The 115343-nt window shown below is 42.7% G+C and carries 118 protein-coding genes and 1 pseudogene (1 of these 119 running past the window's edge); 85 read left to right on the top strand and 34 right to left on the bottom strand.

Annotated elements, in window-relative coordinates:
- The 13 genes from C2M33_RS10000 to C2M33_RS09940 form a co-directional block, all read left to right on the top strand.
- A protein-coding gene (locus tag C2M33_RS10000; RefSeq protein WP_063702516.1) for a hypothetical protein crosses the window boundary here: on the top strand, positions 1-567 show its 3' end. 582 nt of this gene lie to the left of the window's left edge; the window shows 567 of its 1149 coding nt (coding positions 583-1149); the start codon falls outside the window, past its left edge; its stop codon occupies positions 565-567.
- Positions 568-586: 19 nt separating this feature from the next.
- Positions 587-1243: a peptidoglycan-binding protein gene (locus C2M33_RS09995; RefSeq protein WP_063702514.1), complete on the top strand. Its 657-nt coding sequence runs from the start codon at positions 587-589 to the stop codon at positions 1241-1243.
- 3 nt (positions 1244-1246) lie between these two features.
- Entirely contained in the window at positions 1247-2959 is a 1713-nt protein-coding gene (locus C2M33_RS09990; RefSeq protein WP_105174385.1) for a T6SS phospholipase effector Tle1-like catalytic domain-containing protein, read from the top strand.
- The gene (locus C2M33_RS09985) at positions 2944-3456 is read left to right on the top strand and encodes a hypothetical protein (protein WP_063702510.1); all 513 of its coding nucleotides are present in this window, start codon (positions 2944-2946) and stop codon (positions 3454-3456) included. Before C2M33_RS09990 ends, C2M33_RS09985 begins: the two co-directional genes overlap by 16 nt.
- 9 nt (positions 3457-3465) lie before the next feature.
- Complete coding sequence (locus C2M33_RS09980) at positions 3466-3978, top strand: hypothetical protein (RefSeq protein ID WP_063702508.1); 513 nt, start codon at positions 3466-3468, stop codon at positions 3976-3978.
- A gap of 17 nt (positions 3979-3995) precedes the next feature.
- Positions 3996-4514, top strand: coding sequence for a DUF2931 family protein (locus C2M33_RS09975; RefSeq protein ID WP_063702551.1), 519 nt, complete (start codon positions 3996-3998; stop codon positions 4512-4514).
- Between the two features lie 92 nt (positions 4515-4606).
- Positions 4607-5035: a DUF2931 family protein gene (locus C2M33_RS09970; RefSeq protein WP_171038283.1), complete on the top strand. Its 429-nt coding sequence runs from the start codon at positions 4607-4609 to the stop codon at positions 5033-5035.
- Positions 5036-5052: 17 nt separating this feature from the next.
- Positions 5053-5571: a DUF2931 family protein gene (locus tag C2M33_RS09965; RefSeq protein WP_105174391.1), complete on the top strand. Its 519-nt coding sequence runs from the start codon at positions 5053-5055 to the stop codon at positions 5569-5571.
- Between the two features lie 451 nt (positions 5572-6022).
- The gene (gene leuA / locus C2M33_RS09960; RefSeq protein WP_063702502.1) at positions 6023-7570 is read left to right on the top strand and encodes a 2-isopropylmalate synthase; all 1548 of its coding nucleotides are present in this window, start codon (positions 6023-6025) and stop codon (positions 7568-7570) included.
- On the top strand, positions 7567-8643 hold the full coding sequence (leuB, locus tag C2M33_RS09955; protein ID WP_063702500.1) for a 3-isopropylmalate dehydrogenase: 1077 nt from the start codon (positions 7567-7569) through the stop codon (positions 8641-8643). The genes leuA and leuB overlap by 4 nt, the downstream gene beginning before the upstream one ends.
- Before the next feature lie 58 nt (positions 8644-8701).
- A complete protein-coding gene (leuC, locus tag C2M33_RS09950) occupies positions 8702-10102 on the top strand; it encodes a 3-isopropylmalate dehydratase large subunit (RefSeq protein ID WP_063702498.1) in 1401 nt (466 codons plus the stop codon).
- Positions 10102-10701 carry a 3-isopropylmalate dehydratase small subunit gene (leuD, locus tag C2M33_RS09945; protein ID WP_054562894.1) on the top strand — a complete coding sequence of 200 codons (600 nt, stop codon included), beginning with the start codon at positions 10102-10104 and terminating at the stop codon, positions 10699-10701. Before leuC ends, leuD begins: the two co-directional genes overlap by 1 nt.
- 124 nt (positions 10702-10825) lie before the next feature.
- Entirely contained in the window at positions 10826-11419 is a 594-nt protein-coding gene (locus tag C2M33_RS09940) for a hypothetical protein (RefSeq protein ID WP_054562892.1), read from the top strand.
- Positions 11420-11421: 2 nt separating this feature from the next.
- Here C2M33_RS09940 and C2M33_RS09935 read toward each other — a convergent pair whose 3' ends face one another.
- Positions 11422-11787, bottom strand: coding sequence for a hypothetical protein (locus C2M33_RS09935; protein WP_105174384.1), 366 nt, complete (start codon positions 11785-11787; stop codon positions 11422-11424).
- Positions 11788-11914: 127 nt separating this feature from the next.
- Here C2M33_RS09935 and C2M33_RS09930 point away from each other — a divergent pair, with 127 nt between their 5' ends.
- Positions 11915-12361 carry a tellurite resistance TerB family protein gene (locus C2M33_RS09930; protein WP_054554468.1) on the top strand — a complete coding sequence of 149 codons (447 nt, stop codon included), beginning with the start codon at positions 11915-11917 and terminating at the stop codon, positions 12359-12361.
- Between the two features lie 268 nt (positions 12362-12629).
- On the opposite strand, the gene C2M33_RS09920 is transcribed toward C2M33_RS09930, so the two are convergent.
- Positions 12630-13199, bottom strand: coding sequence for an NADPH-dependent FMN reductase (locus C2M33_RS09920; protein ID WP_105174383.1), 570 nt, complete (start codon positions 13197-13199; stop codon positions 12630-12632).
- Positions 13200-13314: 115 nt separating this feature from the next.
- Here C2M33_RS09920 and C2M33_RS09915 point away from each other — a divergent pair, with 115 nt between their 5' ends.
- A complete protein-coding gene (locus C2M33_RS09915; protein ID WP_062564776.1) occupies positions 13315-14208 on the top strand; it encodes a LysR family transcriptional regulator in 894 nt (297 codons plus the stop codon).
- Here C2M33_RS09915 and norR read toward each other — a convergent pair.
- On the bottom strand, positions 14205-15767 hold the full coding sequence (gene norR, locus C2M33_RS09910) for a nitric oxide reductase transcriptional regulator NorR (protein WP_105174382.1): 1563 nt from the start codon (positions 15765-15767) through the stop codon (positions 14205-14207). The two genes, C2M33_RS09915 and norR, sit on opposite strands and share 4 nt — an antisense overlap.
- Before the next feature lie 156 nt (positions 15768-15923).
- Between norR and C2M33_RS09905 the strand changes: the two genes are divergently transcribed.
- Both C2M33_RS09905 and hmpA read left to right on the top strand, forming a co-directional pair.
- Entirely contained in the window at positions 15924-17123 is a 1200-nt protein-coding gene (locus C2M33_RS09905; protein ID WP_233999154.1) for an NnrS family protein, read from the top strand.
- 52 nt (positions 17124-17175) lie between these two features.
- Entirely contained in the window at positions 17176-18339 is a 1164-nt protein-coding gene (gene hmpA, locus C2M33_RS09900; protein ID WP_063702482.1) for an NO-inducible flavohemoprotein, read from the top strand.
- Between the two features lie 33 nt (positions 18340-18372).
- Here hmpA and C2M33_RS09895 read toward each other — a convergent pair whose 3' ends face one another.
- The 3 genes from C2M33_RS09895 to C2M33_RS09885 all read right to left on the bottom strand — a co-directional run bounded on the left by C2M33_RS09895 (position 18373) and on the right by C2M33_RS09885 (position 21122).
- Positions 18373-18747: a hypothetical protein gene (locus C2M33_RS09895; RefSeq protein ID WP_063702480.1), complete on the bottom strand. Its 375-nt coding sequence runs from the start codon at positions 18745-18747 to the stop codon at positions 18373-18375.
- Positions 18740-20362 (bottom strand): S41 family peptidase, encoded by a 1623-nt coding sequence (locus C2M33_RS09890; RefSeq protein ID WP_105174381.1) that lies wholly within the window; start codon positions 20360-20362, stop codon positions 18740-18742. Before C2M33_RS09890 ends, C2M33_RS09895 begins: the two co-directional genes overlap by 8 nt.
- A 100-nt stretch (positions 20363-20462) precedes the next feature.
- Positions 20463-21122 carry an endonuclease gene (locus C2M33_RS09885; RefSeq protein ID WP_105174380.1) on the bottom strand — a complete coding sequence of 220 codons (660 nt, stop codon included), beginning with the start codon at positions 21120-21122 and terminating at the stop codon, positions 20463-20465.
- A 110-nt stretch (positions 21123-21232) separates the two neighbouring features.
- Between C2M33_RS09885 and C2M33_RS09880 the strand changes: the two genes are divergently transcribed.
- The gene (locus C2M33_RS09880; protein WP_063702476.1) at positions 21233-21586 is read left to right on the top strand and encodes a VOC family protein; all 354 of its coding nucleotides are present in this window, start codon (positions 21233-21235) and stop codon (positions 21584-21586) included.
- Here the strand turns inward: C2M33_RS09880 and C2M33_RS09875 are convergent.
- The gene (locus C2M33_RS09875; RefSeq protein WP_105174379.1) at positions 21561-22286 is read right to left on the bottom strand and encodes a hypothetical protein; all 726 of its coding nucleotides are present in this window, start codon (positions 22284-22286) and stop codon (positions 21561-21563) included. The two genes, C2M33_RS09880 and C2M33_RS09875, sit on opposite strands and share 26 nt — an antisense overlap.
- Positions 22287-22444: 158 nt before the next feature.
- Here C2M33_RS09875 and C2M33_RS09870 point away from each other — a divergent pair, with 158 nt between their 5' ends.
- Positions 22445-22825: a hypothetical protein gene (locus C2M33_RS09870; protein ID WP_054554459.1), complete on the top strand. Its 381-nt coding sequence runs from the start codon at positions 22445-22447 to the stop codon at positions 22823-22825.
- A 7-nt stretch (positions 22826-22832) separates the two neighbouring features.
- On the opposite strand, the gene C2M33_RS09865 is transcribed toward C2M33_RS09870, so the two are convergent.
- Entirely contained in the window at positions 22833-23270 is a 438-nt protein-coding gene (locus tag C2M33_RS09865) for a PaaI family thioesterase (protein ID WP_063702471.1), read from the bottom strand.
- A gap of 160 nt (positions 23271-23430) precedes the next feature.
- Here C2M33_RS09865 and lexA point away from each other — a divergent pair, with 160 nt between their 5' ends.
- From lexA to C2M33_RS09840, 5 genes are all read left to right on the top strand, one after another.
- Positions 23431-24048: a transcriptional repressor LexA gene (gene lexA / locus C2M33_RS09860; RefSeq protein WP_063702469.1), complete on the top strand. Its 618-nt coding sequence runs from the start codon at positions 23431-23433 to the stop codon at positions 24046-24048.
- 441 nt (positions 24049-24489) lie between these two features.
- The gene (gene coxB, locus C2M33_RS09855) at positions 24490-25632 is read left to right on the top strand and encodes a cytochrome c oxidase subunit II (protein WP_063702467.1); all 1143 of its coding nucleotides are present in this window, start codon (positions 24490-24492) and stop codon (positions 25630-25632) included.
- Positions 25632-27227, top strand: coding sequence for a cytochrome c oxidase subunit I (gene ctaD / locus C2M33_RS09850; RefSeq protein ID WP_063702465.1), 1596 nt, complete (start codon positions 25632-25634; stop codon positions 27225-27227). Before coxB ends, ctaD begins: the two co-directional genes overlap by 1 nt.
- Complete coding sequence (locus tag C2M33_RS09845; protein WP_063702462.1) at positions 27227-27757, top strand: cytochrome c oxidase assembly protein; 531 nt, start codon at positions 27227-27229, stop codon at positions 27755-27757. The genes ctaD and C2M33_RS09845 overlap by 1 nt, the downstream gene beginning before the upstream one ends.
- Positions 27758-27794: 37 nt before the next feature.
- Complete coding sequence (locus tag C2M33_RS09840) at positions 27795-28670, top strand: cytochrome c oxidase subunit 3 (protein WP_105174378.1); 876 nt, start codon at positions 27795-27797, stop codon at positions 28668-28670.
- Here C2M33_RS09840 and C2M33_RS21485 read toward each other — a convergent pair.
- Positions 28570-28881, bottom strand: coding sequence for a DUF2909 domain-containing protein (locus C2M33_RS21485; protein WP_105174377.1), 312 nt, complete (start codon positions 28879-28881; stop codon positions 28570-28572). The genes C2M33_RS09840 and C2M33_RS21485 overlap by 101 nt on opposite strands.
- A 14-nt stretch (positions 28882-28895) precedes the next feature.
- On the opposite strand from C2M33_RS21485, the gene C2M33_RS09830 reads away from it, so the two are divergent.
- From C2M33_RS09830 to C2M33_RS09770, 13 genes are all read left to right on the top strand, one after another.
- Positions 28896-29645: an SURF1 family protein gene (locus tag C2M33_RS09830; RefSeq protein WP_105174376.1), complete on the top strand. Its 750-nt coding sequence runs from the start codon at positions 28896-28898 to the stop codon at positions 29643-29645.
- Positions 29626-30120, top strand: coding sequence for a transmembrane cytochrome oxidase associated protein (locus C2M33_RS09825; protein ID WP_105174375.1), 495 nt, complete (start codon positions 29626-29628; stop codon positions 30118-30120). The genes C2M33_RS09830 and C2M33_RS09825 overlap by 20 nt, the downstream gene beginning before the upstream one ends.
- Before the next feature lie 20 nt (positions 30121-30140).
- Positions 30141-31130, top strand: a complete 990-nt coding sequence (locus C2M33_RS09820; protein ID WP_105174374.1) for a COX15/CtaA family protein — start codon at positions 30141-30143, stop codon at positions 31128-31130.
- A 9-nt stretch (positions 31131-31139) separates the two neighbouring features.
- Positions 31140-32048, top strand: coding sequence for a heme o synthase (gene cyoE, locus C2M33_RS09815; RefSeq protein WP_063702452.1), 909 nt, complete (start codon positions 31140-31142; stop codon positions 32046-32048).
- Positions 32045-32662: an SCO family protein gene (locus C2M33_RS09810; protein WP_063702450.1), complete on the top strand. Its 618-nt coding sequence runs from the start codon at positions 32045-32047 to the stop codon at positions 32660-32662. The genes cyoE and C2M33_RS09810 overlap by 4 nt, the downstream gene beginning before the upstream one ends.
- 169 nt (positions 32663-32831) lie before the next feature.
- Positions 32832-33104: an STAS domain-containing protein gene (locus C2M33_RS09805; protein ID WP_063702448.1), complete on the top strand. Its 273-nt coding sequence runs from the start codon at positions 32832-32834 to the stop codon at positions 33102-33104.
- 9 nt (positions 33105-33113) lie between these two features.
- Complete coding sequence (locus C2M33_RS09800; protein ID WP_063702446.1) at positions 33114-33476, top strand: response regulator; 363 nt, start codon at positions 33114-33116, stop codon at positions 33474-33476.
- A gap of 15 nt (positions 33477-33491) precedes the next feature.
- Positions 33492-35573: a chemotaxis protein CheA gene (locus tag C2M33_RS09795; protein ID WP_063702444.1), complete on the top strand. Its 2082-nt coding sequence runs from the start codon at positions 33492-33494 to the stop codon at positions 35571-35573.
- Positions 35570-36055 carry a chemotaxis protein CheW gene (locus C2M33_RS09790; protein ID WP_063702442.1) on the top strand — a complete coding sequence of 162 codons (486 nt, stop codon included), beginning with the start codon at positions 35570-35572 and terminating at the stop codon, positions 36053-36055. The genes C2M33_RS09795 and C2M33_RS09790 overlap by 4 nt, the downstream gene beginning before the upstream one ends.
- A 29-nt stretch (positions 36056-36084) precedes the next feature.
- Positions 36085-38412 (top strand): methyl-accepting chemotaxis protein, encoded by a 2328-nt coding sequence (locus C2M33_RS09785; RefSeq protein ID WP_063702440.1) that lies wholly within the window; start codon positions 36085-36087, stop codon positions 38410-38412.
- A 64-nt stretch (positions 38413-38476) separates the two neighbouring features.
- Positions 38477-39295 (top strand): CheR family methyltransferase, encoded by an 819-nt coding sequence (locus tag C2M33_RS09780; protein ID WP_063702438.1) that lies wholly within the window; start codon positions 38477-38479, stop codon positions 39293-39295.
- Complete coding sequence (gene cheD / locus C2M33_RS09775) at positions 39292-39909, top strand: chemoreceptor glutamine deamidase CheD (protein WP_063702436.1); 618 nt, start codon at positions 39292-39294, stop codon at positions 39907-39909. Before C2M33_RS09780 ends, cheD begins: the two co-directional genes overlap by 4 nt.
- A gap of 8 nt (positions 39910-39917) precedes the next feature.
- Positions 39918-40952 carry a protein-glutamate methylesterase/protein-glutamine glutaminase gene (locus tag C2M33_RS09770; RefSeq protein ID WP_063702434.1) on the top strand — a complete coding sequence of 345 codons (1035 nt, stop codon included), beginning with the start codon at positions 39918-39920 and terminating at the stop codon, positions 40950-40952.
- On the opposite strand, the gene C2M33_RS09765 is transcribed toward C2M33_RS09770, so the two are convergent.
- Positions 40939-41970: a polysaccharide deacetylase family protein gene (locus C2M33_RS09765; protein ID WP_063702432.1), complete on the bottom strand. Its 1032-nt coding sequence runs from the start codon at positions 41968-41970 to the stop codon at positions 40939-40941. The two genes, C2M33_RS09770 and C2M33_RS09765, sit on opposite strands and share 14 nt — an antisense overlap.
- Between C2M33_RS09765 and dinF the strand changes: the two genes are divergently transcribed.
- Positions 41947-43281, top strand: a complete 1335-nt coding sequence (gene dinF / locus C2M33_RS09760) for an MATE family efflux transporter DinF (protein WP_082874012.1) — start codon at positions 41947-41949, stop codon at positions 43279-43281. The genes C2M33_RS09765 and dinF overlap by 24 nt on opposite strands.
- A 15-nt stretch (positions 43282-43296) precedes the next feature.
- Here dinF and C2M33_RS09755 read toward each other — a convergent pair whose 3' ends face one another.
- Entirely contained in the window at positions 43297-43566 is a 270-nt protein-coding gene (locus C2M33_RS09755) for a hypothetical protein (protein ID WP_063702430.1), read from the bottom strand.
- Positions 43567-43578: 12 nt separating this feature from the next.
- A complete protein-coding gene (nfuA, locus tag C2M33_RS09750; RefSeq protein WP_063702428.1) occupies positions 43579-44154 on the bottom strand; it encodes a Fe-S biogenesis protein NfuA in 576 nt (191 codons plus the stop codon).
- Between the two features lie 144 nt (positions 44155-44298).
- On the opposite strand from nfuA, the gene C2M33_RS09745 reads away from it, so the two are divergent.
- Complete coding sequence (locus tag C2M33_RS09745; protein ID WP_063702426.1) at positions 44299-46851, top strand: M14 metallopeptidase family protein; 2553 nt, start codon at positions 44299-44301, stop codon at positions 46849-46851.
- Between the two features lie 6 nt (positions 46852-46857).
- Here the strand turns inward: C2M33_RS09745 and C2M33_RS09740 are convergent, their stop codons facing one another.
- The gene (locus tag C2M33_RS09740; RefSeq protein WP_063702424.1) at positions 46858-47574 is read right to left on the bottom strand and encodes a ComF family protein; all 717 of its coding nucleotides are present in this window, start codon (positions 47572-47574) and stop codon (positions 46858-46860) included.
- A 58-nt stretch (positions 47575-47632) separates the two neighbouring features.
- On the opposite strand from C2M33_RS09740, the gene bioH reads away from it, so the two are divergent.
- From bioH to C2M33_RS09715, 5 genes are all read left to right on the top strand, one after another.
- Positions 47633-48370: a pimeloyl-ACP methyl ester esterase BioH gene (bioH, locus tag C2M33_RS09735; RefSeq protein ID WP_105174373.1), complete on the top strand. Its 738-nt coding sequence runs from the start codon at positions 47633-47635 to the stop codon at positions 48368-48370.
- A 101-nt stretch (positions 48371-48471) separates the two neighbouring features.
- On the top strand, positions 48472-48780 hold the full coding sequence (locus C2M33_RS09730; RefSeq protein WP_054554434.1) for a hypothetical protein: 309 nt from the start codon (positions 48472-48474) through the stop codon (positions 48778-48780).
- A 5-nt stretch (positions 48781-48785) separates the two neighbouring features.
- A complete protein-coding gene (locus tag C2M33_RS09725; protein ID WP_105174372.1) occupies positions 48786-49652 on the top strand; it encodes a putative metalloprotease CJM1_0395 family protein in 867 nt (288 codons plus the stop codon).
- 216 nt (positions 49653-49868) lie between these two features.
- On the top strand, positions 49869-50600 hold the full coding sequence (locus C2M33_RS09720; RefSeq protein ID WP_063702419.1) for an outer membrane beta-barrel protein: 732 nt from the start codon (positions 49869-49871) through the stop codon (positions 50598-50600).
- A gap of 282 nt (positions 50601-50882) precedes the next feature.
- On the top strand, positions 50883-55913 hold the full coding sequence (locus tag C2M33_RS09715; protein ID WP_105174371.1) for a S8 family serine peptidase: 5031 nt from the start codon (positions 50883-50885) through the stop codon (positions 55911-55913).
- Positions 55914-56056: 143 nt separating this feature from the next.
- Here C2M33_RS09715 and C2M33_RS09710 read toward each other — a convergent pair whose 3' ends face one another.
- The 4 genes from C2M33_RS09710 to greB form a co-directional block, all read right to left on the bottom strand.
- The gene (locus tag C2M33_RS09710; protein WP_105174370.1) at positions 56057-58372 is read right to left on the bottom strand and encodes a Tex family protein; all 2316 of its coding nucleotides are present in this window, start codon (positions 58370-58372) and stop codon (positions 56057-56059) included.
- Between the two features lie 135 nt (positions 58373-58507).
- Positions 58508-59089: a CBS domain-containing protein gene (locus C2M33_RS09705; protein ID WP_063702413.1), complete on the bottom strand. Its 582-nt coding sequence runs from the start codon at positions 59087-59089 to the stop codon at positions 58508-58510.
- A 50-nt stretch (positions 59090-59139) separates the two neighbouring features.
- Positions 59140-59445 carry a hypothetical protein gene (locus tag C2M33_RS09700; protein WP_063702411.1) on the bottom strand — a complete coding sequence of 102 codons (306 nt, stop codon included), beginning with the start codon at positions 59443-59445 and terminating at the stop codon, positions 59140-59142.
- A 114-nt stretch (positions 59446-59559) separates the two neighbouring features.
- The gene (greB, locus tag C2M33_RS09695) at positions 59560-60042 is read right to left on the bottom strand and encodes a transcription elongation factor GreB (RefSeq protein WP_063702409.1); all 483 of its coding nucleotides are present in this window, start codon (positions 60040-60042) and stop codon (positions 59560-59562) included.
- A gap of 156 nt (positions 60043-60198) precedes the next feature.
- Here greB and ompR point away from each other — a divergent pair, with 156 nt between their 5' ends.
- Together ompR and envZ are read left to right on the top strand one after the other, a co-directional pair.
- Positions 60199-60918, top strand: a complete 720-nt coding sequence (gene ompR / locus C2M33_RS09690) for an osmolarity response regulator transcription factor OmpR (RefSeq protein WP_063702407.1) — start codon at positions 60199-60201, stop codon at positions 60916-60918.
- A gap of 5 nt (positions 60919-60923) precedes the next feature.
- Complete coding sequence (gene envZ / locus C2M33_RS09685) at positions 60924-62219, top strand: two-component system sensor histidine kinase EnvZ (RefSeq protein WP_063702405.1); 1296 nt, start codon at positions 60924-60926, stop codon at positions 62217-62219.
- Between the two features lie 134 nt (positions 62220-62353).
- Here envZ and C2M33_RS09680 read toward each other — a convergent pair whose 3' ends face one another.
- Positions 62354-64396, bottom strand: a complete 2043-nt coding sequence (locus C2M33_RS09680; protein WP_063702403.1) for a glycoside hydrolase family 97 protein — start codon at positions 64394-64396, stop codon at positions 62354-62356.
- Positions 64397-64556: 160 nt separating this feature from the next.
- On the opposite strand from C2M33_RS09680, the gene C2M33_RS09675 reads away from it, so the two are divergent.
- The 3 genes from C2M33_RS09675 to C2M33_RS09665 all read left to right on the top strand — a co-directional run bounded on the left by C2M33_RS09675 (position 64557) and on the right by C2M33_RS09665 (position 68066).
- Positions 64557-65174, top strand: a complete 618-nt coding sequence (locus C2M33_RS09675; protein WP_063702401.1) for a methylamine utilization protein — start codon at positions 64557-64559, stop codon at positions 65172-65174.
- Positions 65161-66390 carry a hypothetical protein gene (locus tag C2M33_RS09670; protein ID WP_063702400.1) on the top strand — a complete coding sequence of 410 codons (1230 nt, stop codon included), beginning with the start codon at positions 65161-65163 and terminating at the stop codon, positions 66388-66390. The genes C2M33_RS09675 and C2M33_RS09670 overlap by 14 nt, the downstream gene beginning before the upstream one ends.
- A 74-nt stretch (positions 66391-66464) precedes the next feature.
- Positions 66465-68066 carry a methyl-accepting chemotaxis protein gene (locus C2M33_RS09665; RefSeq protein WP_105174369.1) on the top strand — a complete coding sequence of 534 codons (1602 nt, stop codon included), beginning with the start codon at positions 66465-66467 and terminating at the stop codon, positions 68064-68066.
- Positions 68067-68121: 55 nt separating this feature from the next.
- On the opposite strand, the gene speE is transcribed toward C2M33_RS09665, so the two are convergent.
- Entirely contained in the window at positions 68122-68985 is an 864-nt protein-coding gene (gene speE, locus C2M33_RS09660) for a polyamine aminopropyltransferase (protein ID WP_105174368.1), read from the bottom strand.
- 198 nt (positions 68986-69183) lie between these two features.
- On the opposite strand from speE, the gene speA reads away from it, so the two are divergent.
- Genes speA through C2M33_RS09640 form a run of 4 tightly spaced genes read left to right on the top strand, consistent with a single transcriptional unit; the run spans position 69184 to position 74163 of the window.
- The gene (gene speA, locus C2M33_RS09655; protein ID WP_105174367.1) at positions 69184-71064 is read left to right on the top strand and encodes a biosynthetic arginine decarboxylase; all 1881 of its coding nucleotides are present in this window, start codon (positions 69184-69186) and stop codon (positions 71062-71064) included.
- Between the two features lie 21 nt (positions 71065-71085).
- The gene (locus tag C2M33_RS09650) at positions 71086-71964 is read left to right on the top strand and encodes an acyltransferase (RefSeq protein ID WP_105174366.1); all 879 of its coding nucleotides are present in this window, start codon (positions 71086-71088) and stop codon (positions 71962-71964) included.
- Positions 71965-71992: 28 nt separating this feature from the next.
- Entirely contained in the window at positions 71993-72916 is a 924-nt protein-coding gene (locus C2M33_RS09645) for an acetyltransferase (protein ID WP_063702393.1), read from the top strand.
- Positions 72913-74163: a mechanosensitive ion channel family protein gene (locus C2M33_RS09640; protein WP_063702391.1), complete on the top strand. Its 1251-nt coding sequence runs from the start codon at positions 72913-72915 to the stop codon at positions 74161-74163. The genes C2M33_RS09645 and C2M33_RS09640 overlap by 4 nt, the downstream gene beginning before the upstream one ends.
- Here C2M33_RS09640 and chrA read toward each other — a convergent pair.
- Positions 74160-75296, bottom strand: a complete 1137-nt coding sequence (chrA, locus tag C2M33_RS09635; RefSeq protein ID WP_105174365.1) for a chromate efflux transporter — start codon at positions 75294-75296, stop codon at positions 74160-74162. The genes C2M33_RS09640 and chrA overlap by 4 nt on opposite strands.
- Positions 75297-75328: 32 nt before the next feature.
- On the opposite strand from chrA, the gene C2M33_RS09630 reads away from it, so the two are divergent.
- Both C2M33_RS09630 and C2M33_RS09625 read left to right on the top strand, forming a co-directional pair.
- The gene (locus C2M33_RS09630; protein ID WP_233999152.1) at positions 75329-76198 is read left to right on the top strand and encodes a substrate-binding periplasmic protein; all 870 of its coding nucleotides are present in this window, start codon (positions 75329-75331) and stop codon (positions 76196-76198) included.
- Positions 76199-76278: 80 nt separating this feature from the next.
- Positions 76279-76911, top strand: coding sequence for an OmpA family protein (locus C2M33_RS09625; RefSeq protein ID WP_054562840.1), 633 nt, complete (start codon positions 76279-76281; stop codon positions 76909-76911).
- 61 nt (positions 76912-76972) lie between these two features.
- Here the strand turns inward: C2M33_RS09625 and C2M33_RS09620 are convergent, their stop codons facing one another.
- Entirely contained in the window at positions 76973-78745 is a 1773-nt protein-coding gene (locus C2M33_RS09620; RefSeq protein WP_063702382.1) for an ABC transporter transmembrane domain-containing protein, read from the bottom strand.
- 77 nt (positions 78746-78822) lie between these two features.
- Between C2M33_RS09620 and C2M33_RS09615 the strand changes: the two genes are divergently transcribed.
- The 6 genes and pseudogenes from C2M33_RS09615 (at position 78823) to C2M33_RS09590 (ending at position 88087) form a co-directional block, all read left to right on the top strand.
- Entirely contained in the window at positions 78823-79227 is a 405-nt protein-coding gene (locus C2M33_RS09615) for a DUF3224 domain-containing protein (protein ID WP_063702379.1), read from the top strand.
- A 1-nt stretch (position 79228) separates the two neighbouring features.
- Entirely contained in the window at positions 79229-79408 is a 180-nt protein-coding gene (locus C2M33_RS09610; protein WP_054554414.1) for a DUF4177 domain-containing protein, read from the top strand.
- Positions 79408-80025 carry a LysE family translocator gene (locus C2M33_RS09605; RefSeq protein WP_063702377.1) on the top strand — a complete coding sequence of 206 codons (618 nt, stop codon included), beginning with the start codon at positions 79408-79410 and terminating at the stop codon, positions 80023-80025. The genes C2M33_RS09610 and C2M33_RS09605 overlap by 1 nt, the downstream gene beginning before the upstream one ends.
- A gap of 187 nt (positions 80026-80212) precedes the next feature.
- Positions 80213-83106, top strand: a pseudogene (locus C2M33_RS09600) (TonB-dependent receptor).
- A gap of 22 nt (positions 83107-83128) precedes the next feature.
- Entirely contained in the window at positions 83129-87445 is a 4317-nt protein-coding gene (pulA, locus tag C2M33_RS09595; protein WP_105174364.1) for a pullulanase-type alpha-1,6-glucosidase, read from the top strand.
- A gap of 99 nt (positions 87446-87544) precedes the next feature.
- The gene (locus tag C2M33_RS09590) at positions 87545-88087 is read left to right on the top strand and encodes a PH domain-containing protein (protein WP_105174363.1); all 543 of its coding nucleotides are present in this window, start codon (positions 87545-87547) and stop codon (positions 88085-88087) included.
- Here the strand turns inward: C2M33_RS09590 and C2M33_RS09585 are convergent.
- Entirely contained in the window at positions 88084-88428 is a 345-nt protein-coding gene (locus C2M33_RS09585; RefSeq protein WP_063702368.1) for a rhodanese-like domain-containing protein, read from the bottom strand. The two genes, C2M33_RS09590 and C2M33_RS09585, sit on opposite strands and share 4 nt — an antisense overlap.
- A 1-nt stretch (position 88429) precedes the next feature.
- Entirely contained in the window at positions 88430-88618 is a 189-nt protein-coding gene (locus C2M33_RS09580; protein WP_054562832.1) for a YgaP family membrane protein, read from the bottom strand.
- Positions 88619-88751: 133 nt separating this feature from the next.
- Between C2M33_RS09580 and C2M33_RS09575 the strand changes: the two genes are divergently transcribed.
- From C2M33_RS09575 to C2M33_RS09565, 3 genes are read left to right on the top strand one after another with little or no spacing between them, the layout of a single operon-like run.
- A complete protein-coding gene (locus C2M33_RS09575) occupies positions 88752-89054 on the top strand; it encodes an ArsR/SmtB family transcription factor (RefSeq protein ID WP_063702365.1) in 303 nt (100 codons plus the stop codon).
- Positions 89055-89061: 7 nt separating this feature from the next.
- A complete protein-coding gene (locus C2M33_RS09570; protein ID WP_105174362.1) occupies positions 89062-92349 on the top strand; it encodes an efflux RND transporter permease subunit in 3288 nt (1095 codons plus the stop codon).
- The gene (locus C2M33_RS09565; RefSeq protein WP_063702361.1) at positions 92339-93400 is read left to right on the top strand and encodes an efflux RND transporter periplasmic adaptor subunit; all 1062 of its coding nucleotides are present in this window, start codon (positions 92339-92341) and stop codon (positions 93398-93400) included. Before C2M33_RS09570 ends, C2M33_RS09565 begins: the two co-directional genes overlap by 11 nt.
- On the opposite strand, the gene C2M33_RS09560 is transcribed toward C2M33_RS09565, so the two are convergent.
- Genes C2M33_RS09560 through C2M33_RS09550 form a run of 3 tightly spaced genes read right to left on the bottom strand, consistent with a single transcriptional unit; the run spans position 93393 to position 95325 of the window.
- A complete protein-coding gene (locus tag C2M33_RS09560) occupies positions 93393-94070 on the bottom strand; it encodes a nitroreductase family protein (RefSeq protein WP_054554404.1) in 678 nt (225 codons plus the stop codon). The two genes, C2M33_RS09565 and C2M33_RS09560, sit on opposite strands and share 8 nt — an antisense overlap.
- Positions 94071-94099: 29 nt before the next feature.
- Positions 94100-94462 carry a DUF5329 domain-containing protein gene (locus tag C2M33_RS09555; protein ID WP_063702541.1) on the bottom strand — a complete coding sequence of 121 codons (363 nt, stop codon included), beginning with the start codon at positions 94460-94462 and terminating at the stop codon, positions 94100-94102.
- 8 nt (positions 94463-94470) lie between these two features.
- Positions 94471-95325, bottom strand: a complete 855-nt coding sequence (locus C2M33_RS09550; RefSeq protein ID WP_105174361.1) for an endonuclease/exonuclease/phosphatase family protein — start codon at positions 95323-95325, stop codon at positions 94471-94473.
- A 175-nt stretch (positions 95326-95500) separates the two neighbouring features.
- Here C2M33_RS09550 and C2M33_RS09545 point away from each other — a divergent pair, with 175 nt between their 5' ends.
- Both C2M33_RS09545 and C2M33_RS09540 read left to right on the top strand, forming a co-directional pair.
- Entirely contained in the window at positions 95501-95815 is a 315-nt protein-coding gene (locus C2M33_RS09545) for a Bor family protein (protein WP_054554401.1), read from the top strand.
- The gene (locus C2M33_RS09540; RefSeq protein ID WP_105174360.1) at positions 95812-96135 is read left to right on the top strand and encodes a Bor/Iss family lipoprotein; all 324 of its coding nucleotides are present in this window, start codon (positions 95812-95814) and stop codon (positions 96133-96135) included. Before C2M33_RS09545 ends, C2M33_RS09540 begins: the two co-directional genes overlap by 4 nt.
- Here the strand turns inward: C2M33_RS09540 and C2M33_RS09535 are convergent, their stop codons facing one another.
- From C2M33_RS09535 to C2M33_RS09520, 4 genes are read right to left on the bottom strand one after another with little or no spacing between them, the layout of a single operon-like run.
- Entirely contained in the window at positions 96136-97374 is a 1239-nt protein-coding gene (locus tag C2M33_RS09535; RefSeq protein WP_063702354.1) for an ABC transporter permease, read from the bottom strand.
- Positions 97367-98074 carry an ABC transporter ATP-binding protein gene (locus C2M33_RS09530; RefSeq protein WP_063702351.1) on the bottom strand — a complete coding sequence of 236 codons (708 nt, stop codon included), beginning with the start codon at positions 98072-98074 and terminating at the stop codon, positions 97367-97369. Before C2M33_RS09530 ends, C2M33_RS09535 begins: the two co-directional genes overlap by 8 nt.
- Positions 98074-99240 carry an efflux RND transporter periplasmic adaptor subunit gene (locus C2M33_RS09525; RefSeq protein WP_105174359.1) on the bottom strand — a complete coding sequence of 389 codons (1167 nt, stop codon included), beginning with the start codon at positions 99238-99240 and terminating at the stop codon, positions 98074-98076. Before C2M33_RS09525 ends, C2M33_RS09530 begins: the two co-directional genes overlap by 1 nt.
- A 47-nt stretch (positions 99241-99287) precedes the next feature.
- A complete protein-coding gene (locus C2M33_RS09520) occupies positions 99288-99998 on the bottom strand; it encodes a YIP1 family protein (RefSeq protein WP_105174358.1) in 711 nt (236 codons plus the stop codon).
- 167 nt (positions 99999-100165) lie between these two features.
- Here C2M33_RS09520 and C2M33_RS09515 point away from each other — a divergent pair, with 167 nt between their 5' ends.
- Positions 100166-101062, top strand: a complete 897-nt coding sequence (locus C2M33_RS09515) for an aldo/keto reductase (protein ID WP_199775199.1) — start codon at positions 100166-100168, stop codon at positions 101060-101062.
- A 63-nt stretch (positions 101063-101125) separates the two neighbouring features.
- Here the strand turns inward: C2M33_RS09515 and C2M33_RS09510 are convergent, their stop codons facing one another.
- The 4 genes from C2M33_RS09510 to C2M33_RS09495 all read right to left on the bottom strand — a co-directional run bounded on the left by C2M33_RS09510 (position 101126) and on the right by C2M33_RS09495 (position 104037).
- The gene (locus C2M33_RS09510; RefSeq protein ID WP_063702346.1) at positions 101126-101803 is read right to left on the bottom strand and encodes a TorF family putative porin; all 678 of its coding nucleotides are present in this window, start codon (positions 101801-101803) and stop codon (positions 101126-101128) included.
- A 287-nt stretch (positions 101804-102090) separates the two neighbouring features.
- The gene (locus C2M33_RS09505) at positions 102091-103257 is read right to left on the bottom strand and encodes a hypothetical protein (protein ID WP_063702344.1); all 1167 of its coding nucleotides are present in this window, start codon (positions 103255-103257) and stop codon (positions 102091-102093) included.
- A 151-nt stretch (positions 103258-103408) separates the two neighbouring features.
- Positions 103409-103609: a helix-turn-helix transcriptional regulator gene (locus tag C2M33_RS09500; RefSeq protein WP_063530018.1), complete on the bottom strand. Its 201-nt coding sequence runs from the start codon at positions 103607-103609 to the stop codon at positions 103409-103411.
- An 8-nt stretch (positions 103610-103617) separates the two neighbouring features.
- Positions 103618-104037 (bottom strand): hypothetical protein, encoded by a 420-nt coding sequence (locus tag C2M33_RS09495; RefSeq protein ID WP_063702334.1) that lies wholly within the window; start codon positions 104035-104037, stop codon positions 103618-103620.
- Positions 104038-104267: 230 nt separating this feature from the next.
- Here C2M33_RS09495 and C2M33_RS09490 point away from each other — a divergent pair, with 230 nt between their 5' ends.
- From C2M33_RS09490 to rplQ, 18 genes are all read left to right on the top strand, one after another.
- Complete coding sequence (locus tag C2M33_RS09490; protein ID WP_063702332.1) at positions 104268-106211, top strand: AsmA family protein; 1944 nt, start codon at positions 104268-104270, stop codon at positions 106209-106211.
- A gap of 275 nt (positions 106212-106486) precedes the next feature.
- Complete coding sequence (gene rplN, locus C2M33_RS09485) at positions 106487-106855, top strand: 50S ribosomal protein L14 (RefSeq protein ID WP_010378257.1); 369 nt, start codon at positions 106487-106489, stop codon at positions 106853-106855.
- A gap of 10 nt (positions 106856-106865) precedes the next feature.
- Complete coding sequence (rplX, locus tag C2M33_RS09480) at positions 106866-107180, top strand: 50S ribosomal protein L24 (RefSeq protein WP_054554391.1); 315 nt, start codon at positions 106866-106868, stop codon at positions 107178-107180.
- A gap of 16 nt (positions 107181-107196) precedes the next feature.
- Positions 107197-107736 (top strand): 50S ribosomal protein L5, encoded by a 540-nt coding sequence (gene rplE, locus C2M33_RS09475; protein ID WP_063702328.1) that lies wholly within the window; start codon positions 107197-107199, stop codon positions 107734-107736.
- 10 nt (positions 107737-107746) lie between these two features.
- Positions 107747-108052 (top strand): 30S ribosomal protein S14, encoded by a 306-nt coding sequence (gene rpsN / locus C2M33_RS09470; RefSeq protein WP_063702327.1) that lies wholly within the window; start codon positions 107747-107749, stop codon positions 108050-108052.
- Between the two features lie 21 nt (positions 108053-108073).
- Positions 108074-108466: a 30S ribosomal protein S8 gene (gene rpsH / locus C2M33_RS09465; RefSeq protein ID WP_063702326.1), complete on the top strand. Its 393-nt coding sequence runs from the start codon at positions 108074-108076 to the stop codon at positions 108464-108466.
- 13 nt (positions 108467-108479) lie between these two features.
- Positions 108480-109013 carry a 50S ribosomal protein L6 gene (gene rplF, locus C2M33_RS09460; protein ID WP_063702324.1) on the top strand — a complete coding sequence of 178 codons (534 nt, stop codon included), beginning with the start codon at positions 108480-108482 and terminating at the stop codon, positions 109011-109013.
- Positions 109014-109022: 9 nt separating this feature from the next.
- Positions 109023-109373 carry a 50S ribosomal protein L18 gene (gene rplR / locus C2M33_RS09455; RefSeq protein ID WP_036974021.1) on the top strand — a complete coding sequence of 117 codons (351 nt, stop codon included), beginning with the start codon at positions 109023-109025 and terminating at the stop codon, positions 109371-109373.
- A 9-nt stretch (positions 109374-109382) separates the two neighbouring features.
- Positions 109383-109889 (top strand): 30S ribosomal protein S5, encoded by a 507-nt coding sequence (gene rpsE / locus C2M33_RS09450; protein WP_063702321.1) that lies wholly within the window; start codon positions 109383-109385, stop codon positions 109887-109889.
- 3 nt (positions 109890-109892) lie between these two features.
- The gene (gene rpmD / locus C2M33_RS09445; protein ID WP_016710201.1) at positions 109893-110075 is read left to right on the top strand and encodes a 50S ribosomal protein L30; all 183 of its coding nucleotides are present in this window, start codon (positions 109893-109895) and stop codon (positions 110073-110075) included.
- A gap of 4 nt (positions 110076-110079) precedes the next feature.
- Positions 110080-110514, top strand: coding sequence for a 50S ribosomal protein L15 (gene rplO / locus C2M33_RS09440; RefSeq protein WP_036974015.1), 435 nt, complete (start codon positions 110080-110082; stop codon positions 110512-110514).
- Between the two features lie 10 nt (positions 110515-110524).
- A complete protein-coding gene (secY, locus tag C2M33_RS09435) occupies positions 110525-111853 on the top strand; it encodes a preprotein translocase subunit SecY (protein ID WP_063702319.1) in 1329 nt (442 codons plus the stop codon).
- A 22-nt stretch (positions 111854-111875) separates the two neighbouring features.
- A complete protein-coding gene (rpmJ, locus tag C2M33_RS09430; protein ID WP_002959476.1) occupies positions 111876-111989 on the top strand; it encodes a 50S ribosomal protein L36 in 114 nt (37 codons plus the stop codon).
- 128 nt (positions 111990-112117) lie between these two features.
- Entirely contained in the window at positions 112118-112474 is a 357-nt protein-coding gene (rpsM, locus tag C2M33_RS09425; protein ID WP_036974011.1) for a 30S ribosomal protein S13, read from the top strand.
- Between the two features lie 13 nt (positions 112475-112487).
- Positions 112488-112874: a 30S ribosomal protein S11 gene (gene rpsK, locus C2M33_RS09420; RefSeq protein WP_036974009.1), complete on the top strand. Its 387-nt coding sequence runs from the start codon at positions 112488-112490 to the stop codon at positions 112872-112874.
- Between the two features lie 21 nt (positions 112875-112895).
- Positions 112896-113516, top strand: coding sequence for a 30S ribosomal protein S4 (gene rpsD, locus C2M33_RS09415; protein ID WP_036974007.1), 621 nt, complete (start codon positions 112896-112898; stop codon positions 113514-113516).
- A 24-nt stretch (positions 113517-113540) separates the two neighbouring features.
- Positions 113541-114527 carry a DNA-directed RNA polymerase subunit alpha gene (locus tag C2M33_RS09410; protein WP_004589198.1) on the top strand — a complete coding sequence of 329 codons (987 nt, stop codon included), beginning with the start codon at positions 113541-113543 and terminating at the stop codon, positions 114525-114527.
- A 39-nt stretch (positions 114528-114566) separates the two neighbouring features.
- Entirely contained in the window at positions 114567-114968 is a 402-nt protein-coding gene (gene rplQ / locus C2M33_RS09405) for a 50S ribosomal protein L17 (protein ID WP_004589197.1), read from the top strand.
- Positions 114969-115343: the final 375 nt, after the last annotated feature.

Below are 115343 nucleotides of genomic sequence, written 5' to 3'. Positions count from 1 at the left end.
GAAACGGTAGAAATGTTAGCTCAACAATATACAGGCTATAAAAATGCGAACCTTATTTATGATTACAATTTGGGGTTTAGTCGTGCTAAGCCCGCACCGGTAGGTACTGGATTGATAGTTCCCAATGGTTGGAAATTAAATATAGAAGGCTCCTGCAGTAATTGCCGCAGTATAGATATAGTTTGGCAAGGGCCTACAAATGGTCAAATTACATTGCAATTAGAAAAAAAGCGCCCAGATGAAATATCGTTTTGGCAGCATTATTTTGTTGTGAAGCCAGGTGTTTATGCTGTCACTGTGAGTGCGTCAGGTCTTGTGGAAACCACCTCTTTTACAGTGCTTCAACCAACACAAGAATATGAAATTGAATTGCTTGATCAAGCAGGTAACCCACAGGCAAACATGGGCTATAAAATTCGCTTGCGTAATGGGCATGTAGTCAGTGGAGTATTAGATAGTAAGGGTTATGCCCACGTATCAGGTCCTGACTTTGAAAATGCTAAAATAAGTTTTCATGAGTTAGATGACAAAGACTGGCAGGTGGCCAGCCCTTCCCGTAATGAATAAATTTATAAGGATATAATTTATGACCTTACAACATACTGTGTCGCAAGGCGAAACCTTGCTACGCATTGCTCGTCAATATGGGTTTAGAACCTCTAATGGTCTTTACTTGCATCCGCTTAATGCTGAGTTTCGTTCATTAAGGCCTGAACCTAACCAAATTTACCCCGGCGACGTAATTGCTATTCCAGCAAAAGTTGAAAAATTCATGCCACTGAAAACAGGTAGTAAAAACTCTTTTATGGTGCGTGATGAAAAAGAATTCTTTCGTTTAAAACTAGCTTACGAAAATGGCGAGCAAATTACGGGAAAGCGCATTGTACTGAATATCGCAGGGCAAACAATTGATACCGTCATAGCAGAAGATGGCTTAATTGAAGTAGAGCTCACCGAAAATGAAACGCTTACAGGGCAAGTAGATTTATATCTCAATGACGAAGACACCACACCAACAAAGAGTTTTGCTATTCAAGTTGGGCACTTAGACCCTATTGAAACCTTGTCAGGAGTGCAAGGGCGTTGCAATTTACTTGGGTTTGATTGTGGGAAGGTTGATGGAATTAATGGATCAAAAACACAAACAGGTGTTAAAGCTTTTCAGCTTGCACAGCAGTTGCAAGTTGATGGCATAGCAGGGCCTATTACTAAACGTCGTCTTGTTGACGTATACGGAGCATAAGTAATGAGCCAAGCAATGCCAATGGCAGTAAACCTTGTTAATACACTTGTTATTAATACCGGTGCGGGTGCAACAACAAAGCATATTATTGTAAAAGTACTGGGCGATGTTGATGTAGAAATACAGCTATTTTCACAAGGCAACAAGGTCGTAGTTGAAAAACAAGCAGCGCAGCACTACCGTTTTAATAACCTGTCGCAAGATACACCTTATACACTCAAAGCAATTGTTGCTGGTAAGGCCGAGTTTACTCTTGTTAATGAGCAGCAATTTGCAGACTATTTTAATTCAAACACGGTAAAGTCATTCAATATTGGTAGTAAGGGCGGCCCGCAACTACTTCAACATAAAATTTTACCGAAAGGCCATGTAGAACTCACCTTACTTGCCGAACCGCCTTGCTTTGGGGTGTTTTTTGATGGCACAGGTAATAACCGTTTTAACGACATACAAGACTCAACAGACAGCAAAGAGCCCACGAATGTTGTTAAGTTGTTTGAGTTATATCCATTTCAAACCTATAAATCTCGGTATTATGCCGAAGGGATAGGCACTAAAGCGAATAAAAAAGACTCAACACTAGATATGGGCTTGGCGTTTAGTTTTGATGAGCGCATAAAAAAATCTTTAATATCATTGAACCGTTTTATAAGGAACAGTAATTTTGAGCACATTAGCATCGCTTTAATTGATGTATTTGGCTTTAGCCGAGGTGCAGCCCAAGCCCGAGCGTTTGTTAATCAGGTCAATGCAATTTATCAACATAAGCCAAATTATTGGGGCGGCATTAAGCCTGTTATTCGTTTTGTGGGCTTATTTGATAGTGTTGCATCTATTGGCGGCGATGGCGATAACAACCACAGTGAGTTTTACGCCGATGACGAACTTGACTACCCCGTTAATTTAAATTTAGCGAGCAGCAGTGCCGGGTATGTGATGCACTTAGCTGCGTTTGATGAAAAGCGCGATAAATTCCCTCTTAGCTCATTACTCAATAGTAATAAGCAGCTATCAGAAAACCACAAAGAAATTGAGCTGCCTGGCGTGCACTCAGATATAGGTGGCGGTTATGGCCCCGTTGAAACGAGCATTCTTTACCCTCGGCAGTATATTGCGGGCCAAGCCGGTGAGCCAGAGCACGACAAAGAACTCGTACAGCTTAAACAGTCACTTGAACAAAAATATTATTGGCCAACAATTAATATTCAATTTAAAGCAAGCCGGCCAAGAATAAACCGACAACCAAAGCGAATTTGGAATAAATCAGAAAATACAATTTACACCAGCTACAGGCCGTATTGGCGCCGTAAATTAAGTAATATTCTACCGCATTATAGTTTAGCGCTAATGCACGAAACGGCTGTAAATCAAGGGGTGCCGTTGCAAAACCTAGCAGAGCTTGCCAACCGCAAGCAAGCCGATGGTCAGGCTTTTCCTTATGTTTTACCAAGCGAGCTTAAATCGCTTGTAGATACAGCGCGCAGTTTTGGCCCGCAAAGTGATGCCTGGCATGCTTTATACAAAGACTACATTCACCATAGTGTTAAATACGCGGCAACGATTGATGCGATAGCTCACGGCCCCGAAGAAGAAGCAGAATTTACCACCAAAAACCAACAGCGCGAGCTTTTTTATAACCAGCCAAGTCAAGCTGAAACAAGCTCACAATGGCAATCACAACTAATAAATGGATACCGACTATGGACAAGTTTATAAAACCACTCATCTCAATTGTATATGCTTTGTTTTTAGCCGGTTGCTCGTCAACGGGAAAAATAGATTATATGGTCGTATCTGGCTCAACTGATGAAGGTAATGATATTTTTGCTACATTAGTAAAATTTGATGAGCGGTGGAGTGTCCCTGCAGGTGCAATGTCGTGTTGCCGAGCTACGGCAGGTGCAATGGCCGGAGTTTATGAGCAAAAATTCCCGGAAAAAGTTGAAGTTGAATGGCTCGATAAATCAGAAAATAGAATTTACTACGGTGAAGTGGCCATAGATAAGGTGGGGTATAAATTAGCTAAAAACTTACCTAATTTTAGTTATTACACAGGTGAAGTTGAGGACGAGATTTTTCCCTACCTAATTATTGGCATGGGTGAGACAGGTGAAATAAAAGTGTGGATATCAAATACACCTTCAGCAGGATTCACAGGCCGTGTATTACATGAACTTGGCTCTGGGCAAGCGCAATGGCGCGAGAATAAATAAAAACCGACTATGGACAAGTTTATAAAACCACTCATCTCAATTGCATGTGCTTTGTTTTTAGCCGGTTGCTCGTCAACGGGAAAAATAGATTACATGGTAGCAGGCGTAGGCACTGAGAATGGGAATGCTATTTGGGGGCGCTCAGTGGTATTTGATGATACATGGGGCATACCATCAGGAGCAATTGAGTGTTGTTATGCTGAGGCTGGTGGTACAGTCAGTTTGTACGACCAAAAATTCCCGGAAAAAGTGGCGGTTGAATGGCTCGATAAATCAGAAAATAGAATTTATTACGGTGAAGTGGCCATAGATAAGGCGGGATATAAATTAGCTAAAAACTTACCCCCATTCACTGCGCACACAGGTAAAGTTTTTAACGATGTAAAACCTTATTTAATTATTGGTATGGGTGAGACCGGTGAAATAAAAGTGTGGATATCAAATACACCTTCAGCAGGGTTCACAGGCCGTGTATTACATGAACTTGGCTCAGGGCAAGCGCAATGGCGCGAGAATAATTAAAAATGCATTTAGTTACTATGGACAAGTTTATAAAACCACTCATCTCAATTGCATGTGCTTTGTTTTTGGCCGGTTGTTCGTCAACGGGAAAAATAGATTACATGGTTGCAGGAGGTGCGACACAAAAAGGTAACCAAATTTGGGTGCAGGCAATTACTTTTGATGATAGTTGGGGGGTTCCTATGGGAAGCCTCGGTTGTTGTTGGGAAAGTGCAGGCAAAACAAGTGGTGTATACGACCAAAAATTCCCAGAAAAAGTGGTAGTTGAGTGGCTCGATAAATCAGAAAATAGAATTTATTACGGTGAAGTAGCCATAGATAAGGCTGGGTATAAATTAGCTAAAACCTTACCTGCTTATACATGGGTAAGCACAGGAGAGATAGAAACAAATATAACCCCTTACTTGATTATTGGTATGGGAGAAACTGGCGAGATTAAGGTTTGGTTATCAAATACAAGCTCAGAAATGAATAGGGTTGGTCGTGTATTACATGAACTTGGCTCTGGGCAAGCGCAATGGCGCGAGAATAAATAAAAACCGACTATGGACAAGTTTATAAAACCACTCATCTCAATTGTATGTGCTTTGCTTTTAGCCGGTTGCTCGTCAACGGGAAAATAGATTACATGGTTGCAGGAGGTGCAACAGAAAAAGGTAACCAAATTTGGGTGCAGGCAATTACTTTTGATGATAATTGGGGGATTCCTATGGGAAGCCTCGGTTGTTGTTGGGAAAGTGCAGGCAAAACAAGTGGTGTATATGACCAAAAATTCCCAGAAAAAGTGGTAGTTGAGTGGCTTGATAAATCAGAAAATAGAATTTATTACGGTGAAGTGGCCATAGATAAGGCAGGGTATAAATTAGCTAAAAACTTACCTAATTTTAGTTATTACACAGGTGAAGTTGAGGACGAGATTTTTCCCTATCTAATTATTGGCATGGGTGAGACAGGTGAAATAAAAGTGTGGATATCAAATACACCTTCAGCAGGGTTCACAGGGCGAGTATTACATGAACTAGGCTCAGGGCAAGCGCAATGGCGTGAGAATAAATAAAAATGCACTTGGCAACGATGGACAAGTTTATAAAACCACTTATCTCAATTGCATGTGCTTTGTTACTGGTAGGTTGCTCGACAACGGGAAAAATAGATTACATGGTCGTATCTGGCTCAACTGATGAAGGTAATGATATTTTTGCGACATTAATAGAATTTGATGGGCGGTGGAGTGTCCCTGCAGGTGCAATGTCGTGTTGCCGAGCTACGGCAGGTGCAATGGCCGGTGTTTATGGGCAAAAATTCCCCGAAAAAGTGGCGGTTGAGTGGCTCGATAAATCAGAAAATAGAATTTACTACGGTGAAGTGGCCATAGATAAAGCAGGATATAAATTAGCTAAAAACTTACCTGCATATTCATGGGTAAGCACAGAAGAGATAGAAAAAAATATAACCCCCTACTTGATTATTGGTATGGGAGAAACTGGCGAGATTAAGGTTTGGTTAACTAATGCGCGCTCTGAAAGGAATAGAATTGGCCGTGTATTACATGAACTTGGCTCAGGGCAAGCGCAATGGCGTGAGAATCAATGATGTTTTTAGATTACCTCACTAAATAATTAGATTTTTTCCTCATACTGTTACTTTATGTGTATGTGATAACTATCACATTTAAAAGTTAATCTAAGCAATAGAAGCTTTACCTTCCGAAACTTTAAACGTTCAATGCATTTAGTTGGGTTTAATTAACCTTTAAAGTGTGCTTTTATGGATTTTTAATTTCAGTAACGCGATTTAAAAATCGATTTTGTGGAAAAATTATGCTTGCAAGCAGGTTTTTTGAATGTTAAAAATATAGCCACTGAACACACATTTAGTAAATTAAGATGCAAATTACACATTCAATTACATTAAAACTAAACCTCTTACTGCTTAAATCAGTGAGCGGGGCTTAGTGTATTTGCATTTGTAGAACATTAAAAAACCCCGCAACCGCGGGGTTTTTTTTATCTCGCTAATGGGTCATTGGGAACGAGGACAGTTTATGAAAGATAAGGTTTGGATTTTTGACACAACGTTACGTGATGGTGAGCAAGCATTAAAAGCAAGCCTAACCGAAGACGACAAAATTCAACTTGCGCATACCATTAGCCGCTTAAATGTGGATGTAATGGAAGTGGGTTTTCCGGTATCTAGCCCGGCAGATTTTCGCTCTGTACAGCGCATTGCGACTGAAGTGAAAGGGCCGATTATTTGTGGCTTAGCACGTGCTGTAGCAAAAGATATTGAAGCATGTGGTGAAGCACTTCGCCCGGCAGAGCAGGGCCGTATTCATACATTTATTGCAACCAGCCCATTACACCTTGAGCACAAATTACGTATGAGCTTAGACGATGCAACAGCGATGGCTGTTAAGTCGATTAAACTTGCGCGTAACTACACCGATGACGTTGAGTTTTCGTGTGAAGATGCAGGTCGTACACCGCATTGGGATTTATGCCGTATCGTTGAAAGTGCTATTGATGCCGGTGCATCAACTATCAACTTACCTGACACCGTAGGCTATGTAACGCCAGACGAATACGCTGCGATGATCCACCACTTAATGAACAATGTACCAAATATCGACAAGGCGCGTTTAAGCGTGCATTGCCATAACGATTTAGGTTTAGCGGTTGCTAACTCAATCGCTGCAGTACAAGCCGGTGCTCGCCAAATCGAATGTACAATAAATGGCATTGGTGAGCGCGCAGGTAACTGTTCGCTTGAAGAAGTGGCGATGATCATGAAGATGCGTGAAGACCACTTAAAAGTGCATACCGATATTCGCAGTGAAGAAATTTACCGTGCTTCGCGTCAAGTCGCGAAGATTTGTAATATGCCAGTACAACCAAACAAAGCAATTGTTGGTGAAAATGCCTTTGCACACAGTTCAGGGATCCACCAAGACGGCGTATTAAAAGCCCAAAACACTTACGAAATAATGTCGCCAGAAAGTGTCGGTGTACCTAATAACCAATTAAACATGACTTCGCGTTCAGGTCGTCATGTTATTGAGCATCGTTTAGAAGAGTTAGGCTATCAAAAATCTGATTACGATATGGATAGCTTATATGAGAGTTTCTTAGCATTAGCAGACCAAAAAGGCACTGTGTATGACTACGACTTAGAAGCGATGATTTACTTTAATCAAATCAAAGATAAAGACGAAAAGTACCAACTTGAGTTTGTTAACTCGACGTCTAACTCACAATCGGTGGCGAGTTCAACAATCGGCATGACAATTGATGGCGAGTCTAAGCAAGAGGCCGCAACAGGGAATGGCCCTGTAGAAGCATCATTCTTAGCAATTGAGCGCTTAACGGGTATGTCAGTTGAGATGATTGAATACAACCTAGAAGCAACAGGCCAAGGTGCCAGCTCGCTAGGGCAAGTGAATATTATCGCTAAATACGATGGTCGCCCATATCACGGCGCGGGCATTGCAGCGGATGTGGTAGAAGCGTCAGTACGCGCCATGATCCGCGTTTATAACTTAATTTATCGTGCACAAAAAGTGTCTGATTTAAAACAACAGAGGAAAGCAGGATGAGTCAATCGAATTACAGTATCGCAGTATTAGCAGGCGACGGGATTGGTCCAGAAGTTATGGCAGCAGCAGAAACCGTCTTGGATGCTGTGAGCGAAAAATTTGGTTTTACTTTGACTCGTCATCACCACGCAATTGGTGGTGCAGCCATTGATGAATTTGGTCAGGCACTGCCGCAAAGCACACTGAGTGCCTGCGAAAATGCCGATGCGATTTTATTTGGCTCGGTAGGCGGCCCTAAGTGGGAAAACTTACCACCGAATGAGCAACCTGAGCGAGCTTCACTATTGCCACTACGTAAGCATTTTGGTTTGTTCTGTAATTTACGCCCAGCACAATTATTACCAGCACTAAGTGCTGCATCACCGCTACGTGCAGATATCAGTGCACAAGGCTTTGATATCTTATGTGTTCGTGAGCTAACCGGTGGTATTTATTTCGGTGAAAAAGGCCGCAGTGGCGAAGGGGAACAAGAAGTTGCTTTCGATACCCAAACATATTCACGTAAAGAAATTGAGCGCATCGCACGCTTTGCATTTGAAGCTGCTAAGTTGCGTAGTAATCATGTTACTTCGGTTGATAAAGCGAATGTATTAGCGTCAAGTGTACTTTGGCGTGAAGTGGTCACTGAAGTGAGTAAAGACTACCCAGAAGTGAGCCTTGACTACATTTATGTTGATAACGCGGCGATGCAGTTAGTTAAACAGCCAAGTCAGTTTGATGTATTACTTTGCGATAACTTATTTGGCGACATTCTGTCTGATGAGTGCGCGATGATCACCGGCTCTATGGGCTTATTACCATCAGCGAGTTTAAATCAGTCTGGCTTTGGTTTATATGAACCTGCTGGTGGCTCAGCACCAGATATCGCTGGCAAAGGGGTTGCAAACCCTATCGCACAAATTTTAAGTGCTGCGCTTATGCTGCGTTATTCTCTAGGGCAAGATGAAGCGGCTCGTACGATTGAAAAAGCGGTAGCAGAAGCGGTTGAAGCAGGTGTTGGTACGCCAGATATCTACCCAAATGCAGGGTACACCACTAGTGATGTTGCTGCGGCAATTGTGGCACGTATTTAATTAAAAATTGTTTGCGCTGAGCTCGTCACTCAGCGTAACTAAAATGAGGGAATAGCAAGTGGCCCAAACCTTATACGATAAAATTTGGCAAGCTCATGTAGTCGCCAGCATAAATGATCAAACTGATTTACTTTATATCGACCGTCACCTAGTTCATGAAGTTACTTCGCCGCAAGCCTTTGCTGGCTTACGTGAGAAAAACCGCAAAGTACGTTGCCCAGAAAAAACCTTTGCGACTATGGACCATAACGTTTCAACAAAAAGTCGCTCATTAGATGCTGCGAGTGAAGTGTCGAAAAATCAATTAATGGCACTGGATGCAAACTGTAAAGAGTTTGGTATTCAACTTTATGATTTAAATTCGATTAATCAAGGTATTGTGCATGTAATGGGGCCTGAGCAGGGCATTACCTTACCGGGCACAACCATAGTGTGTGGTGACAGCCATACCTCTACCCATGGTGCATTTGGTGCACTAGCGCACGGTATTGGTACTTCAGAAGTTGAGCATGTTCTAGCCACTCAAACACTGCAGCAGAAAAAAGCCAAGTCATTAAAAATTCAAATAAATGGTCGCCTGCGCCCAACCGTTACTGCCAAAGATTTAATCATGGCTGTGATTGGTAAATTAGGCACTGCGGGTGGTACTGGCTATGTTGCTGAATTTTGTGGTGAAGGGATCGAAGCGCTGTCTATGGAAGCGCGTATGACGCTTTGTAATATGAGTATTGAAATGGGCGCAAAAGCGGGTTTAATCGCACCAGATCAAACAACTTATGATTATTTAAAAGGTCGCCCATTTGCACCACAAGGTGCTGACTTTGATAGTGCCGTTGCCTACTGGCAAACACTAAAAACTGATGAAGGCGCAGAGTTTGATCATGTTGTTGAATTAGAGGCCGCTGATATTCAACCGCAAATTACTTGGGGTACCAGCCCTGAGCAAGTGATTGGCGTAGATGAATGTATTCCTGATCCTGAGCAAGAACCAGATTTAATCAAAGCTGATGCGATTCGTAGTGCACTAAAATATATGGGTTTAAAAGCCGGTGATAAATTGTCTTCTGCGACTGTAGATACCGTATTTATTGGCTCATGTACAAATAGCCGAATTGAAGATTTACGTGCTGCTGCGCAAATTGTTGAAGGTAAGCAGGTTGCAGCGGGTGTTGAAGCGCTGATTGTTCCTGGTTCTGGCCTTGTAAAAAAACAAGCCGAAGACGAAGGTCTTGCAGATATCTTCAAAGCAGCTGGCTTTGAATGGCGTGAGCCAGGTTGTTCAATGTGCTTAGCAATGAATGACGACAGATTAGAAGCCGGCAAACGCTGTGCGTCGACATCAAATCGTAACTTTGAAGGTCGCCAAGGTCGCGGTGGCCGCACTCACTTAGTGAGCCCAGCAATGGCTGCGGCAGCGGCAATTCATGGTCGTTTTGTTGATATCAGAGGAGAAGCCTAATGAGCGTATTTTTTAGTGGCTTAATGGCCCCGTTAGATAAAAACAATGTTGATACTGACCAAATTATTCCAAAGCAGTTTTTAACTTCGACCAGCCGTGATGGCTTTGATGCGGCGCTTTTCTACGATTGGCGTTATCTAGATAACGGCGAGCCAAACCCTGAGTTTATTTTGAACCGTCCTTGTTACCAAGGTGCGCAAATTCTTTTAACTCGAGACAATTTTGGTTGTGGTTCATCGCGTGAGCACGCGCCATGGGCATTAAAGCAATATGGTTTTGAAGTTATTTTAGCGGAAAGCTTTGCAGATATTTTCTTTAATAACTGCGGCAATAACCAAATGCTTGCTATCGCATTACCAGCAGAAACACTTGAGCAATTATTTGTGCTGAGTGAACAGCATGATGATATTCATATCGAAGTTGATTTAGAAAACCAACAACTTCGTAGCGATAAGTTTGACACTATTCACTTTGATATTCGCCATGACATTAAAGAGCGTTTATTAAGCGGCTTAGACTTTATCGGTGTGACTGAAACACTTAACAGCCAAATTGATGCCTTTGAGCAGCAACTTGCAGCAGAACGCCCTTGGCAATAACCTGTTTTTTCCATGTGAACCTAAACGCGGCCAAGGCCGCGTTTTTTTGTTTTTTATCGTAATTGTTTTCTTTACGGCTATTAAGCTATTAGGCTAGGCTGAAATTTTATTTAGGGAACACACCATGAAATATTTAGTGGCATCGATGCTCGTAGCTGCATCATCAGTAGCGGCTGCGCGACCTGCACCGTTAGTGTCAATTCCAAGCCATGATGGCTTTTTTGATAATATTGCTGCCCATTGCGGTAAAGCTTACGAAGGTAAAGTGAGCGTTGATAATGCTGCTGGTCCGAGTTCGTTTGCGGGCAAAAAGTTAGTAATGCATGTACGTCGTTGTAACGAGCGTGAGTTACAAGTGCCATTTCATGTGGGGGATGATGCATCTCGTACTTGGATCATCACAAAAACAGGCAGTGGACTTAGTTTAAAGCATGACCATCGTCATAAAGATGGCAGCGATGATAAATCAACCATGTATGGTGGCCATACCCTTGATGCGGGTTTTGCTAACGCGCAGTCGTTCCCGGCTGATCAATACTCAAAAGAATTGTTTGTGAGCCAAGGTATTCCCCAATCAATGGGTAACACGTGGCAAATGTATATTTATCCAAAGCAATTTACGTATCGCTTAGTGCGTGAAGGACGTGAGTTTCGCGTTGATTTTGACTTAACAAAACCTATCACGCCGCCAAGCGCGCCGTGGGGATATGAAGACTAGTACTATTTAGCTTCGTCTTCACACTGTAGAACAACCGTTAAAGGTGGCTGATAGGCGCGTGGTTTAGTTGGATAACGTTCGTACTCCTGCACCCCATCAGTCACTCTTAGCATAAATGGTTTGTCTCTACATAAGCGGTTTGCATGGCGCAGTAAAAATACGCTTTGATTGCGAAAGTGCTTGTAGTCGTCAGACTGAATTTCGAGATGGTAGCGGCCGTCGGCCAATTTAGTTTGGTAGTAATGGACTTTTTCGTCAAAGTCATAGAGTTTTTCGGTTTCGCCTTTTGCTGCCTGCGCATTACTGCACCCCGCTAACATTAAAACGGCGCTGATTAATAGTGCTTGTGTACTTCTCACTTCACTCATAAACACTTAACTCCATGTGATTAATACCTTGTTTCATCATGATGTTGAACCTGAATTAGCATCCATAGTCAAACTAAGGTAACGTTATGTCTTACATGTAGTCTAACACCCAAAAAGGGAAAATGTGATGCTCAATAAAATAAAACAGCTGTTTTCAGCGCTGAATGATACCCAATCTAGCATTACTGAGCATGACCTAAAAACCGCCGTTGCTGCGTTATTGATTGAGGTTATGCGTGCAGATAATGAGTTACAAGATGATGAGCAACAGACCCTGAATGAGACCTTAAAGAAGTATTTCTCGCTTAACGAGGAAGAGGTTCAAGAGTTAGTTGCAAGTGCATCGCAAAGCCTAGATGATGCAATAGATTATTTTCAGTTTTCAAAGCAAATTAATGCCCAGTGTAGCGCCGAGCAGCGTATTGATATCATCGAACTGTTGTGGCGATTAGCCTACGCAGATGGCAATTTAGATAAGCATGAAGAAATGGTTATTCGCCGCGTCGCAAGCTTGTTGTATGTAACTCATGAAGACTTTATCGCTGCTAAGCTAGCAGCGACAAAGCTAAGCTAGGGCGTGTTGACCTTTGTGGATTAAAATTTGTTCACTCTAGGGGCGATTTAATCGCGGCGCGAGATTTGTAACCTAGTGGGCTAAGTAAAAATCGAGCAACAAAGAGTTAATCGCCCCTAGGAAGAACCCGAAGGGCAGCGCGTGTTTGGCATTGATGCTGCGTTTTCGCCTATTTATGTGGAACAACCACACTACATAGGCTCTGCCTTGCCTAAATACCAAACACACTGCTGCAAAATTAATCATAAAAGGTCAACACGCCCTTATATTACTTATTTAATTTGCTCGCTACGCTCACAAGTTGCTGGGCAAGGCTGGCAACTTTATCGGCTGTATCAGCATCGCTGATGCGGCCTTGTTCATCTAATTTAGTGTGGATAGCAGGCACTGCTAGTTGATCTGCAAGTACTAAGCTACCAATACCCGATAAAATATCACGTACGTGATTTAAACCACGTAAGCCACCTAAACCACCCGGTGATGATGCATAAAGAGCAGTAACTTTATTTCGAAAAGCAGGCACTGCACCTTGCTCTGTACGAGATGCCCAATCGATTGCGTTTTTAAGTGGTGCTGTAATTGAGCCATTATATTCTGGGCTTGCTAATAAAATACCGTCAGCTGCGCGAAGCTTATCTTTTAATAATTGTGCGCCAGCAGGTGTACCTTGCGCTTCAATATCTTCATCAAATAATGGTAAGTCTAAATCACTTAATTTAATCACTTCTACTTCAGCACCACTTTCGAGGGCGAAGCGTGCAGCTTCATTAATCAGTTTTTGATTAAAGCTGTCTTTACGTAGGCTGCCTGCTAGGGCAATAATTTTTGGTGCTGTCATGATGGCTTCCTTTTTTAAGCTTCACTGTTGATGTACTCACTGTAGCAAAAAACAGCTTGCAGAAAAGCCAAATAAACGCAAAACTTATGTGCGTATATGCACACAAGGAGCCGTTATGGCGATTCAATTTGATGATTGGCAAGATGTAAAAGTCGCTTATGAGGTGGCAAGGCTCGGCACGTTAACCGCTGCTGCCGAATCGTTAGGTGTTCATCACAGCACAGTGCTTAGAAGAATCAACAATTTAGAAGATAACCTTGATGCGCGGTTATTCCACCGTCATGCCCGTGGCTATACAGTGACAGAAATTGGCGCTAAGTTGTTTGCGACTGCAAAATCGATTAACGCTGAACTTGAAAAACTTCACAACGATATTATTGCCGCTGATAGCCAACTGCGAGGCAGTTTATTATTAACCACGGTCAGTGGTTTTATTGATGTGCTTAGTGATGTCTGCGAGCAGTTTCAAAACCTGCACCCGCAAGTGCAGCTCGAAGTTATTCTTGATCAAAACCGCTTACGTCTTGATCACGGTCAGGCGCACATTGCCGTGCGAGCGGGCCCTCGGCCTGATGAAGGCGACTATATTGCCCAGCATTTAGCTGAACTTTCGTCAGGGTTTTATGCCTCTAAAAGTTATATTGAAAAGTATGGCATGCCAAAAAACATTGAGCAGTTGCAGCAGCATAGTTTTGTTTCAGGGGTGGCTGGCTACAACGGTAAAGTGCCTTATTTTGCATGGGTTGATCAACACATTGAACCTTCGCAAATTAAGTTACGGGTATCTGAAACATCAGAAGCAACACGGGCGATTGTGAGAGGCTTAGGAATTGGTGGTTTACAGCATGAAGTGGCAAGCCAATACCCTGATCTGCTGCCAGTGCTTCCTAAAGAGCTAAACTGGCCAACAGATCTTTGGCTGGTGACGCATCACTTGGTGCATCGCACAGCCAAAGTACAAGCATTTAGTCAGCTTTTAAAAGCGTATTTTAAAGATTTAAAAGCTTAAACAGACTTTTTAACACTAATGCCTAGCCGTTTGGCTAGGCGCACAAGGTTGGCTCTATCAACACTTAAGCTGCGTGCTGTGGCTGCCCAGTTTAGGTTGTGTAATTCAAGTTGTTGCATAATCAATTGATAACTAAAAGCATCAGTTGCCTCTTTCAACGATAAGCGAGTGGTTTTTTGTTCGTTAACTGCAACAGGGCTTGGGGCAGCAACGGTCGTGTTAGCGATATCACAATGCTCAGGCTCGATTGTGACGATGCTTTGTTGCCATTGCTGTTGTTTGGCTTTGAGTGCTGCGCGACTGATCACATGTTCAAGCTCTCTCACATTGCCTGGCCAATCATATTGACGCAGCAGTAACTGTGTATCGCTACTAAGTTTAAGTTGCTTAATTGCCAGTTTTTTAGATGTTTGCTCAATAAAAAAACCTGCCAATAAAATAACATCGTTATCGCGCTCTTTTAGTGGTGCAACATGCAATGGGTAAACGCTTAACCGGTGATAAAGATCTGCACGAAAGCGCCCCGCAGCGACTTCTTGTTTTAAATCGCGATTGGTTGCTGCAATCACTCTGACATCAACATAACGGCTTTGATCTTCCCCCACCGTTTGTACTTCACCACTTTGTAAAACGCGCAATAACTTACTTTGCATGGCAAGCGGAAGTTCGCCGATTTCATCTAAAAATAGCGTGCCGCCATCGGCGAGTTGAAACTTACCTTGACGCGCAGTATGTGCGCCAGTAAATGCGCCTTTACTGTGACCAAAAAATTCACTTTCGGCTAAGTTCTCTGGTAACGATGCGCAGTTTAAGTGGATCAACGGCATGTCACGGCGTTTTGAGTTTAAATGGATATTGCGCGCAACGAGTTCTTTACCGACGCCTGTATCACCTTGTATTAATACACTAAATTCTGAGGCAGCTACGAGCTGGATATCATTTTTAAGGGTCTGCATTGCTTGGCTATTACCAATAATTTCGACACCTTCTCGTGTTAGTGCCTCAAGGTTAAGCTGCTGTGCAACTTGATGGCTGTGCTGTGCGTGTTGCATAAAATGCTGCAAGGTTAGGGCATGCTCAACATAGCCTGCAGCTAGCTGTTTTAGTTGATTGAGCTCGTTCATTGCTAAAGCGTCAAAGGCATGTTCATCTAAACTATCAAAGGTCAAAACACCCAATAGTTCGTTGTTGTCTTTGCTGCTCAGCAGCGGCACGCCCATGCAGGCATGAACAGGAAAGTCTCCATGTTGGCTTTGTAATAAACCATCGTAGGGATCGGGTAGGCCACAATCTTTGGCAAATTTTAGCGGTTCACTGCCACGGCATATTTCAAATAAGCGCGGATGCTCCGCTATTTTAAAGCGTCTTCCTAACGTATCGTCCGACAATCCATGTAGGGCTACGGGCTTTAACACATCGCCTTGTTTCAATAATAAGGCAACTGCATCACATTCAAGCCAATCATTAATGCAACTCAACAGATAACTGAAATTATGATCAACACAGCTTGCTTTGGTAAGTGCAAGTGCAACATCAAGAAGGGATTTTTTGAGTATCATGTCAATTTGACCTGAATGTGTTTTATTGATGTTTTTAATGATGTGTCATTTTGACTTATTTATCAAGTGTCAAAATTTAATAGATTGATATTTAATGGTTTTTATTTTTGGCTTGAACTGTGCAATAGCTGGGGAAATTAAACGCTGAGAGCACGAATGAAAGTCATTAATTTAACTGAACCTATGCCAACTAAGATCAAATTTTATCAACTCAGCCAGTGGCCGTTATGGGCATTAGCATTTCGGCCTTTTTTCTTGGCGGCAGGTGCCTTAGCTGTATTTGCTATGAGTTACTGGTTTTTAATCTTGGCGGGCTATGCACAGTGGCACCTAACAATGCCCGCAACGCTTTGGCATGCTCACGAAATGCTGTTTGGCTTTGCAGGCGTGGTTGCCATGGGCTTTTTGCTAACCGCCGCACAAACATGGACAGGTGTGGCGAGTGTAAGTGGTATTAAGCTTTGTTTGCTTAGCATGATTTGGCTTGCTGCAAGGCTTAGTTTTTTTATTGAGATTGCAGGGTTCGAGCAGCTAAACCTTTATATTGTTAGTGCGCTACAACTCGTTTGGTGGCTAGCTGGAATTATTATTCTAGCTGACATGCTAATACAGGCAAAAAGCAGCCATAACTACTTATTTGTTGTCATCGCATCTTTGCTCTGTGCGCTCAATGTGATTTTTTTGAGCTTAGTTGTACTTAATAAAATGTCGCTGGCACTGGGGGTTGTTGATACCGCTGTACTTATCATGACACTGCTAGTTGGTGTTGTGGCTGGGCGAGTTGTGCCATTTTTTACCGCACGCGGTCTTAATTTAAGTGAACAAGTTAGCACCCCCAAACTCGATAAATTAGTCGTTGTTAGCTCATTTTTCGCCATTGCGTGGTTCTTTATGAGTCAGCTATTTTTTAGCGCAATGAGTACCGGCTGGATCTTTGCTTGGCTTGCTTGTTTACATGGGGCTCGGTGTGTTTTGTGGTGGCATAAAGGGATTTTAAAAGTGCCTTTGCTATGGTCATTACACGTGGCTTATTGGGCTTTATCGGTGGGTTTAATACTCATCGCGCTGAGCTATTTTAGCCCTATTATCTTATTCAAAGACGCGCTTCATCTGATCACTGTTGGCACCATAGGTGTGATGATCATCGCCATGATGGTTCGTGTCTCTCACGGTCACACAGGGCGTGCATTACAAGCCCCTGCGTACATTAGTTTGGCATTTATACTCATTGCGTTAGCTGCCATTGTACGCTCGTTACTTCCCATTTATTTAGGTCATCACCTTGCATGGCAGTTAAGTCGTTGCTGTGGGTTGCTGGCTTTAGCTTATTTTTATTTCATTGTGCGCCCATCTTAGTGAATCGTCGTGTTGATGGTCGCCGCGGTTAATCTCTCCAATAGGAAAAACTATGTTATCTGAAAAAACGATCCAGATTGTTAAAAGTACTTTGCCTTTACTTGCACAAGCAGGCCCTCAAGTGACTGAGTATTTTTATGATCGTATGTTTAGCTACAACCCTGAGCTTAAAAATATTTTTAATATGACACATCAGCAATCGGGCTCTCAGCAATTTGCGCTGTTTAATGCCTTAGCTGCTTACGCGGCAAATATTGATAACTTGGCAGTGTTAAAAGGTGCGCTTGCGCGCATTAATCATAAACACACCAGTTACCATATTTTGCCAGAGCATTATCCCATTGTTGGTGGACATTTGATTGCGACTTTAAAAGAGTTATTGCCAGAACAATTTACCCCTGAGGTCGAGTATGCATGGCGTGAAGCCTATTCATTATTAGCGGATGTGTGTATCAACGAGGAGATGTCGTTATATCAAAAAACCAAAAAGGCGCCGGGAGGATGGTTTGGTACCCGTACTTTCACTATTACAGAAAAACGTATGGAATCATCGCAAATTTGTAGTTTCACATTAACGCCTGCTGATGCAAAACCTGTAGTGGCGTATTTACCTGGCCAATATTTAGGGATTAAAGTAACGCCTGCAAACAGTGATTTAACGCAAGTGAGGCAATACTCTTTATCGCAGCAAAGTAATGGTTGTAATTACCGTATTAGCGTGAAAAAAGAAGGCTTGGTATCTAACTACCTACACAGCTTAACTGAGGGGGAAGAGGTAGAAATTTACCCACCCGCAGGCGACTTTGTGCTTCGCGAAATTGACTCGCCTGTTGTATTGATTTCAGCGGGAGTTGGTCAAACCCCAATGATGGCGATGCTAGAAACACTATTAAGTAATCACCCTAACCAGTCAATCCATTACCTACATGCTTGCGACAGTGAGACGCAGTTTGCCTTTAAAGAGTACTTAATAAAGCAACAAAACGCGCACGCTTCATTACATTGTGTTACCTGGTTTAAAGATGGCAAAGGGGGTGATTTTGCGGGCTTGATGGATGTAAACGACATTGCTGACAGCTTACCAATTAGTAAAGGTGACTTTTACCTGTGTGGCCCAATCGCCTTTATGGCAATGATAAAAGAGCAACTGCTAAGTATTGGGGTTGCAAGTGAGCGTATTCATTATGAGGTATTTGGCCCTCACCAAAGCCTATGATGTAAAAGGCGCAGCTTGAGCTGCGCCTTTTTGTTAGTTAACTTCGCACTCTACATTAGGAAGTGGAATACGGAGCTCTTTTTTGGGGTAGTAAAGCAGGCATTGCTCACCTGCTTTTTGCAACACAAACTTCTCAGAAGGAATTGAATGGGCGCCCATAATTGGCAGACCATCAGGTCCTTTGTTGGTGCCGTGATCAATCAGTAACTCTGCGCTCTTAGTAAACACATCATCGGCTAAGGTGACCAGTGCACCGCCTTTAGCTGATTGAATAGCCTGCTGTAGCTCAGTAATCACTCCCGGGTTTACCCGAACAAGCGTGGCATTTTGCGGTTGCTCCGCTTGAGTACTTTTACAGCCAGCTATGCTTGCCAGTAAGGTGCAGGTTAATAACAGTGCTTTATTCATTATCACCTTCCTTAGCTAGCAGTGGACGGGTTAAATCCATATTATTTTTGTAAAGTGTGGTATTGGCTTTAAGTGCAATACCTGTTTCATCAGCTTTATAAGTTGAGGTTGTCGCTTGCTTAGCTGTGACACTTTGGGCTACCACTGGACAACTACCATTTTCGATATGATAAAGTGCTGCACTCAATAGTGTTTCGTCACTATCACCTAACTGGTGATTAAAGTCGTCATCAAGCTCACAGCCTTTTACATCGGCAGCAAATTGTGGTGTAGGAGTCGGTACTAAGCCGTCTGAGTATTCACCAAAGCCCTTGTAATTGGTACCAGTAAACTGAATTGTATAGTAAGTCGTCGCACAGTTATGTGTTGGGGTAAAACCATATGGTTTACCACACGTTGTCCCGCCAATTAATATAACTTCAGCATCAATACCATTTAAGCCATTGATTAGGGCTTCTGATGCCGAACAAGTGTTTGCTGTACTGAGTACATAGACTTTCGATAAGTTTAAGTCAGGGAGCGTGTTATTCGTTCCCTCGAAAGTAGAATAATCGATTTCAACATCAATAAACGGGTATGGATCGCTCTCGGTCTGTTTGTCATTTTCAATGATCTGATAGTAAAAATAGTCACTCGTATTGGCAGGCCCAGCGATCATATAGGCAAGTTGTGATGAAAGCGCTAATAAGCCACCACCATTGTATCTAAGGTCGATGACAAGCTCGTCAATATTGTCGGCTTTGAACTTATTCACAGCACTTATCAGCTCAGGCTGAGCAATACTTATATGGCTGTTAAACTGCATGTAGCCCACTTTAGTGCCACCTTCTGTGGTAATAGTATCGACATTCTGTACCGGTGTTTGGGTGATATTACCAGCCACTAAAGAGAATGTTTTTTCTGTCTCATCATTACTAATTACCTTGAAGGTATGTGTATCGCCAGCGGTTGGCCCAAATAAAGCTTCATTTAATGTATCAATACCTGATTCCGTATTTGTATCAATACTGACACCATCCACTAAAATAACGCGATCGCCTCGTTGTAAGCCTGCATTAGCGGCAGGGGAGTCATCTTCTAAATAAGCAACTCGTAAGTCACGAGGAGGTGTGCCACTAATTAAAGCCCAGTTGATTCCATAGCCTGAAACTACGCCTGATTGAGACTCTTGAAAATAGTCTTCAGTTGGCACACTAAAGTGAAAATTGTCTTTATAAGCTCCTGAGTCTGTTGTTTCGAAGGTTTTTAATTGATCAAAATAAGCGGCGACAGAGCTGAAGTTATCTGGGTCGTTATCTTCTATTTCATCGTACCAAAGATAGGTTTCATCACTCCATGAACGTAGCCACATCTTCTCAGTAAACTCAGAGCCAGCGGTATCTGGGTAAGGTTGATTATCGTTATACGGATCATTACCAGTACGCGGTACGGCGCACTGATCTTTAAATTCACTTGATGCGGCAAAGGTGCCAGCTGTCCAAGTGGGTTCTGTCGTTGTTGGTGGCGGATTAGTCGTATCGGTATTGCTTGATGAGCCACCGCCGCCACAGCCAGATAAAGACATGCCTGAAGCCGCTAAGAAGACAGCTAAAGCGAGTTTGGTATTTTTAAACATGGGTGCTTCCTTTCTTGTATGAATTGTTTAAAAACTAACAATTACTTACTTTTAAAGCAACCAGTTGTTTAACCCTGCATGTAAAAAAATGTGCAAATAATTACAGGGACTTACGGTTGCTTATTTCAGCTATTTCAAGCTTTTGCCATGATTCAAACAGTTTGCGTTGTTTGTCAGATATCTTTAAGCCATAGGTTTTTTGCATATAGAAATAGGTATCGGCTATTTGCTTTCTTGCATAAATTGGCGGCTCAAATACACGTTGTTTAAAATCGATTTTTATTGGGCAAGCACCGTAACTTGCACTTGATGTTGTCACCATCCCATAGCGAAAGTTTGAACGGTCTGCATTTATCTCGCCAATTGCGGGGGCAAGGTTATTTATGTCGGCCTCCATTTGACGAAATTTTTCACTGACCTTTACGCAGTTTTTACGACCGCCATCTTGCCAGCATTGTAATTGATGGCCAAATTCCCAGGCTGGCACAATATGCTCCCATTCTATTCTTTTTGCTCGGGCATTTTCGTTACCGGCTCGGGTGATGGCATTGCGTGGAATATAGCCACATGAATCTGGATCGGGTACCAGCTTTTTACCTTGTCGCTTTATGTCGCAGCCACAATATAAGCTTTTGCTATTTTCAGGCAGCGATTTTATAAGGTGTTTTTTGGCGCTCGAAAAGCTAGAAAATTGCTCAGCAGAAGCAGAAAAGTTGATTAAAAAGCACAGTACAGCAAAAGAAATTAAACGCATATCCATCACATGAGTGAACTACAGGAACGGTTATTTTAGAGTGACTATTCTAAAAAGGAAAAGTATTTCAACTCAGCTATAGTTGTTAGGCCGTTTTTATTAAAGGAATTACAACTATGTTATTAGGTGCCTTTTCTGTGAGTTTAAATGTAAAAGATATCCATGCTTCAAAGCAGTTTTATGAAAAGCTAGGTTTTAAAGAGTTTGCTGGGGAGATTGAGCAACATTGGTTGATCATGAAAAACGGTGAACATTTAATTGGTTTGTTCCAAGGTATGTTTGATAAAACCATGCTGACATTTAACCCCGGATGGGATCAAAACGCTGAGGCGCTGACTGAGTTTGCAACCTTTGAGCAATTAGCGACACGTTTTCAGCAACAGGGGTTAGAGATACAAAAGGCCGGTGACGCGAGTTTTATTATCACCGACCCAGACGGCAATCCTATTTTGATTGACCAGCACGTATAGCTGGTTTTTTACGCTTTAAACGAATGTTTTGCAGTAACAAAATAATCCCAGTTATACAAAACAGCACGCTGGTGGCTGAGAAGCTGATAAGCAATGGATTGTTAAAGTTTTCTCGCTCATCATAATCCATAATGTGCAGCATCCAGAAAAAGTCGAAAATGCGCCACAGGGTGCTGCGCACAGTAATAACCTTACCGGTTAGGCTATCTAGATATAAGGTGGTTGTTAGCCAATCATCAAAGCTTACTTGCCAAACATTGGCTTTGTGACCGACTTCTCTTGGCCCATTTGGTAATAGCTGAGCTTGAGTCATGTTAGCATCAATAAGCAGATGAGCTTGTGCATTTTCAATGATTTGAGCTTCATTTGGAGTAGGCATTTTATCACCCGTTCTACCATCAAAATTGAAGACACCGAGAGGGGTGGTGACTTCTATAATCGGGGTGTTTAAAAAATGGCTATATTTAATACCTTCGATTTGCTCAAATTGCGCGGTTATTTTATCAATCGAAGTAGGGTAGTCTGACACTATAAATGGGCTACTTAAACTGCGATTAGCCAAATGTTTGCCATGCACTTTTTCAAGCGGTAATGAGCTCATTACCAGCCCACCTAAGAGCCAAAAGAAGATCTGTAAAGCGAGCAAGTAGCCAAGCCATTTATGCCCTTTACGAGCATACTTGAACATGCGTTTATTCATTATTACCCCGTTATTATTGTTGTATGGGTGCTATTTTAAGTTGTTTAACTGTATTGCCAATGCGGCATAATGTCGCATTAACTGTATTCTAGATTTGGTATATATACAAAACTGAGTTAAAGTTTCAGTCGATATCAATAGAGGGTAAAAACGAGAGTATGTCGGAAATTCAATTTTTAAATGTAGATCTGGAGCTTGAATCAAAGCACGATATTAGTGCGCTTGTTGCTGATTTGAAGAAAAACGCCATGGTTTTACATTATGACCAAGATGAATACCGCCAACTAGCACGGATTGAAGCAACCGCAGATATCAGCTCTCCAGATAAAGCGATTAACCAGCTTTGCGAGCTTATTGAGTCTTGCTCGCGCAATGCATTAAAACAGTGGTTATCGTGCTCAAAACGAACATTTGATATAGGTTTTGAATCAGGTAATTCGCCAAAATGCTTTAATCAACCCCTGCATGCCGATACCTTGTTACGTATCTCAGCAATTGGCGCAGGGATTGAAATTACTATTTATCCTGTTGAAAAATAGGTCGAATTTAGCGCTCTACTACCGCTGCGGTCATTCTTGATACGCAGCATAGCTCTCCTGCGGCATTGGTAATTTTAATATCCCAAACAGAGGTGCGCTTTCCTAAATGCAGCGGTCTAGCCGTTGCAGTTAAAACTCCCTTACGTGATGCTTTCATATGGTTGGCATTAATCTCTTGGCCAACAGCGTAGAATTTATTGAAATCAACCACAAAGTTGGCTGCATAGCTTGCCACTGTCTCGGCTAACACAACGTTTGCTCCGCCATGTACCATGCCCATAGGGTTATGATGTTCTGGGATGGCAGGCATCGTCGCCACTAAATAGTCATCGCCAATTTCTGTCACTTCAATGCCCATGGTTTTCATTAAAGTGCCTTGCCCGGTGATCCCTTGCTCCAATTCTTTACATAGCTCTAGCGTGATTGGGTGGTGCCAAATGCTCATTGTGTTTCCTTAGCCTGCTAATTAAAGCTAATACCTTATGGCATCTTAGAGTGAGGTTCAATGTAAGTTTTGTAGCAATATGACGGTATTAATTAAATTTGCGATTTTCAGATAACTGTATATACTCACAGTTAAATGTACTGTATGGAAAACCAGTTGTATGCGCCCATTAACTAAACGCCAATCGCAAATTTTAGAACTCATTAAAGTCTTTATTAAAGATACAGGCATGCCACCAACGCGTGCTGAAATAGCTCAAACATTGGGTTTTAAAAGTGCCAACGCCGCTGAAGAGCACCTAAAAGCACTGGCAAAAAAAGGCATGATCAAAATGAAGCCTGGGGCGAGTCGTGGTATTCAATTAATCGAAGAAGATGAACCAGAGCAATTAGGTTTACCTTTAATTGGCCGTGTTGCAGCGGGCGAACCCATTTTGGCCCAAGAGCATGTTGAAAGCCATTGCCAAGTTGATCCGTCGTTATTTAAGCCTGCCGCTGATTTCTTACTGCGTGTAAATGGCATGAGTATGAAAGACATTGGCATCATGGACGGTGATTTACTTGCAGTACATAGAACACAAGTTGCTGAAAATGGCCAAGTTGTTGTTGCACGAGTTGATGAAGACGTGACTGTTAAGCGTTTAGAAAAAGCTGGCCGAAAAGTATTTTTACACGCAGAGAACGAAGAGTTTTCACCTATTGAAGTTGACCTAGAGCACGAATCGTTCAATATCGAAGGATTAGCGGTAGGGGTTATTCGAAACGCTGACTGGATGTAAGTGTTCCCAACTTGGTGCATTAAATTGACTTAATTTGGTGCACCATCGAAATTTTGCTACTTAATTAGGATTTGTGAATCCTTACTCATCATTTAAAGCCTTATATGGCGCAGTTTCCCTCTCTTTTTGTATTTTGTTTGTACGCCTAAACATTAAATAACGCGCTGATTATAGTTGTTATTTTTGCACCAAAATAAACATTTATTATCACTAAAACTTGCTTATTGCTCATTTTTTAACTAATTGGTTAGTACATTGTATTAACACCTATTTACGAAATTGACACACCTAAACGTGTCAGGGAGTAATACAACGGGCTTGTATCATTTCATTGCGTCGTGATGATACGAATTCGCTCTAAACAATAAAAATACGAATGGGCACCTTGCTGTAACGCCTTTTCGCTTTGCGTCTTGCAATAGCATTTAAAGGAGCCGTCACATGGGTAAACTGCGTTACGCCTTGTGGCTTATATTACTCGCACCTGTGCAATTTGCATTGGCAAACAGCCAATTCAATATGCGTAAAGGGGTGACTGATATAAGTAATAATGTTTATGAGTTACACATGACGATATTTATTATCTGTTGTGTGATTGGCATCATCGTTTTTGCGGTGATGTTTTGGGCTTTAATACACCACCGTAAATCTAAAGGGGCTAAGCCAGCCCAATTTCATGAAAGTACAAAAGTTGAAATACTTTGGACTGCCATTCCGTTTGTTATATTAATCGCGATGGCTGTGCCTGCAACAAAAACCCTCATTGCTATGGAAGATGCCTCTAAAGCCGATATCACAATTAAAGTGACTGGCTCGCAATGGAAATGGCATTACGAGTACATGGGTGAAGATATTGCCTACTACTCAATTCTAGCTACACCGAAAGACCAAATAGACAACCAAGCAGAAAAAACTGAGCATTATTTGCTTGAAGTTGATAAACCCTTGGTACTGCCTATCAATAAAAAAGTTCGCTTTTTAATGACCTCAGACGATGTGATTCATTCGTGGTGGGTGCCTGACTTTGCGGTCAAAAAGGACGCAAATCCAGGATTTATTAATGAAGCGTGGACACGTATTAACGAGCCGGGTGTGTATCGTGGTCAATGCGCAGAGTTATGCGGTAAAGATCATGGCTTTATGCCTGTTGTAGTGAAAGCCCTTCCTGAAGATGAGTTTGCTAATTGGCTTGCTGATGCCAAACAAGAAAAAGCCAATGCAGCAGCCGCTGATGCAGCTTTACTCGATCAAACATTACCTAAAGAAGAGCTCATGACCTTGGGTGAGCAAGTCTACATGGCTAGTTGTGCTGCTTGTCATCAGCCAACAGGTATGGGGTTGCCAGGCGTGTTTCCTGCGTTGAAAGGCAGCCCAATCGTGTTGGGTGATGTGAAAGACCACATTGATGTTGTGTTACATGGCCGCCCTGGTACGGCGATGCAAGCGTTTGATAAGCAGCTTTCAATTAAGCAACTTGCTGCGGTTATTACCTATAAGCGAAATGCATGGGGTAATGATACAGGCGATGTGATCCAACCGAGTCAAATTCAAGCCGCGATTGATGCAGCAGCGGAGGCGAAATAATGAGTAACGTTATTAATGAGCAAGCAACTGGGCATGCGCATCACGACCATCATCATCCTGCGAAAGGGTTTAAGCGTTGGCTTTACACTACCAATCATAAAGACATTGGGAGTTTATACCTGATCTTTTCTCTTACCATGTTCTTGATTGGTGGAGCGATGGCTATGGTGATCCGCGCTGAACTATTTCAGCCAGGATTACAGTTAGTCGATCCGCACTTTTTTAACCAAATGACCACGGTACATGGTTTGATCATGGTGTTTGGTGCTGTTATGCCCGCATTTACTGGGCTTGCTAACTGGATGGTGCCTATGATGATTGGTGCACCTGATATGGCGCTGCCGCGCATGAACAACTGGAGCTTTTGGATATTACCTTTCGCATTTTTAATCCTGCTAGCTTCTTTACTCATGCCGGGGGGCGGTCCTGCATTTGGCTGGACATTCTACGCACCACTTTCCACCACTTACAGTAACGATAACACTGCACTTTTTGTATTTGCCGTACATATCATGGGTATCAGCTCAATTATGGGGGCGATTAACGTTATCGTGACTATCGTCAATCTAAGAGCGCCGGGTATGACGTGGATGAAACTGCCACTGTTTGTCTGGACTTGGTTAATCACCGCATTTTTGTTAATTGCTGTAATGCCTGTTTTAGCAGGGGCGGTCACAATGGTGTTGACCGATAAATACTTTGCAACGAGCTTTTTTGATGCCGCGGGAGGGGGCGACCCCGTGATGTTCCAGCACATCTTCTGGTTCTTCGGTCACCCTGAAGTGTACATCATGATTTTGCCGGCCTTTGGTATTATTTCGACTATTGTGCCAACCTTTTCACGCAAAAAGTTATTTGGCTACGCTTCTATGGTGTATGCAACCTCATCGATTGCTCTTTTGAGTTTTATTGTATGGGCACACCATATGTTCACTACCGGGATGCCTGTAGCCGGTGAGCTATTCTTCATGTACGCAACCATGCTCATTTCGGTACCCACAGGGGTTAAGGTGTTTAATTGGGTGGCTACTATGTGGCGCGGCTCAATTAGTTTTGAAATTCCGATGATGTTTGCCATCGCCTTTATCGTGTTGTTCACTTTGGGTGGTTTCTCTGGCTTGATGCTCGCGATTACTCCGGCTGACTTCCAGTATCACGATACCTACTTTGTGGTGGCACATTTCCATTATGTGTTAGTAACAGGCGCCGTGTTCTCAATTATGGCGGGAGCTTATTACTGGCTACCAAAATGGACAGGCAACATGTACAACGAAACACTAGCGAAATGGCATTTCTGGCTATCGCTAATTAGTGTCAACGTATTGTTCTTCCCTATGCATTTTGTTGGTCTTGCGGGTATGCCACGTCGCATTCCTGACTATGCTCTGCAGTTTGCTGATTTTAACGCCATTATCAGTATTGGTGGCTTTGCATTTGGGCTATCGCAACTGTTATTTGTGCTGGTGGTATTTAAGTGCGCCAGAGGGGGCGAAAAAGCACCTGCCAAAGTATGGGAAGGTGCCGAAGGTCTGGAATGGGAGGTTGATTCTCCTGCGCCTTATCATACCTTTGAAACACCGCCGGAGATCAAGTAATGAACCATGCACCTTTGCTAAAGAAATTGCTGATCACATGCTTACTCATGTTCGCATTTGCTTTCGCTCTGGTGCCGCTTTATGACGTGTTTTGCGATGTTACAGGATTAAACGGTAAGCCATCTCTTGAGCAAGCGAGCGCAAGTGAAACAATAAATACACAACGCCAAGTTGATGTCAGTTTTACGACGCATGCTCAAAGTGGCGCTCCATTTAAGGTGCAGTCTGAGCAGTACAGCGTATCGGTGCAACCAGGCGCAATGCGAGAAGTTAAGTTCTCAGCAAAAAACACCAGTAATGAAGACAAAGTCATGCAAGCAATTCCATCAGTATCACCGGGAAAAGCGGCCAAGTACTTACATAAAATTGCCTGTTTTTGTTTTGATCAACAACCTTTAAAGGCAGGTGAAGAAGTTGAATTTACCTTGCTGTTTTATGTTGATACTGAATTACCCGACGATGTTGAGGAACTGACATTGTCGTACACCATGTTTGATATTAGCGGGCAGATTGTGGCTAAAAACGATTAAAAGCCGCCAAGCTAATTGCTAATTGGGAGCAAACAAAATGAATCAAAATTACGAAAAATATTATGTTCCAGCACAAAGCCCTTGGCCAATAGTTGGCGCCATCGCAATGTTTTTAATTGCTGTTGGTGCCGGTTTAACTGTGATGCAAGCAAGCAGTGAGGCCAGTGGTGCGCAGTATGTTTTATATCTGGGCCTAGCTATCTTGTTTTATATGCTATTTAGCTGGTTTAAAAATGTTATTGAAGAGTCTCACCAAGGGCTTTACTCAGCACAAATGGACCGTTCATTTAGACAGGGTATGAGCTGGTTTATTTTTTCTGAAGTGATGTTTTTCATGGCGTTTTTTGGCGCTCTCTTTTATGCCCGTATGATTTCAGTGCCTTGGCTTGGTGGCGCTGGCAATAATGCCATGACCAACGAAGTGCTATGGCCTACCTTCGACGCAGTGTGGCCGCTATTAACTACGCCAGCGGGCGAGACCACACAGGCTATGGGCTGGCAAGGTCTACCCCTGATCAATACGCTGATTCTACTTACCTCATCGGTCACAATTCATTTTGCCCATGTTGCTATGGAAAACAATAAGCGCGGCGCTCTAAAGGTATTTTTATCGATGACGGTCGTTCTGGGAGCCATTTTCTTAGGCCTGCAAGCCTATGAATATATGCATGCCTATCAAGATCTAGGTTTGACCTTAGATGCGGGGGTTTATGGTAATACCTTCTTCTTGTTAACCGGTTTCCACGGAATGCACGTGACCTTGGGTACCATCATACTGTTAGTTGTATTACTGCGAATTTTTAAAGGCCACTTCACGAGTGATAAGCACTTTGCTTTTCAGGCAGCTGCTTGGTATTGGCACTTTGTAGATGTGGTGTGGCTGTGTTTATTTGTATTTGTGTACGTGCTGTAGCTTTGTGAATGGGTGACGGGTTGGTTTGAATTAAACCCAGTTTTAAGGCTGCAATGATGATGAACAGTACAACACCCGAAAACAGCACTCGACGACCTAAATAATGAGACATGGGCTTTGAGTGCTCTTTTGCTGACATCATCACAAACAAGGCTCTAAATAGGTTGAACACGATATATAACAATAACAACACAATGATGATTTTAATCATGTTAGGTCTTCCAAATGCAGTTGATTTTGTGGCGTAAACAAAAGCTTAGCTCAATTATCGCAATTTGCGTTGTGGTACTTGCAGTGCTTATTTGTTTACGACTCAGTGTTTGGCAATACCAGCGAGGCGAACAAAAGCAGCAGCAATTAAGTCAGTTAGCCGTTTCTAAAGAGCAAGGAGTTATGAACTGGCAAGCACTGCAAAGCTTGCCATCAGATTTGAATAAAACAGGCTTGCAAGTAAAGGTTTCTGGCGAGGTAAATAAACAGCATTACTGGTTGCTAGATAATCAAATTTATCAAGGGCAAGTGGGCTATGACTTACTGGCAGCGGTAACAATTGCAGGTGAAAAAGCACCATTAATCGTTAATTTTGGCTGGCTTAAAGCCCCTCAAGATCGAAACCAGTTACCAGTAGTTGCATGGCCAAGCACAGCCACGTTTGCTGCTACTGTGCAATTAAAGCAAGGCAACTTAAAAGGCTTTACGCTAGCAGATCAAATTGGTGCAGAACAAGGCTGGCCAAAGCGTATTCAAGGTATTGATTTAGCGATTTTTAGTGCTCAGTTGGCAGAGCCAGTACAAGGTTTTATTGGTTATCGTAATGAAGCAGATGGTATCGCAACCCCGCATTATAAAAGTGTCGTGATGGGGCCTGATAAACACTACGCCTATGCCGTGCAATGGCTGTTAATTGGTTTAGCGTGTGTCGTAATTGCTTATTTTGCGATGAGAAGGAGAGGTTATGAAAATAAACCCACTTAGTTTATTTGCGCTTTGTTGTTTTGTGCCGCTGGCACTGGCATATGCAGCACTAAAACTCGACTGGTTACCGAGTGGTTCAAGTAATTACGGTGAGCTTTTAAACGAAGAAGTGAAATTAGCAGATTGGCAACACGGTGAGCCCAAACAATGGACTATAGCGCTCAACTACCCCAAAGAGTGCCGAGCTGTGTGTGAAAGCCAGCTTGCGAGTCTCGATAACTTGTATGTCGCGTTAGGTAAAAATCAGCAAAAAGTGGATGTTGCTGTACTGACAAATCAACAGCAAGTATCAGCAAGTTGGCGTCTTTTAGCGGCAAATCCTGAACTGAAAGCGGGAGACTTATACTTGGTTGATCACATGGGATTGGTGGTGCTGCATTACCCTTACACTGCTGAGCCCGAACAAAACAGACTCATTCAAAAAGGCTTACTGAAAGATTTAAAAAAATTACTTAACTATGCGCGTTCGAGCTAAACCTCAGTAAGGGGATAAAGATGTATAAAAATTATAAATACCTTGTCTTAATTACGTGTTTCTTCTCAATTCTGGTTGTGGGGCTTGGTGCTTACACTCGTCTCAGTGATGCAGGGCTTGGTTGTCCTGATTGGCCAGGTTGCTACGGTTTTTTGACTGTACCAAAACATGAAAGTGCTTTATTACATGTTGAACAAAACTACCCTGATATGATGTTTGAAGCCGCAAAAGCGTGGAAAGAAATGATCCATCGCTATTTTGCCGGTGCCCTCGGTTTACTTATTTTAGCCTTGTTTATTTTTGCCTGGTTAAAACGCCAATACCCAGCAACACCGGTTAAACTGCCTTTAGCACTTTTATTGTTGGTTGTGTTTCAGGCTGCTCTAGGTATGTGGACAGTAACCATGAACCTTCAGCCCTTGGTTGTTATGGGGCACTTGCTTGGCGGCTTTAGTATTTTATCTTTGGTGTTTCTGCTGTATTTACGCCTCACTACAGAGCCTATTGCAAGTCGTGATAGCGGTGCAAAGCCCTATTATCGTTTAGCTCTGGTGGGGTTGGTGGTACTTGTGCTGCAAATCGCCTTGGGTGGTTGGCTTGCTGCAAATTATGCCGCTCCACACTGTAATGGTTTACCGCTGTGTAGCTACGGGCAACCGTTTTCTTTAAAGAGCGTGTTTCAATTACCGCTTGAGCATAGTACCTATGAATATGGTGTGTTATCGCAGCAAGCGCGTATGTCTATTCATCTTCTACACCGTATTTGGGCACTGGTTACCTGTGTAGTATTAGCGTTAATCATGTGGCGCATTTATTCACGATGTTACTCACGAAAAATTAAGCACTGCACGGTAACGGTCTTAGTCGCTTTGCTATGCCAAATTTGTTTAGGCCTTGCCGTTGTGCATTGGCATTTCCCGTTAGGTGTTGCGCTTGCACATAATTTAATGGCAGCACTATTACTGCTTAGCATGGTACGACTATGCTTCCACTTAAAAGTAAGAACCTAGGAGGCTGTGATGGCACTATTATTAAGTACAGAAAAGTCTTTTTTGAGCCAAAGTTCAGAATTACTGAAAGATTATTTAGCGATCAGTAAATTTAAAGTGGTGGCGATGCTCGTGCTAACGGCATGGGTTGGATTAGCTTTGGCGCCTGATGTAGGACGAGGCGTGTTTGTGCAGCTTGCAAGTTTGTTGGGTATTGGTTTGTTATCGGCCGCTGCTGCCGTGATCAATCATGTAGTAGATAGTGAAATCGACAGCAAAATGGCACGTACTCGACACCGTCCTGTGGCTAAAGGTCGGCTCAGTAAACAGCATGCATTGAGCTTTGCAGCTGTTATTGGCGTGCTAGGTTTCATTATGCTTATGGTGTGGGCTAATACACTCACGGCAATTCTGACTTTATTTGCACTCGTCGGCTATGCTTTTATATACACGTCGTTTTTAAAGCGTGCTACTCCACAAAATATTGTGATTGGGGGCTTAGCGGGTGCGATGCCGCCGCTGTTAGGGTGGGTGTCTGAAACAGGCCACATGGCTGCCGCTCCTTGGCTGTTAGTGATGATTATATTTACTTGGACCCCGCCGCATTTTTGGGCTTTAGCGATAGCGCGTAAAAGTGATTACGAGCGTGCCAAAATTCCAATGTTGCCTGTTACTCATGGTATTGAGTTTTGTAAAACTTGCGTCGTTGGCTATAGCATTTTACTTGCCCTAGTGTGTGTGCTGCCTTATTTAATTGGCATGTCAGGGCTGATTTACTTGCTTGGTGCGAGTGTTTTAAATGCGATATTTATTTATAAAGCGTTAAAACTAAAAATTGCCCCAAAAGATGATACTGCAATGGATTTATTTCGTTTTTCAATCGTGCATTTAATGCTACTCTTTATCGCCTTATTCATTGATAAATGGTTAGTTTTATGACGCGAATCGTCGCTTTTTTATGTTTTAGTGCGGTGTTGTTTGCAGCAGGATGTGGCAAAAGTAATACCGCTCCTGAAGTTGAGGCGCTGGTTTATGAGCAAGCAAAGCCGATTAGCCCGTTTTTGTTAACCGATCAACATGGTGAGCCTGCTGATAACAGCCAATTTATGGGGCATTGGAATTTAGTCTTTTTAGGCTACACCAGTTGTCCAGATATTTGCCCGATGACGTTGGCTAAGCTAACTGCGGTGCAAAAGCAGCTGAGCCAAGACTATAAAGTGCAAGTGTGGTTTGTTGCAGTAGATCCAAAGCGTGATACAACCGAAAAGCGAAAAGCTTACATTGATTACTTTAACCCAGCGTTTCTTGCGGTATCAGGTCCACATAAACAGCTTTTTCCATTTGTTAGAGAGCTTGGCTTAATTTATGCGATTAACGACAGTGATGAGCAGGAATATGCCGTTGATCACAGTGCATCTGTGGTTATGGTTGATGGCGAAGGTGCGGTTCGTGCGATTTTTAAGCCTGAATTTAAACAAGGCAGTGTGCCATTAATCAATGCCACAACTTTGACTGAAGAGTTCAAAAAAATAGCAGATTATTACACTAAGTAATTTTTCTTGGTAAGAGGACTCATTTTCAATAAAAGAAATGCTTCCTTTTTTGATATAAATGGCTAAGCTACTAAAAAATTTTACTATTTTTTGATTCAAATTATGGCATTTTTATTTAGTCAGTCTAAGCTTTTGTTATGAATTGTTTAAAGCAGGGAAAGTATAAGTAATGTTAAAGCTCCCTACTGAATTAGCTATTACTCAGGTCGAAACACTCCATCAAGATTTGCTCCAAGAGTTGTCAGCAAATGATGATATCTGTCTGGATATCAGTGAAGTGACCCGTGCTGACACAGCATCAATTCAGCTTTTATGTGCATTACAGAAGCATTTGCTTTCGGTGCAACACAAAATTATTTGGGTTGGCGAAAGCAAGCCGTTGCAACAGGCAATTAATAGTTTGGGCTTGAGCCATTATCTTGTGCTTGAGAATGCCAATTAAGAGGTTTTTATGAAAAGAATTTTAGCAGTAGATGATTCTGCATCTATGCGCCAAATGGTTGGTTTTACGCTTAAAAAAGCAGGTTTTGATGTGACAGAAGCGAAAGACGGCAGTGAAGCATTAAATATTGCAAAACAACAAAGCTTTGATGCTGTTATTTCTGATGTGAATATGCCGGTAATGGATGGCATTACCCTTATTCGTGAATTACGTAGCTTACCTAATTATAAGTTCACACCTTTACTAATGCTGACCACAGAATCAGGATTAGATAAAAAGTCTGAAGGTAAAGCTGCTGGGGCTACGGGCTGGATTGTTAAGCCATTTAATCCTGAGCAATTGTTAGCGGTATTGAAAAAAGTGATTCGCTAATAATAGGAGCGGGGCATGAGTATAGATCTAAGCCAATTTTTTGAAGTATTCTTTGAAGAAAGCTTCGAAGGACTCGATGCTATGGAGGCTGAGTTATTAAACTTAGTGCCTGGCGAAGAAGACTTAGAGACCATAAATACAATTTTTCGCGCCGCGCATTCAATTAAAGGGGGTAGCGGTACTTTTGGTTTTAGTTCTGTTGCAGATTTTACTCATGTTCTCGAAACGCTGTTAGATCAAATCCGTGAAGGCTCCCGCGATCTTACTGCTGAGCATGTTAATTTACTCCTAAAATCAGTCGACTGTTTACGTGCGCTGCTTAGAGCTTTACAAGCTGAGCAGCAACCTGACCTAACAGAAGCGGATGAACTGCGCGTTAAGTTCGAAGAAATTCTCGGTATGCGTGCTGCAAGTAAAGCACCAGAGCAAGCACCAGAAACTGTTCGCGAAAGCAGTTTTAATACCTACCAAATCGATTTCAAACCACACCACCATTTATTTAAAACCGGTAATGAACCACTGTACATGATCAGTGAATTAGCAGAATTGGGAGAACTTGAAACACAAGCCTTTCAAGATGATGTGCCAGATATTACGAACCTTGCCCCTGAAGATTGTTTTCTGTCGTGGCGCTTTTTCTTAACCACTGATAAAGAACAAAGCTGCATCGAAGAAATTTTCGAATGGGTTGAAGATGACGCTGATATCACTATCACCCTATGCGGTGGTTTGTTTGGTGATGAAGAGGATGTAGCTGTTGAAACTGTTGCTGAAGAGGCTGCGCCAGCGCAAGAGGCTGAGCCTGCTGTAGTTAAAGCTGCGATAGATCCTAAAAAGCCAGCGCCAGTTAAAGCTGCCACGGCAAATGCCGAATCAACTTCAATTAGGGTTGGTATCGACAAAGTTGATTCATTGATCAACATGGTAGGTGAATTAGTGATCACCCAAGCGATGTTAAGTCAATTGGGTGAGCAAGAGATCACTGAAGCAACTATCGCCTCGTTACAAGAAGGCTTAGCACAACTGGCACATAATACCCGTGACTTACAAGAAAATGTCATGCGTATCCGTATGTTGCCAATCAGCTTTGTGTTTAGTCGCTTTCCACGCTTAGTACGCGATATCTCACAAAAGCTTGATAAACAAGTCGAGCTAAAGTTACTTGGTGAACAAACCGAATTAGATAAAACCGTGATGGAGAAACTGTCTGATCCTATGGTGCATCTAGTGAGAAATTCCCTAGACCATGGCTTAGAAACCGTTGATAAACGCGTTGCAGCGGGTAAAAACCCGGTTGGTACTGTGACTTTGAATGCGTTCCATCAAGGCGGCAATATTGTTATCGAGATTATGGATGACGGTCAGGGCCTGAATACCACTAAGATCCGTGAAAAGGCGATTAAAAACGGCCTAATTTCAGAAACCGATGATTTGTCTGATAACGAAATCAATGAGCTTATTTTCTTACCAGGATTTTCTACAGCCGATCAAGTAAGCGACTTATCGGGTCGTGGCGTTGGTATGGATGTTGTAAGGCGCAATATCGAAGCACTAAGCGGCTCTGTTGAAGTGGCTTCTGCACCAGGCGTGGGTTCGACATTTACCATTCGTCTCCCGCTAACGCTGGCTATCTTAGATGGGCAATTAGTCCGGATTGCTGAGCACACTTATATCATTCCGCTGATTTCGATAATTGAGTCATTGCAAATCGATATTAGTAAAGTGAGTCGAGTGGGCAAAGACTTAGATGTGCTGCGCTTACGTGATGAATATATCCCTATCTTAAGGCTTTACAATATTTTCAATCATAAAGGGGCGATTGAAACGCTTGATAAAACCTTGTTGGTTGTCGTTGAAAGTGACAATCAAAAAGTAGGTTTATTAGTTGATGACTTATTGTCGCAACAGCAAGTAGTAATCAAAAGCTTAGAGGCCAATTATCAAAAAGTTGATGGTGTCTCAGGGGCGACAATTTTAGGTGATGGTCGTGTCTCATTGATTGTAGATATTAGCGGTTTGATCAAATTATCTGGACTTAGAAAGCCTGGGAGCCAGGAATTGATTATTGAATCAAAAGCAAATTTGGAGGCGTCATGATTGCACAGCACGACGACCTGCATCACAAGCTCAATCTTGAACAAGATCAAGATGTAAAACAGTTTTTAACCTTCTTCATGGCTGAAGAAGAGTACGGTGTTGATATTTTAACGGTGCAAGAAATTCGCAGTTGGGAAGAAATTACGGTGATCCCTAACTCACCGGATTTCGTCAAAGGGGTTATCAATCTGCGCGGCACCATAGTGCCGATTATTGATTTAAGACTTCGTTTTGGTATTTCAGCCATCGAATACGGACCGTTAACCGTTGTCATCGTACTAAAAGTAAAACTTGAAAACGCATGTAAAATTATGGGCATCGCAGTTGATGCCGTCTCGGATGTCTATAGCATTGCTGAGCATGAAGCGAAGGCGGTGCCACATTTGTCTGACTCAGACAACGCGCAATTTGTTGCGGGTTTAGTCAATGTGGGTGAGAAAATGGTCGCATTACTTGACCTACAAAAAACAATGGACATTTAACTGGGTAGATTAACAAGAAGGTGAAGGGTATGGGATGGTTTAGCAGTCCTAAAAATGTTGAGTCGGAAAATGATTTAGTTATTGCGGCGCTTAAAAAGTCACAAGCGATGATTGAGTTTCAACCGTCGGGGCAGATCATTACTGCCAATGCTAATTTCTTAAACACCATGGGTTACCGACTCGAAGAAATTCAAGGGCAACACCACTCTATGTTTGTTGCTGAAAAAGAGTCGCAAAGCCCAGAATATCAACAGTTTTGGCAGCGATTACGCAGCGGAGAGTTCTTCACTGATGAATTCAAGCGTGTCGGTAAAAATGGCAAACAAGTTTGGATCCAAGGCACCTATAACCCAATTATTGATAGCAATGGTAATGTCACTAAAGTTATCAAATTTGCTACAGACATCACACCTCAAAAAGAACTTGAACGTCAGTCAAAACGTGATGCTGATTTATCAAATGCGCTGCGCGTATGCCAAGCAAATGTGATGATTGCCGATAACGATTTAAAAATTATTTTCGTTAATGAGCAAGTAAAGCAAATGCTGCAAGCTCGTGAATCAACGCTACAAAAAGTGCTACCTAGCTTTTCTGTGGCAAATTTAGTGGGCACGTGCGTTGATGATTTTCATAAACAGCCATCGCATCAACGTGAATTACTAAAAACATTATCTGAACCATACAAAACCACATTGCGTTTGGCAGGGCTTATTTTTAGCTTGATTGCGACACCTTGGGTGAGCGCATCTGGTAAGCGATTAGGTACTATTGTTGAGTGGCAAGATATTACTGATAGCGTAAATAAAGCTGAAGCGGAAAAACGTGAAGCAGAAGAAAATCTTCGTGTTCGACGCGCGTTAGACCGTGTGGCAACCAATACCATGATTGCTGACGCTGAGAACAACATCATTTACATGAACGAAGCGGTTCTGAATATGATGAAGATTGCTGAAAGTGATCTACGCAAAGATTTACCTAACTTCAACAGTAATAATCTAGTGGGTCAAAATATCGATGTATTCCACAAGAATCCAGCTCATCAACGCAATATGCTTGCTAAGCTAAGCAGTACTTACAGCACTGAAATTCAAGTTGGCGGTCGTACTTTTGGTTTGGTCGCAAACCCTATTTTTACCCCTGAGAACGAACGTATTGGTACGGTCGTTGAATGGGAAGACAGAACGGCTGAAGTGGCGATTGAAAAAGAAATTGCTGGCCTTGTTGCTGCTGCGGGGAGTGGTGACTTAGAAGCCCGTGTTGAAGAAGCGGGTAAACAAGGTTTCTTCTTACGTCTAGCGCAGGGCTTAAATAGCCTTGTCAGCATCGTTGATGATGCAGTAAAAGACACAGGCAATATGCTTGATGCTATGGCGAACGGTGACTTATCAAAACGTATTGAGCAAGACTATCAAGGTTCATTCGATAAGCTAAAACGTGATGCAAATGCCACGGCTGATAAGCTTACTGAAGTGATTAATCGTATTAATACCTCAGCAACGTTGGTGGCCAGTGGTGCAGAAGAAATCTCACAAGGTAATGCTGATTTAAGTCAACGTACTGAAGAGCAGGCTTCATCACTTGAAGAAACAGCATCAAGCATGGAAGAGATGACCAGTACGGTTCGTCAAAATGCTGATAACGCAAAAGAAGTGAATGAACTAGCTGAAGAAACACGTACTAAAGCACAAAAAGGTGGTGAAGTTGTAAATCGCGCTGTAACCAGTATGTCGGCAATTAATGAATCAAGTAAGAAGATTGCAGACATCATCAGTGTTATTGATGAAATTGCCTTCCAAACAAATCTACTTGCGCTGAATGCGGCAGTCGAAGCTGCACGAGCTGGTGAGCAAGGTCGTGGATTCGCAGTTGTTGCAGGTGAGGTTCGTAACTTAGCGCAACGTTCAGCAGCCGCAGCAAAAGAAATCAAAGAATTGATCCGAGACAGTGTTGGCAAAGTTGAAGATGGTACATTACTAGTTAATGAATCAGGTTCAACATTACAAGAGATTGTCACTGCTGTACAAAAAGTAACAGCAATGATTTCTGATATTGCCCAAGCTTCTGAAGAGCAAAGCTCTGGTATTGAGCAGGTTAATAAAGCCATTGCTCAAATGGATGAAATGACCCAGCAAAATGCTGCTTTGGTTGAAGAAGCCTCTGCTGCAGGCGAATCAATGGCTGAGCAAGCTAATGATATGCGTCGCTTGTTAAACTTCTTCTCGTTGTCAAATAACGAGATGGATATTACTAGCCGCGCAAGTTCGGCGCCAGCAGCTAAAAAGCCGAGCTCACCAGTGCGCTCAGCACCAAAAGGCAATAACTTTGTTGACCCTAGTGATGAGTGGGAAGAGTTTTAAACTCTTCCCAATTTAATTCTAACTAGTTAATTGCATCTAATGCTAAAGCTGCAGGGTCAGGCACATGAAAGAGTTTCTACTAACGGATAGTGACTTTAAAGCTATTTCCTCACAAGTATACGATGCTTGCGGCATTGTTTTAGCTGAGCATAAACGCGAGATGGTTTACTCGCGTTTAGCAAGGCGAATACGCCACCATAAACTGAAGAACTTTAAAGAATATTTAGACTTTCTTGAAGAGCACAAAGAGCAAGAGTTTAGTGAGTTTATCAATGCTATCACCACTAACTTGACTTCTTTTTTTCGCGAGCCACATCATTTTAGTTATCTAAAAAATACCATAGTGCCAAAGCTATTGGTTAGTAATGCCAAGCAAAAGCGCGTGCGGGTGTGGTCTGCCGGTTGCTCAACGGGCGAAGAGCCTTATACCATTGCCATGACCTTAAGCGGTTTATTTCCATCTGATTGGGATGTGAAAATTTTAGCGACCGACTTAGATTCAAATGTACTTGCTAAAGCACAAGGCGGCACCTATACCGCTGCCAATGTGAATGGTTTAGACCAAAGTCATCTGAAACGCTGGTTTTTAAAAAGTCACGATGGTCAGTTGTATAAAGTAAAACCTGAGCTGCAAAAGAATATTTTCTTTAAACGTCTAAACTTATTACAGAACTGGCCAATGCAAGGGCCATTTGATGTTATTTTTTGCCGCAATGTAGTGATCTATTTTGATAAACCGACAAAAGATACTTTGTTTAAACGTTATTACGACATACTGACCGAGTCTGGTCACTTATTTTTAGGGCATTCAGAAACCCTCGGTAAGGATCACAAAGAGTTTAAGAATTTAGGCCAAACTATCTATCAAAAAGGTGGTCTATGAGTAGTCATTTTAAACCTGTACTTCCCGGTTTTGATCACGTTAAGCGGTTTTGGGATGGCAAGCGCCACAAAGTGGTTGCCAAAGTATTGCCGGGTGAGTTTTATGTTTCCAAGTCTGATGAACTAATTACAACGGTGCTAGGTTCATGTATTGCTGCGTGCATTTACGATGAAGGTTTAGGCATTGGTGGTATGAATCACTTTATGCTGCCAGCAGAAAAAGGCGTTGATCCTAGCAACGCACATAGCCTTAATTGCCGTTATGGTAACTGGGCAATGGAATACTTGATCAATGAAATCCTAAAAAATGGTGCTTCTAGACGCAATCTCAAAGTGAAACTGTTTGGCGGAGGGAAGATTATCCGTTCAATGACAGATATTGGTGTTGGCAACATTCGTTTTGCAAATGCCTATGTACTTGAAGAGGGTTTAGATTTAGTATCCCATGATGTTGGCGGACCTTGGCCACGTAAGGTGATGTTTGATCCGCAAACAGGCAAGGCTCAGGTCAAAAAAATGCGTGAATTGCACTCTGATAAACTCGAAAAACGTGAAATTAAATACTTACACGATATTGAGCAGCAAGATGCAGAAACGGATATTGAATTATTTTAGGAGAGCATATGATCAAAGTACTCATAGTTGATGATTCTGCTTTGATCCGTGGTTTACTCAAGGAAGTTCTCGAGCAAGCGCAAGACATTCAAGTCGTTGGTGCGGCAGAAGACCCTTATCAAGCCCGAGATTTAATTAAGCGCCTTAATCCCGATGTCTTAACACTGGATATCGAAATGCCAAAAATGGATGGATTAAGCTTTTTAAAAAACTTGATGCGCCTGCGACCTATGCCAGTGGTAATGATTTCAACACTGACTCAAAAAGGCTCACCCATCACATTGGAAGCCCTTGAAATTGGTGCTGTTGATTTTATTGCTAAGCCAACCATCAATGTCACAGAAAACCTGCAACGCTATGCGCATTTACTTCATCAAAAAGTTCGCACTGCCGCAGGTGCCAGAATACGCGCCTTTAAAGAATTAAAAGTTGAAGACGACAGCGCCTTAGCTACATTGCAATTTAAGGCCAATAGCGTACTAGCCATTGGGGCTTCGACGGGTGGCACCGAGGCAATTAAAGAAGTACTCGTGCGCATGCCAGAAAATTGCCCACCGATTGTGATTACTCAGCATATTCCGCCGGTTTTTAGTACCTCGTTTGCGATGCGCATGGATAGAACGTGCAAAATAAACGTTAAAGAAGCTGAACATGGCGATAAGCTGCAACCGGGATGGGCGTATATTGCACCGGGGGATCAGCATTTAAGTGTGGTGAAAAAAGCCGGAGGCCTGTTTTGCCAGCTTGATTCGAGTGAGTTGGTTAATCGCCATCGCCCAGCAGTCGATGTGCTATTTAACTCCCTCGTTGTTGCTTGCCCTAAAGCGACAGTAGCGGCGTTATTGACCGGTATGGGCAGTGATGGCGCACAAGGCTTATTGGCATTAAATCAAGCAGGAGCTTACACCATCGCGCAAGATGAATTATCGTCGGTGGTGTGGGGAATGCCAAAAGCCGCAGTAGAACTCAATGCGGCTAATGAAGTGGTTCGCCTTGATAAAGTGACAGCACAAATGCTAAAACAAGCGGTTAAGGTACAATAACCCAAGGTTGTGAGAACCAGTAATAACTGCCTTTCATCGCAATAGAAGGGGCCGTGCAGTTAAAGCGAGAGCGGCCTTTTTTCAGTTTTTCAGGTGAGGTGATCTTCACCGTATCTTTACTAAGCCAGGTTAAATCAGCTTGACCAATGCCTGAGACATAACAAGCAAACTGACTTTTATGGAAGTCCTGCATATCAAATTGCATCGTTAAACTAGGTGGGTTTTCGTCTGTCACGCTGTCTGAGTAGGTAAGCTGTTTGATAGTGAAGGCTTGAGAGTCGAGTTTAGTAGCAAGCGTATCAAGCTTTGAGTAAAACCCTGATGCCGGAAAGCGTGGTAATCGAGTAAAGTCAGAGTGGATACCTACAGCACCTGAATGCTGTCCGATGCCAACATATCCAAGTGATTTAACTAACTGCTGCAATGCATTATTAAATTCGCCATAAGGGTAAGCAAGGTATTTGTAATCATGGCCAATTTCTTCTTTAATGCGCTGCTGGGCAGATAAAATGTCTTCCTTAGTACGAGCAAGCCATGCTTCTTCACTCTCGCCCGGCTGTTTGCGATGCAAGTAATTATGAATTTGCGTGTGGTTGCTAATTAACGCCCCTTTATTTGCTAGCTCTTTTAATTGCTGCCACGTCATCACATAGCTTTTGCCTTCATCAATAAGCTCAGGATTTACGAAAATAGTATACGGGTAGCCAAACTTTTCTAAGATAGGCGCTGCTTCTTCATAATTGTTTTTGTAGCCATCGTCGAAGGTAATTGCGACCGTTTTATCTGTTAGCGGTTGGCCTGCTTGTAGTGAGGCAATAAGCTCGTTTAATGGAATAACCGTAAACTTGTGATCGTGTAAATATTGCATGTGCTCAGTGAATGTTTCGCTGCTGACGCTGGTTACCGCTGGAAGGGTTTCACTGACGTGATGATACTGTAGAATGACTGCGCCATGGGCACGCAAAGATAAACCTAACAGGACTGCAAATACTACATGAAACATTTTCTTAAACGTCATAAGGCACACCATAAAAGTTTACTGTTATTAGCCGGTCCGATGATTTTATCAAATATTACCGTGCCAATGTTAGGTTTAGTTGATACTGCTGTAATCGGCCACTTAGGAAGCGCTCACTATTTGGCTGGTATAGCGCTCGGTTCAGCAGTTATCTCGTTATTATTTTGGCTAGCGGGCTTTTTGCGCATGAGTACCACAGGCTTGGTTGCACAGGCTTATGGTAAACACGATCACACCTTACTTGCCGAGCTATTAAAGCGCAGCTTGTTACTAGCGACAGCGGTTGCGCTGCTCTTAATTGCGCTGAGTATACCTATTCAATCCTTAATGGCATATTTATCAAATGCCAATGAAGCTGTTTTAGAACAAGCAAATAGCTATTTTTCGATTCGTATTTTTAGTGCACCTGCTGCTTTATGTAATTTGGTTTTACTTGGTTGGATGTTGGGGGTGCATTATGGTCGAGGGCCGTTTTATTTATTACTTATCACCAATATAACCAATATTGTACTCGATATTTATTTTGTGGTGTTTCTTGATTGGGGTGTGGCTGGAGCTGCGTGGGCGTCTTTAATTGCTGATTATATCGCCCTCGGTTTTGCACTTATGCTCGTTACTCAACTTGCGAAAAAACAAGGTGTTAACCTTGCCGTGAAAGCCTGGTTGAGTGTTGCTAAGTTGCTTGATTTAGTGAGCTTAAATCGCGACATTTTTATTCGCTCACTGGCACTCCAACTGTGTTTTAGCTTTATGACTTTTTATGGCGCGCGTATCGGTGAAACAACCTTAGCGGCTAATGCGGTATTGCTAAACTTTTTAATGTTGGTGAGCTTTGCACTTGATGGTATTGCTTATGCGAGTGAGGCAAAGGTTGGAAAGGCCAAAGGTGAACACAGTAGCCAACACATACAGTTATGGGTGAAATTAAGCCTGTTTTGGGGTGGGTTATTTGCGCTGTTTTATAGCCTTATATTTTTATTATTTGGCGAGGCAATTATTCGCTTACTGACCGATGTGCCCGAAGTTATTAGCCTTGCAACGGTTTACTTGCCTTGGGTGATTATATTGCCTATTGCGGCGATGGGTTGTTTCTTATTTGATGGCGTATTTGTCGGTTTAACCCGTGCTAAAGACATGCGTAACACCATGCTATTTAGTGCTGTGGTGGGCTTTTTTGGGCTGTTTTGGCTAGTGAGTAGTTGGCAAAATCATGGTTTATGGTTTGCGATGACGAGCTTTATGCTGATGCGTGGATTAACGCTGTGGTTTCGCTACCGTAGAATCGTCAACAACCAGCAATTATTAGAGTAAATTATCGCTGAAGATTTATTTCCAAAGATCGGGGTCGTGATCTTTTGGGGATGAGCGCTCTAAAACCTGTGCAAAACGGTTGGCAAAAATACCTAAATAGCCCCAACCTGCCAAGAATAAAGCGAGAGCTAAAATAATCAGGCCAATTAACTGAAATAGTGCAGGCCCATAGTAACCTATGGCAATAAAAATCACGGCCAGCACAAACAGTGCTAGGCCGCGAAGAAAGCGTTTTAAGCTTAATTTGGGGTCGCTACCTAAGCGAAATACCCACTTTTTAAGCATGCTTAGATACCGTTAGTAGTAAGAGTGCTCACCAGATTGGTGATCAGTAATGTCTCTTACACCATTGATTTCATCAAACTTGGCGATCATTTCTTTTTCGATGCCTTCTTTAAGCGTGACATCAATCATTGAACAACCGTTACAACCACCACCAAATTGCAGTACCGCGATACCGTCAGCTGTAATTTCTACTAGGCTAACTTGGCCGCCGTGGTTTGCAAGCTGTGGGTTCACTTCTGTTTCAAGCATGTGTTGTACACGCTCTTGTAGTGATGCATCGTCGCTTAATTTGCGTGCTTTTGCGTTTGGCGCTTTAAGCGTTAACTGAGTACCCATTTTGTCTGTTACAAAATCGATTTCAGCTTCTTCTAAGAAAGGGGCGCTTTCTGCATCAACAATGGCATCAAAACCATTAAATGGTAGACGAATATCAGTCGCTTCAACGGCGTCTTCTGGGCAGTAAGAAACACCACACTCAGCCTGCGAAGTACCTGGGTTTACTACAAACACACGGATGTTCGTTTGTTCAGCTTGGTCTGCTAAAAGTTTAGCAAAATGAGATTGTGCAGATTCAGAAATAGAGATCATAAAACGGACTATACTTGACTAAATTACTCGGATACTGCCTATCATACTCCGCTCATCGTGTTGTCGCCAGTGTTGAGCGTAAAAAGTTGCATCTATTTTATCGAATGGTAGCGTTAAAACATCAAATAATTACGGGTGCTATCTATGCGTTTAATAATAACAATATTAACCATGCTAGTGAGCGTTAGCGCATTAGCAAAACCTCTTTCTTATTACTTTGAACAAGATGTGAAATTTGACCCAAGTATTCCAACCCCTGAACAGGTGTTAGGTTACGAAGTCGGTGAGTGGCATGTACGTCACGATCAGCTTGTGCAATATATGCAAATTTTGGCCGAAAAAAGCGACCGAATGAACTTTAAAGTGATTGGTCGTACTCATGAGCAGCGCCCACTGGTGATGTTAACTATCACAGCGCCAGATAAGCTGGGTCAAGTGGAGCAAATTCGCAAGGCGCACTTAGCTCGCTTAAATGGTGGGGCGAGTGACTCAAGCAAACAGCCTGCGGTTGTATGGATGGGCTATAGTGTGCATGGTAATGAATCATCAGGCAGCAATGCATCATTACTCGTTGCTTATTACCTTGCAGCAGCACAGGGACCAGAAATCGATGCGTTACTTAATAATACGGTTATTTTACTCGACCCATCACTAAACCCAGACGGGTTAGCGCGTTTTGCTAATTGGGCTAACAGCAACCGTGGTATGAAGTTATCGTCAGATCCAGAAACTCGCGAGCATATTGAAAGTTGGCCGAGCAGCCGTACTAACCATTATTTGTTTGACTTAAACCGTGACTGGTTGTTGTTACAGCACCCTGAATCACGCGCACGTATTGCTCAATTTCATCAATGGAAGCCAAATATCCTAACAGACTTCCATGAAATGGGCCCTAATAGCACGTTTTTCTTCCAGCCGGGGATCCCAACTCGCAAGCACCCAATCACACCTGAAGAAAATGTCACGCTAACCAAAGCAATTGCAAACTATCATGCGAAAACACTTGATGAGCACAATGCGCTTTATTTTACTGAAGAAAGCTTCGATGACTTTTACTATGGTAAGGGCTCAACTTACCCAGACGTAAATGGTGGTGTAGGCATCTTATTTGAACAAGCGAGCTCGCGTGGTCACTTACAAGAAACGATCAACGGACCGCTAAGCTTCCCGTTTACGATTAAAAATCAGTTATTAACTAGCCTATCAACGTTCCAAGCGGCGATTGATAACCGTACAGACTTACTTGATTATCAAGCAAAATTTTACAACAAAGCAGTTGATCTTGCTGGTGATGAAGACTTTAAAGGTTATGTTATTAAAGGCGGCGCGGATCACAGCCGCATGCAATACTTCCTTGATTTACTTAGACAACATCAAATCAATGCATACATGTTAGAAGAGCCGTTAAAAGTAAACGGTCAAAGCTTTTCTGAACAGAGCTATTATGTGCCATTAGCACAGCCACAATTTCGTTTAATTAAAGCGATTTTCAGTGAGCAACAGCGCTTTGTTGATAACACGTTTTATGATGTATCGGGCTGGACACTAGCTCATGCCTTCAATCTAGAATTTGCAAAAGTAAGCAGCAATTGGGGCTTAAATCTTGCCAAAATGCCTTGGCAGCAAAGTGTTAAATCAAGCTTTGCAGCATTACCGCAAAGCTATGCGTACGCATTTAAGTGGGATGATTATCTCGCGCCAAAAATGCTAAATAGTTTACTCGAACAAGGTGTAAAAGCGCGCGTGGCGTTAAGCCCACTCACAGCAAAAACACCATCAGGTGAGATTGCTTTTGCAGCTGGCAGTATTTTGCTTCCTGCGGGTCTGCAAACTGACAGCAACTGGGTGAGTTATTTAAACCAAGCACAAAATGAATTTGGTATTGAAATTACACCCATTAGCTCAGGCTTAACGGTGAAAGGTGCCGATTTAGGTTCTCGTTCAATGGCCGTAGTAAAAGCACCAAAAGTGTTACTCGTGGGTGGTGAAGGTACCAGCCAGTATGAGCTTGGTGAGGTATGGTACTACTTAGATCGCTTTGTTGGTACAGCGCCAAGCATTATCGAAATGAACCGCTTAGATGGTATCGACCTTGAAAACTATAGTCATATCATTCTTGCGCACGGTAATTACAACCGTCTTGATGATGCAACGAAAGTGGCTATTAAGTCGTGGGTTCGTAAAGGCGGCGTTATTTGGGGGCACAAAGGGGGGGCGAAGTTCTTAGCTGATCAGCAGCTACTAAAAGCTAATTACTTATCTCGCCGTGATGTAGCCAGTGCCTTTGATACAACAGGGCTTAGCTATGCCGATAAAGATGACTTAGCAGGCCGTCAGCGTATTGCAGGGGCTATTTTTAATACCTCAGTGGATTTATCTCATCCACTTACCTATTCGCTGAATCGTAATACATTACCTGTGTTTAAGAATAGCACTTGGCTACTTGAGAAGTCAGATGCCCCATTTGTTAACGTACTTACTTACACAGATAAACCGCTTTTAGCTGGCTTTACTGATGACGTAAACGTAGAGCAAGTCGCCGGTGCGGCAGGTCTCATTGCGCATTCATATGGCAAAGGCAGCGTGATAGGTATGACTGATAACCCAGTGTTCCGTGGTTACTGGTATGGCACGAGCCGATTACTGAGCAATGCCTTATTTTTTGGTAATGCGTTTCATGCCTCTGGTGATAAATAATAATAATTAATCATAATGCAGGTTACCTAATCCTGTTAGGCAAGTGAGCATAGCCCATACTTGCTTAGCTCCTGCATTTTTTATGGCTTCTGTCGCAGCATTTATGGTTGCGCCAGAGGTCATCACATCATCAATAATTGCCACCGTTTTTCCCGTTAAATCTTGCTGACAAACAAACGCATTTTGTAGGTTTTTAACTCTTTTCGCTTTACTTAACTGTGATTGCGCTTTGGTTGCTTTTTGCTTGAAAAGAGCAGCGCTAACACTACATTGCTGGCTTTTTAAAACAGGTAACCAAGTTTGACTGACCTGATTAAAGCCGCGTGCTAAAAAGCGCTGATTATGAAGTGGCAGCACAATAAAAAGATCGGGCCAAGTTACATTAACCTGACGAGCTATTTGCAACTGTTTGTCTATCACTTGTGTAAGTGCCACACGAAAAAACTGCTGGTCGTTAAATTTCAATTGCTTGAGCCAAAGTTTAAAAGGTGCTTGATACCACGCACAGGCAATTAAATGATCAAATTGGCTATCAGGAAATGCATCACAGATATCTGGCCTGTGTAACAGGTTTGGGTGGCGTGTAAGGTCAAATAAATTAAGGTCATCTAAACAATGCTGACACAAAGCTTGATTAGCTTGTATGTGATTTTGGCAGCTAATGCAAAAGTTGGGGAATAGTGCCTCAAGTCCTAGTTTTAAGGCATGAGAGAAGCGAGACATTGCATTCATTCCTTTAAACGCTATTATGAGCGCTAAGTGTGGTTGGGAAATACAAAATATGCAAAATGATATGGTGTTATTACATGGCTGGGGAATGAACCAAGGGGTTTGGCAAGTGATCAAACCTGAGCTTGAGTTTTTTCATGATGGTGAAGTCCGTTGCCTTGATTTACCTGGTTTTGGTAATGCGCAGTCAATTCCCACACCTTACACTTTGCATGCTGCAGCTGAGCAACTAAGTACACAGCTCAATGATCAGTCTATTCTTGTTGGCTGGTCGTTAGGGGGGCTTTTTGCCTTGTATATTGCAGCACATTGGCCTGACAAAGTAGCAAAGGTTGTGTTGGTCGCCTCAACCCCATTTTTTGCCCAAACCGACGAATGGCCGGGTATCAAACCTGACGTATTGAACGCATTTAAAGATCAGCTGGTTAGCCACAGAGAAAAAACGATAGAACGGTTTTTGGCGATACAAGCAATGGGCAGTGAATCAGCGCGGGATGATATTAAGCAACTTAAAGCACTTTTAAACCAATACCCAGCACCACAAGAGCAAGCTCTAAGTGCAGGTTTAGATATTTTACAGCAAGATGATTTACGTGAGCTTTTCGCGAAACTTACCGTGCCAGTAAGAGGTATTTTTGGGCGCTTAGATTCATTAGTTCCTTATCGTGCGATTGAAAAAATGCATGCCTTACAGCCTCAGTTTGAATATGAGGTTTTAGATAAGGCGTCACATGCGCCTTTTATTTCTCATAAAGCGGCATTTATATCAGCACTGAAATCAATGTGTTAAGCCAGCCTCTCTGAGAGGCCAGAAAAATCGTGGGATTTAGCTTTATTTTGCTCGTTTTATGAGCGATACTTGACGGGTAGATCTCACTGTTGGAGGGTGTTATGCCAATCAGTTCTGTTTTTAATAATGCGGTAGAAGGTTATAACCGTGCAAGCCAAGGTATCGAAAAGGCAAGCGCTGAGATTAGCCGTGCCTCAATTGATCAGCAAGATGATGCCCAATTAGCTCAACAACGCCAATTACAAGCGGCAACACCAAATGAAGCTGTAACTCCGCCAGTTTCACAACCTGCCCCAATCGATGAGTCGCTTGTTAATTTAAAAGTTGAAGAGTTTAATGCCAAAGCTAATATCAACACGATTCAGACTGCTGATGAAGTGCTGGGTACATTAATTGATATCAAAGTTTAGTACTTATGAATATCGTCACTCCGTTTCCTTCGATTAATATCAACACGGCGAATGTGCACACCGAAAGTGCTCGCCGTGATAATCAGTTACGTGAAGTGATCCCGCCACCTGCTGCTGCAAAGCCAAGTAACGCTGAAAATAAAACGCTGAGTGATGGTGATAAAGCAAAACAACCAGGTACTGATGCGGGTACTTATGATGCTAAAGGTCGTCTTGCTGAAGACAAAGTGATTGAAGAGCGCCAACAAGGTAGCGAGCAAGGCGAGCCTGAGCAATCAGAACAAGAGCAACAAGAAGCTAAGCAAGAACAGCAAAAAGAGCAAAAGGTTGCTGAGCAAGAGCAACAAGACGCTGAGCAAATTAAAGAGCTAAAAGCCCGCGATACCGAAGTGCGTATTCATGAACAAGCGCATGCAACAGTCGGGGGGCAATATGCTGGCTCACCAAGCTATGAGTATCAGCGCGGCCCTGATGGTACAAACTATGCTGTGGGCGGCGAGGTACAAATTGATGTTGCTGAAATCAACGGTGACCCGCAAGCCACAATCGAAAAAATGAAAACAGTGCGTGCAGCAGCGCTCGCCCCTGAAGAACCATCAGGTGCAGATCGCTCTATTGCCGCAGATGCCACACAAAAACTCGTTGCAGCGCAGGCTGAGCTTGCCAATCAATCTGATGATGACGATGCTGATTCAGGCAAATCAACATTTAAAATTCATAATGAGTATGCTGAAGATAGCGCAGCTCAAAGTAGCGAAACAAAAACAGCAAAGCGTGATGTAGAAGTCGATGAGCGCGCCGCACGTATCGCTAATTTTTATCAAGCAGCAACCTCTCCAGCTAATCAAAATCAGTTCTCTGCTTTTATTTAAGCCCATACTAATTCACATTAATAATTCATCATTTAGTGGGTTAAACCTATTCTTAACGAGGTTTTATTACCTCAAAATAGCTCAGTTAATTAAGTTTTTAATCGAATTTTTATAACAATTTCTTACATTTAGCCTACAAAAATGAATGTTGTTTCTATTGTGGGTTTGTCTTCCTTTGGTAGATTGTGCCCGATTTATAATTAGGATGATTAAACAATGAAATACACTCTTCTTGCTTGCGCATTATCACTTGCCTCGACAACAGTAATGGCAGAAAACACTTCACCATTAAGCTATGACTATGTTGAAGCTGGATATAAAAAGACAGAAATTGATGAGCTAAACGATTTTTCTCTTTCAGGTATTGGTATTAATTTTAGTAAGCAATTTGCTGAGAATTGGTTTGTATTAGGACACTACTCAACAGCTTCGGATGACGATAAAGAATCAAGCTACTACGATGGCTATAACGTCTATGATTCATTTGGCAATTTGATTGGTGAATCTCAAATTTCATATTTAGGCAAAGTCGACCTTGATATTACTCGCTTTGAGCTAGGCCTAGGCTATATCTACTCTCTTTCTGATCGCACTAACCTTGATTTCTCAGCAAAAATTGGTCAGCTTAAATTTGAGGTGGATTCAAGTTTTTCAGTGGAAGAAACATATCAAGATTATGTACTTGAAAGTTACTCAGATAGCTACTCAGATTCAGAAACTGCAGATATTTTATCTGCTAACGTACAAATCAGGCACTTATTAACTGATTCATTTGAGATCAATGGAGGCGTTGGCTACGAGCGTTTACATGATGAAGAGAGCGAAAATAATGCAGTATTTCATGTAGGTGCAAACTATGCCTTCACGCCAGCTTGGCTTGTCAGCGCAAGCTATCGTGATGCAAATGATTACTCAGATATCTCACTGGCAGTTCGTTACAATTTCTAACTAGTTAGCGGCTAGAGAAGTTTTTCTCTAGCTGCTTTCCCTTCCCCATTTTTTGTTTCTGTAATCGCATTCTCTACAAAATGCTACATTTTGTATAAATATCCCGCAAAGCGTTTGTTATTAACACTATTATGTTTATTTGCTGTTAATTTTGTATCCTAACTGTGTACGACTCGGTTTGACCATGCAAAACCCCCTCTGTATATGTTTGCCTGCTAAATAATTTAGTGTGTCAGCTCAAGTAATTTATGAGCTGTTTAGAATTAAATCAGTGGGAATCATATGCAACCTTGCAATAAGAAAATCACACACTTGAAGAAAAGCTCAGTTGCCGTACTTACAGCATTGTACGTCGGTGCTACAGGCTATGCTGCGGCAGAGCCAGGCTTTAACAAAGTGTCAGATAAAGGCTTTTATCAGCCAACATTTACAGCGGAAGATATCGCGAATTATCAACAAGAAAAACAAATCGAAGATCATCCAAGCTTATTAAAGGGGAGTGCTCAGCGCTTAAATCAGCATTACCAAAGTCAGCAGCCGGAACATGTTTTTCAACCTCAAGATGGGGTGACAGGTATTCAAACATACATTGTACAAATGCATGATGAACCTGTAGCAAGTTATCAAGGTGATATTCAAGGCTTCAGCGCTACAGCCATTACAGAGTCACGTTCTTTAATGGTAAAAGAGCGCATTGATACAGCTTCGCAAAGCGTGCGCGCGTATCAAAGCTTTTTAAAACAGCGTCAATCAACAGTATTAAGTAAGGCGCGTGCAATGGGTGCCAATATTGCGATTAAAAAGCAATTTACCCTTGCAAATAACGCGGTTGTTGTTGAAATGACACAAGCTGATGCAGAGCTTCTTGCGACGCAATCAGGCGTAAAGCGTATTACTCCTAACCGTATTTTTGAATTACGCACAGACCGCGGTCCTGAGTTTATTGGCGCAGACCAATTATGGCAGGGTTCAACACCTGCTTCATCGGTTGGTGTTAAAGGTGAAGGTATGGTTGTCGGTATTATTGATACTGGTATCAATACAGACCACCCGGCATTTGCAAGCGACGAAGAGTACAGCAAAAAAAATCCATTAGGTGCCGGTAACTTTTTAGGTGACTGTGAAGAAGAACCTGAGCTATGTAATGACAAGCTGATTGGTGTTCGCTCTTATCCAGAAGTCACAGCGATGAATGCGGATTATCAATTTGCCCGAGCTGATCGTCGTGCTGAAAATGGTGAAGATTACAATGGTCACGGCTCTCACACAGCGAGTACCACGGCGGGTAACTACATAGAAAACACGCCACTTCAAGCTGCAACCGGTGAGAAAGTCAGTGATGGTGAAAACTTACCATTCACGTTTGAAAGCACCAGCGGTGTGGCACCGCGTGCGCATATCATTTCGTACCAAGTTTGTTATGCTGGCCGTTCTGGCGATCTATACTCAGGCTGTCCTGAATCAGCAATTTTATCTGCATTTGAAGATGCGATTGAAGATGGTGTCGATGCTATTAACTTCTCAATTGGTGGTAGCGAAAGCTTCCCATGGGAAGATCCAATGGAAATGGCTTTCTTAAGTGCGCGCGAAGCGGGCATTTCAGTGGCAGCGGCAGCGGGTAACTCGGGTCCTTATTATATTTCAGCGGATCATACATCACCTTGGGTAACCACTGTTGGTGCATCAACCCATGACCGCGTGATGGATTTAGGTGTTAAAACCATTAATAACTTCCAAGGCACTCGCACGCCTTATGCTGGTGAGTACACAGGTAAGAGTTTCTCTGGCGGTATTACTGGCGAAGTTGTTCTTGCTGAAAAATACGACGACCCTAATGAAAGTGATGGTTACGATGCTGCAAGCTGTAACGCACCTTTCCCTGCAGGCACGTTTACGGCTGACCAAATTGTAGTATGTTTACGTGGTGACATTGCGCGTGTTGATAAAGCCAAGAACGTTGCTGCAGGTGGAGCAGGTGGCTTCATTTTACAAAACATTAGTTCGGCAGAGAGTATTGTTGCTGATAACTACGTGATCCCGGGTATTCACTTACCAGCAAGTGCTCGTTACACAATTCGTAACTGGGTGAATGCTAATTCTGGTGGTGCTGCTATTGCGACGATTGGCGAGCCAGAAAATAACTATTCATTTGATGCAGAAGCGGGTAATCAGCTTGCTATCTTTAGTTCTATGGGACCAAGTTATTACATCAATAACCTTGTTCCGGACGTGACTGCACCGGGTGTTGATATTTATGCTGCGAATGCTGATGACCAACCATTTACAGCTTACCCAAGTGCATCAGATTGGACTTTCATGAGCGGTACCTCAATGGCTACGCCACATGTTACCGGCGCAATGACGCTATTGATGCAAATGCACCCAGATTGGACGCCAGCAGAAATTCAATCAGCACTAATGATGACTGCAAATAAAGTACGTATTTCTAACGGTGTGACTTTAATTGACCCATATTACAACTTTATGGCTGGTGGCGGTGCAATTGACGTAGCACAAGCTGCAAATGCAGGTCTTATCATGGATGAGACTATTGAAAACTACCATAATGCTAACCCTCGTAACGGTGGTTTAGTTGAGTGGTTGAATTTACCTTCTTTAGTGAACAAAGACTGTGAGCTTGAATGTTCATGGATGCGTACTGTAAAGGCAACAAAAGATGGTACTTGGGATGCAACTGCTTATGGTTGGGCTGTTGAGGGTGAAGACGAAAGCTTTGGTGTAGAAGTTAGCGTAACACCAAGTAACTTCACGCTGAAAGCAGGGGAGACACAAGATGTAATGGTTACTATGAAGTTGCCAAATATCATCGAGTCTAAACTTGATCCCGTTGAAGAGGGTGCGCCTTGGGATAACATCTTAAATAAAGATGCTTGGTTCAACGGCAAAGTGCTATTTAAGAACACTGACGGCGACTTACCAGACGCTCATTTCACATTGGTTGCTAAGAATGTTATTGATGAGCTACCAACTATGGTTGATATCGATATGGCACGTGCCAGTGCATCAGAATCAATCGTTGTTAATACCGATAGCTACAGTGAGTTTACGCCGACTTATTATGGTCTTGTAAAACCAACTGAAGTTACTGCAAATATCTTAGGTGTTGCACCTTACGTGACGAAAGACCGCGTTGAAAAAGCGTGGGATATTCAATCGTTTGAAGTACCAGAAGGTACAAAACGCTTAATGGTTAAAGTTGCATCTACCGAACAAACTACAGATTTGGCAGACCTTGTTGAACCTCGTTGGCAAATGAAAAAAGCACACTTAATAGTGGGTTATGATGCTAATGAAAGTGGCTCATTCATGGTGTCTGATGAAGAGATTTCGGAAGATTCTACAGCACTGATCAAAGCACTTAATGAAGAGATGATTTGTTACTCTTCAAGTAGTGTTGAAGATAACTACTGTAACATTATCGATCCTAAGCCTGGTAAATATTGGTTTGCGACCGCAGCTCTAGCAGGTTTACGTGATGTTGGTTATCAAACCGTTACACATTATGCGATTGTTAAAGAGCAAAATACCGGTGAATTCAGTGTATCAGCGCCACAGCAGCACAGCGGCAATGGTAACTATGAAATTGCGGTAAATTGGGACCTACCTGAAGCGCAACCGAATGATGTTTACTATGGCGGCTTTGCATTAGGTAATGCTGAAGGTGCTGAAGGCACCCTCGGTTTTACATCGGTTAACTTAAAGCGTGATGCCGAAGCACTCACACTAAATGTTGACCAAGACACGGCTCGGGCTATGGACCTAGTTAACGTTAATGTAAAACTTAAAGCCAACTATGAATCAAAAGCGCGTGACTATTCATTGTCATTGACGATTCCTGAGGGCATGCAAGTTTGGCCACAAACACTAACTTCAAATAATGAGTCGGTGGCTGCTTCGTTAATCGTTGAAGGCAATACTCTGACAATTCAAGGTACACAAGACGCAACACGTAACGTACAACGTGATTATGTGGTAACCAACAACATCACTAACGAAATGTGTAAAACGCCAATGATTGATGAATTCTCGACAGGAGGATATATCGATTTATGGGGTGATTTCCGCATTCAACCTGAAGCTGCTTGGTATGAAGGTGGTTCAAATGTGTTCTTTGATGTTCCAATCGATTGGTTATTCTATAAAAATGGTGCGAAGTTTGAAATTTACAATCAAGTAAATAATAACGAAGTACGTTTACACCCAACAGGAGCAATGCAGTTCACACCTATCTGGTGGATGATGAGTGCGCACCGTGGTCCTGGTTTCTTAGTTGAAGCATTGGCACCATTCTGGCGTGGTTCGTTTGAAATCGAAAACCTTCGCCATCCGACCGATCCAACAGGCCTAACGATTGCTTCTCAATACAAAGAAGAGCGTCCTGACTTAGGTGATCTCGTATTCATGGAATTCGATAATGTGACTGATAAAAATACCGGTGACACGTTCGACTACGAAGTGATTTTGCGTAGTGGTATTGATGACCATGAAGGTATGTTCGAAGCTATCTTTGCTTACGATAACCTAGGCGCTGATGTTGACGAAGGAACCATCTTTATTGAAGGTGGCGATAGTGTTTATTCAACAACGGCTGGCTTTAAAGAGGGTGCATTAAGCAATGTGATTGGTTATGACGACCTTGGCAAGATCTTACAAGATGACTTAGTGATCTGTTTTGATTATGTCGGCCCAGAGCAAAGTGAAGTTGAGTTTAACTTTACTGCTACGGTTATGCCTGATGCGAAAGGTTCAGTGCAAGATATCACTCTTGATTACCAACTTGGTAGCCAAGAAGGTGGGTCGTTAATGCACTCTATCGGTGTGCAAAGCAACCTGAAAATGAGCGACATTGCTGATATGACGGTAGCTGAAAATGGCCGTATCGATGGTGTTGATGTGATGGTTGTTGATGCAGATCAGTCGCCAAATGAATTAGTGGTAACGGGTGAGAATGTAACGGCTGAAGTTGACGGAATGTCGTTTAACCTAATCCCTGATGCACATTTCCATGGTGAAACAATGGTGACTGTCACAGTGCAAGATAAAGCAAACCCAGCAGACAAAGTAAGTAAAGAGTTCTTACTTATGGTTGAATCTGATGGTGTAGAGCTTGGTTGTACTGATGCTGCAGCAACTAACTATGATGCGACAGCGAATGAAGATGATGGTAGCTGTGAATACGCTTCACAAGTAACACCAGAAACTGAAGCGAAAGCTAAGAGCTCTTCAAGCGGCTCATTAGGTCACTTTATAGTGTTACTGCTGCCATTACTTGCACTTCGTCGTCGTAAGTAATAGCGATAAAGGCTCAGCTCATGAGCCTTTCATAGCAACGTATTTGATTAAGTAAGTTGTTATACAAATAAAAAACCGCGTAAGTTTACACTCACGCGGTTTTTTATTATCGATTGATACCAGTTTGATTAAGTGAACTGGTATTATTTTTTCACTTTTGCATTGGCAAATGCATCTGCAAAGGCATTACCCATGGCAACATTGCCAAATTCGCGTTTTTGCTTAGGTGCACTTTTCGCTTTAGCAGCCGGCTTAGGTTTGCTAGCGGGTGCGGCTTTGTTGCTGGTATCAACATCATCGTCTAAACGCATGGTAAAGCTAATACGTTTACGCGCAGCATCTACCTCAACGACTTTTACTTTAACAATATCGCCAGCTTTAACCACTTCACGCGGATCAGAGATAAACTTGTTAGTAATTGCAGAAATATGCACTAACCCGTCTTGGTGTACGCCCACATCAACGAAGGCACCAAAGTTAGCAACGTTAGACACGACACCTTCTAAAATCATACCTGGTTTTAGGTCGTTAATGGTTTCAACACCGGCCTTAAACTCAGCTGTTTTAAACTCAGGGCGCGGGTCACGACCCGGCTTATCAAGCTCTTTGATAATATCGGTAACGGTTGGTAAACCAAACTTTTCGTCTGTGTAATCGTTCGCAACGAGCTTGTTTAGAATGTCAGAATTACCAATTAGGCTATTTACATCTAAGCTGTTCTTCTCGCAGATACGCTTAACAACAGGGTAGGCTTCAGGGTGAACTGACGAGTTATCGAGAGGATCTGAGCCTGTGCTGATACGTAAGAAACCGGCCGCTTGTTCAAAGGCTTTTGGACCTAAGCGTTCAACTTTTTTAAGTTCAGAGCGTTTGCTAAATGAGCCATTCGCATCACGGTAGCTAACAATATTTTGCGCTAATGTTTTGTTTAAGCCAGATACGCGAGTCAATAGTGGTACCGACGCCATATTTAAGTCTACACCCACTGAGTTTACACAGTCTTCAACGACTGATGTTAGCGTTTGACCAAGTTGGCTTTGCGATACATCGTGCTGATACTGACCTACACCGATTGATTTAGGCTCAATTTTTACCAGCTCAGCAAGTGGATCTTGAAGGCGACGCGCAATAGATACTGCGCCACGTAGTGAAACATCAAGGTTTGGGAATTCATTAGCTGCAAACTCAGACGCTGAATAAACAGATGCACCGGCTTCACTAACCATAATTTTATTTAGCTTAAGCTCACTGTTCGCTTTGATCAGCTCTGCAACTAACTTGTCAGATTCACGTGAAGCCGTACCATTACCAATAGCGATTAGCTCAACTTTATGCTGGCGGCATAGTTGTTCTAAAGTACGAAGTGATTTTTCCCAGTGGTTTTGCGGTGCATGCGGGAAAATAGTTTGTGTTGTTAATAGCTTACCTGTGCTGTCAACAACGGCAATTTTACAACCAGTACGTAAACCAGGATCAAGGCCTAACGTAGTTCGTGGACCTGCAGGTGCAGCCATTAATAAGTCTTTTAAGTTCTTCGCAAAAACATCAATGGCGCCGGTTTCTGCTTTTTCACGCATTGCACCTAAAAATTCATTCTCAAGATGCAGACTTAACTTAATTTTCCATGCCCATTGCACTACGCCCATTAACCAACTGCTTGCTGCCGAGTTGCTAACATCTAAGCGGTAATGATCGGCAATCATTTGTGCACACACTTGTGCCGGATTTTCAGCACTTGGCTCAGGGTTGATACTAAGTTGTAATACGCCTTCATTACGAGCACGCAGCATAGCAAGTGCACGGTGTGATGGTACTTTTTTCAGTGGTTCTTGATGCTCAAAGTAGTCGCGGTACTTAGCCCCTTCATTTTCTTGGCCAGCGATTACAGTACTTTCAATTTGACCATGCTGAGCAATGTGGCTGCGGAATTTAGCAAGTAGTTTGGCGTCTTCTGCAAAACGCTCCATCAAAATAAATTTAGCGCCATCGAGTACCGCTTTTGTATCAGCAAAGCCTGCCTCTGCGTTAATGTAATCAGTCGCGTGTTGTTCTGGGTCGAGGCTAGGGTCGTTAAATAGTGCATCAGCAAGCGGTTCAATACCTGCTTCAATGGCTACTTGTCCTTTCGTACGGCGTTTTGGTTTGAAAGGCAGATATAAGTCTTCAAGCTCAGTTTTACTGTCAGCACTATTAATGTCAGCACTTAGCTCGGCAGTTAACTTACCTTGCTCTTCGATAGTAGCAAGGATAAAGCTGCGGCGTTCTTCTAATTCACGTAAATAAGATAGACGCTGCTCAAGTAAACGTAATTGGGTGTCGTCTAGACCACCAGTCACTTCTTTACGATAACGGGCGATAAAAGGGACTGTGGCACCTTCATCAAGTAATTTGATTGCAGCAACAACTTGTGATTGCTGGGCATTTAGCTCGGTCGCTAAGCGTGCAGAGATATTGCTCATGCATAAACCTTTTTAAAAATAGAAAATCAGTAAAACTGAAGATTAATTGCCTGAATAATATCACAATAAGAAGGCCTTAAAAGCACTGCTTTTAAGGCCTGCAAAAATAGTCTTACACAATGCAGTTTTTAACGCTTAGTGTGGGTGATCTACCTGTTGTAATACTTCGCTAAAGCCATTAGCGATTGGGTTGATATTAACAGGGATATGTAATTTTTTAGCGATTTCACGGGCTGAAATCAAACCACAAATTTCTTGTTTAGCACTGGTTACCAGTAGGAACATCATACCTTGGTGCTCCATTGTTTGTAGCGCATCACCAATACACGCGTAGCTGATACTTTGCAGGCTCACACCCGCTAAATTGCCTAGAGGAGTCATCACATCATGCAAGGTGATTTCGTCACGATGTAAGTTTAAACGCTGCGCAAGAATCATAATTTTTGAGCTTTGTAAGTCTGCACTAGAGGTAATACCGAGTAGTTTATCTTCGTTATCAACAACTAAAATAAAATCTGAGCAACAGCTATTCGTTTGTTTTAACGCATCAACAATGGTAGTGCCGTAATGAGCGCGTAGTGGGTCTTTTTGCGTAAAGCTGTTAAGTACTTTTAAAGCTGGAGAAGTGAGATCGAGTGTTGGCTCAACTTCATTCACTGCATTAGATAATGCGCCATTAGAGATATCTTGAAGACGTAATTCTTTGAAATTATTCATTTTGGTCACCATACATTTTAATAAAACTGAAATAGAAAAATTTGAGTTAATTAAAAAACAGGTGGCCCTCGCTGGTGCGCGCTATAAACAGACGCCTTAGAACAAGCATTAACATACAAAACAACACGTGCATCTGGCAGTGGTTGGGCTACATCAGCGATGAACGCAGCAGTATGTTTGTCGAGGTCGGTGTCTACGTTGGCAGGCTCTGCACTATCACACGCAATAAAATGAGCGGTTGGCGTAACACTGTCTGAATGGCTTTCTATGTCGCTGGCATAAGATATCAAACTCACACTCATTAAAAGTGCGAATACAATGGCATTACTTATTATGCGTTGTATTGCGTTTGACATAGTTACTACCTTCTAAACCTCAAGTAATGATTTATCTTGAGTACCTTTAGTTATAGATCACATTTTTAGACTAAACAATCACTAATTAACGCTTTCTGAATTTTCTGGGAAAAATTATTTTGCATCTGGATACGTTATTTCATTGATGAACCACTCCTTTGCACCTTCAGGCGTCATCACCGAAAAGTCATCATCCACCTGTTTACCAAGTAGCGCTCGAGCCATCGGTGCATCAATAGAAATGTAGTCTTTACGTTCGTAAATTTCGTCAGGCCCGACAATACGAAAACGCTTAGTTTCACCTTGTTCATTCTCAATTTCGACCCAAGCGCCAAAGAAAACTTTACCCGCTTGCTGTGGATTGTAATCAATGATTTTAAGATCTGGCATACGTTTACGAAGATAGCGTACACGGCGGTCGATTTGTCGTAAAACACGTTTATTAAACTGATAATCGGCGTTTTCAGAACGATCGCCCAGGCTTGCCGCCCAAGTAACAATTTTGGTAATTTCTGGGCGCTTTTCATGCCATAAGTAATCATGTTCTTGTTGTAATTGTTGATACCCTTCACGGGTTATTAAATTTGTCTTTGCCATTTTACTTAGCCAAAAAAGAAAACCAGCTGCAAAGTATACCCTTTGTCGAGTGGGATTTTGAAATGTTCAGTAACAATCTAAGCGCGTAATTCGTTTTTTATTCTTAACTTTTTCATTTATATTAAGAAGTAACATATTACAAAAAGAATGAAAGTTATGGGACACGAAACAACAAAAGTATTGGTTGTTGATGATGATATGCGCTTACGCAGTTTGCTAGAGCGTTACCTTGTAGAACAAGGTTTTATTGTTCGTACAGCAGCAAATTCAGAGCAAATGGATCGCTTATTAGAGCGCGAAAACTTCCACTTGATTGTATTAGATTTAATGTTACCAGGTGAAGATGGTCTTTCAATTTGCCGTCGTTTACGTCAAAAAGAAAATGACATTCCTATTGTTATGCTCACAGCGAAAGGCGATGAAGTAGACCGCATCATTGGTTTAGAGCTCGGTGCAGATGATTACATTCCTAAACCATTCAATCCACGTGAATTACTCGCGCGTATCAAAGCAATTTTACGTCGTCGTGCTAAAGAAGTGCCGGGTGCCCCAGCTGCCGAAGAAAACGAAATTAGCTTTGGTGAGTTTACTCTTAACCTTGCGACCCGCGAAATGAGTCATGGTGACAAAACAATGTCGTTAACCAGTGGTGAGTTTGCAGTATTAAAAGCGTTGGTAACACATCCTCGTGAACCGCTTAGTCGCGACAAGCTAATGAATTTAGCACGTGGTCGTGACTACAGTGCGCTAGAGCGTAGTATTGATGTTCAGGTATCGCGCTTACGTCGTATGATTGAAGTGGATGCGGCAAATCCTCGTTATATCCAAACAGTATGGGGCTTAGGCTACGTATTTGTGCCAGATGGTGAAAAATAACAGTAATGGGCATGTTTCCACGTAGTGCGTTTGGACAAACGGTATTTTTGGTTGCGGCCCTGCTGTTAATCAATCAAATTGTCTCTTATATCACTGTCAGTTTTTATGTTGTTAAACCCACCATAGAGCAAGTTAACTTGATCCTATCGAAACAGGTGAAAACCGTGTTTATTGAATGGGAAGAGGGGGTTGAGGTTAGCAAAGAAGCCTCTGACAAGTTTTTTGAGATCACCGGCATAGAAGTGATGACGCAGCGCCAAGCCATGAGTGAGGGGCTTGCTGAAACTCGCGAGTATTCTATGCTGTCGCGCAGTATGTCGAAAGAGCTAAATGGTTCTGCTCGGGTACGCATTAGTCAGACCGATCCACTTGTTTATTGGGTTGAAGCCCCTCAAGCTCCGGGTTATTGGGTGCGCGTGCCGCTCACTGGCCTGCAAGAAAACAACCTAAAGTTTCTAACCTTCTATTTATCGAGTATTGGTTTTTTAAGTGTACTCGGTGGGTGGTTATTCGCGCGTCATCTAAATAGACCTTTGAAAGCACTGCAACAAGCGGCTGTTAAAGTCGGTGTGGGTGACTTTTCTACCAAGCTAGAAGAGCAAGGCTCTACTGAAGTGATTGAAGTAACCCGTGCGTTTAACCAAATGTCACGGGGGATTGCTGCCCTTGAGAACGACCGTCGATTATTAATGGCAGGTGTTTCTCATGACTTGCGCACGCCGCTTACACGTATTCGCTTAGCCACTGAAATGATGTCGGACGATGAAGATTACCTGCGAGAAGGGATCATTCATGACATTGAAGACATGAACGCGATTATCGACCAATTCATTGAATACTTACGTCATCACAAACGTGAAGAACTTGAGTTAGAAGATTTAAACGCGATTGTTTCAGAGGTCGTTGAGGCTGAGCAAAAGCATAATCGCACCATTACCTTCAAAGAAAACCCAAGCTTAGGTGAAGTGCCGGTGAGTATGGTAGCAATAAAGCGTGTTGTTACTAATATGATTGAAAACGCAATTCGCTATTCAGATGGTGATATCGAGGTCGAAACTCGCGTGAGCAGTAATAAAAAGTTTGCCATGGTGGTGGTTAATGATCACGGCCCGGGGATCCCTGAAAGCGAACTTGAAACCGTATTTGAACCGTTCAAACAAGGTGATGCGGCACGTGGTAGTGAAGGCAGTGGCTTAGGTCTTGCGATAATTAAACGTATTGTCGATATGCACGGCGGCCGAGTGCAGCTACTTAATCGCCCAGAAGGTGGCCTCAGTGCCCAGATTTATTTACCGTTTTAAAAGTATTTAGCTTTAAGCCTTAAGCTATAAGTTTCAAGCAGCCCGAGTAGGCTGCTTTTTTATTGCCATAAAAAAGCGCGACATCAAATGCCGCGCTCTTTTTTACGTAAAGCTTAAAACTTACAGCTTTTAGCTTAGATTGCTTTAAAACGAATCGCTGTGCCGCCGCTGGTGGCAAGCTTTAACGTTAGCTTATCATCAGCAGTCACTATGCGTTTTTCTACTTTTAAGTCGTAAGGGTTATTTACCCATTCAGCTTTGTCACCGTCGCGGTAGATTTGCGCTTCAAACTTTTTACCTTTATCTAAGAAGTCTAACTTCACTTCTAAAGTGCGGGCTTTTTCGTCTGTAACTGCGCCTAAATACCAGTCGTTACCTGAGTATTGATCACGCTTGCGTTCTTTACGTGCAAACACAACGTAATCGCCAACTTCGCCTTGTAATGCAATACTTTGTTGCCAATCAGTCGGTACATCCTGAATAAACTGGAATGCATCAGGCTTCGCTAAGTAGTTACGAGGTAAATCTGCGGCCATTTGAATTGGGCTGTACATTACAACATATAGCGCTAATTGCTTCGCTAGGGTTGTTTGCGGACGGTTGGTATCGGCACCTAAACCGTTAAAGCTCATATCAAAAATACCTGGCGTGAAGTCCATAGGGCCTGCAAGCATACGCGTGAAAGCAAGCATTGGAATGTGCTCAGGTGGGTTCGGCGGTGTACCCCATGCGTTAAACTCTTGGCCACGAGCACCTTCACGGGCAATCCAGTTCGGGTATGTACGACGTAGACCGGTGTCTTTTACTGGCTCATGCGTATTGATACTAATCTTATGTTTAGCAGCAAGTTTCACGTTGTATAGGTACTCGTTTACCATGAACTGACCATCGTGCCACTCTTTGCGTACAATGCCATTTTCATCGATGCGCTTGATATTGCCACCGTCGGCGACATAACCTGTTTTAACTTGGCTTACATTTGATTTTTCATATAACTCAAATGCGCCTTCCATTTGGTTGCGGTAGTTTGTTACGTTGCCCGACGTTTCGTGGTGACCAATAAGTTGCACGCCTTTTTCTTTACCGTAACGTGTCAGCTCTTCGATATCAAAGTCGTCATAAGGTTGCGTAAAGCTAAAAACATCACCGTTATAGAACCAGTCACCATCCCAGCCAATATTCCAGCCTTCGACTAGCACACCATCGAAGCCATATTTAGCTGCGAAGTCCATGTAATATTTTGTGTTTGCAGTGGTTGCACCATGAATTTTACCGCTACCCCAAGTATTTTCATTGATGTGCATACCCCACCAAATACCTACGTATTTACCCGGTTTAACCCAAGATACATCGCCCAGTTTATTTGGTTCGTTTAGATTTAAGATGATATCTGAGTTGATTAAATCAACAGCTTCATCGCCAATTTGAATTGTACGCCAAGGAGTATTAAATGCGCCGTGCTTTTTAACCGCGACACCATCTGACCAAGGTGTTAAATCAGCTTGGAAAGTACCATCACGGCGTTGATTTAATACCATGCCTGCATAATCAACAAGGGCAGCTTCGTGAATACTGATATGCACACCCTCTTTATTTTTTAAAGTAAATGGTGTGTGCACAAGTGCAGCTTTATGTAGTGGCGTGGTGTTATAAACATACTCATAACGGTTCCAACCACGCGCAGGTATCCACCATGCCGTTGCATCTGATGAGTCTGTAATAGCGAATTCAGTCAGCTCTTTGGTGATTTCTACATCATCATAGCCTGCTTGCTTTGGTAATTCGTATCGAAAGCCTACACCATCATTAAAAGCGCGAAAGCGTACTGTGAACGTGCCACCTTGTGGTTGTGGCTTTTTAAAAGTAACAGCAACTTCGTTATGGTTATCAACCACAGTTTGGCGTTCACCCCAAGGTTGCTCCCAGCTACTTTTTACAGAATCAGTGGTTTGGCCGCTAATTTTGTAACCTTCGCTCATTGCTGGTTGTTGTTTAAAAACAAGGCCTAACGCTGAGTTAGCGATGACCTGTTTACCTGCAAAGCTGATTTCGTAGCTAGGTGTGTGTTGTTCATCAGAAATGGTTACTTTGATCTGCCCATCAGGTGAGCTGACGGTTGTGGTTTGTGCTAGGCAAGTACCTGAAAAGGCTGCTAACATTAAGGCAGTTAATCGCATTGTTGTTCCTTGGCGGCTTATGGTTATGGATTGTTGTCACGTATTCACATATATCCTTAAAGCATAAAGTGACTTGCCGGTTAATACGAGGGATCTGCATACGTATTCAACAAAGTGAACGTCGCGATATCAAGCCCAGCACTGAAAAAGGTTTAGCAAAATGATAAGAATAACCCTGTTGCTACTACTATTGTTTAGCCAAAGTTTATTGGCACAGCAAATACAAATAGTGGATAAGCAGAATCAGCCTGTCAAAAATGCCGTGGTTTGGATTAAAGGTTCAAAACAACTAGCTGCTCCTGATAGCCATTACACAATGAGCCAAAAAAAGCGTGCCTTTGTGCCTCATGTATTGGCAGTACCGCAAGGGGCTAATGTTGAGTTTCCTAACCTTGATTCAATCATGCACCACGTTTATTCATTTTCTAAAACAAAACAATTTGAGTTAAAGCTTTACCACGATAAACCAGAGCAACCGATTAACTTTGCACAAACGGGAGTTGTTGAGCTTGGTTGTAATATTCATGACTGGATGCTGGGTTACATTGTGGTCGTCGATGGTGGGATTTATGGGCAAACGGATGAGCAAGGCATGGTTGATCTAAACTTACCCGATGGGACGTTTACTTTGGCCGTTTGGCATGATCGCTTTAACGATATCAGCACACCGGAAACCATCGAGATGACGAGCAATGCGAAGCCGTTGAGTTATCAGTTAAAACAAGCCTTATTACCAAAACTAGAACTAAGCAGCGACGAGTTTGATGATTATGAATAAATGGCAAGCCTTAGCATTGGCGAGTGTTTTTGGGTTGCCTGCAGTGGCATTTGCTGAGCATGATGGGCTGGTAACGGTTTCGGCTGTGCGTGGTGACCAACTAACGAGCTATCAGCGCAAAGGAATTGGCTTATACCGTTATGACCAAGAGCATGATGGTGTTGTGATATCCCAAGCTATGCTGAGTAGTCGTTTTGAGTTAACGAGTGATTGGTCTGCACACACTGTGCTTAATGCTCATCCTGATCCTGAACTAACCGTTGGCTTTAGTCAGGCCTATTTACAATATCAACCGCTCACGGCAAGTCGTTACAAATGGGCAGTGAAAGCCGGTGGCTTTTATCCGAAAATGTCACTTGAAAACCCGCAAAATGGCTGGATGTCACCTTATAACTACACTAATTCTGCAATTAATACCTGGATTGGCGAAGAGGTGCGCGCTTTTGGTTTAGAGGCAAGCATTAAGCGCCCTGGTCGACAATTTAGAAGTGATCATACCTTTGAGGGCTTTGCTTCGGTTTTTAAAGGTAACGACCCTGCCGGAACACTCCTGTCATGGCGAGGATTTGCTATGCATGACCGGCAAACCACCTTTAACGAACAAATCGATTTTGCTGTTCCACATTCTTTTGAATGGACGCAGTTAGATAAGCAAGCTGAGCATGTTGAGCCTTTCGAAGAAGTAGATGGGCGCTTTGGCTATTATTTTGGTGCACACTGGGATTATCAAAAGAAATCGCAGTTACGTGTTTATTATTATGATAACAATGGCGATCCAGGTGCGTTGAATACTCGTACTGGTCAATATGCATGGGATACACGTTTTTTAAGTGCGGCGTGGTTGTATAAATTTAACAGCCAAACGCGTGTCATAGTGCAGATACTCGATGGCAAAACTGCAATGGGCAAAAATCGTGGTGTAGACAATGATTTTTATAGTCACTTTGTTCTATTAAGCCACAAGTTAGACCAGCATCGTCTCACAATTAGGTATGATTATTTTAAGGTTAGCGATCATGATGATTGGCAATTTGATCCTAACCAAAGTCGTGGAGAAGCTTTAACCGCAAGTTGGCGTTATCAACTGTCAACCAAGTGGCAAGTAGGTGCTGAATATTCAGTGCTGAGCAGTGACGCTCAAAATAGACCCGGTATGGGATTCAATGAGCATAACTCGCAGCAGCAATTGCAATTTTCAGCGAGTTGGCACTTTTAATTTCATACACTTTTTTAGTTTTTCTACTAACATTCTAATGAACGTGCTGATTAGAATTTGAATTAGGATAATGTATGAAGTTACAAAGCATTCGCGTCAAAAGTTCTTTGCCTATTGTGCTGCTCGGCATTGCTATCGTCATTTTAATTGCAGGCTATACCTATCTAATTAACCTTCAAAAAGAAGCGATTGATGCACAATCAGAGCGTTTCTTAAATGCGGTCTCTGTGGTTGTTAATGCTGACCGAGACCTATACCAAGCTAAAGTCGCAGAGCTACAATTGGTTACCCAAATGAAAGGCGATAAAGGCCAGCTTACTGATCACCAAGACAATGCCGATCAAGTGAAAGACCGTTTTAAGCAATACTTATCTTATATGTCGCCATACTCTGAGATTGCGGGTCAGTTTCGTAACTTTGATGGCGCGTTTGATACTTGGTATACAGCGTCAACAGCTTACATCAATAACCCCGCAAATGCTGCGCAACAACAAGCGTCTGAGCAAAGCTTTTCGGCGCTTCGTGATATTTTAGACAAAGCCGGTGAAGTCGCCGAAAAGACCTCTCAAGCAGAAACTGAAAAGCTAATGGATAAAGTGATGGGCTTTAAAGTGATGCTAATGGTGATGATTGCTGTGGTTCTGGCAGTGGCTGGTTGGTTTAGTTATTTTGTGCCGCGTCAGCTTACAAAACAAATTAACTTTGTCACAGAGCGAATTAACGAAATAGCCTCTGGAGATGGCGATTTAACAGGTCGTATCAATGTTAAAACGCAAGATGAATTTGCCGAGTTGGCTACTGCATTTAATCGCTTTTTAGATAATCTGCAGCAGTTAATCAAAGACATTTTAGAGCAAGCGAAAGAGCTGCATAATCTAGGTAATGATTTAGATAACTTTGCAAATCAAAACCACCAAGTAAACCAAAAGCTCAGCCAAGCGTCTGAGTCGATAGTTAGCGCTGTACACGAAATGAGTGTAGCAAGTCGCGAAGTGGCCAATGTTGCGCAAAACTCATCTCACGAAGCTGATAATTCACAGCAGCTTGCTAAACAAGGTTTAGCTGCGGTTGATAACTCAAGCCGTAAAATTATTGCTTTGTCAGACAACATGGAGCATGCCAGTCAGCGTTCAACTGAGTTACAACAAAGCTCAGACAATATTGCCAAAGTGCTTGAAGTTATTCGTGCTATTGCCGAGCAAACTAACTTACTTGCACTCAATGCGGCAATTGAAGCGGCTCGTGCCGGAGAACAAGGGCGTGGTTTTGCGGTCGTTGCGGACGAAGTACGAACACTTGCAACTCGTACGCAAGAGAGCACCAATGATATTCAAACTATGGTTGAGCAGTTTGCAAGCAGTGTTGAGCAGTCACTGCAAGCTATTAATAGTGGTAAGCGTTACGCCGATGAAGCGGTTGAGTCATTCACACAAACCAATGATGTGCTTAATTCAATGCAAGAGTCATCAATTAAAGTAAATGATATGGCGATGCAGACAGCGCAAGCGACTGAAGAGCAAACTGCTGTAGCAGATGAAATTAGCCAAAACTTATCAGACTTAAACGATCAAACCCAACAAGGGGGCGGTTTAGCAAGTTCAACACAAGAAGTGGCTAATCGCATGAACCAACTCACGAATGAGCTAAATCATTTAGTGAATCGATTTAAAGTGTAATTAAAGCTAATAAAAAAGGGCTCAATGAGCCCTTTTTTGTATCTAGCTAAAACGCTTACTTTTTCTCAAAAGCACGTTTCATATAATTTGGTGTTGCTAATGCACCGTGGTGAATACCTGCATTGTAGTATTCTGTGCTTTGCGCGAGTGTATTTGCATCATCTTCACGAAAACCAGCAAACGCTTCAGATTTACGAGCAAGCGTGACTGACCATAAGCCACTTGGGTAAATTGGTTGCGGGAAAGGCAACGTTTGTAGGTCAACAAAACCCACTTCTGTCATTGCATCACGCATTTCTACTAATAGTGGCATATGCATAAGTGGAGATTCACTTTGCTGAATTAAGATGCCACCAGGGCGAAGTGCAGTTAAACAGCTAGTATAGAAAGCGTGGTTGAATAAACCTTCGCCCGGACCAACTGGATCTGTACCATCGACAATGACTACATCGATTGATTCAGGAGCCGCTTCACGCATGTATTTAATACCGTCGTCAAACATTACTGTAGCGCGAGGATCTTGGTTTGATTCACATAGCTCAGGGAAGTATTTAAGTGACATTTGCGTCACAACTTCGTCGATATCGATTTGCGTTACGCTTTCAACACCTGGATGTTTTAATACTTCGCGTAAAGTACCACAGTCACCACCACCAATAATCACAACGTTTTTCGGATTTGGGTGTGCAAGCATTGCAGGGTGGCTGATCATCTCGTGATAAAAAAAGTTTTCACGGCTACTTACCATAGTACAACCGTCAATAATCATTAGATTACCGAAGTCAGTTGTCTCGTACATTTCTACTTTTTGAAATGGCGATTGCTGTTCATCAAGCTTTTTAGTAATGCGTAGTGAAAAGGCGCTACCATCACGGTCACTAATTTCAGTGAACCAGTTGTTTTGATCTAAATTAGCCATCTTGCTTATACACTTTTGGTTAATGGTAAAAAAGGGGTGCAATTCTGCCAGTGCTTGGCCAATTGCTCAATCAAATTTTAATCAGTATAGCGAATATTTTTTATCACTTTGGCATATAGCGCAATTTTTGTTAGCGTGGTCAGCCCTAGCGTATTAAAATGTGCGTTTATATTTAACGAAATTACAGAAGACATTGCCATGACTTGGGGTTTAGACAAAGCACGCGAAACATACAATGTTGCTCATTGGAGCGACGGTTATTTTGACATTAACGCACAAGGTGAGTTGGTAGCTTATCCAGATGGCGATCAAACTAAAGCTGCGGTGTCTTTATCTGAACTTACTGAGCAATTTAAAAAGCAAGGTCTTACCTTACCTGTTTTGGTGCGTTTTACTGATATCTTACAAAATCGTGTCGAGACGCTGACTAGTGCATTTACTAAGGCGCGCAATGCCCGTGAATATCAAGGTAGTTATACCTGTGTATACCCAATCAAAGTTAACCAGCAACGTTCTGTAGTAAGTAAATTACTTGCTCACCCAAGTGGTTTAGTGGGCCTTGAAGCCGGCTCAAAACCTGAGCTTATGGCGATTTTAGGTGTAGCACAAGAGCCAATTACCATTGTTTGTAATGGCTACAAAGACAGTGAGTTTTTACGTTTAGCCTGTATCGGTCAAGGCATGGGCCATAAGGTTCATATTGTTGTAGAAAAACTGTCTGAACTAACTACCTTATTGGCTGAAATTGATGACTTAGGTATTGAGCCATCAATCGGTATTCGCATTCGCTTAAACTCGGTAGGTAAAGGTAAATGGCAAAACACCGGTGGTGAAAAAGGCAAATTTGGTTTAACTGCAGGCCAAGTACTTTCTGCTGTTGAGCTACTTAAGTCACGTAATAAGCTCCATTTAATGCAATTAGTGCATTTCCATATTGGCTCTCAAATAGCCAATATCCGTGATATTCACCGTGCACTGCGTGAATGTGCTCGTCACTTTGCTGAGCTAACGCAGTTAGGTGTACCACTTAATACAGTGGATGTAGGTGGCGGTTTAGGTGTTGATTACGAAGGGTCTGGTTCGCGCAGTTCGTGTTCAATGAACTACAGTGTTGAAGAGTATGCCCGTAATGTAGTGAATGCGTTTGCTGAAGTGTGTCAGCAACATGACCTTAAACACCCTGCGATTATTACTGAGTCAGGTCGTGCGTTAACAGCGCACCACGCAGTATTAATTACAGATGTGATTGATGTTGAGCGTGCGCCTAATCATGCAAATCCAACGGCGCCTGAGGCTGACAGCGTATTGGTGCTAGATGAAATGTGGCAGTGTTTACAGCGTTTAACACCGCGTATGGCGCTGGAAATTTATCATGATGCAATGCATTTATTCAGTGAAGCCCATGACCAATATGTGCATGGTCTACTCACTATGCTTGAATGGGCGAAGCTCGAGCAGCTGTATTTCACCATTTTACACCGTGTTCGTGCATCTCTTAGCGAAAATGCCCGTGCCCACCGTGAAGTGCTAGACGATTTGAATGAAAAACTGGCCGACAAGCTGTTTGTTAATTTCTCTTTATTCCAATCACTGCCTGATGTCTGGGGTATTCAGCAGTTATTCCCAGTAATGCCAGTAGAAAACCTTCATCAGCCATTAACGCAGCGTGCCATTATTCAAGACATTACTTGTGACTCTGATGGACAAATTCGTAACTATGTTGAAGGTACAGGTATTGAGAGCAGTTTACCTATTCCTGAATACAAACAAGGTCAGCAATATCACATTGCGATGTTCTTAGTGGGTGCGTATCAAGAAATTTTAGGTGATTTACATAACCTGTTCGGTGACACAGATTCAGTACATGTTGAACTCACTGACGCAGGTTACCAGCTGACCAATGCCATTAAAGGTGACAGCGTTAAGGACGTATTAAAGTTTGTTGATTATGATAGCGACATTCTTGCTGAAAACTTTGCAAAACGGGTTAACTCACTGGCAATTGATGAGCAATCTAAGGCACAATATTTGTCAGAACTAAATGCAGGCCTTGCTGGCTACACGTATTTTGAAGATTAAGCATTAAAGGAATAAGTAGTAATGTCCATGATCCGTTGTGTGTTCAGTTTTATATTTTACACCCTCAATACACTTTTTTGGTTTGTGCCCATCTTTATTTGTGGCGTGATTAAACTGATCCCAATTAAGCCTCTGCAAAAATTAATGAGTTGGATTGCTAAGCAATGCGCCACTATGTGGGTGAGTTGCAATAACATCAACCAAAACATATTTGCTTCATATAAGCTGAACGTAACAGGTCTTGAGCAACTAAAAGCGAAAGACTGGTACTTGGTGATCGCAAATCATCAAAGCTGGGTAGATATTGTTGTAATGCAACGCGTATTTAATCGTCGTATTCCGTTTTTAAACTTTTTCTTGAAGAAAGAGCTAATCTACGTTCCTTTTTTAGGCCTTGCTTGGTGGGCGTTGGATTTCCCATTTATGACTCGCACGAGTAAAGCCCAGTTAAAGAAAAACCCTAAATTGCGTGGTAAAGACTTAGAAACCACGCGTAAAGCCTGTGAAAAGTTTAAAGAAATGCCAGTGAGCATCGTTAACTTTGTTGAAGGTACGCGTTTTACAGAGCAAAAACACTCACGCCAAAACAGCCCTTTTGAACACTTATTAAAGCCAAAAGCAGGTGGGGTTGCGTTTGTTATGCAAGCAATGGGTGAGCAAATTTCAAAAGTGGTTAATGTCACTATTCATTACCCTGATGGTATTCCTAGCTTTGTGGACTTCGCCAGTGGTCGAGTAAAACAGGTCGAAGTGCTAGTCGAGGTGATGGAAGTAAGCCCTAATTTAATCGGTGATTACACTGGTGATGCAGAGTTTAGAGTTAACTTTCAAGCTGAGTTAAATCGCATTTGGAATGAAAAAAATCAGCAACTAGCCGAGTTAGAAGCAAAATCGCAGTAGAATTGCTTATGCAGTCGAGAGCACACATATGTTAAAGAAATTTTTACCTAATTGGTTAACAGGCGTTCTAGTGAGCATTGTCTTGTTTGCTAATGTAATTATCTGGGGCACGCTTGTGCTGCTCCTTGGTGTGCTTAAATTATTACTGCCATTTAAAGTGGTTAGCGATATTCTTCATGTGGCTTATCGCGGTTGGTGTAAGGGTAATCGTTTAGCTCTGTGGCTAGGTTGCCCTACAATTGATGTTGATATTAAAGGCAAAGTCAGCACAGATGGTTGGTACTTACTTATCTCTAATCATATGAGCTGGCTAGATATTGTTGTTTTAAGTGCGATTGATGTTTTACCCGCGCCAAAGTTCTTCCTAAAAGATGAATTAAAATATGTGCCATTTATTGGCACCGGCGCATGGGCGATGGGCATGCCTTTTATGAAGCGTGTTAGCAAAGCGCAACTGGCAAAAAATCCTAAGCTGAAAGGACTCGATGTAGAGCGTACCAAACGCAGTTGCCGCGACTTTCGTAATCATCCAACTACCATTATCAACTTTGTTGAAGGCACACGCTTTACGTGCCAAAAACACAAAAAGCAAAACAGCCCGTTCACTTACCTTTTAAAGCCTAAAGCGGGCGGTATTGCATTTGCTCTTGAGGTGTTAGGTGAGCAGTTTGATGCATTATTAAATACCTCGATTATTTACCAAGGCGAAGGCGACCATATTTGTCGTAATCTGATGCGTGGTCGTCTCAACGTGATCAAAGTTGAAATGCATGTACAAGCAATTAGCGCAGAGATGATTGGTGATTATCAGCATGACCGTGCATTTAGAACGGCTTTTCAGCAACATATTAATGAGTTATGGTTGCAAAAAGATGCTCAGCTACTAACTTATCATCAAACCCAGCAAGCTGAATACCTTGCTACCATCAATAAAGAGGTTGAAGCGCCATGAAGCAAACTCACCTGCAAGAGTTGGTGATGCCTTGGTTTGAATCAATGCCCGACGCGACGCTAATAAGCGCATTAACGGCTACAGCGATTGGTGTTGGCTCATTACTAATAATCTATATGTTTACCCGCCGCTTATTACTGCCGGGCATTCAAAAGGTTGTTACACGTTTATCTCCTGAGCGCATCGGTGCGCTAACACCCATGCTCAATAAACTAAACCGCCGTTTCGCGGGGATATTGTGCTGCGTACTGTATTTAGCAACCTTCGATTATGTTTATCCTGTTCATGATGTCGCTGCGTTAGTACTAAAAACGGTGGGGCAAGTTGCGCTGATCATTTATGGTGGCTTCATTTTAAGTAGTGTCGTGAGCATTGCTGGTGGCATCTATAACCAACTTGATTTTGCCCGTGATATTCCGATTCAGGGTTTGATCCAAGTTGTAAAACTTATCACCTTTATGGTTTGCGCCATCCTTATTGTGAGTATTTTGCTAGAAAAGTCACCAACTTATATTTTGTCTGGCTTTGGTGCGATAGCGGCGGTGACTTTACTCGTATTTAAAGACACCATTTTGGGTTTTGTTGCCAGCATTCAAATTGCAGCTAATCGTTTAGTGACCTATGGCGATTGGATCCAAGTCGACAGCTATGGTGCCGATGGTGAGGTGATTGACCTGGGTTTAAACACGGTAAAAGTACGCAACTGGGATAACACTATCACAACTATTCCAACCTACATGTTAGTTGCTGGGTCATTTAAGAACTGGCGTGGAATGCAAGAGTCGGGTGGTCGCCGTATCAAACGTTCTTTAAACATTGATATGAATAGTATTCGTTTGGTTGATGATGCGTTTCGTGAGCAAATAAATGCTGCTATTCCATTGCATGACTATATCAAAGTAACGGCTTTGCCTGATCCAGTTACTAATCTAGGTTTATTTCGCCGCTATGCCGAAGGTTACTTAAAACAACACGAAAAAATTAATCGTGATTTAACCCTAATGGTACGTGAGCTACAACCAATCAATCATGGTTTACCCATTGAGTTTTATTGCTTTAGTGAAGATAAACGCTGGATCTCATACGAGCATTTGCAAGCAGAGATCATGGATCATCTTCTTGCCGTGTTGCCAATTTTTGCGCTTCGACCTTATCAAAGTGTCACTGGGCAGTTAACGGCTAGTGAGCCTCAAATAGGCTTAAAACCGAGTATCAAGGTAACGAATCCGCCCCGCGAAAAAGCTTAAAGCTGAGCAATCAGTAAGCTGATTGCAATGAAACCTAACAATAGCCACCAAATAGGTGGCTTTGCCATTCTTAGCCACGTAAATGCTGCAATAACTAAAGCTACTTGCCACAGATTTTGCACTGCTGATTGCCAAATAGGTGAATAAAGAGCAGCGGCTAAAAAGCCCACCACGGCCGCATTTAACGCTGCAATGCTGCCCGCAAAGCGAGGTTTATCCGCCAATTGTAGCCAGCTTTTCATAAACGCTAACATCAACAAAAATCCCGGTAAGAAGATAAGTGCCGTAGCGACAATCGCACCTATGAGTGGCGTGTTTGGCGACACTTGTGCGCCTAAGTATGTGGCGATTGTGAACATTGGCCCAGGTATGGCTTGAGCACTGGCATAGGCAGATAAAAACTGCTCAGTGTCAAGACTCGGTACACCCGCTTGTAAAACGGGTAACACAACGTGGCCGCCACCAAAAACCATAGCACCAGTTTGGTAAAATGGGGCAAACACAGAAAACCATTCACCCAAAGGTAAAAAGCTAATTAGTAACAAGGTGGTAAATAAACCAAGCGGTACCCAAGCGACTGTTAATGGTTTATGTTCTTGGTTCTCTGGCAGTTTAAGCTGAGGATAAAACCAGCCCAAAGTTGCAGCAATAATGAGTACGAGAATCTGGCTTGATAGCTCTGAGAACACAATGAGTGCAATCGTGCTCAATACCGCGATAAGCTTGTGTAAATGGTTTTTGCAAAAGCTCATTGCCATGCTGTAGGTTGCATCTGCAACAATGACCACAGCAAAGAGTTTAAGCCCGGCAATCACTGCAAAGTAAATATCACCAAATTGGTGAGCACTGAGAGCTAGAAAAAACATAATCAAAAATGAGGGCAGTGTAAAACCAATAAAAGCACATAGGCCGCCTAAAATGCCCCCTTTTTCAACCCCCATCGCAAAACTAACTTGGCTTGAACCAGGCCCAGGTAATGCTTGGCTTAGGCTAATCAATTGCGCATAGCGCTCAGCACTAAGCCATTTTAAGTTATCAACAAAGTGGCGCTTAAAATAACCAAGGTGTGCCGCAGGACCGCCAAAACTCATACAGCCTAATAAAAAGAATTGCTTAAAGATAACGAGTAACATTGCTTTGCCGTTAATGGGTGATTGTTTCTATTATGACAAAATTGTATGACATTTTTGTGGTTTTTATGACACAAGCGCGTCTACAATATAAAGAACAAGTGAACGTTGTTATGAGTATCACTATGAAACGCTATATTACCAGCTTATTGTTATTAGTTTGCAGCAGCTTTGCACTTGCAACCGCGTTTGAAAAGGTTGTGGTGGCGGTTGATCATGCGCCTCCTTATGGCATGGTCTCTGAAGATGGTAAAGTCAGTGGCGCAATAGTGGATATTATGCGTGAAATGCAGCGTACCTTACCAATCAAGCTTGAATATGTCGCTTGCCCGTTTTCTCGTTGTTTAAAAATGCTCGAGCAAAATGAGCTAGATGTAATGGGCGGGCTTATTCGTACAGAAGCGCGTGAGCATAAAATGCAGTTTCTTACTCCACCATACATGATGCTGTCATCTTCTTTTGTGTTTTATGCCAGAGCTGACAGTGGACTTGAAATCAACAACTATCAAGACTTAATTGGTAAGCGCATTGCGGTAATGCGAGGCGCTGCGCATTTTCCTCGTTTCGATAATGATAAAAAACTCACTAAAGTTGAAGCGTTAAGCGAGCATAATGCGTTTGATATGTTGTTAAAAAGCCGTGTTGAGCTGGTAATTGCTGTTGAAACCACAGCTGATCACGCCTCTGTATTTTTGCAGCGACCTTCACAAGAAATCGTAAAAATGCCTTATCGCTATAAAGATGTTATTTATGGCCACATTGCTTTAAGTAAACAGTTTGCACGCTCAGAGCTGGCAGATAAAATTCAAGACCGCCTCAATACATTAGTTCTCAATGGCCGCTTAACCGAGCTGGTTAAAGGGTATAACTTACCTCCAGTTACTGCTGTAGCACTTGATAAGTAATCTTTTCTTCATCGCTTGTTCATAGAAACTGATTCATAATTGTAAACAATTCAATTTGAATAATTGCCATGGAGAGACACATGACTTTTACAAAATCAGTTTTAACAGTGGGCGTTTTAGCCGTTCTATTAACAGGTTGTGAGACAACTAATACAGGTAAAGGCGCAGCGATTGGTGCTGCAACAGGTGCCGTGCTAGGTAAAGCAACTGGCGACCACGACGATAAACGTATCTTTATTGGTGCGGCTATTGGTGCATTAGCGGGTGCCGCTGTTGGTGATTATATGGATAAGCAAGAAGAAGCATTTCGCGATGAGCTAGCAGGTTCAGGTGTTGAAGTGGTTCGTGAAGGCGACAATATTCGTTTAGTCATGCCATCTAACATTACCTTTGCAACTGACCAATCTTATATTTCGTCGGGTTTTCATAGCACCTTAGATGCGATTGCTAAAGTAATGAATAAATACGAAAAAACTTACTTAAGCGTTGAAGGTCATACCGACAGCACAGGTAAAGATAGCTACAATATGACGCTATCTCAACAACGTGCGCAAAGCGTAAAAGATTACTTAGTTAATCATCAGATTATGTCTGCACGTATCAGCACACGAGGTTATGGTGAAACACGCCCTGTAGCGAGCAATGACTCAGCAAATGGTCGAGCTTTAAACCGCCGTGTAGAAATTCAAATCGTACCGAATACACAAGGTTAGATATTACATCTAGATTTGTGGACAGGTTTGATATGCCCTTTCAAACCTGACATTTCTCTTCTTAATCTCGATTAAACTGTAATTCGCACAATTGTTTATACAATGGATTAGTTTCAAACAATTGCTGATGCGTACCCGTTGCAATAATTTCTCCTTTATCCATCACAACAATCACATCGGCGTGTTTAACCGTTGCTAAACGATGGGCAATGATCAGTGTTGTTCTGTCTTTCATTAGATGCTCAAGAGCGGCTTGTACATGAAATTCACTTTGTGCGTCGAGTGCACTGGTTGCTTCATCAAGCAGCAAAATTGCAGGGTCTTTTAATATTGCGCGCGCTAATACTATGCGTTGTTTTTGCCCACCTGAAAGCCTAACACCTTGCTCCCCTAAAAAGCTGTGATAACCATCAGGGAGTTGATTAATAAACTCATCAGCATGGGCATATTTGGCCGCCGCATATACTTGCTCGTCGCTGGCGCTTGGGTTGCCATAACGTATGTTGTGCATTACGTCTGAGCTAAATAAAATTGGGTTTTGCGCCACCATTCCCATTTGCTGGCGTAAGCAATCAAGAGAGAGTGCTTTTATGTTTATTCCTGCCAGCGAAATACTCCCAGAGCTTGGGTCATAAAAGCGCTGTAGTAATTCAAACAGCGTTGTTTTACCAGCTCCTGACGGGCCAACAATCGCAACAGTTTGCCCTTGTTTTACTTGTAAATTAAGCGCATTTAAAGCGGCTTTATCTGGCCTTGAAGGGTAATGAAAAGACACCTCATTAAACTCGATAGCAGGGTGATTAAGTTTGTTTTCCTCAAGTTGTGCATCATGATTTGTATCTGGACTTTTGATCATGCTTTCAACGGCGAGTAGCTCTAACAATCGTGCAGCTGCACCTGCTGCTCTTTGTAACTCACCGTACACTTCGGCAACCGTTGCTACAGACATTGCCACCATAATTGCATAGAACACAAAAGCACCGAGCTCACCACCAGTCATGGTGCCAGCTAATACGTCGCTGCCACCAACCCACAGCATCACGCTAATAGCACTAAAGGTCAGAAATATAACCGCTGCAATCAAAAACGAGCGCTGTTTGATACGGCTCTTCGCTACTTGAAACGCCTTGTTGGTTTCTTCGCTAAATGCTGCTTTTTCACGCTCTTCGTGACTATAACTTTGCACGACTTTGATATTTTGAATGATCTCACCGGCATAGGTGCTGATATCGGCAATGGCATCTTGGCTTGAGCTTGCCAGCTTTCTCACTTTTCGGCCAAAAATCATCATCGGCAGTAGTACCACAGGTACGCAGGCAACAACCACAAGGGTTAGCTTTAGGTTGGTGATAAGTAGCATTGCCAAGCCACCAATTAGCATTAAGCTACTGCGTAATGCCATCGAAAAAGAGGAGCCAATGATAGATTGCAACAAGGTGGTGTCGGTGGTCAGGCGCGACATCAGCTCGCCGCTGCGGTTTTCTTCAAAGTAGCTCGGGTGTAATGTAACGATGCGATCAAACACGGCTTTACGGATATCGTTACTGACTCGCTCACCAATCCACGACATTAAATAAAAGCGACAAAAAGTACCTACTGCTAATAAGCTAATCAAACCAATCAACACCATCACCGCTTGTTGAAGCTGAGCTTGCGAGCCTGCAATAAAGCCATGGTCGATAACAAATTTAACGCCTTGTCCGAGTGATAAGTTAACACCGGCCGTAAGCAACAAGGCGCCAAGGGCTGCAAACACCACCCATTTATAAGGTTTTATAAAAGCTAAAATCGGTAACAGGCTACTAAATGCGGCCTTTTCTTTGTTGTTAGACATGCTAGATTCTTGTTGGTGAATAGGGTATAGATATGGTTATCAATGCTCTAAAATTCAACAGTTATTAAGGGATTAGTATGGAATCTACAACGATCAGTGGTCAATTCACCGTAAAATTAAACCCAATTGGTGGCTATGCAACAGGTAAAGATGGCGTAAATTTAGGACGCATGTCGATTGATAAACAGTTTTCAGGTCCTTTAGAAGCAACAAGCCAAGGCGAAATGCTCAGTGCCATAACTGCAACTCAAGGTAGTGCAGGTTATGTAGCGATAGAACAAGTTGTTGGTAGTTTAGAAGGTAAACAAGGCAGTTTTGTGCTGCAACATTTTGGCACCATGGATAAAGGTGCTGACCGATTGATTTTAGAAGTGGTGCCAGACTCAGGCGCAGGAGAGCTTGAAGGTCTTTCTGGTAAAATGGCAATTCGAATTGAATCGGGTATTCATCATTATGACTTTGAATACCAACTGATGGACTAACATGCAAAAAGTAGTTGAGTTTAAAAAGAAGCGCTTTTTCGGCGGCATCGATATTGATGCATTAAATCAACGGGTGTTCGAATTAGGCCAAGCTGGTTGGCAAGTGAAAACAATCACCACTGCCACTGGGGTTTATGGTCAGATAACATCCGTTTTATTACTAATCGAGAATAACGAATAATGACACTAACTGAGTGGTTGAGTTTAGTTTTAATTTGCGTGATGGGGGCAATGTCGCCGGGGCCGAGTTTAGCTGTGGTTTTAAAACACAGTTTACATGGCGGTATGAAGAACGGCATGTTGGCGGCGTTAAGCCATGGTATTGGGGTTGGTTTTTATGCGTGTGCCTCGTTACTAGGTTTAGGTGCGCTGATGACTCAGTTACCAACGCTTTATCAAGTGCTGGTCTATGGCGGTGCAGCCTATCTCGCATATTTGGGTATTCGTATTCTGTTAGCTAAACCCAGCTCGCAAACACTGAATGTTGAGCAAACTAAGCCGAGCCCTCGCAGCGCGCTGCAAGACGGCTTTGCCATTGCCTTTTTAAATCCAAAACTAGCGGTGTTCTTTTTAGCGCTGTTTTCGCAATTTATTGACCCTGAGAACCTGACTTTGCAAGTTGGGTTAATCATGTGTTTAACGGTATTTGTGCTTGATACTGGCTGGTATCTACTTGTTGCACTGTTAACCGACATATCAAAAAAGCGTTTTGGCTTTACCAAGACGAATCCATGGCTCGAAAAATTGCTAGGGGTGATCTTTATTGCCTTAGCTGTTCGCGTCGTTATTACCCTATAAATCCCTCTATATTGCGATTCCATCACTAATAAAAAAGGGTTGTGATCGCTGCTCTCCCCAGTAAGCTCCTATTGCATACGTATTCATCACACAATATTTACCTTTTGGTTACACTTTATTGGTTGTTTTTTGACAACAACAATAACCACAAATACAACACCTCCAACGACAACAGGGTGGAAATCCAATGGGGAAATTCAAGCTAAGTGCGCTTATGCTAGCTTTAGTAGCGGCAAACAGTGCAATGGCGGCGACGGAAGAAGAACGCACATCAGCAAAGGAAATCGATCCTGAGCTTGAAGTAATCGAAGTGCGCGGCTTTAGTCGCAGCTTAATTCAATCATTAAATCAAAAACGCTTTAGCGACACTGTCTCTGAGCAACTTTCAGCCGATGATTTAGGGGCATTACCTGATGTATCTATGGCTGATGCATTAACACGTCTACCGGGGATCTCGGCGGTACGTACCGGTGGTCAAGCTGCCGAAATCAACATTCGCGGTTTATCTGGTGGCTTTGTTTTTTCGACATTAAATGGTCGTGAGCAAGTATCTACCAGTGGTAGCCGTAGTATTGAGTTTGACCAATATCCGTCTGAGTTAATCAGCTCAGCGGCGGTCTTCAAGTCGCCTAAGGCATCGCTCATTGAAGGGGGCGTCGCGGGTACAGTCGAGCTACAAACAGCAAGCCCTTTGGATAATGATCAGCAACACAAATTTACCGCGAATGTGCGCGGTATGTATAACGACCGTGCCTCAGAGGTATTTGATGCCACCGAATATGGCGACCGTATTAGTTTTTCTTACCAAGGCAAGTTTCTTGACGATACGCTAGGTGTCGCACTAGGTTACGCGCGCTTATTCCAGCCGAGTGTGGCGACGCAATTTATCGGTTTTGCTTATAACGGTAATAAAGATGTTGATGGGCTGGCCAATGATACCGATGGCCCAGCTGATAACCCTGCTAATGAATACATCAGTGAAGGGTTTGAGCTTCAGCATTTAGGTGGTGAAGAAACCCGTAATGGTTATTTAACCTCAATTGAATGGGCGCCAACCGATAACTTTAAACTAAAAGGGGATGCGTTTTTATCGCGTTTTGATAGCGAATCATTTGCCCGTGGTTTTCGGGTTAAGTTTGGTGGTCCGTCTGCGGTGTATGCTAATCCAGTACTTGACGGTAATGCGGTGATTGGTGGTGCGATTAACCGCACATCAAATAGCTTTACCCGTGTTGAAATCGTTAATGATGATAACCAAGACTTTGATGAAGTAGACAGCTACGGCATTAATGCCGATTGGCAAATTACTGAGCGTTTGAACGTCAATGCTGATGTGTCGCTATCACGTGCGAAGAGTAATTTCCGTAATGGTTTACTTTGGGCATTGGTAGCAGAAGATGCTACCGTTGAGAACCCAGTGTTCGATACCAATGTATCGCTTAACTATCAATTGAACGGCTTAAATTTGCCTGATGTCGGCTTTAACCAAGCAGACGCATTTAGCGATATTGACCGAGTTATGGTGAGTAAATACGGTATTTATCCGTATGAAAATGAAGATGAAGTAAAAGCATTTCGACTCGATTTTAAATATGAGTTAGAGAATAACTGGTTTAGCTCAATTGAATTTGGTGCTCGTTATTCAGACCGTGAGTACAGCAATAATCGCTCTGTATTTGAATACGGTAACGACGGTGCATTCTCCTCGACTCAACCACCGCTTCGTCTTACTGATGACATGACTACAGTAGTCGATTGGCAAGGCGAGTTTAGCTATTTCCCATCATATTTAGCGATAGATTTAGATAAAGCACTCAACGCATGGTTCCCAAATGGTATTCCGCAACCAGTACAAACCTGGGGTAATGCCGATGGTGTTGTTGATTTAGATGGTGATGGTGAGCCAGATGCACAAGGCTATACCACTAACTACTCATGGACCATGTTACAAAGTGGTTCAGTGTATGAAGAAGTGGTGTCAGCCTATCTGATGCTTAACATTGATACCGAAATTGGCAAGCTGCCAGTCACAGGTAATATTGGTATTCGCCGTGTAGATACTGATCAATCAGCGACGGTACTCGAAAACGTCGGTGGCAATCCACAACTCGGTGCGCAATATATTGTCGATGACAATGGCATTGTTAACGACCTTTATGCACCAAGCGTGTTAGGCATTAAATACACTGACTACCTGCCTTCATTAAACCTGAACTTTAAAGTGAGTGACGCGACACAAATTCGTTTTGCTGCGGCAAAAGTGATGGCGCGTGCTCCGATTAACCGTTTAGCGGGTGATGCCAGTGCATCGGTTAACAATGACGGCGAAATTAACGGTTCAAGTACCAATAACCCATTCTTAAAACCTTTCTATGCTGATCAGTACGATATCTCCTACGAGCAATACTTTGAAGACACCGATGGTGCACTGGTAGTTGCTGCATTTTATAAGAATATCGACTCATTCATAGATACGGTAGCTATAGAGAACTTTGACTTTAAGGGTAATGGTTTTAACGTACCAGAATACATTGTTGACCCTGTCAGTGGTGAGCAAATGAAACCACAAATGGTGTGTACACTACTGCGGTTAACAATGCCAAAGGCGGTTATATTCGCGGTATTGAGCTTGCCTATACGCAAGTTTTCTCTTTCTTACCCTCACCGTTTGAAGGCCTAGGTATTAACGCCAGTTACTCATATACCGAGAGCGAAGTGCAATCTATCACCGATTTAGGTGGCGATTCTGTATCGCAAGACTTACCTGGCCTTTCAAACAATGTTTTTAACGGCACACTTTTTTACAGCTATGAAAACTTTGAAACACGTTTGAATGTGCGTTATCGCGATGATTTCGTTTCAGAGCAAGTTGCTGTCAATGAGCAAGTGGTGAACTTTGATGCGGAAACGGTTATCGATTTCCAAACATCGTATCAGTTCACAGATTCATTCGGCATGTTATTACAAGTGAATAACTTAACCGATGAACCAACACAAAGCTACTTTGGAACAACCAGTAAAACAGGCACCACGCAATTTTTTGGTCGTCAGTTTTATCTAGGTTTTACCTATAACCATTGATCAGTAAGTTGGAGATAAAAATATGAAAATAATAGCTAATTTTAGCCGCTTACTGATTGCATGTAGCATGGTATTGCTAGCTGCATGTGGTGGTGGCGCAAGTAACGATATAGATTCAGGACAAGTATTATTGACCTGTAGTGTCCCGCAAGTTCCCAATGAAGCAGGGACTGAGTGTGTTGATCCGCCACCGATTAGTTGTCCGGCACCAACGGTACCCGATGAGAATAATGAGAGCTGCGTAGTAGGCGCTGATCCCACTTTGCCTGATCCTGTGGTTTTCCCTGCAGATGACGAAGCCATCTTATTCTATAACCGCACCAGTGATGATGCCTACGAAGGCTATCGATTACACTCATGGAATAACGATGACTGTGATTCGTACGCAGCGCCGTTTGATGCCACTGATTGGGCCAATGGTCATGAATACGATGGTATTGATCCTAACTATGGCGCGTACTGGATTGTAAAACTAAAAGAGGGTTACAACGAGTGTGCTAACTTTATCGTGCATATTGGCACAGAAGGGTCTGGCAAAGCGTTTGGTGATGTCGATTTAAAAATGCCATTGATGCAGGACGATGAAAAGTTCCAACGTATGAACTTTACCATTCATGGTGAACCATCAGTATTTGAATATCCAATTATAAGCTTAGGTGAGCGTCCAGTGAGTATTTCTGGTGCCTCAGCGCATTGGATTGATTTATCTACTGTGATTTATCAGCCAAGTAATGAGCTGACAAGTATCATTAAATTACACTCTTCAAGCAGTGCTGATTTAGCTGTCGATGAAGATACCGGTGAGCTAAATGGTCAAGTGGTTGAGCTTACATCGACATCTTTAAGCGATGAGCAAATCGCTAAAGTACCACACCTTGCTGGATGGAATGCGTACCAAGGTAGCTGGGATGCAGCCGCTGCAAAAGAGCTTATTAAACAACAATTAGTTGTTGCGGGCTATGATGCTGATGGCAAGCTTATTGAAGCCACTTATGTGCAAACCGCTAAAGCCCTCGATGACTTATACACCAGTGGCGAAAGTGACGCTAATGAAGCACAACTAGGTGTGCATTACGCCAATAATGGCATTGATGTGTCGGTATGGGCACCAACTGCAAGCAATATGAAACTAGCGCTTTATGATGCTAATAAAACAGAGCTTGAACAACTTGCTATGACCTTTGATAGCGCAACGGGTATTTGGTCTAGCAATGTCGATATCAGTCACGATCGCCATTACTACCGTTTCATGTTTGATGTTTATCATCCGACGACTAAGAAAATTGAAAGCTTATGGAGCACAGATCCTTATTCATTAAACGTTTCAACCAATGGTTTATATAGCCAACTAATTAACCTTGATGATGAAGATACTAAACCGACTGGCTGGGATGAGCGTATGGTGCCAACGATTGATTACCCTGAGCAAGCGGTAATTTATGAAGGTCATGTGCGTGATTTTAGTGTGCGTGATGAAACAGTCAGTGAAGCAAACCGTGGTAAGTATCTTGCGTTTACTGAGCTTGATAGCGCACCAATGCAACATCTTAAAAAGCTAGCAGATAATGGTTTAACCCATTTCCATTTACTGCCACTGACAGATATTGGCACTATAGATGAAGATGACAGTCAGCGTGTTGATATCACTGCGACCTTAGGTGATTTATGTAGCCGCATTGACGATGATGCCGATGCATGTAAAACCGAAGATAAGAGTGCATTGATAGTTGATTTAATGGCGTCATACCTACCTGGCTCTGATGATGCTCAAGCACTTGCTAATGCAATGCGTGGTGTTGATAGCTTTAACTGGGGTTATGATCCGCATCATTTTATTGCGCCTGAAGGCTCTTACGCTTCATCACCTGAAGGTATTGCACGAGTCAAAGAAACGCGTGCGATGATCCAGTCTTTACAAGAAATTGGTTTACGTGTCGTGCTTGATGTTGTTTATAACCACACGGCCTCATCAGGTGTTTGGGATAAATCAGTCTTCGATAAACTGGTACCAGGTTACTACCACAGATATAACGAAACATCAGGCGATATCGAGCGCTCAACCTGTTGTGAAAATACAGCAACAGAACATGTCATGATGGATAAGTTTGTTGCTGATTCTATGGTGATTCTAGCTCGTGATTTTGGTTACGATAGCTTCCGCTTTGATGTGATGGGGCATATGCCAAAAGCATCAATTATGACCGCGCTTAGTGCAGTACAAGCGGTTGACCCTGATACCTACTTTTACGGTGAAGGGTGGAACTTTGGTGAAGTCGCAGATAACCGTTTATTTGTGCAAGCTAAACAAATGGATATGGCAGGCACTGAAGTAGGTACCTTTAATGACCGTATCCGTGAGGCAATTCGCGGCGGTGCGTTCTTTAGTAATAATGCCACAGATGGCAATTTATCTGAGCAAGATACGTTGCGTTTATCACTGGCAGGTAACTTACAAAACTACATTCTTAAAGACTTTAAAGGTAATTCAGCAAAAGGCAGTAGCTTTAGTTGGGGTGGTCAGCCTGCGGCTTATGCACTCGATCCAGCTGACAGCATTAACTATGTCTCTAAGCATGATAACGAAACACTATGGGATCAGCTGCAATATAAACATGGCACTAACTTAAGTATTGAAGATCGTGTGCGTGTTCACAATATGGCTTTAGCTATGCCGCTGATGAGCCAAGGTATTCCATTTATGCAAATGGGTGCTGATATGCTGCGTTCTAAATCAATGGATCGTAACAGCTATGATTCTGGTGATTGGTTCAACTTTGTTGATTTCAGTAAAGAAACCAACAACTGGAATGTAGGTTTACCGCCTGCGCAAGATAACCAAGCGAAGTGGGGTGAAATAGCACCTATTTCAGCAAATACGAATGCGCAAGCGATGGCTAGCGACATTGAGTACGCAAGTAATATGTTTACTGAGTTCTTAGCAATTCGTAGTGCCAGCCCATTATTTAGTTTAACCACAGAGCAAGATATCTTAGACCGCGTTGGCTTCCACAATATTGGTAAGCGTCAACAGCAAGGCTTAGTCGTGATGAGTATCGATGATGGCGTTGGTTTAACTGACCTAGATAGCCAATACGATGCCATTGTCGTGGTGATGAACGGCACTGAGCAAAGCTTATCGCATACGGTATCAACGGCTGCGGGTTTTGAGCTTCATCCTGTTTTAAAAGCGAGTGTTGACTCTAGTATGTCAGCGGCAAGCTTTATAGCTGGTGAGGGCGAAGGTACCTTTAATGTTCCGCCATATACTGTTGCTGTGTTTGTGAAACCACAAGGTGATGCTCAAGGCGAAGGCCTAAGTGCCGATGCGACTGTGGGGGCGCCAGATATTGTGCCATTTGGTAGCACAACAGTTTATGTTCGTGGCTCGTTAAACGACTGGGGTACGGCAAATAGCTTTGAATATGTGGGTAATGGCGAGTACAAAATTGCGATTCCTTTAACAGCGGGTAGTTATGAGTTTAAAGTGGCTTCAGAAGATTGGTCTACCGTTGATTTTGGTGCGCTTTCTGCTGATGTTGCTGAGGTGATCGAAGGTGAAGATGAGCCGCTAACACGTAGTGGTGCCAATATGATCTTTACGGCGGCAATGGATGCTGTTTATGTGTTCTCATTCGATGCCACAGACACCGATAACCCAGTACTTAAGGTTTATAACGAAGAGCCATTTGTTGGCACTGCAATTTATGTACGCGGTAGCTTAAATGATTGGGGTACCAGTGACGAGCTGATGTATCAAGGTAAAGGTATTTACACTTTCACTAAACAGTTAACCGCGGGTAGCTATGAATTCAAAGTGGCTTCAAGTGACTGGAGCACGGTGGATTATGGCTCAGGTGAAAGTAGCGCGGCAGTCACTGTGGGTACAGAAAAACTGCTCGCAGTAAAAGGTGCAAACATGACAATGGATATTGCAAGCGATGGTCAATATCAGTTTGTGTTTGATGCCAGTAACCTTGAAGAGCCACTCATGAGTGTATTTAATGCAGAAATGTTTGGCGCAACTCAGGTGTACTTACGCGGAAGCGTTAATGGTTGGGGCACAGATAACCCACTAATTTATGCTGGTGATGCGATGTACAGTACCACCATGACTTTAGAAGCTGGTGACTATGAGTTCAAAGTCGCTTCTGAAGATTGGAGTACCGTAGATTATGGCGGCAGTGGTGATGCCCCTGTTGCTGTACTTGGCGAAGCCGCTTTATTAGAAGCCGTTGGCGCCAATATCGCCCTGAGTATTGCAGCTGCTGGCGATTATCGTTTTACAGTGCAAGGACCTGATCTGAGTAAATTAACAGTGACGGTTGAAGCAGTGGAATAGCTTTCCCTGCAGTACCCTTAAGCCGGGCTTTTGCTCGGCTTTTTTTGTGTTTAATGAAAAGTTTGTATATTGTCATAACTCTCTATCAAGGAGCCTATGATGACAGAAACCAGTTTATTGAGTGCCAGCTTTGATCCAAAAGTAAAACAGTATTGGTTATTACTGGGTATTTTTACCTGTGTGATTAGTATGGTAGGTATCCCTTTCATTCCCATTGTTGCGTTAATAATCTGGCTGGTGGCAGGGCGTATTTTAGCGGCGATGTCAGCCACGTTGTTAACGCGTAAGTTAGTGGTAAAACGTGGTGTCTTCTTTAAAGAAGAGAAATCGATCCCACTTGAAAAAATAACCGATGTGGCACTTAGCCAAGGCCCATTAATGCGTCAATTTGGCCTTTATCGACTGAGCTTTGAAACGGCGGGTCAATCAGGGCAAGGGGCATTGGTATCATTGCTCGGAGTGGTTGATGCAGAGGCGTTTCGCGAAGCAATCTTGAAGCAAAAAGATGAGATGACTCAAAGCAGCAGTGCAAAACCTGAGCATCAAGCTGAAGATAGTCAGTTAGAATTGCTGCGTTCACTTACGTATAGCGTAAAAAACATTGAGCAAATGTTAGTTACGCTATTAGATGAAAAGCGTTAGAAAACCTGACAGATTTGTTCTGCATTACAGGTGATTACTGTGACATTTTCGTAGCCAACACGAGTCAGTGCTTCGGCACTTAGTGTGGCGCGGGCACTACTTGCACAGTGTAAGTAAATGGGTCTTGCAGGATCTTTTTCAATTTCCATTAATTTCATTTCAAGTACACCGCGTGGGATATTAATGGCACCTGTTGCTGCTTTAGTTGCGTGTTCAGCAGGCTCACGTACGTCTATTAATAAACCATGGTTTTCGCTTAATTCTTGTTTTGCTTGGTCAGCGCTAATACGGCGCTGGTTTGGGGCAACAATTTTCATTAAGTCAGGAATTGGTGTCAGCATACTAATCCTCCATGCCAAGTTTGCGTAAAATAGTGATCATTGGGCACCACTTAGTGAATGCCGATTGAATTAAGTTTAGAGCAATAAATACCGTAAACCAAATCCACAGCGGACTGTGAAACTGTTGTAGCAACAATGAAATACAGATCATTACACCAGCAATTAGGCGAAGCGCGTCATTTAGTTTCATAATAAGACCTCGATAACAGAGTGATGTATTTAATATATTAGATAATGCTACATTAGTAAATTCTAATATTAGACTTTTCTAATATATCATTCTATACTTTAGCGGTATTTTAAGAATATAGAGTAGTGTGATTATGAACATCGATTTTGCGGCTATGGCCGACAATGTGGAGCAAGCAGAGCAAATGCTAAAGATATTGGCGAATAAAAATCGCTTGATGATCTTATGTTCGCTGCAAGATGGTGAAATGAGCGTGAGCGAATTAAACGAAGCTGTGCCGTTGGCGCAGTCAGCATTATCGCAACACTTAGCGGCGCTGAGAAAAGCTCAGATCGTCGCGACTCGACGTGAAAGCCAAACTATCTATTATCGCGTGGTCGATAAAAGTGTTATGGCAATCCTTGAAACCCTTCATGGTTTATTTTGCAAAAGGTAGTTAAGCAATGAATGCTATCGATAATGCAGTAAAAAACAGCTTGAGCGGCCGCCTTCCCGTTATTATTTTTATTATGTCGGTGCTGCTTGGCTTAATGGCATTAAAGCAAACCCCGCGTGAAGAGGAACCGCAAATTGTGGTTCCGATGCTTGATATATATGTGGCAGCACCAAACGTTGAAGCGCCAGAAGTAGCTAGGCTGGTAACTGAACCATTGGAGAAGTTATTGGCGCAGTTAACGGGCGTTGAGCATATTTACTCGACCACACAAAGTAATGCTGCTGTCGTTACTCTTCGCTTTGAAGTCGGTCACGATCGTGAGCAAGCCATTCTCGACACTTACGCTAAACTCTATAGCTATCAACACACGATGGCGTCAGTGATCAGCTCATGGCAAATACGTCCGGTTGAAGTGAACGATGTGCCCATTGTGATGCTGGGCTTATTTAGTAAAGATCCAAAACTTTACGATGACTATCAACTAACTCGTTTTGCCAACGAAATCGCTAACAGTTTACAGCGCATCGAAAACACCAGCGAAGTGAAAGTGATTGCTGGTCGAACTCGTCAATTAACGATTAACCTTGATGCAAGTGCTCTTGCTGCACACCAAACAACCCTAACCGATGTGTATTATGCGCTTAGCGCATCTAATCAATTGGTGAACGTGGGCAGTGTTGTTGAAGGTAAGCAGCAAATTGCTTTACAAGTGGGGGATGTTTTACGCTCTCAATCTGCGATAGAACGGCTTGTTGTCAACGTGGTAAACGGTAAGAGTGTTTACCTAAGTGATGTCGCCGAAGTGAGTGATGGTCCAAGCGAAGCACAAAGCTATCAATGGCTGGCTCAATCAGATAACCAGCAACAACTTCCTTTAGTGACTATTAGTGTCGCTAAGCAAGCTGGCACCAATGCGGTCGCTGTGGCCAACGAAGTGCACAGCATGATGGACACTTTATCGGCTAATCTATTGCCAGATGAAGTGGGCTACACCGTACTGCGTGACTATGGTCAAACCGCGAACGAGAAAGTAAATAACCTTACCTCAAGCTTAGTGTTTGCGGTATTTACCGTGGTTATTTTTGTTGGCGTATTTTTAGGTTGGCGACCAGCAATTGTGGTTGGTTTAGCGGTGCCTATTTGCTACGGCATCACCCTGACACTTGATTTTGCCTTTGGTTATACAATTAACCGAGTCACACTATTTGCACTAATACTTTCTTTGGGGTTATTAGTTGATGATCCAATTACTGGGATAGACAACATAAGTCGTTTTTTAACCCACAAAGGCGATAAAAAACAACGCATAGTTGATGCCATGAGCGAAATTCGTGTGGCGCTGTTTATGTCTACATTAACCATTATGGTGGCGTTCATCCCACTTGCGTTTATCACTGGCATGATGGGGCCGTACATGGCACCAATGGCATTTAATGTGCCAATTAGTGTAATGGTTTCGACCATAGTGGCATTTTTTGTTACGCCTTGGTTGGCAATGAAACTACTTAAAGCGCCAGTCGATGACAGCGTACAACTTGATGCCAATCAGCATGGCTTATATGAGCGCATATTATCACCATTACTTGAGTCTAAAGGCCGCGCCAAACTCGTTTTATGGACTACATTAGCCTTGTTTGTCGCCAGTGCCATGTTACCCGTAATGCGTGCAGTGCCTTTAAAGCTATTACCGTTTGATAATAAAAACGAGTTGCAAGTTTTAATCGATATGCCAGAAGGTACAAGCCTTGAGCAAACCGCCGCTTTCACTCGACAAGTACAAACCATCACTTGGCAATTAAATGAAGTAAGTGAGGCGGCAGCCTACGTTGGTCAGCCATCAAGCATGGACTTTAATGGTATGGTGCGTGGTTATTATCGACGTGAAGCTGCTAATTTAGCTGAGCTCAGAGTATTACTGCTCGATAAAACTGAGCGTGATCATCAATCTCATGGCGTGGTCATGCGCTTGCGTGCCGCATTAGCGCCACTGGCAACCGATGGCATTGTAATTAAAGTGGTTGAAGTGCCACCGGGTCCGCCGGTTTTAAGTACCTTAGTGGCTGAAGTTTACAGTGAGCCATTTGTTGATACAGACACGCACTATCAAGCAGCCCTTGCTGTTGCTGCAAGGTTAAAACAAGAGCCGCATGTGGTTGAAGTTGATACCAGTATTGCTGCCAATGCGCCCTTACAGCGTTTTGTTACCGATAAAAGTAAAGCGTCATTGTCGGCGGTGTCTACGCAAGATATTGCCCAGACCTTAGCCATTGCCTCACATGGACAAAATGTTGGGGTGTTATATGTTAGCGGCGAAACAGACCCTGTCGATATAAAGTTACAACTGCCTTATCAAGATCGTAACCAATTTGCTCAATTGCTGGCATTACAAGTTCGTGGTGATAGGGAACTTGCAAAAACCAGTGATGAATTTGGGCTACAAAGTGCACCACGTCCGCTGGTGGCGCTATCTGAGTTAGGTGAATTTCAGCATCAAGATGTTGCCAAGCCAATTATGCGTAAAGATCAGCGTAATGTTGTGTATGTAATGGCTGAGCTAAATGGCCGTACACCCGCTGAAATTATTGCTGACGTCAATGCCGACTTAGGTATTAGCGCTGACGAATTTAACCAAACTGATTGGCAAAGTAGGCACTTTTTCAATAATGGCGGTAGCCAAGCTTGGCAATTACCTGTTGGCACTGACGTGACCTTTAGTGGTGAAGGCGAATGGCGAATTACCATTGATGTATTCAGAGACATGGGTATTGCCTTTGCATTTGCGCTAACAGCCATTTTCATCATCTTACGCATTCAAACAAACTCTGCGAGTTTGTCACTGATTATCATGTCGGCTATTCCATTAACCGTAATAGGGATCATGCCGGGCTTTTGGCTATTAAATCAATTTGGAGAGCGCAGCATTGCTGGTGCTCCTGAGCCGGTGTTATTCACTGCAACAGCCATGATTGGCATGATTGCACTTGCTGGTATTGTGGTTCGTAACTCACTTATTTTAGTTGAGTTTATTAATCAAGCTCGCGGCCAAGGTATGGCAATTAAACAGGCTTTGATTGCCGCAGGTACGGTGCGTATGCGCCCTGTGTTACTGACTGCGGGAACCACCTTATTAGGTAACTTGGTGATCACCCTAGACCCGGTATTTAGCGGTCTAGCGATCGCAATTATTTTTGGTATTGTGGCATCAACATTGTTCTCATTATTTGTTGTGCCATTGGTTTATTATTTAGTGTTTGCAAAGGATGCAGCCAAAGAGGAACAAGCTCATGCAGGGTAAATCGAAACTTATTGGTTCAATCATCGCGTTATCTGTGATCATTGTGGCGGTACTTTACATGGCGGGCAGTTTCTCTGATAAGCAAGCTGCAGGCATGAAAAACCCATCAGCAAATGATTACACTGGTCAGTTAGTGACAGTGACACTGGCAGATATTGCGCGTGATGAAGTTGTACCGGGCACCGTGATTGCAAAACAAAATACGCAAATTTCATCACGGGTTATGGCACAAGTTGAGCGTTTAAATGTACGCGCTGGCGATACTGTAAAACAGGGTGATGTGTTAATTACCTTGCAGCAAGATGACTTTAAAGCTGGGCTTGCTCAAAGCGAAGCACAAATAAATGCAATTAATGCGTCGCTGACTCAAGCAGAGAAACAACTTAAGCGTATTAACGATTTATACAAGCAAGGTTTGGTATCTGTTAGCGAATACGACGATGCAAAAGCAAGGTTCGATAATTTAACTGCGAACCTAGCGATTGCTAAACAGCAGCAAACACAAGCGCAAGTTGCACTGAGTTTTACGCAAATTAAAGCGCCGATTTCAGGTGTTGTGGTTGAGCGTTTTGCAGAGCCTGGCGATACCGCAACTCCTGGCACGCCATTACTCGCGCTGTATAACCCACAACAATTGCAATTAGCATTTAATGTCAGAGAACAACAAGCAATTAAGTTGAATGTTGGGCAAACTCTAACGGTCAAATTACCTGCTTTATCTACGTCAATGCCTGCCACAGTGACAGAAATTGTGCCCGTTGCTGATAGTGCTGCGCGTAGTATGGAAATTCGTTTAGAAACAGATGCCCAAACTGGGTTAATGCCTGGTCTTTATGCGCAATTACAATTACCACTCGCCACTGAAAAAGGGGTGTTGATTGAGTCAAGCTGGGTGCAGCAATATGGCCAATTGAGTATGGTCTATTTACTTGAAAATAATCAGATAGTGCGTCGCTATGTGCGCCTTGGCGAAATGCTCGATGGTAAGCAGCACATCGTTTCAGGTTTAAACCCGGGTGATGTGCTGGCTGTTGATTTTAAAGCTAAATAAAGGTCGCTATTTCGTCCAGCGACTTTTTCACTAAGGCATGCTCAGGGATGGTTGCATCTGTGCCTGGGTAGCCTGCAATTAGCAGCATGTAAGGGCGCTCATTATCTTTATCACGACCACAAATTTCGGTTAAAAAGCTCATTGGTTTTGGTGTATGCGTAAGGGTAGCAAGGCCAGCTCTGTGTAGTGCTTGAATTAAAAAGCCGGTTGCTAGGCCAACAGATTCATGAACATAGTAATTGGTATTTTTGTCATCGGCAGAAATACCGCCTTTCTTTTGACTAAACACGGCAATTAGCCAAGGTGCATGCTCAAGGTAGGGCTTACTGGCATCGGTGCCAAGTGGTTTTAAGGCATCTAACCATTCTTCACCTGCGCGACCTTCATAAAATGAGCGCTCTAGTTTTTCAGCGGCTTCACGAATTTGTTTTTTCACATCGCTGCTGTGTATTGCTACAAAGTGCCAAGGTTGATGATTGGCACCACTCGGTGCAGTGCCTGCCGCTTTAATACAGGTTTCGATAATTTCTTTTGGCACTGGGCGATCGCTAAAGCTGCGAATACTGTGGCGACGCTGACTCACGGCTAAAAACTCTTCGGCGCGTTTTAGCATCTCGTCATGAGGGTACTCAATAAAGTCATTGAGAGGCTGATTTTTGTGTTCTTGCATGGCTTTTCGCTTCTTGTGTGTTGATGATTTTAATTATGAATATGTTGGTTTCGGCGGTACTCTTTTAATTCATTGCTCAACCAATCTTTTGCATTGAGTAACGACCCATTGCTGAGTCTTACTTTATAGGGCTTACCGCTCCATGAGCTTTTACTCGCCAAATTTTCGATAAATTTTTCGGCCGTTTTTGCATAGCGGGTCGCTTTTCGATACTTCATAGCAAGGTGTTCGGCAGCATCTTGGCTTGAGTGCTCGGTGCCGTTGCGAATAAATACGGCATCGCTTTTAGCGACAAAATCAATGAGGTGATTTATCTCTTGTTCTGGGGTTGCTGCATCACTGAATTGGCTAATGCTCAATAACATTAATGCGATTAACCAATATCCTTTCATTGTTACTTTCACTGTACTTTTTGCTCTATGGTTAGGGTTGCAATTATTGGATTATGATCTGAGCTTACAAGCTCAGGCACTATAGTTGTCTCTATTTTGACACCGCGCACCCATACTTGGTCAAGTGCTAATCCAAATGCTTTGGTGCGTTTATCATTTAAATAAATAGCTTCGTGTAAACCTAGCTGGGTTAATGTTTGCTGTAATAAGGCTTGGCGCTCATCACTCCAGGTATTGAGATCACCAGCAAATACGATAGGGCCTTTATGCATTCGCATAATAGCGGCGGCATCGTCGAGCTGTTGTTTAAAGTCACTAACACCCATCGTAAAGTTAATGGCATGCAGGTTTATACTCAGTAATAACTGTTGATTTGGCAGCGCATACTCCACAATATTGGTCGCTTTTGGACTACGTAGCCAAGGCTCTTTATGGGTGAGTGTACAATGTACTGCGGCGGGCCAGCGGCTGAGTGTCATAACCCCAGATTGCACGCCGCCGCTCTTATAGCCTTTAGCAAAGCGCCAATAGGGTTTGAGCTTTGTAAGTGCAGGTTCTTCGATAGCTTCTTGCAGTAACACAATATCAGCATCGGCATTTAGGTTTTGCAAATCGGTGAGTAAGCCATCTATTTGTGCCTTGTAAATATTCCAACTCAATAACTTAAACTGATAGGGCAAAATATAATGTTCTGCGTAAGTTTGCATGCGACTTTGTGCTAACTGCTGTTGGCAATTAGCAAGGTTCTCAGCGGTTTTGGTGATACCTTGTTGCTCATCAGAGCTAGGATCGCTTGAAAAGCTATACCAAGACAGCACACTAAAACACACAAGTAATAAAAATATACGCAGATATGCCGTCATAATAACCTTTAGTTACTTTCCTTGAGAGTTAGTCGTTGTAAGCCTCAGTTTAGTTCAAAGGCTAAATGTTAGAAACTGTAGTATTTTCTACAATTTCTATACGCTTTCTTACCCAAAATGAGTACTCATATTCTTATACTTACTGAGCTTAACAACTCAGACAAAGGAACTACTCATGAAACAAATGGCCTGTATGCTGCTTGCCTTATCGGTGACAGCGTGTTCATCAGTCACCATAGTGCCAGAAAAAACAACCAATAAATTAGCCACTAAAGCTGATTACCAAGATAGCCGCCCATTCTTTTTGTGGGGCCTCGTTGGTGAAGAGCGCGTTGATGTAAAGGCTATTTGCCAAGATAAAAAAGTTGCCCAAATGCAATCGCAACAAACATTCGCTGATGGCGCATTAGGACTCGTTACACTCGGAATTTATGCTCCTCACACAGTAAAAGTATGGTGTGAGCAACAAGCACAGGAGCAACAACTATGAAAAACCTACTAGTAACAACTGTGTTAATGGCAACCTTAAGTGGTTGCACAAATATCTATTTTGATAACGGTAGTGCCGTTCAAGCTAATAAAGCACCTGCAACAGAGCAATGGCATCATAACTTTGCCGCGGCGCTTTACGAAGGTTCAAAGCCAGTCGACTTATCTGAGGAGTGCCCAAATTCAGAGTGGCAAACCATTCACACTTATAAGTCGTTCACAAATGGTCTAGCTGAAGTTGCAGTAAACCAAGTTGGGCCTATTTGGTACCCAAAAACAGTTGAAATAAGCTGTGCCCAAGTACCTTACAAGCCAGACTAGTTACTCATAACGCAGTGCATCAATTGGGTTTAAGCGTGCCGCTTTAATAGCGGGCGCTAAGCCAAATACAATACCAATCAATGAAGTAAAGCCAAATGACAGCATAATCGCCCAACCCGGTATGTAGGCATCTGGCATGCTCGGCACTGATAACGAAATCAGTGCCGCGGCACCATACCCTATCGCTAAACCAATTAAACCACCAAACAGTGATAGCACCACCGCTTCAACTAAAAATTGCAGCATTATAAAGCCTGGTGTTGCCCCTAATGCTTTTAAAGTACCAATCACACGTGTACGCTCTGTTACCGAGACCAGCATGATATTCATCACACCAATACCACCAACTACCAGGCTAATACCCACTATCCCCGCGGTAATTGCGGTAGCACTTCCGGTAAATTTATCGATATTAGCACGGGCTTTTTCAGCTGTTTCAAATTCAAAGTCGTCATCTTCACCGTCTTTCAGTTTATGTAATTGACGTAAGATGCGGCGAATTTTACCCAGTACTTGCGCTTCGTTAGCATCGTCTTTCAACCGAAACATCATTTGTACATTGGTATCAACACTGCCGCCTTCTAATGCACTCATGGTACTTATCGGAATATTGATGTAATCGTCTTGGTCAAAACCTAATAAACTACCTTGTTTTTCAGCAACACCAATAATGCGAAACCACTCACCACCGAGTTTGATATATTCACCTACAGGGTTTTCAGGTAGGTTAAGCTTTTCGATAATTGAAGGGCCGATAAATGCCACTCGACGCCGTTTTTCATCATCTTCTGCGCGAATAAATCGGCCGAGTTCTGGGTAGGTGCGGTAAGCTTTTTGGTAGTCTTGCTCGGTGCCCATTACCCGAGAAGCATGGCTTTTATTGCCATACTCAGCTGCGCCAGAAAAGCGCCAAGTAAACATCAGTGCAGTAAAAGTTTCGGCTTCTTTAACGCGTGCTTTTAGAGTTAAAAAGTCGTTGTAAGTCAGCTTTGCTTGTTGCCCCACCATTTCTTTTTCCATACTTGTGTAAGGTTTGATATTGGTGACATCGGGAGACATATCAGCAAGCTGATCATTAATTTGTTTGGTAAACCCTTGCATTACTGCCACCACGGTCACAACCGCAGCAACTCCAATAATAATGCCCAAGCAGGTAAGGGCACTGCGCATTGCATTGGCTTTTATTGCCATCAATGCGGCTTTTGTTCCTTCCATTACAGCGATAGCAGATTTAAACATGTTGCCTTGCTCCTTCACCTTTTCGGGTATCACTGACAACCTTGCCATCAACCAAACGAATAACCCGTTGGCAGTGATCAGCAATATCTTGTTCGTGAGTAACCAAAATAATGGTGTGCCCTTCGTTATGAAGCTCATCAAACAGCGCCATGATCTCAGTGGTGGTTTTACTATCTAGGTTACCGGTAGGCTCATCACCAAGTAGAATGTGGGGTTTAGTAACTAGAGCGCGAGCAATAGCGACACGTTGACGTTGGCCACCAGAAAGCTGGCTCGAAAGATGATTGACCTTATCGCCAAGGCCGACCCGTTGTAATGATTCGAGCGCTTGTTGTTTTCGCTCTTTGGCAGAGATAAATCGATACACCAAAGGCTGCATAACATTTTCAAGAGCGGATGCTCGTGGTAATAAATTGAAACTTTGAAAAATAAAGCCAACACTTTCATTACGTTGGTGAGCAAGCTCCGTTTCGGTCATGCGCTTTACTAACTTATCTTTTAAATAGTAGTCACCACTGGTGGGAGTATCTAAACAGCCAAGCAAGTTCATCAGGGTTGATTTACCTGAACCCGAAGGGCCAATAATGGCAACATACTCATTTTGAGCAATTTCAATATTAATATCATCAAGGGCTTTGAAAACTTGTTCGCCCATTTTGTATTGTTTATTGATATTGCTGAGCTTGATCACCGCAGACATTATTTAGCACCTTTTTCAGGGCTGTTTCTAACGGCTACCGTATCACCCTCTTTAAGTGAACTAAGTGGTCTAGCAGGGCCGATAACAATACGATCTCCCTGAGAAACTCCACTGGTTAGCGCTTGTTCGATATCTGAAGAAATACCTACCGTAACAGGTGTTTTAGTTACTGTGTTATCTGTATTAAGCTTCCAGACAAAGTAGCTATCATCCTCTTTTTGAATGGCTTCGATGGGGAGTTTTAAGCCATTTTCGGCAATGCTCGTGGCGATTTCTGCGCGGCAACTCATTCCGGCATATAGCTGGCGGTCAGTGGCATCAAGTAGTACTTTGACTTTAAATGATAAGCCTTGTGAACCGGCTTGATTTTTTGCTGATGTGCCAATGTTTATTACTTTGCCAGTAAAAGGTTGATTTGGGTAAGCGGCGGCATAGATATCTGCATGTTGGTCTAATTTGATACCGGCGATATCGGTTTCATCCACTCGAAGTTCGGCTAATATTGCGCTTGGATCGGCTACTAGCATCAAGTCTGAGCCAATAATGTTGGTTGTTCCCGCAATAACGGTTTCACCTTCTTTAATATTTACCGAAGCAAGTAGGCCACTCATTGGAGCGCGAAACACGCTTTTATTTAAACGGTCTTCAGCAATCAATAATGATGCTTGGGCTTGGTTGTAAGCTTCACGTTTTGCTTCAATATCTATTTTTGCTAAATCGCGGGCATTTTGTAGGTTTTCATACACTTCTTGGCCAGCAAGGCCAACTTCATAAAGCTCTTTTTGGCGGCTTAATTGACGCTCGATATTTTTTAATCGGGTTTCGCTATGCTTAATGTCGATTTCGGTCGCGCGAAGCACGGCTTTGTTGCGGGCAACTTCAGATTCAAACGCGGTCGTATCTAGGCGCATTAAAATATCGCCCTCAGTGACACTTTCACCTTCCTCGACAAACACTTTAGCTACACGGCCTGTCACTTCTGAGCGCAGTTGCACTTGGGTATTAAAGACTAGGTTACCAGAGGCTAAAATTGAATCGGCAATATTGCCTTGTTCAACTTCTGCAATATGCATTTCTGGTGCATCTTTATTGCCGGTGACTTGTTTTGAGATTAGTAAAGCGACAAATGCTGTAACAGCGAGGCCAATTATAATGGCTTTTTTCATGTTACTTCCTTGATGTTAAGAGCGGCATATTGCCGCTCAAAGCAGAATTAAACGAGCGCGATTACAGTCCAAATACCGTAAATAACAATACTTGGTAGGGCTGCAAACAGTAGCGCTTTATTGAAAGTGAAATTAGTCCAACTCTTCAAACCGATAGCTGCGATGAAAATGCCCCAAATAGAAAAGATATTGAGACTTTCAAGTAAGGTGTAAAATGGGTGGCCAATTTCTAAGCCAATCAAAAGTTGGTTAATTGAAGCATAGTTAAATAATGATTGTGATATTTGGTCAGTACTTGCAGTTAATACTAAGATGAGTAAACCAAGGCTTGAGATAATCATTGGCATCATAGTCCACACACCAAAGCCGTACCAAGCCCCATAACCATAATTAGCTTCTGGGTCTTGCTTCGATACAAATAGGTAATAGCCTGCCATCAGGGCATTGATAACAGCTAGACCAATAATGCCACCAAACATTGCAAACCAAACTTGCAAATCAATGGTTTGCTCCATGCTTTGGCGAATCATTTTTTGTTCTGCAATAGTGGCATCTACACTGGCAACAGCGACTTGTTGATCGATTAAAAATTGCGGGTCAGCTTTATTGTAAAAAGCAAACATGCTGGCAGCGAGAATGCCGGCAAGTAAGATAAAGGCAACAAAAGACCAACCTTTTGCTTCTTTTAAGCCATTAAAAGCTTTGCTCGGGCTGATAAAAATATCAACCAAAGCAGTCATGACATTTGATGATTTCATTTTTTATTCCTTGTTTTATAACATTTGTTTTTAGGTACTAAAATATCCTGTTTAGTAACAAATTAGCAATTTGTTTTGTAACTGTATGTTAACAGCTGTGATTAGTAAATCTGTGATATGGTTTAAGGATTAATTTGAGTCGAATTTATTAGGAATAGTAGGTCGTTATGGTGAATAGCAAAGGTCGTTGTATTGATGAGTTGGTATTAGGATTCTGGCGCTTGTTAGATTGGCAGATAACGCCACAGCAATGCTTAAGTTTTTTAGAAAATGCAATAGAGATGGGGGTGTCACATACCGATCATGCTGACATCTACGGTGAATACGGTTGTGAAGCCGAATTTGGTAAAGCACTTAAACTAAAACCAAGTATTCGTGATGAAATCAAAATAATCACTAAGTGTGGTATCAAGCCTGCGTTTGCAAGCCTAGGATTGCAAGGCAAAGCAAACCATTATGATTCAAGTGCCGCGCATATAATTGCCTCAGCACAGCAGTCACTTAAAAACTTCAACACTGATCGTTTAGATGTATTACTTATCCATCGCCCTGATTACTTAATGAACGCCGATGAAATGGCACAAGCATTTAATACCCTAAAAGCAAATGGTGATGTGCTTGACTTTGGTGTATCTAATTTTACGCCATCGCAACTTAGCCTGTTGCAGTCGCGTTTAGACTTTGAGCTTGTGACCAATCAAATTGAGTTTTCTCCTTACGAAATGAAAGCGCTTGATGATGGCAGCTTAGACCAATGCCAATTGCTCGATATCAAACCTATGCTTTGGTCACCATTAGCTGGGGGTCGTATATTCTCAAGTGATGATGAAAAAGCGGTACGTTTACGTGCAGTGCTAGAGCAGGTTGGTGCTGAAATTGGCGCGACAGCCATTGATCAAGTTGTTTATGCTTGGCTGTTAATGCACCCAAGTGCACCGTCTGTGGTACTCGGTACGGGGAATATTGAGCGTGTTAAATCAGCGGTTGAAGCTAAGCAGCTTACAATGAACCGTGAACAATGGTATCGCATTTGGCAAGGCTCAACTGGTCATAGTGTGCCTTAACGTACAGCCCAAAATGAGAAAAGGGCCTTACGGCCCTTCGTGTTGCAGCAAGTAACACATTCTTTATAAAGTGAAGTCAACCGCGTAAGCGACGTACACTTTTACATCTGAACCATCGATGTCATTGTCTGAAAGACCGAAAGTAAAGCCGTCTTTCGACACTGAAACGCCGTAGTCGATGATGTCATCATCACCAATGAAATCCCCTGAGTAATGACCTAAATGAAGGGCCATTTCTGCACCGGTACTACCAACTGGGAAGCTGTAGTCAGCATTTAAATAAAGTGAATCACCAAAATCTGTACCGTCACCGCTTGCTGCTGATGTTGCTAGTATTGCTGCACCAAAGGTGAAGCTACCCATGCTAATGCTACCGTAGATTTCTGAGAAGTCTGCATCTGTGTAAGATGCTGCATCTGGGTATGCATAATAAATGTAGCCAACATCGTAGCTAAAGGTTTCATTGATTTCACCGCCAAAACCAGCATAAAGGTCTAGCTCGTAAGTCATGTCGTCAGCCCAGCTAGCATTCGACACCCAAGTACCTGCATAAAAGCCAGATTCACTTGCGTAGTCGATACCACCCTGGATTGCAGCATCACCACCGCCTTGCTCTTGACCACGCCATAAGTAGTTTGAAGTTGCCGCAGCGTTTGCTGTGACTTCTGCATAGCTATATGTTGAGCTCAAAGTTAATAGCGCAAGGGCGCTTGCTGCGACCGTTTTTTTTAGTTTTAGCATGTTTCTGTATCCTGTTGTTATGTTGATTTTGTCCCATTTCAGATTGCAGTCTGGTTATTATTTGAGGACATTTTCTATGTGTTGTCTGGATACGATATTGCACTGGTTGTGCCAAGTTCATTTTGTATGGGATATTTTATGCTTAAACGCTTTAAAAACAGACTTTTAAGCTTGTTTAATTTTGGAAGGGGTGGTTATTTGAATTATTCATGCGCACACGTGTGGTGCAATAAATAACCCGATTGCACAATTGCGAAGCAACCGGGTTTTGCTTATTTGAGAGTGACTTAGCCGAAAATTGCACGCATTAGACTAATTGTTTCTTCGACGCTGCGGCCTTTTTCAACTTCACTGATGATTGAATCGCGCTTAGCTTTGATATGTTCAGGGATATCATCGCTTGCTAGTGCACGGTCTACCAGTATCTCAGCTGATTCTTTGCCACGGCGTACGGTCTTTTTACCTGCTGAGCTCGTGGTACTCTTAGGTTTGTTTAACAACTTAATATAGTTTGAGTTATCAGCGGTACTTTTATCTGCATAATAAAAGAAGCTCGGTAATAGGGCTTTGATTTCAACCAGAGAGTGTTCAAGCTCATTTGCTGCGTTGGCCATTTTGAACCAAGGCATACTATGAATGGCTTCGACAACATCTTGCCAGTAGCGCTCAAAATCGCGGTTATTAAGCTTAGTAATGCCTAATGCCGCACAAAGAGCATCGAGCTTACTATTTACGATTGGTGTAAACACGTCAGGTCGGCGCATCGCAAGTAAGCGAGTAGCAGGAGCAAGCGTTGGTTTTTCATCGCTGCCATTAAATGCCATGAAGTAAGCAACCATAAAATGCTGATAATGTTCTTGCGTTACTTCACCCTCGAGTGGAATGTGTGCAAGCGCTTCATCAAATGCGCCAGGTAAATCACTCAACATTTGGTGGAAACCTTTTGCGTTCTTGGTAGAAGCAAACCATTCAACGTCGAAGTTATAGCTGCTTGGGTCTAGTGAAGCACTGTGTTTACCTGAAAACGCTAAACGGTCTTCAGGGATCATTTCTTTGAGTGATTGCGATTTAATTGCTGCAAGGTAATTAGCCAAGCGTAGTTGCTCATCAAGCGCTATCAGTTCTTTATGCTGTTCGATGAAGCCTGCGATAACAGGCCATGGCGCAACCCTTAGTGTTTTTAGCTGCAAAAAGCTGATTGCAGAAATTAATAAGTCATGAAGTTTTTTAAGTGTCGGTAATTGCTTATCTTCTAACAGATCGTAGTTAATGCGATCGCGGCTTGCACTTAATAGCTCATAGCACCAACCTAAAAAGTCTTCAGGGTGATTTTCTACTTTAACTGCCATTAGGTTTAAGCTGATATCAGAGGCTTGCTTGAGGATGTTTTGATAAATTTGACTTTCTTGCTCGCCAAGCGCCATTTTTGACGGTGAAATAAGCAGTTTCTTCATGCTTAATCGATACTCCAGTTTTGACTAAATTGGGTTGTTTAATTTTAGTACACAGGGTGCAAAAACAACAGGGGCGTGCATCATACCGAAGTAATGAAATGATGCAATCTTACTGATAATTTATAAGTAAGATTGCGTCTGACGTGGTTAATTAATCATTGTCATCGAGTGTAAATAATTGTTCAACACTGAGCTCAAAGTGAGCAGCAATTTTTAACGCGATAATCACCGAGGGTATAAAGCGGCCTGTTTCAACTGTGCTAATGGTTTTACGTGATACTGCAATGGCATCAGCAAGTTCTTGCTGCGATAACCCCTTATCTTTACGGAATTTAGCGATATTATTTTGCACTTTTACACCTAGTCTCTACTTTGCCAAATAATTGATACGCCATATATCAAACACATCAAGGCAAGGTAAAATGTGGCCATCATGCTATGAGATACATTTAAAGCAAGTTCATCAGCTAATAAAAAAATAGCCCCCATGCTAAAAAGTAATCCAAGCACAACATGTTTATAAGCGATGGTATCAACCGTATTTAAAAATTCATCCTTATATGTAAGGCGATAGCCAAGTTTCCATGTAAATCCACCTCTAATTACAAACATAAAGAATGAACCAATAAATGCGGCACCACCAATAAACAGTAAAGGCACTGATGTTTGCTTGAGCATTGGGTAAACACTAATAATTAATAACGTGACCCCCATGAATATTGAAAACCATGCGTTATGACTCATAAACTTTTCTTCCGTTTTGATATCTTGCTTAGACATAATCGTTTCCTTTTATTTTCAACTCAAATGTAACCTATAGGTATCAATGTAACCCTAGGGTATCATGTGGTCAAGTTTTTTTTGTAACCTGTAGGTATCAAAAAGTTTCAGCGCTGATTCATATTCTTGTACCTAAGCTTGTTTACGAACCTTTTTATGTGTTGGGCAATGCATTTGCGCCTAACTCCCGCTATGATATGAACATTGTTTGCCCATTTTTAAGGATGATTATGAAAACCTTACTGAAAATCGTTGGTGTCATCTTCGTATTACTGATTGCATTGGTAGTCGCAGCACCATTTCTCATACCTACAGACGCGATATTTAATAAAGTATCGGAGCAAGTAGAACAAACCACAGGTCGTAGTCTGACTATTAACGGCGATAAAAAGTTGTCGGTATTTCCATCATTAAAACTCGAATTGAATGATGTGCACTTTGCCAATATGCAAACGGGCTCGCAAAAAGATATGGCGAGCATGCAACAACTTGCTATTCGTATCCCTTGGATGTCGTTATTTGGCGGTGAGTTTAAGCTAGATAAATTTGTGATTAACGAACCAACGATTTTGTTAGAAACCGATAAAAATGGTAAAGCAAACTGGCAATTATTTGATGCGGTTGCTGAGCAACCACAGACAGAGCAGCAAAAGAGTTCTAGCGCAGTTAACTTACCAGATAACTTTGATATCGAGCTTGGTGAAGTGGCAATCTATGGCGGTACTTTTACTTATCTAGACGGTAAAACCGGGGCAAAACAACAGATAAGCGATTTAGAGTTAGCCATCTTATTACCTTCTCTTCGTAAGACCTTAGAGTTAAAAGGCGGTATTACCTATATGGGTGAGCGCTTTAACTTAGATGTCACGCTAGATACACCGGTAAAAGCAATTGAAGGCGAAACCTTTAATGTCAGCACTGAGGTTGATTCTCGCTTAGTCGACTTGAACTTTAAAGGTGCAATTGCAGAAATGGGTAATGATGTGCAAGGGCTTCTTTCTGTTAGTGGTGACTCTGTTAAAAACATTGCGAGCTGGCAAGGTGTAGAGCTTAATGCAAAAGAAAATGCGTTTAATGCCTTTAATGTAAAAGGTTCAATGCACCTAAAAGGACAGCAGTTTAAGCTTACTGAGCTACTAGCCACGCTAGATGAGCTGCAAATTAAAGGTAAAAGCGATATTAAGCTTGGTGACCGTTTAGCTGTAAATGCCGATATTGATTTAGGGATGCTTGATTTAAACCCTTACTTACCGGAGGGCGTAGCTAAAGAAGAACAAGCAGAGCCTGCAGCAGATGCGCCTGCACAGCCAATTGTTTGGGATGATACTGCAATTGACATGAGCGGCTTAAATGCATTGGATGCAAATGTAGTCGTGCGTTCAAGTGGCTTAAAAGCAAATGATATTACTCTTGGTGAAAACCAGTTAACGGTGAACCTAAAAAATGCAGTGGCTAAAATCAGCCTAGATAAGTTTGTTGCTTATGAAGGCAATGGTAAAGGTGTGATCACCGTCAATGCCAAGCAAACACCGTATAAAATTAGTACCAACTTTGCTTTAGATAAAATTGATGCACAGCCATTACTGACTGATGCAGCTGGTTTCGATAAGTTGATGGGTAAAGGCTCTCTAAACTGGGATCTTACGACCACAGGTCAAAGTCAAAAGAGCTTTATTAATGCATTAAATGGTAAGTTAGGCTTTGAGTTTGCAGATGGTGCGGTAAAAGGTGCCAACATCGCAGAGATGGTTCGTAAAGCAAAAGAGCTTATAAAAGGTAACTTAAGTGCAGTATCTGAAGGGTTAGATACTGGCTTTGATAACTCACAGCAAACAGACTTCTCGGCATTGAAGGGCAGTTTTGTATTCACTAATGGTGTAGGTGAAAATAAAGACTTGTCGCTACTTAGCCCGCTTGTCCGTATTACTGGTTCAGGTAAGGTTGATTTACCAATGACGACTGTTGATTACCGTTTAGTGACAGGTATTGTTGATTCAATCGAAGGTCAAGGCACGACCGATGACAGCACAGGCTTTAAAATTCCACTGCGTATCAAAGGTCCATTTCATGATGTTGGCTATAGCTTAGATGTTAGTGATGCGGCGAAAGAAGAAGTGAAAGAAAAAGCTAAAGATAAAATTAAAGACAAATTAAAAGGTCTATTTGGTAATTAATTAAAATTTAATTAAATACTAAAACAGGGCGCATTTGCGCCCTGTTTGTTTTATAATCAATAACAAACCAGCAAGCTGCTGTAATTCCTCAATGCAGGCATTGCGATTAATTCCAAATTAATTAAAAAATAACCTACCACTTCCTTGCCATTGCTGCTACAATTGCCCGCCCTTAAGAGACAACTTGCTTGTTTTTTGAGTGGAATTTAACCGAAATGTCTTGATTTTAAACAAAATTAAGGCGTGTTGTAATTTCTACACCGGAGGTCATTAACATGATCCAAATGCAAACTCAGCTGGACGTTGCTGATAACAGCGGCGCTCGCAAAGTGCAGTGTATTAAAGTCCTTGGCGGTTCGCACCGTCGCTACGCAGCGGTTGGCGATATCATCAAAGTTTCTGTAAAAGAAGCTATTCCTCGCGGTAAAGTGAAGAAAGGTGATGTTAAAAACGCGGTAGTTGTGCGTACTAAAAAAGGCGTTCGTCGTCCGGACGGTTCTTTGATCCGTTTCGATAGCAATGCGGCTGTTATCTTAAACGATAACTTACAGCCAATTGGTACTCGTATCTTCGGCCCTGTGACTCGTGAACTTCGTACTGAAAAGTTCATGAAAATCGTTTCACTAGCACCAGAAGTACTATAAGGAGTCTATCATGGCAGCAAAAATCCGTCGTGATGACGAAGTAATCGTACTAGCAGGCAAAGACAAAGGTAAGCGCGGTAAAGTGCTTTCAGTTGTTGCTGAATCTGGTCGAGTATTTGTCGAAGGCATCAACTTAATCAAGAAGCACCAAAAGCCTGTTCCTCAGTTGAACCAAGCTGGCGGTATTGTTGAGAAAGAAGCGTCTATCGACGTATCAAACGTTGCGATCTACAACTCGGAAACGGGTAAAGCAGATCGTGTAGGTTTCAAGATTGAAGATGGTAAGAAATTACGTATCTTTAAATCTACTGGTAAAACTATCTAATAGTTGGAGTAGAATGATGGCGAAACTGCATGAATTATACAAAGACAAAGTAGTTGCTGAGCTTCAAGAGAAGTTTGGTTTCAGCTCTGTCATGCAAGTCCCTCAGATCGAAAAGATCACATTAAACATGGGTGTGGGCGAAGCTCTAGCTGACAAGAAGATCCTAGATAACGCTGTTGCGGATCTAGAAGCAATCTCTGGTCAGAAACCTCTAATCACTAAAGCACGCAAATCAGTTGCTGGCTTCAAAGTGCGTGAAGGTTACCCAATTGGTTGTAAAGTAACCCTACGTGGCGAGCGTATGTGGGACTTTTTTGAGCGTTTGGTTTCAATCGCTATCCCACGTATCCGTGACTTCCGTGGTGTAAGTGCTAAGTCTTTCGATGGACGTGGTAACTACAGCATGGGCGTACGTGAGCAAATCATCTTCCCAGAAATCGATTATGATAAAGTAGACCGTGTACGTGGTCTTGATATCACTATCACTACTTCTGCGAAAACAGATGATGAAGGCCGTGCGTTGTTAGAAGCGTTTAACTTCCCATTCAAGAAATAAGGGTAGGGTTATGGCAAAGAATTCTATGAAAGCGCGCGAAGCAAAGCGCACTAAATTAGTTGCTCAGTTCGCTGAAAAGCGTGCGGCACTAAAAGCTATCATCAGCGATGTGAAAACATCTGACGATGATCGTTGGGACGCGGTATTAAAGCTACAAGCTTTACCACGTGATTCTAGCCCTTCACGTCAACGTAATCGTTGTAACGTTACGGGCCGCCCACACGGTTACCTTCGCAAATTCGGCATGAGCCGTATCAAAGTTCGCGAAGCAGCTATGCGCGGTGAAATTCCTGGCCTTAAAAAGGCTAGCTGGTAATAGTATCACGGGAGTAAGACTATGAGCTTGCAAGATCCTATTGCGGATTTGTTTACACGTATCCGTAACGGTCAGTCAGCGAAGAAAGTATCAGTAACGATGCCAACTTCAAAACTGAAAGTAGCAGTAGCTAAAGTATTAAAAGATGAAGGTTATATCGCAGATTACGCTGTAAGCGGTGAAGCGAAGCCTGAGCTTTCTATCGAATTAAAATATTTCGAAGGCAAAGCTGTTATTGAAAATATCCAGCGTGTTAGCCGCCCTGGTCTACGTATCTATAAGAAACGTGACGAATTACCAAAGGTAATGGGTGGTCTTGGTATCGCTATCGTATCAACTTCTAAAGGCCTAATGACAGACCGCGCAGCACGTAGTGCCGGCGTTGGTGGTGAGATCATTGGCTTTGTAGCTTAATCGGAGGGGAACTATGTCTCGCATAGCAAAGGCACCAATCAATGTTCCTGCCGGTGTAGAAGTTACATTAAAAGGCCAGGAAATCACAGTTAAAGGCAAAAACGGTGAATTAACTCGCACTATCAACGACGCTGTTGAAGTACAAGTTAACGACAACGTTATTACAACTTTACCTCGTGAAGGCGTAGTCAATGCATGGGCACAAGCAGGTACTGCTCGCGCTCTTATCAACAACATGGTTGTTGGTACGCATGAAGGTTACGAGAAGAAACTTCAGTTAGTAGGTGTTGGTTACCGTGCAGCAGCTAAGGGCAAAGTATTAGACTTAACTCTTGGTTTCTCACACCCAGTTAATTTCGAAGTACCAGAAGGTATTACGATTGAAACACCAAGCCAAACAGAAGTTCTAGTTAAGGGCGTAGACAAGCAGTTAGTTGGTCAAACAGCTGCTAACATCCGTGCATACCGTAAACCTGAGCCTTATAAAGGTAAAGGTGTTCGTTACGCGGACGAGAATGTACGCCGTAAAGAGGCTAAGAAGAAGTAAGGTAAGACGATGGATAAAAAAACAGCTCGTCTACGTCGTGCTAAACGCACTCGTAGAAATTACATTGAACAAGGCACAACGCGTCTTGTTATCCACCGCACGCCACGTCACATTTACGCTCAAGTAGTTACTGCTGAGGGTACTGTACTGGCTGCTGCTTCTACTGTTGAAAAAGCAATTAGCGAAACAGTTAAAGGCACAGGTAACGTTGCAGCTGCTCAAGCAGTTGGTAAAGCGGTTGCTGAACGTGCAGCTGACAAAGGCATCGAAAAGATTGCTTTTGATCGCAGTGGCTTTAAATATCACGGCCGTGTGAAGGCGCTTGCTGATGCAGCGCGTGAAGCCGGTCTGCAATTCTAGGAGTAGACAATGGCTAACGTAGAAGCAAAGCAACAACAGCCTGATTTGGCTGAAAAGCTAATCGCGGTAAACCGTGTGTCTAAAGTGGTTAAAGGTGGTCGTATCTTTAGCTTCACTGCACTAACTGTAGTTGGTGACGGCGCAGGTAAAGTAGGTTTTGGTTATGGTAAAGCACGTGAAGTTCCAGCTGCTATTCAAAAAGCAATGGAAAAAGCACGTCGCAACATGATCAGCGTAGAACTAAACGGCAACACGCTACAGCACCCAATCAAGGGTCGCCACGCGGGTTCTAAAGTATACATGCAGCCTGCTTCTGAAGGTACAGGTATCATCGCCGGTGGTGCGATGCGTGCAGTACTAGAAGTAACTGGTGTACAGAACGTACTGTCAAAAGCATACGGTTCAACTAACCCGATCAACATCGTTCGTGCAACGATTGCTGCTCTTGAGAACATGAACTCTCCAGAAGCTATCGCTGCTAAACGTGGTCTTAGCGTTGACGAAATCACGGGGTAAACCATGGCTAATAAAACTGTTAAAGTAACACAAGTAAAGAGCTCTATCGGTCGTTTACCGAAGCATAAAGCTACATTACGTGGTCTTGGTCTACGTCGTATCAATCACACTGTTGAGTTAGAAGACACAGCATGTGTGCGTGGTATGATTAACCAAGTTTCTTACATGGTAAAGGTTGAGGGTTAATTCGATGCGTTTGAATACACTTTCACCTGCTGCTGGTGCAAAAACTGAAAAGAAACGTCTAGGTCGTGGTATCGGTTCTGGTCTTGGTAAGACTGGTGGCCGTGGTCATAAAGGTCAAAAATCACGTTCTGGCGGTAAAGTACGCGTTGGTTTCGAAGGCGGTCAAATGCCTATGCAACGTCGTCTACCTAAATTTGGTTTCACTTCACGTAAATCATTAGTATCTACTGAAGTTAACCTTTTTGAAATCGCTAAAGTTGAAGGCGATGTAGTAGACGTAAACGCGTTACAAGCAGCTGGTCTAGTTAAAAAGAACATCCAGTTCGTTAAAGTAGTAAAATCTGGCGAAGTTTCACGCGCAGTTACCGTTAAAGGTCTTAAAGTGACTAAAGGTGCTCGCGAAGCTATCGAAGCTGCCGGAGGCAAGGTAGAAGACTAAGGAAGTACTAATGGCTAAACCAGGTCAAGATATGAAAAGTGCACAAAGTGGGCTTTCGGAATTGAAGCGTCGATTACTATTTGTATTAGGTGCTATCATTATTTACCGTCTAGGTTCATTCGTGCCGATCCCTGGGATTGACGCCGCTGTACTTGCCGATTTCTTCGAGCAACAAAAGGGCACCATTGTTGAAATGTTTAACATGTTCAGCGGTGGTGCGCTTGAGCGCGCTTCAGTGTTAGCACTGGGTATTATGCCGTACATCTCGGCTTCGATTATTACGCAACTATTAACGCATATGTATCCGCCGTTTATAGAGCTTAAGAAAGAAGGTGAGCAAGGGCGTAAGAAAATTAGCCAGTACACACGCTACGGCACGCTTGTGCTTGCTACTATCCAATCAATCGGTATTGCTACCAGCTTACCGAGCATGATGGACGGGTTAGTTGTTAACCCTGGTATCGGTTTCTACTTCACTGCTGTAGTGAGTTTAGTAACAGGTACTATGTTCCTAATGTGGTTGGGCGAGCAAATTACAGAACGCGGTATCGGTAACGGTATTTCAGTTCTGATTTTTGTTGGTATCGTAGCTAACCTGCCGTCTGCTATTGGTTCGACAGCCGAAATGGCGCGCCAAGGTGATCTGAATGTACTTGTACTGTTATTGATTGCTGTAATCGTATTCGCTGTTACTTACCTAGTTGTATTCTTCGAGCGTGGTCAACGTCGTATCGTCGTTAACTATGCGAAGCGTCAACAAGGTCGTCAGGTATTTGCAGCTCAAAGCACGCACTTACCACTGAAAGTAAACATGGCGGGTGTTATTCCACCAATCTTTGCTAGCAGTATAATTCTGTTCCCTGGTACAATTGCAAGCTGGTTCGGCCAGGGTGAAGGTCCGGTCGCTGATGTGCTACAAGCAATCGCTACAACGTTGACTCCAGGTCAGCCTTTATATGCGATGGTTTTAGCTGCGGCTATTATCTTCTTCTGCTTTTTCTACACCGCGTTGGTATTTAACCCGCGTGAAACAGCAGATAACCTGAAAAAATCTGGCGCATTTATCCCAGGTATTCGTCCAGGTGAGCAGACATCTAAATACATTGATAAAGTGATGACACGCCTGACATTGGCAGGTGCTTTGTATATAACCTTTATCTGTCTGGTGCCCGAATTCATGACTATGGCATGGCAAACGCCATTCTATTTCGGCGGTACATCAATTTTGATTATCGTTGTTGTAATCATGGACTTTATGGCACAAGTACAGACGCATCTGATGTCACATCAGTATGATTCTGTGCTGAAAAAAGCAAACCTTAAAGGCTACGGCCGATAAGGTCATTTTACGGAGTTGAGCAATGAAAGTACGTGCTTCCGTTAAGAAAATATGCCGTAACTGTAAAGTTATTAAACGTGCTGGTGTAGTACGCGTAATTTGCAGTGAGCCTAAGCACAAGCAAAGGCAAGGCTAATTAAACAGTCGTGCAGGCTGAGTTATTCACTCGGCCTGTGTTTTTAGTTGTGATTTGGTCTTCGTTTGAGTATCCTTACGGGCTTTTCAAACAGATGATAACCAAATTCAAATATAGGAGATGTGTTAGTGGCCCGTATCGCTGGCATTAACGTCCCTGATCATAAACATGCAGTTATCGGTTTAACTGCTATTTATGGCATAGGTAAGACTCGCTCTAAGGCTATCTTAGCAGCGACTGGTATCGCCGAGACCACAAAAATCGGTGAACTTTCAGACGAAACACTTGACGTATTGCGTGAAGCAGTTGGCAAGTACACTGTAGAAGGTGACCTTCGTCGTGAAGTTACATTAAATATCAAGCGCCTTATGGACCTTGGTTGTTTCCGTGGCCTACGTCACCGTCGTTCGTTACCACTACGTGGTCAACGTACTAAGACTAACGCGCGTACTCGTAAGGGTCCTCGCAAGCCTATCAAGAAATAAGGTGGGGTAGATTATGGCTAAAGCACCAATTCGTCGTAAGAAGGTTAAAAAGCAAGTTGCTGATGGTATGGCTCACGTTCATGCTTCTTTCAACAACACTATTGTAACAATTACCGACCGTCAAGGTAATGCACTATCTTGGGCAACAGCAGGTGGTTCAGGTTTCCGTGGTTCACGTAAATCTACTCCATTCGCGGCTCAGGTTGCTGCAGAGCGTGCAGGTACTGCTGCTCAAGAATACGGTTTAAAAAATCTAGAAGTTTTCATTAAAGGTCCAGGTCCAGGTCGTGAATCTGCTGTACGTGCTTTGAATGCTGCTGGTTACCGTATCACCAACATCACTGACGTGACGCCAATCCCTCATAACGGTTGTCGTCCACCGAAGAAACGTCGCGTTTAACAATAGGTTAGGAGAAATAACATGGCAAGATATTTGGGCCCTAAGCTCAAGCTGAGTCGTCGTGAAGGTACTGACCTGTTCCTTAAAAGCGGCGTAAGAGCTATCGACTCTAAGTGTAAACTTGAGACTGCACCTGGTCAGCACGGCGCTCGTAAAGGTCGCTTATCTGATTACGGTTTACAGTTACGTGAAAAGCAAAAAGTACGTCGTATCTACGGTGTATTAGAAAAGCAATTCCGTAACTACTACAAAGAAGCTGCTCGCCTTAAAGGTAATACAGGTGAAAACTTGTTACAGCTTTTAGAGCAACGTTTAGACAATGTTGTATATCGCATGGGTTTTGCTAGCACACGCGCTGAAGCACGTCAGTTAGTTAGCCACAAAGCGATTTTAGTTAATGGTCGTGTAGTGAACATCCCTTCATACGTAATTACTCCAGAAGATACTGTTGTAATTCGTGAGAAGTCAAAAACACAAGCACGTATCATCGCTGCTCTAGAGTTGGCTGAGCAACGTGAAAAGCCGACTTGGGTTGAAGTTGACGGTAAGAAAATGGAAGGTAGCTTCAAGCGCCTACCTGAGCGTTCAGATCTGTCTGCGGACATTAACGAACAACTAATCGTCGAACTTTACTCTAAGTAAAGTTAAGAGTTAAGAGAGGATAAAATGCAGGGTTCTGTTACCGAATTCCTAAAACCAAGGTTAGTCGATATCGACGCTATCAACCCTACGCGTTCTAAAGTAGTTTTAGAACCATTAGAGCGTGGCTTCGGTCACACTTTGGGTAATGCCTTACGCCGTATACTGTTATCATCTATGCCTGGATGTGCAGTAACTGAAGTAGAAATCGACGGTGTATTGCATGAGTACAGCGCGAAAGAGGGCGTACAAGAAGACATCATTGAAATTCTGTTAAACCTTAAAGGTCTAGCAGTAACTTTAGAAGGCAAAGATGAAGTTTTTCTGACCCTGACTAAATCTGGTGTAGGCCCTGTGACTGCGGCTGATATTCAGCACGATGGTGATGTAACTATCGCCAACCCAGATCACGTTATCTGTCACCTTACGACAGATAGCAGCGAGATCAGCATGCGTATTCGTGTTGAGCGCGGTCGCGGTTATGTGCCGGCATCTAGTCGTTTATCCTCTGATGACGATGAGCGTCCAATTGGTCGTCTGCTGCTTGATGCATCATTCAGCCCAGTTGAACGTATTGCGTACTCGGTTGAATCAGCCCGTGTTGAGCAACGTACAGACTTAGACAAGTTAATCATTGATATGGAAACGAACGGCACTTTAGATCCTGAAGAAGCGATCCGCCGTGCGTCTACTATCTTAGCTGAGCAATTAGATGCATTCGTAGATTTACGTGATGTAACTGAGCCAGAAGAGAAAGAAGAGAAGCCAGAATTCGATCCTATTCTACTTCGTCCAGTTGATGATCTTGAACTAACAGTACGTTCAGCAAACTGTTTGAAAGCCGAGCAAATTCAATATATCGGTGATTTAGTTCAGCGCACTGAAGTTGAGCTTCTTAAAACGCCTAACTTAGGTAAGAAGTCTCTAACTGAAATTAAAGACGTGCTAGCTTCACGTGGTCTTTCTCTAGGTATGCGCCTAGAAAATTGGCCGCCTGCAAGCCTAGCTGAATAATCTAAATCACTATATTAGTTTAGTTAGAAGGATAGGGTCATGCGCCATCGTAAGAGTGGTCGTCAATTAAACCGTAACAGCAGCCATCGCAAAGCGATGTTCAGCAACATGGCTGGTTCTTTGGTGAAACATGAAATCATCAAAACAACTTTGCCTAAAGCTAAAGAGTTGCGCCGTGTAATTGAACCTTTAATCACACTGGCTAAGACTGACAGTGTAGCAAACCGCCGTTTAGCGTTTGCTCGCACGCGTGATAATGAAGTAGTTGGTAAATTATTCAGCGAAATCGGTCCACGTAATACAGACCGTCCTGGTGGTTACACTCGTATTCTTAAGTGTGGCTTCCGTGCTGGTGATAATGCACCAATGGCTTATATTGAACTAGTTGGTCGCCCAGCGACAAACGAAGAAGTTCAAGAAGACGCGCAGTCTGCAGAGTAAGTCGTAAAGACACCAAAAAGCCGAGCTTATGCTCGGCTTTTTACTTTCTGAAATTCACTATCGATAAATTAACTCTATCAATTCCCAAACATCACCATACAATCTTGAAGCAACTAGCACCTAGCACCTAGCACCTAGCACCTAGCACCTAGCACCTAGCACCTAGCAACTAAGATCACAGATAAAGATCACACCGCATTCTTTAATAGCAACATCTTCTGTTATAGAAGTTAAAAACAGGCATATATATAAAATACAGTGGCTATATAGGCCTAATACGAGTGATTTAGTGCTATTTTTACGCGTTTCGTTCGTATTTTGCGCGAACAGTCATTTTTTTCATAAAAACTTCAAAAAACAGTTGATCTCAATTCG

It is taken from the genome of Pseudoalteromonas sp. T1lg122, assembly GCF_002964825.1.
GTDB classification, from domain to species: Bacteria; Pseudomonadota; Gammaproteobacteria; order Enterobacterales; family Alteromonadaceae; genus Pseudoalteromonas; species Pseudoalteromonas gelatinilytica.
This window is presented reverse-complemented; position numbering and strand designations above follow the sequence as displayed.

Coding starts and splice junctions, on each gene's coding strand:
- C2M33_RS09995 (WP_063702514.1), top strand. CDS start 587: ATGACCTTACAACATACTGTGTCGCAAGGCGAAACCTTGCTACGCATT.
- C2M33_RS09990 (WP_105174385.1), top strand. CDS start 1,247: ATGAGCCAAGCAATGCCAATGGCAGTAAACCTTGTTAATACACTTGTT.
- C2M33_RS09985 (WP_063702510.1), top strand. CDS start 2,944: ATGGACAAGTTTATAAAACCACTCATCTCAATTGTATATGCTTTGTTT.
- C2M33_RS09980 (WP_063702508.1), top strand. CDS start 3,466: ATGGACAAGTTTATAAAACCACTCATCTCAATTGCATGTGCTTTGTTT.
- C2M33_RS09975 (WP_063702551.1), top strand. CDS start 3,996: ATGGACAAGTTTATAAAACCACTCATCTCAATTGCATGTGCTTTGTTT.
- C2M33_RS09970 (WP_171038283.1), top strand. CDS start 4,607: ATGGTTGCAGGAGGTGCAACAGAAAAAGGTAACCAAATTTGGGTGCAG.
- C2M33_RS09965 (WP_105174391.1), top strand. CDS start 5,053: ATGGACAAGTTTATAAAACCACTTATCTCAATTGCATGTGCTTTGTTA.
- leuA (WP_063702502.1), top strand. CDS start 6,023: ATGAAAGATAAGGTTTGGATTTTTGACACAACGTTACGTGATGGTGAG.
- leuB (WP_063702500.1), top strand. CDS start 7,567: ATGAGTCAATCGAATTACAGTATCGCAGTATTAGCAGGCGACGGGATT.
- leuD (WP_054562894.1), top strand. CDS start 10,102: ATGAGCGTATTTTTTAGTGGCTTAATGGCCCCGTTAGATAAAAACAAT.
- C2M33_RS09940 (WP_054562892.1), top strand. CDS start 10,826: ATGAAATATTTAGTGGCATCGATGCTCGTAGCTGCATCATCAGTAGCG.
- C2M33_RS09935 (WP_105174384.1), bottom strand. CDS start 11,787: ATGAGTGAAGTGAGAAGTACACAAGCACTATTAATCAGCGCCGTTTTA.
- C2M33_RS09930 (WP_054554468.1), top strand. CDS start 11,915: ATGCTCAATAAAATAAAACAGCTGTTTTCAGCGCTGAATGATACCCAA.
- C2M33_RS09920 (WP_105174383.1), bottom strand. CDS start 13,199: ATGACAGCACCAAAAATTATTGCCCTAGCAGGCAGCCTACGTAAAGAC.
- C2M33_RS09915 (WP_062564776.1), top strand. CDS start 13,315: ATGGCGATTCAATTTGATGATTGGCAAGATGTAAAAGTCGCTTATGAG.
- norR (WP_105174382.1), bottom strand. CDS start 15,767: ATGATACTCAAAAAATCCCTTCTTGATGTTGCACTTGCACTTACCAAA.
- C2M33_RS09905 (WP_233999154.1), top strand. CDS start 15,924: ATGAAAGTCATTAATTTAACTGAACCTATGCCAACTAAGATCAAATTT.
- hmpA (WP_063702482.1), top strand. CDS start 17,176: ATGTTATCTGAAAAAACGATCCAGATTGTTAAAAGTACTTTGCCTTTA.
- C2M33_RS09895 (WP_063702480.1), bottom strand. CDS start 18,747: ATGAATAAAGCACTGTTATTAACCTGCACCTTACTGGCAAGCATAGCT.
- C2M33_RS09890 (WP_105174381.1), bottom strand. CDS start 20,362: ATGTTTAAAAATACCAAACTCGCTTTAGCTGTCTTCTTAGCGGCTTCA.
- C2M33_RS09885 (WP_105174380.1), bottom strand. CDS start 21,122: ATGGATATGCGTTTAATTTCTTTTGCTGTACTGTGCTTTTTAATCAAC.
- C2M33_RS09880 (WP_063702476.1), top strand. CDS start 21,233: ATGTTATTAGGTGCCTTTTCTGTGAGTTTAAATGTAAAAGATATCCAT.
- C2M33_RS09875 (WP_105174379.1), bottom strand. CDS start 22,286: ATGAATAAACGCATGTTCAAGTATGCTCGTAAAGGGCATAAATGGCTT.
- C2M33_RS09870 (WP_054554459.1), top strand. CDS start 22,445: ATGTCGGAAATTCAATTTTTAAATGTAGATCTGGAGCTTGAATCAAAG.
- C2M33_RS09865 (WP_063702471.1), bottom strand. CDS start 23,270: ATGAGCATTTGGCACCACCCAATCACGCTAGAGCTATGTAAAGAATTG.
- lexA (WP_063702469.1), top strand. CDS start 23,431: ATGCGCCCATTAACTAAACGCCAATCGCAAATTTTAGAACTCATTAAA.
- coxB (WP_063702467.1), top strand. CDS start 24,490: ATGGGTAAACTGCGTTACGCCTTGTGGCTTATATTACTCGCACCTGTG.
- ctaD (WP_063702465.1), top strand. CDS start 25,632: ATGAGTAACGTTATTAATGAGCAAGCAACTGGGCATGCGCATCACGAC.
- C2M33_RS09845 (WP_063702462.1), top strand. CDS start 27,227: ATGAACCATGCACCTTTGCTAAAGAAATTGCTGATCACATGCTTACTC.
- C2M33_RS09840 (WP_105174378.1), top strand. CDS start 27,795: ATGAATCAAAATTACGAAAAATATTATGTTCCAGCACAAAGCCCTTGG.
- C2M33_RS21485 (WP_105174377.1), bottom strand. CDS start 28,881: ATGATTAAAATCATCATTGTGTTGTTATTGTTATATATCGTGTTCAAC.
- C2M33_RS09830 (WP_105174376.1), top strand. CDS start 28,896: ATGCAGTTGATTTTGTGGCGTAAACAAAAGCTTAGCTCAATTATCGCA.
- C2M33_RS09825 (WP_105174375.1), top strand. CDS start 29,626: ATGAAAATAAACCCACTTAGTTTATTTGCGCTTTGTTGTTTTGTGCCG.
- C2M33_RS09820 (WP_105174374.1), top strand. CDS start 30,141: ATGTATAAAAATTATAAATACCTTGTCTTAATTACGTGTTTCTTCTCA.
- cyoE (WP_063702452.1), top strand. CDS start 31,140: ATGGCACTATTATTAAGTACAGAAAAGTCTTTTTTGAGCCAAAGTTCA.
- C2M33_RS09810 (WP_063702450.1), top strand. CDS start 32,045: ATGACGCGAATCGTCGCTTTTTTATGTTTTAGTGCGGTGTTGTTTGCA.
- C2M33_RS09805 (WP_063702448.1), top strand. CDS start 32,832: ATGTTAAAGCTCCCTACTGAATTAGCTATTACTCAGGTCGAAACACTC.
- C2M33_RS09800 (WP_063702446.1), top strand. CDS start 33,114: ATGAAAAGAATTTTAGCAGTAGATGATTCTGCATCTATGCGCCAAATG.
- C2M33_RS09795 (WP_063702444.1), top strand. CDS start 33,492: ATGAGTATAGATCTAAGCCAATTTTTTGAAGTATTCTTTGAAGAAAGC.
- C2M33_RS09790 (WP_063702442.1), top strand. CDS start 35,570: ATGATTGCACAGCACGACGACCTGCATCACAAGCTCAATCTTGAACAA.
- C2M33_RS09785 (WP_063702440.1), top strand. CDS start 36,085: ATGGGATGGTTTAGCAGTCCTAAAAATGTTGAGTCGGAAAATGATTTA.
- C2M33_RS09780 (WP_063702438.1), top strand. CDS start 38,477: ATGAAAGAGTTTCTACTAACGGATAGTGACTTTAAAGCTATTTCCTCA.
- cheD (WP_063702436.1), top strand. CDS start 39,292: ATGAGTAGTCATTTTAAACCTGTACTTCCCGGTTTTGATCACGTTAAG.
- C2M33_RS09770 (WP_063702434.1), top strand. CDS start 39,918: ATGATCAAAGTACTCATAGTTGATGATTCTGCTTTGATCCGTGGTTTA.
- dinF (WP_082874012.1), top strand. CDS start 41,947: ATGAAACATTTTCTTAAACGTCATAAGGCACACCATAAAAGTTTACTG.
- C2M33_RS09765 (WP_063702432.1), bottom strand. CDS start 41,970: ATGACGTTTAAGAAAATGTTTCATGTAGTATTTGCAGTCCTGTTAGGT.
- C2M33_RS09755 (WP_063702430.1), bottom strand. CDS start 43,566: ATGCTTAAAAAGTGGGTATTTCGCTTAGGTAGCGACCCCAAATTAAGC.
- nfuA (WP_063702428.1), bottom strand. CDS start 44,154: ATGATCTCTATTTCTGAATCTGCACAATCTCATTTTGCTAAACTTTTA.
- C2M33_RS09745 (WP_063702426.1), top strand. CDS start 44,299: ATGCGTTTAATAATAACAATATTAACCATGCTAGTGAGCGTTAGCGCA.
- C2M33_RS09740 (WP_063702424.1), bottom strand. CDS start 47,574: ATGTCTCGCTTCTCTCATGCCTTAAAACTAGGACTTGAGGCACTATTC.
- bioH (WP_105174373.1), top strand. CDS start 47,633: ATGCAAAATGATATGGTGTTATTACATGGCTGGGGAATGAACCAAGGG.
- C2M33_RS09730 (WP_054554434.1), top strand. CDS start 48,472: ATGCCAATCAGTTCTGTTTTTAATAATGCGGTAGAAGGTTATAACCGT.
- C2M33_RS09725 (WP_105174372.1), top strand. CDS start 48,786: ATGAATATCGTCACTCCGTTTCCTTCGATTAATATCAACACGGCGAAT.
- C2M33_RS09720 (WP_063702419.1), top strand. CDS start 49,869: ATGAAATACACTCTTCTTGCTTGCGCATTATCACTTGCCTCGACAACA.
- C2M33_RS09715 (WP_105174371.1), top strand. CDS start 50,883: ATGCAACCTTGCAATAAGAAAATCACACACTTGAAGAAAAGCTCAGTT.
- C2M33_RS09710 (WP_105174370.1), bottom strand. CDS start 58,372: ATGAGCAATATCTCTGCACGCTTAGCGACCGAGCTAAATGCCCAGCAA.
- C2M33_RS09705 (WP_063702413.1), bottom strand. CDS start 59,089: ATGAATAATTTCAAAGAATTACGTCTTCAAGATATCTCTAATGGCGCA.
- C2M33_RS09700 (WP_063702411.1), bottom strand. CDS start 59,445: ATGTCAAACGCAATACAACGCATAATAAGTAATGCCATTGTATTCGCA.
- greB (WP_063702409.1), bottom strand. CDS start 60,042: ATGGCAAAGACAAATTTAATAACCCGTGAAGGGTATCAACAATTACAA.
- ompR (WP_063702407.1), top strand. CDS start 60,199: ATGGGACACGAAACAACAAAAGTATTGGTTGTTGATGATGATATGCGC.
- envZ (WP_063702405.1), top strand. CDS start 60,924: ATGGGCATGTTTCCACGTAGTGCGTTTGGACAAACGGTATTTTTGGTT.
- C2M33_RS09680 (WP_063702403.1), bottom strand. CDS start 64,396: ATGCGATTAACTGCCTTAATGTTAGCAGCCTTTTCAGGTACTTGCCTA.
- C2M33_RS09675 (WP_063702401.1), top strand. CDS start 64,557: ATGATAAGAATAACCCTGTTGCTACTACTATTGTTTAGCCAAAGTTTA.
- C2M33_RS09670 (WP_063702400.1), top strand. CDS start 65,161: ATGATTATGAATAAATGGCAAGCCTTAGCATTGGCGAGTGTTTTTGGG.
- C2M33_RS09665 (WP_105174369.1), top strand. CDS start 66,465: ATGAAGTTACAAAGCATTCGCGTCAAAAGTTCTTTGCCTATTGTGCTG.
- speE (WP_105174368.1), bottom strand. CDS start 68,985: ATGGCTAATTTAGATCAAAACAACTGGTTCACTGAAATTAGTGACCGT.
- speA (WP_105174367.1), top strand. CDS start 69,184: ATGACTTGGGGTTTAGACAAAGCACGCGAAACATACAATGTTGCTCAT.
- C2M33_RS09650 (WP_105174366.1), top strand. CDS start 71,086: ATGTCCATGATCCGTTGTGTGTTCAGTTTTATATTTTACACCCTCAAT.
- C2M33_RS09645 (WP_063702393.1), top strand. CDS start 71,993: ATGTTAAAGAAATTTTTACCTAATTGGTTAACAGGCGTTCTAGTGAGC.
- C2M33_RS09640 (WP_063702391.1), top strand. CDS start 72,913: ATGAAGCAAACTCACCTGCAAGAGTTGGTGATGCCTTGGTTTGAATCA.
- chrA (WP_105174365.1), bottom strand. CDS start 75,296: ATGTTACTCGTTATCTTTAAGCAATTCTTTTTATTAGGCTGTATGAGT.
- C2M33_RS09630 (WP_233999152.1), top strand. CDS start 75,329: ATGACAAAATTGTATGACATTTTTGTGGTTTTTATGACACAAGCGCGT.
- C2M33_RS09625 (WP_054562840.1), top strand. CDS start 76,279: ATGACTTTTACAAAATCAGTTTTAACAGTGGGCGTTTTAGCCGTTCTA.
- C2M33_RS09620 (WP_063702382.1), bottom strand. CDS start 78,745: ATGTCTAACAACAAAGAAAAGGCCGCATTTAGTAGCCTGTTACCGATT.
- C2M33_RS09615 (WP_063702379.1), top strand. CDS start 78,823: ATGGAATCTACAACGATCAGTGGTCAATTCACCGTAAAATTAAACCCA.
- C2M33_RS09610 (WP_054554414.1), top strand. CDS start 79,229: ATGCAAAAAGTAGTTGAGTTTAAAAAGAAGCGCTTTTTCGGCGGCATC.
- C2M33_RS09605 (WP_063702377.1), top strand. CDS start 79,408: ATGACACTAACTGAGTGGTTGAGTTTAGTTTTAATTTGCGTGATGGGG.
- pulA (WP_105174364.1), top strand. CDS start 83,129: ATGAAAATAATAGCTAATTTTAGCCGCTTACTGATTGCATGTAGCATG.
- C2M33_RS09590 (WP_105174363.1), top strand. CDS start 87,545: ATGACAGAAACCAGTTTATTGAGTGCCAGCTTTGATCCAAAAGTAAAA.
- C2M33_RS09585 (WP_063702368.1), bottom strand. CDS start 88,428: ATGCTGACACCAATTCCTGACTTAATGAAAATTGTTGCCCCAAACCAG.
- C2M33_RS09580 (WP_054562832.1), bottom strand. CDS start 88,618: ATGAAACTAAATGACGCGCTTCGCCTAATTGCTGGTGTAATGATCTGT.
- C2M33_RS09575 (WP_063702365.1), top strand. CDS start 88,752: ATGAACATCGATTTTGCGGCTATGGCCGACAATGTGGAGCAAGCAGAG.
- C2M33_RS09570 (WP_105174362.1), top strand. CDS start 89,062: ATGAATGCTATCGATAATGCAGTAAAAAACAGCTTGAGCGGCCGCCTT.
- C2M33_RS09565 (WP_063702361.1), top strand. CDS start 92,339: ATGCAGGGTAAATCGAAACTTATTGGTTCAATCATCGCGTTATCTGTG.
- C2M33_RS09560 (WP_054554404.1), bottom strand. CDS start 94,070: ATGCAAGAACACAAAAATCAGCCTCTCAATGACTTTATTGAGTACCCT.
- C2M33_RS09555 (WP_063702541.1), bottom strand. CDS start 94,462: ATGAAAGGATATTGGTTAATCGCATTAATGTTATTGAGCATTAGCCAA.
- C2M33_RS09550 (WP_105174361.1), bottom strand. CDS start 95,325: ATGACGGCATATCTGCGTATATTTTTATTACTTGTGTGTTTTAGTGTG.
- C2M33_RS09545 (WP_054554401.1), top strand. CDS start 95,501: ATGAAACAAATGGCCTGTATGCTGCTTGCCTTATCGGTGACAGCGTGT.
- C2M33_RS09540 (WP_105174360.1), top strand. CDS start 95,812: ATGAAAAACCTACTAGTAACAACTGTGTTAATGGCAACCTTAAGTGGT.
- C2M33_RS09535 (WP_063702354.1), bottom strand. CDS start 97,374: ATGTTTAAATCTGCTATCGCTGTAATGGAAGGAACAAAAGCCGCATTG.
- C2M33_RS09530 (WP_063702351.1), bottom strand. CDS start 98,074: ATGTCTGCGGTGATCAAGCTCAGCAATATCAATAAACAATACAAAATG.
- C2M33_RS09525 (WP_105174359.1), bottom strand. CDS start 99,240: ATGAAAAAAGCCATTATAATTGGCCTCGCTGTTACAGCATTTGTCGCT.
- C2M33_RS09520 (WP_105174358.1), bottom strand. CDS start 99,998: ATGAAATCATCAAATGTCATGACTGCTTTGGTTGATATTTTTATCAGC.
- C2M33_RS09515 (WP_199775199.1), top strand. CDS start 100,166: ATGGTGAATAGCAAAGGTCGTTGTATTGATGAGTTGGTATTAGGATTC.
- C2M33_RS09510 (WP_063702346.1), bottom strand. CDS start 101,803: ATGCTAAAACTAAAAAAAACGGTCGCAGCAAGCGCCCTTGCGCTATTA.
- C2M33_RS09505 (WP_063702344.1), bottom strand. CDS start 103,257: ATGAAGAAACTGCTTATTTCACCGTCAAAAATGGCGCTTGGCGAGCAA.
- C2M33_RS09495 (WP_063702334.1), bottom strand. CDS start 104,037: ATGTCTAAGCAAGATATCAAAACGGAAGAAAAGTTTATGAGTCATAAC.
- C2M33_RS09490 (WP_063702332.1), top strand. CDS start 104,268: ATGAAAACCTTACTGAAAATCGTTGGTGTCATCTTCGTATTACTGATT.
- rplN (WP_010378257.1), top strand. CDS start 106,487: ATGATCCAAATGCAAACTCAGCTGGACGTTGCTGATAACAGCGGCGCT.
- rplX (WP_054554391.1), top strand. CDS start 106,866: ATGGCAGCAAAAATCCGTCGTGATGACGAAGTAATCGTACTAGCAGGC.
- rplE (WP_063702328.1), top strand. CDS start 107,197: ATGGCGAAACTGCATGAATTATACAAAGACAAAGTAGTTGCTGAGCTT.
- rpsN (WP_063702327.1), top strand. CDS start 107,747: ATGGCAAAGAATTCTATGAAAGCGCGCGAAGCAAAGCGCACTAAATTA.
- rpsH (WP_063702326.1), top strand. CDS start 108,074: ATGAGCTTGCAAGATCCTATTGCGGATTTGTTTACACGTATCCGTAAC.
- rplF (WP_063702324.1), top strand. CDS start 108,480: ATGTCTCGCATAGCAAAGGCACCAATCAATGTTCCTGCCGGTGTAGAA.
- rplR (WP_036974021.1), top strand. CDS start 109,023: ATGGATAAAAAAACAGCTCGTCTACGTCGTGCTAAACGCACTCGTAGA.
- rpsE (WP_063702321.1), top strand. CDS start 109,383: ATGGCTAACGTAGAAGCAAAGCAACAACAGCCTGATTTGGCTGAAAAG.
- rpmD (WP_016710201.1), top strand. CDS start 109,893: ATGGCTAATAAAACTGTTAAAGTAACACAAGTAAAGAGCTCTATCGGT.
- rplO (WP_036974015.1), top strand. CDS start 110,080: ATGCGTTTGAATACACTTTCACCTGCTGCTGGTGCAAAAACTGAAAAG.
- secY (WP_063702319.1), top strand. CDS start 110,525: ATGGCTAAACCAGGTCAAGATATGAAAAGTGCACAAAGTGGGCTTTCG.
- rpmJ (WP_002959476.1), top strand. CDS start 111,876: ATGAAAGTACGTGCTTCCGTTAAGAAAATATGCCGTAACTGTAAAGTT.
- rpsK (WP_036974009.1), top strand. CDS start 112,488: ATGGCTAAAGCACCAATTCGTCGTAAGAAGGTTAAAAAGCAAGTTGCT.
- rpsD (WP_036974007.1), top strand. CDS start 112,896: ATGGCAAGATATTTGGGCCCTAAGCTCAAGCTGAGTCGTCGTGAAGGT.
- C2M33_RS09410 (WP_004589198.1), top strand. CDS start 113,541: ATGCAGGGTTCTGTTACCGAATTCCTAAAACCAAGGTTAGTCGATATC.
- rplQ (WP_004589197.1), top strand. CDS start 114,567: ATGCGCCATCGTAAGAGTGGTCGTCAATTAAACCGTAACAGCAGCCAT.